This is a genomic window from Arthrobacter sp. JZ12, assembly GCF_035189165.1.
Taxonomy (GTDB): Bacteria; Actinomycetota; Actinomycetes; order Actinomycetales; family Micrococcaceae; genus Arthrobacter_D.
This window is the reverse complement of sequence record NZ_CP045246.1, coordinates 1,717,254-1,832,596: the sequence shown is the minus strand read 5'-3', so window position 1 is coordinate 1,832,596 and position 115,343 is coordinate 1,717,254. Positions and strand designations below refer to the sequence as shown.

Genomic DNA, 115,343 nt, shown 5'->3' with positions numbered 1-115,343 from the left:
GGGGCCTGAGCGTTACGCTGACAAACTCTCCGCTACCGTCCGGATTCAATCGCATGGTTCCTTCGGCCGCGTCTTCGTAGGAGGTGACGTTGACGCCGTGCTTCACCGCCATGTGAAGGTAGGAGAGCATGTGACACTGAGACAGCGCGGCAAGGAGAAGCTGCTCCGGGTTCCACCGCTCAGCACTGCCGTGGAACGTCGGGTCTGCCGAGCCCGGGATCATGGGAACACCGGACGATGTGACCTCATGGTCACGACTGTACGCGCGATAGTGCGAGGTGCCCTCGCCCCGGTTCCCCGTCCATACGACGTCGACCCTGTAGTTGTGCTCGGAGAGGTTCATGAGCATAAATTACACCCGTTGCCCCGGCCGTAAGGGGCCGGGGCAACGGATGCCTGTCAGCGGTCGGCGGCCTGCGCCCTGAGAGCCCGGGCCACGCCGTCACGGTTCTCCAGCGTCAGTCGGCGGAGGGACGCGAGATCGTCCTCCAGGGTGGCGAGGAAGGCGTCGGTCGCATCGATCGTTGCCTGCGAGGTCAGGCGTGAGGGATAGAGACCCACGATGATCTGCTGAGCGATCTCGTGCGTGCGGGTTGCCCACACTTCCTTGGCCGCGCTGAAGTACTTCTCGGCGAACGGTTCCAGCAGGGCGGTGTCATGCGCCCGGGTGAACCCGGCGATCGCCGAGCGCTGGGCGGCGTTCGGCATATCGGAACGTTCGACGATCGCTGCCCATGCCTCGGCCTTTGCCTCCGGGGTGGGGATGGCGGCCTTTGCCTGGGCTGCGGCGAGGGCGCCTGTCGCTGTCGCGTCCCGTTCAAGTTCGGCGTCGATGTCGGACTGGAACTTGCGTCCGCCCACCACCAGGGATGTGAGCAGTTCCCACCGAAGGTCCGCGTCCACGGACAGACCCTCAGGCACGCTTGAGCCGTCCAGGATTCCCTGCACCGCGTCGAGCTGTTCATCCGTCTGTGCATGCACGGCAAAAGCCTTCACAAACTGGAGTTGTGAATCCGACCCGGCCTCCGCTGCCTGCGCGAGTTCCCACAGACTGTCCGCGGCCGCGATTTCCATGGGCCGCTGATCGTCCGGCCGCACGTAGTAGGTGAGTGTCGTGGCGAGCTGACGCAGCAGCACCAGCACCACCGAGGAATCCGACTCCGAATCAATGTTCTGCAGGATGAGCTCGACGTAATCGCGCGCAGGAGTCTCGCCATCGCGAGCGGCGTCCCATGCGGAAGCCCAGACAAGTGTCCGCGGGAGGGATTCGGCGAAGTGCTTCAGGTGACGGGTTGCGGTGCGCTGCGAGCGCTCATCAAGGCGGATCTTCGCGTAGGCGAGATCATCATCATTCAGGAGGACAAGATCGGGGCGGGGGAGACTGACCAGTTCTGCCACGTCCGTCCGCTCGCCGGCTACGTCGAGCTCCACGCGATGGGAGCGCTCGAGCTGTCCGCTGTCGGTGAGTGAGTAGAAACCGATGGCCAGCCGGTGCGAACGGATTGTCGGGTAGTCAGCGACCGCGGACTGCAGGACGGAGAACGAGGTGATGACGCCGTCGTCGTCGTAGTCGATTGCAGGCCGCAGGGTGTTCACCCCGGCGGTCTCCAGCCACTGCGCGGACCATTCCTTAAGGTCGCGCCCGCTCGCCTTCTCAAGTTCGGTCAGCAGGTCCGAAAGCTCGGTGTTCGACCAGGCGTGCTTGCCGAAGTACTCGCGGACGCCCTCCATGAACTTGTCTTGTCCAACCCAGGCAACAAGCTGTTTCAGGACCGAGGCGCCCTTGGCGTAGGTGATGCCGTCGAAGTTGACCTGCACGTCCTCAAGGTCGTTGATGGGCGCCACGATCGGGTGCGTCGAGGGAAGCTGGTCCTGCCGGTAGGCCCATGCCTTCTCGAGCGAGGCGAAGGTGGTCCACGACTGGGTGAACTTAGTAGCCTCGGCCGATGCCAGCGTGGACATGAACTCAGCGAAGGACTCGTTGAGCCAGAGGTCGTTCCACCACCGCATGGTCACCAGGTCGCCGAACCACATGTGGGCCAGCTCGTGCAGGATCGTGATGGCGCGCCGCTCGATCGTTGCCTCGGTCACGCGGGAGCGGAAGACGTAGCTCTCAAGGAAGGTCACCGCACCGGCGTTTTCCATGGCGCCTGCGTTGAACTCGGGGACGAAAAGCTGATCGTACTTCTCGAACGGGTAGGGCGTTCCGAACTGCGCCTCGAAGAATTCGAATCCCTGCCGGGTCAGTTCGAAAACGTTCTCCGCGTCCAGGTATTGCATCAGGGACTTGCGCGCGAACACGCCGAGCGGGATGGTCCGGCCGTCGGAGCTCGTCAGCTCGCTCCGCACCGACTGGTAGGGCCCGGCGATCAGCGCGGTCACGTAGGAGGAGAGCCGGGGCGTCGGCTCGAAGGCCCAGGTGGAGCGCGCGCCGCCGTCCTCGGCAGAACCAGCATCGACAGGATCAGGGGTGGGGGAGTTGGAGATGACGTCCCAGTGCGACGGCGCGGTGACCGTGAAGCGGAAGGTGGCCTTGAGATCGGGCTGCTCGAAAACGGCGAAGACCCGACGCGAATCAGGTACCTCGAACTGTGTATAGAGGTAGACCTCGTTATCCACGGGATCAACGAAGCGGTGCAGTCCCTCGCCCGTGTTCATGTACAGCATGTCGGCATCGACCACGAGTTCGTTGGAGGCAGCAAGGTTATCGAGCCGGATCCGTACCCCGTCAGCCACGTCAGCAACATCGAGGTCCACTCCATTGAGCGTGACCCGATGGACGGTCTCCGTCACAGCGTCGATGAAGGTGGACGAACCCTGCTCCGCGTCGAAGGACACGACCGTGGTGGAGCGAAACACGCTAGAACCGCGGGTCAAATCAAGGTTGATGGCGTAGCTGTGGACGCTGACTGTTGCCGCGCGCTGGCGAGCTTCGTCCCGCGTCAGGTTCATGCCTGGCAAGGTGATGCCTCCGTGGGTGGAGATGGTGACAAGCCGCGCGATGGCGCGGTGTGACTCACCTTACGCAGAACAACGTGCCTTCACCATTCGGGCGGGTGTACGTGCCCACATCCAGCTGAGAGCACAAAATCGTGAAGCCCCGAAAGGCTCAACCTGTTCCCAAGGTCCGCTTCCTACCGTTGCACCAGCACGACAGTCGTGCCGCTGCCACACCCGGAGCGGCGTGCCGACGCCGCTGTCCGACTTCATAGGAGTGTGAACATGTCCCCGAGATGGAGCACCGCACGAGTTACGGCGATTGCATCCGCCCTCGCAATCGGCGGCAGCGCGTTCGTCGCGACGCCGGCGCTCGCAGACGGTGGCGACGCCGACGCTTCGGCGCTCGCCATGAAGCTGTCCCTGGAACTGGTGAAAACGCCTCTGCTGGAGGTGGACGCCGTCGCAGGTTCCGAGAGCCCGCCCGGTGAACAGGTCATTCCCGACCTGGCGGCGTACCTTGGCGAGTTGAAGGGGGCAGGGGCATCGGGTTCGTCGACACTGACAACCGTCTCGGACGAAAGCGGCACGAGCAGTTCCGCCGTCGTGGACAAACTGTCTGTCTCGGTGCTCGGCGTCGAAGCTGTCGCAGCTGAACAGGTCTCCGCAACCGCGCAATGCCTCCCAGGCGCCCTCCCGACGGGCGAAACGAGCGCACAGGCAGTCGAGGTCCTTGGGAAACCTCTCGACCTGGCAACCGTTCCCGTGGAGGGCGAGCAGGTGACTGCCGCTGCAACCATTCCGGGGATGACCAGCGCTGAACTGGTAGCAAAGGTCCGGCCCGGCAGCGTGAGCGCCAACGCGTCCACCGCGGACGCGGTCGGCATGTCGGTGAACCTGACCCTGAAGGGAACAGTTCCCGAGGTGGGCGCGGTAGCCTCGATCTGGCTGGGAAGCATCGTTGTCGGCGAAGCCGGTTGTGAGCATCAGGAGGACCCGGGCGCTCCAGCGCTCACGGAACTGCTTCCTGCTGAAGGACTTACCACCGGTGGTGACACCATCACACTGAAGGGTAGCGGCTTCACCGCAGACACCACGGTGGAGGTCGGCGGCGAAAAGGCAACCGACGTCGTCGTGGTTTCCGGCAGCGAGTTGACCTTTGTCACGCCGCCCGGCGCCGTCGGTTCAGCAGCAGTTACCGTGACGACGCCCTCGGGCCGCAGCGGTGAACTCGCTTTCTCGTACGTTGAGCCTGCGCCGGAGGAGCCGGTCGTCGAGGCGATTGATCCGGACGAGACCGTTGCAACGGGCGGTGAGGAGATCCACATCTTCGGCTCCGGTTTCGTTCGGGACCGGACGAGCGTCACCATCGGTACGACGACGGTCTCGCCCTCGAACGTCGAGGTTCCCAACAGCGGCATGCTCGTTCTTCGGGCACCTGCCCAGGCTGCGGGCGTCGTTCCGCTGAGTGTGACCACACCGGTTGGCACCAGCGGCACGATGGACCTCACTTACCTGCCGGCCGGGGCCCCGCCGGTGATTACCTCCATCTCCCCGGACACCGGTCCGATCGAGGGCGGTGGCACGATCACATTGAAGGGCACCGGTTTCGTTCCGAACGGAACCATGGTGACGATGGGCTCAGCCTCCTTCCTTGACGACGACGTCACGGTCGTCTCGGATACGGAACTGTCCTTCCTGGCTCCCCCCGACGTTGAAGGGGAGGTTAGCGTCGACGTCACCACCGTTTCGGGAACCTCCAATCCGGTCGTATACAACTACGTCGCAACTACACCACCGCCGACGGGCGGTATCGACGGCCACGACTTCGACGGCGACGGGAACGTGGACGTGCTCGCTCGCGACCGGAACGGCGGGTTGTGGCTGTACCCGGGTAACGGTGCTGGCGGCTGGCTGAAGAAAGTCCAGGTTGGTACTGGTTGGAACACGATGAACAGCATGTTCGGCCCCGGTGACTTCAACGGCGACGAGAAGGCGGACGTGATCGCCCGGGATTCCCGAGGAGGACTCTGGCTGTACCCGGGTAACGGGGCCGGCGGGTGGTTGAAGAAGGTCCAGGTTGGTACCGGCTGGAACTCGATGAACAGCATCGTTGGCCCGGGTGACTTCAACGGAGACACCAACGTGGACGTCCTTGCCCGGGATCAGGACGGCAGATTGTGGCTGTTCACCGGTAACGGTGCAGGCGGCTGGCTGAAGAAGTCCCAGGTCGGATCAGGCTGGCAGACGATGAACAGTATCTTCGGCCCAGGCGACTTCAACGGCGATGGAAGCGTGGATGTGATGGCCCGGGACCGGAACGGCGGACTATGGCTGTATCCCGGCAACGGTGCCGGCGGGTGGCTGAAGAGGGTCCAGGCGGGTACCGGGTGGAACTCGATGAACAGCATCGTGGGCCCCGGCGACTTCGACGGCGACAACAACGTCGACGTGCTGGCTCGGGACCGGAACGGCGGGTTGTGGCTGTTCACCGGTAACGGTGCCGGCGGCTGGCTGAAGAAGACTCAGGCCGGATCCGGTTGGAACACGATGACCAGCATCTTCTAGCAGCGGCATAGAACGAAGGCCTCCTCGCCACAGCGCGGCAGGGGAGGCCTTCGTCCTGTCCACGCACCTCAAGGTATTCGCAGGCTCCACTCGAAAGAGTTGGTTTCGGGTAACAACTGGTTGCCCCCTTCCACGAAGCAGCTCATCGAGCGATTCGCACAATCCAGGGAGAAATCATGAAATCGAACGGTTCACAGGGTCTGGCGCGGGGAGTATCGCGTCCGGGCAGGATCTGGAAGGGTACGGGCATCGCTGCTTCAGCGGTGGTCTTGATGTCCTCCTTTGGTCCGCTGCCCATGGCAGGGGCTGTAGGTGCGCTGTCGCCGGCGGTCGTGCTGCCGGCAGCGGTCGCAACCGGTATGCAGGGGAGCGTCGGCCCGGTCAACCCGGACACCGGTTATCCGTACTGGTACGAGGACAAGACCGGTCTTCGGCTCGAGCTGTGCATCGACCAAGCCACGGTATGCCCGGTGGTCGGTGAAGCCTACAATCCGGCATTGCCGCTCGAGATGCCAACGAACTTCCCGGAAGAGTCGTTCTGGTGGTCCGGCGAGGCGTCGCTGGCCCTGCCCAACGGTGAAGAGGCACGCCTCATCATGGCCACGGAAGCTGCCTTCGGAGGCGTCGGCGATGTCGTGCAGGGTCAGCAGAACGCCTTCGCTCGCATGCGTATCCGGTTCGAGGGGGCGCAGGCAGGTGCTACCTACACGGCAACCACCCCGTACGGAGTCTTCGAGGTTACGGCAGATGAGGACGGGCGTGTCCGATTCACCGAAGACCTCGGCTGCCTGCAGCAGCCCTGTGACTGGACGGAACCGCTCGAAGGCAAGGTGGGGCCGTTCCTGCGTTGGGACGCAGGCGCTCCCGCAGGGTCGATCGGGGATCCCAATGTCGAACACACAGTGACCGGAAGCCCGACCGGGACCAACTTCTTCAGCATTGAAGGCCCGGGCATCCCCCGGACTGAGACAGATCTCTTCGCAGTGCAGGGCAAGATTGCCACGGTGCGCGCCGGCGTGGACAAGCCCGGCGGAATCTACCGGGACCCCACCACGGTCAACATCCAGGCGTCGTTCCCCGACGAGGCGAAAATCGTCTACACGACCGACGGCAGCGATCCGGTGGTCGCCGAGGACGGCACCGTAGGCGTGGGCGCCAAAGTATGGGAGCCATCCGAAGGCGACGCCGACGTCGCTCCCGTACTGCTCGACCAGCCGGGCACTACCCAGCTCAAGTACATGGCGGTCAGCCTGACGGATCCGTCCCAGAGGTCGGAGATCAAGAGCGAAACGTACATACTGGATGCCACCAGCCCATGGATCAGCGCAACGCCGGATCCCGCTGCGCCATCGTATGCGGGACCTCAGCAGGTAACCCTCACGGGCACCACCCAGTCGGGTAACACCCCTGACATTTACTACACGGTGGACGGCTCCGAGCCAACCTACGACGACCAGGGCGCAACCGGTTCAACCTTCGAGTACAGCGACCCGTTCACCGTCGGAAGCACAACCACCATCCGTGCAGTGTCCGTTGACGGGTCCGGCAACGCAGGCGAGATCCGGGACTTCAAGTACGTCATTCACAACCTGAAGGCTGTTGGGCCTGTAAGCACGGACCACGGCTTCCCGGAATGGCTTGAGGACAACAACAACGTGCAGCTGCAACTCTGCCTGGAGGATCCGCTGTGCCCAATCGTCGAGGAACTTCCGAACCCGACTGAACCACGATCCTTCCCTGATAACTTCGCAGGTGAGTCTTTCTGGTGGGCCTCGGAAGCGGCCATCAACGTCGACGGCGAAGACGTCCGGCTGGGCCTCGCTCTCGAAGCCGCTTTCACCGGGGAGGGGGCTGCTCCCGGAGATCAGGTCGCTTTCGGCCGCATCCGCGTTCGGGGAGACGACGTGTTCGAGTTCGGTTCCACCTACGAGATAACGCATCCGTACGGCAGGTTCCAGGTCGTAGCCGACGACACGGGCAGCCTTCGCTACACCGAAGACCTGGGCAGCATGAACGGCAACGGAGACTTCAGCCCGTTGCTGGAGTCAAAGATAGGTCCGTTCCTGCGGTGGACTCAGGGCGCTCCCGCGGGCTACCTCGGCGATGGGTCGACACCGCACGAGGTGACCGGCAGCCCTTACAACACGAACTTCTTCAGAATCGAGAAGGTGCTCGACACCCGCGGCGAGCCTGTCACCGGGGCTGCACGCACGGTGGGCGAGACAAATCAGTTCGTCGTCCAGGGCAAGACCGTGAATGCCACGCCGCCAGAGGCTCCCACGGCTCAGGCAGACATCGTGGGCGGTGCTTTCAACACCCCGCAGACGGTTGCGCTCACCTCGAACCCGGCAGGGCTGCCGATCTTCTTCACGACGGACGGCACCGATCCCGACATTGAGGATGGCGTTCAGTACGCCGAGCCCATCACCATCACTGCCGACACGGTCCTGAAGTTCGTTGCAGTCAATCAGGGAGTGCCCTCGCCGATCGTCACGGAAACCTACACGATCGACACTGTGGCGCCGGAGCTGACCACCACCACCCCGGGCGGAATATTCACCGCTGCGACGACGGCGACACTCGCCGCGACCGAGGGCGCGGCCATCCGCTTCACCACGGACGGCAGTGAACCCACCGTGAACAGCACCCTGTTCACTGGGCCCATCGACATCACTGAGACGACGACGCTCCGTGCAATCGCCATTGACGCTGCAGGTAACGTCAGCGCCCTCGGCGAGTGGAAATTCACCATCGATGCTCCTGCTGCACCGCCGGCGGGAGTCGGAGGACACGACTTCTCCGGCGACGGAAACGCCGACGTGCTGGCACGGGACGCCTCCGGGCGGCTCTGGCTCTACCCCACAGACGGCGCCGGGGTATGGCAGACACGGGTCCAGGTCGGGACCGGTTGGAGCACCATGAGCAACATCTTCACTCCGGGTGATTTCGACGGTGACAACAATGCGGACATTCTCGCCCGGGACCGCCAGGGCCGGCTGTGGCTCTACGCGGGTGACGGCGACAGCGGTTGGCTGAAGAAGGTTCAGGTCGGTACCGGCTGGAGCACGATGAGCGACATCTTCGGTCCGGGTGATTTCGACGGCGATACCAACGTTGACGTTATGGCGAAGGACCGCTTGGGCCGGCTGTGGCTCTACACGGGTAACGGTTCCGGCGGCTGGCTGAAGAAGGCTCAGGTCGGTACCGGCTGGAGCACGATGAGCAACATTTTCGGTCCGGGCGATTTCGACGGCGACACCAACGTTGACGTTATGGCGAAGGACCGCCAGGGCAGGCTGTGGCTCTACACGGGTAACGGTTCCGGTGGATGGCTGAAGAAGGCTCAGGTCGGTACCGGCTGGAACTCGATGAGCAACATTTTCGGTCCGGGCGATTTCGACGGCGACACCAACGTCGATGTCCTGGCGAAGGACCGCTCGGGCAGGCTGTGGCTCTACACGGGTAACGGTTCCGGTGGATGGCTGAAGAAGGCTCAGGTGGGCACCGGCTGGAGGACCATGAACACCATCTTCTAGCCCCAAGGCTCTCCAGCTCCAACAGAGAGAAGGCCTCCCCTGTCGTAAACGGCAGGGGAGGCCTTCCTTGTGTCCTCGAATACGACATGCCTTCACCTCTCGTTGGGCCTTCCCCTATGCGCCGGCGAAGACCCTGTCACCTGGTGGTGCCTGGGACGCCACATGGACGCACCGGTGGTTGTAGAGGGGGCCCCCGCCGTCGTGCTCGATCCACCAAGCGGCATGAGTGCTGGTAGATGGACCGGCCCGAGGTCTTGTGATGGCCTCGCACCCCTAATGTCCTATTCATCGAGCGGCGCCCCGGCGGACGGGAAACTCGTTGGAACCCGCATCACGACGGAGGATACGAGGTGCCAAGGGCTCCGTTCCGAGCCGCAGATACCCGCACCGATCGTGGGCAGGTCGATGCTGGAGGCCTAGCGCACAGCAAAAGAGTCCGGGCGGTCCTTCCCGTGAAGGGAAGGACCACCCGGACTCCAGGTGCGAGCTGGGGCTACTCGCCGTCCCAGAAGGCTGGGGCGGCCTTCATGGGATCGTTCAGGTCCACCTCTCCGGGCTTCAGACCGACACTGAACTGGGTCATCATGTCGTGGTCCTCATGCGGGAGGTTGTGGCAGTGGATCATGTACTTGCCGCGGTGCGGGCCGAACTTCATCAGCAGCCGAACCGTCTCGCCCTCACCTACGTACACCACGTCCTTGGGACCCATCTCGTAGGAGAACGGCGGGCGACCGTTACGGCTCAGGATCTGGAAGTCCACTAGGTGAATGTGGATCGGGTGGAACCATCCGCCGGAGCTGTTCTCGAACTCCCAGATCTCGGTGTCGCCCAGACCTGGATCGGCGCAAACGCGTCGGTACCCGCTGGCGATGATGTCGGCCCAGGAGTCGTTCCCGATCACCCATACGTCATTTTCGCGCTTGACCCGGAACTTGCGGACGCGGGTCTCTCTGGTGGCCTGCAGGTCCATGACCTCGTGGCCAACCAGCGTTTCTGGAATCGTGTTCCAGGTGTGATCCGCGGTATTCACAGGCTCGTCCGTCACATCGAATGCCATGATGCGGTCTGTGAAGTCGTAGTCGACGTTGTTCTTGTTGGACAGGTTGCGCAATTCCACCCGCTGTCCAGGCTGGTAGAGCGAGAAGTCAATGAGGACCTCGTAGCGCTCGGCGCCAGCGTGACGCCAGGAATCGACCGCCTGTGTCTTTGGCATCAGGCCGCCGTCGGTCGCAACCACGTGGACAGCCTCGCCCGTGCTCAGGGTCGGCCGGAACGAACGGGAGATCGAGGCGTTCAGAATGCGGAACCGGTAGACGCGGCGCTTGACCTTCATCACCGGCCACGGCTTGCCGTTCACCAGGATCACATCACCCCAGAGGCCGGAGTGCGAGTTGTCGTCATAGGCCAGGCTTCCATCAGCTGCGAACATGACATCCGAGAGGGTCAACGGAACATCGAACTCGTTCTGTGGCAGCAGCTCCCGTTCGGCGGGATCATGCATGCAGAACTGCGCCGAGAGGCCGGAGTAGGCGTTCTCTGCGGTGTGGTGCACGTTGTGGTCGTGGTACCAGAGCGTGCGCGCAGACTGGAAGTTGGGGTACTCGTAGTTCTTCGCGAAGCCCGGAGGCGTCACATCGCTGGCGTACCCGTCGAACTGCGGGAGGGAGGCAGACCCGTGCAGGTGCGTGGACGTTGAGAGCGTATGCCCGTGCAGTGGGTGGGTCTGCGGCAGCTGGTTGCGGATCTTCAAGACCGCCCGCGTACCCTGCAGCAGGTCGATAGTGGGTCCGGGGAAGATGCCGTTGTAACCCAGGATCGGCGTGGTCAGGCGTGGAAGGATCTTTGCTGTGCCGGCCTTCTGCGTGACGCTGTAGTAATGCACCTTGGCGCCGTCAGGCGCGCGGCCAACCGCGTAGGGTTCAAGGATCGGCGGCACCGTCAAGGGCGAGCGGTAGGGGATGGGCATATCGCTGTCTGCCAGCTTGCTCGCAGACTTGGCGCTGATAGAGCTGAATGGAGCTGCTAGCGCTCCTGCGCCGATTACCCCGAGTCCCCCCATTGTGAGGACCTGTCGTCGCGAAACGGACATCGGTCTTCCTTTCCCTTGGCTGTAGGAAAAGAATCGCCTGCCGTACTTGGAGAAAACCTAGGACTCTTCCTGGGCGAGCCCAGCCGCACAGTCAACGCCGCCTTTGCGCAGCCACTAATCTTGGAGGGCAACCGACCACACCTTTGAAACGGAACATTGATGCGCGTTCATATCGCAACCGACCACGCCGGCATGGAGCTGAGTGCACACCTCGTGGCACACCTCAGCGGGAAGGGCTTCGAGATGATCGATCACGGCCCTACCGTCTACGACGCCGAGGACGACTACCCCTCCTTCTGCATCAACGCTGCCCTCGCGGTGGTTGACGACCAGTTGTCCGGCGTCGAAGCGCTGGGCATCGTTCTTGGTGGTTCCGGTAATGGGGAGCAGATCGCGGCAAACAAGGTGAAGGGGATACGCGCTGCGCTGGCCTGGAGCCTCGATACTGCGCGATTGGCCCGCCAGCACAATGACGCCAACGTGGTTGCCCTCGGCGGGCGCCAGCACTCCCTCGAGGAGGCGACGGCGATCGTGGAGGCCTTCCTGGCCGAACCGTTCAGCGGAGCTGAGCGGCACGTGCGCCGGATCGGCAAGATCGCCGCCTACGAGGCAACGGGAGAGGTCATCGCGTAGTGCCTGAGGGTCACTCAATCCACCGCCTGGCGCGCCAGTTTAATTCGGCGTTCGTCGGCGAGCGGCTGCGCGTCAGCAGTCCCCAGGGCCGGTTCCAGGCAGGGGCCGACCGCCTTGACGGCTCGGTGCTTGTCGCCGCGCGGGCGCATGGAAAACAGCTTTTCCTTGAGTTCGACAACGAGCTAGTGATGCGCGTGCACCTGGGCCTCTACGGGGCCTGGACCTTCGGCGGCGACGAGACTTTTCGTGGGGCATCGAGCATCGGTGCCCCTCGGCGGATAGGGGAGCAGGAAACCGCATCCGACGACGACGGCGCCTCCTACGTGGGACCGCCGCCGCCCGTAGGGGCGGTTCGCGTTCGATTCGTGTCCGAACATGGCTGGGCAGATTTGCGCGGCCCCACGGCCTGTGAAGTTCTTACGGCGGCTGATGAGCAGGCGGTACTGTCGAAATTGGGCCCCGACCCGCTGGATCCGGAGACTGATCCGGGTGAATTCGTCACGCGTATACAGCGGACACGGTCCGCTGTCGGGCTCTCGCTCATGAATCAGGCGGTGATTGCCGGCGTCGGCAATGTCTACCGCGCCGAGGCGCTGTTCCGGCGTCGGATTCATCCATGGGTGCCGGGAGTCTCACTGCCCGATGCGGAGGCAATAGCGCTGTGGGAGGACTTGGTGCTGCTGATGAATGAGGGCGTGGAGGCCGGCAGAATCATCACGACGACACCGGACCATCGTTCCCACACGGACCGCTCACGCACGGACGCAGCCGCAATTCCCGTCGAGGACGCTCACTATGTGTACAAGCGGACGGGGCAGCCGTGCCGAATCTGCAGCACCCCGATAGCGATGACGGAGATGGGGGCCCGTAAGCTGTACTGGTGCCCCAACTGCCAGGCTGCATAAGAAGGAAGGATCCCGACGGGGAGATCACTAAAAGAACAGAATTGGAGGGGATGACGGGAATCGAACCCGCGTAATCAGTTTGGAAGACTGAGGCTCTACCATTGAGCTACATCCCCGGACCAGCAGTGAGGTGGTTGTTGCGGCTGGGGGCCGCACGCTTCCGGCGTGGCTGGAACGCATATAACTACACCATATGGCGGGCCGATTCTCAAAATGTGCAACGGTGGGCTTTCTTTCGTAGACTTGCCTCTGCACTAACCGGGGTGTAGCTCAGCTTGGAAGAGCGCCTGCTTTGGGAGCAGGAAGTCGCAGGTTCAAATCCTGTCACCCCGACTCTGTATTAACGGTGCAGATGATCCTTCGCGGATTTGTATCCCCGGTGCAGAACCGATCCCTAATCAATCAGGAGTACTAGGCTGTGAAGAGCGCTGTCGAAAACCTCACTCCCACGCGAGTGAAGCTCAACGTGGAGGTCCCTTTCGAGGAACTCAAGCCGAACATCGATGCTGCCTACAAGACCATCGCCAACCAGGTGCAGGTTCCGGGTTTCCGCAAGGGCAAGGTCCCGAACAAGCTGATCGACCAGCGCGTGGGACGCGGCTACGTCATCGAGACCGCCATCAACGAGGGACTCAACGGCTTCTACCAGACGGCTGTCCAGGAGACCAAGATCCGTCCGCTGAGCCGGCCCGAGGTTGAGATCACCGAGGTTCCCGATCCCTCTGCACAGGACGGCCAGCTCCTCTTCACCGCTGAGCTCGACATCCGTCCCGAAATTGAACTTCCGGAGTACTCGGGCCTGGAGGTCACCGTTGAGGCCGCCAAGGCTTCCGACGACGACGTCGTCAAGGCACTTGACGAGCTTCGCGGCCGCTTCGGCACGCTCAAGGAAGTAGACCGTCCGGCTACCGACGGCGACTTCCTCACGCTTGACCTGACGGCGAAGATCGACGGCGAGGAAGTCGATTCTGCCGCCGACATCTCCTACCAGATCGGCTCCAAGACCATGCTCGAGGGCATGGACGAGGCCGTTACCGGGCTCAGCGCCGGCGAATCCTCCACCTTCGAGACCAAGCTCGCCGGTGGAGAGCACTCCGGCAAGGATGCCGAGGTTACCGTTTCGGTCAAGGCTGTCAAGGAGCGCGAGCTGCCGGACGCAAATGATGACTTCGCACAGCTGGCAAGCGAGTTCGACACCATCGATGAACTGCGTGCCGACCTCGCCAAGCGCGCCGCCGAGGACAAGCTCGTTGAGCAGGGTGTCGAAGCCCGGGACAAGGTCCTCGAGAAGCTCTTGGAGCTGGTTGAGGTGCCGGTGCCTGAGTCCGTGGTCGAGGAGCAGCTGGAGCAGCACTTCAACTCCGAGAGCAGCCACTCCGCCGGGCCGGACCACGACACCGAGGAGCACCGCGCGGAGGTTCGCGAGAACACCCAGCAGGCGTTCCGCAACGAGATCGTCCTTGATGCTGTAGCGGAGAAGGAAGAGATCGGCGTCAGCCAGAGCGAGCTCATCGACTACATCGTTTCCTCGGCCAGCCAGTACGGCATGGATCCGAACCAGTTCGCCCAGATGCTGGACCAGAGCGGCCAGGTCGCCATGATCGTCGGTGAAGTCCGCCGTCGCAAGGCCCTTGCAAAGGTCCTGGAGCTGGCGGTCGTAACCGATACCAACGGTGAGTCTGTCGACCTGTCCGACTTCGTCCGTCCGGCAGGCGAAGCAGCCGGTGCTGAGACCGTTCCGGCCGAGGACGAGGCTCCCGAGGCAGTGGAGGATGCCGCTGAGAGCGCAGCTTCCGCCGAGGACGCTGACGCCGCCAAGGCCTGATCACCGGGCCGCTCAAGCCTGACATACCGACTGATGCCGCCAGCGTTTGTGCTGGCGGCATCGTCCGTTAAGCGCCTGGTGCCGGGACCGCGATTGCGCCCCGGCCAGGCGTGCCAGTGGGGGATGCGCCGTCAGCGAACAGCTCGGGGCGCGGGAGCAAAACGCTCCCCGGACGGGTTAGTGTCCAGTGAGAGAAAAACCTGAGTGAGAGGTCAATCAGCAATGGCAATCGAACCAAGAACCCCGACCATGGCGACTGTTGATCCTGCCAGCCGCGACGACTACATCTACAACCGGCTCCTGAAGGAGCGGATCATCTGGCTGGGATCCGAAGTCAGGGATGAAAACGCCAACGCGATCTGTTCGCAGCTGCTCCTGCTGTCTGCCGAGGATCCGGAGAAGGACATTTTCCTTTACATCAACTCTCCGGGTGGTTCAGTGACCGCCGGCATGGCCATCTACGACACGATGCAGTTCATTCCGAACGACGTTGTCACGGTTGCTACGGGCCTGGCGGCTTCCATGGGTCAGTTCCTGCTCTCCTCGGGCACCAAGGGCAAGCGCTACGCGACACCGCACGCGCGTATCCTCATGCACCAGCCGTCCGGAGGCATCGGCGGTACGGCCTCCGACATCAAGATCCAGGCTGAGCTGATTCTCCATATGAAGCGCGTTATGGCGGAATTGACTGCGGAGCAGACCGGCCAGACCGTTGAGACCATCCTCAAGGACAACGACCGCGACAAGTGGTTCACCGCCCAGGAAGCCCTCGAATACGGGTTCTTCGACCACATCTCGGCACACGCTGGCTCCGTGTCCGGCGGCGGCGGAACCAGCCGCGACTAGTCCAGGATCCAGCTCACCCAGACTTGCCCAGGAGGCACAATGAACCACAATTTCTCTGCCGCAGCAGGCGGCCGGGCTCCCCAGCTGCCCACCAGCCGCTACGTCCTGCCCCAGTTCGAAGAGCGCACGCCGTATGGCTTCAAGCGCCAGGACCCCTACACGAAGCTGTTCGAGGACCGCATCATCTTCCTCGGCGTGCAGGTGGACGACGCGTCCGCGGACGATGTGATGGCGCAGTTGCTCGTTCTTGAGTCCACCGACCCGGAACGCGACATCACGCTCTACATCAACTCCCCGGGCGGATCCTTCACGGCAATGACTGCCATCTACGACACGATGCAGTTCATCCGTCCCGAGATCCAGACGGTCTGCCTCGGACAGGCCGCGAGTGCTGCTGCCGTGCTGCTCGCGGCCGGCGCGCCGGGCAAGCGGCTGGCGCTTCCGAACGCACGGGTCCTCATCCACCAGCCTGCCTTGGGCGGCGGACAGGGTGGACAGGCATCCGACCTGGAGATCCAGGCCAACGAAGTGATGCGCATGCGGACCTGGCTGGAGGACACGCTCGCCCTTCACAGCGGGAAGACTTCCGAGCAGATCAACAGCGACATTGAGCGCGACAAGATTCTTACCGCCGAGGACGCGAAAGCCTACGGACTGGTTGACGAAGTCCTTACCTCGCGGAAGATCACTCCGCCGAAGATCAACAAGCCGTAACCGCTACCGTCACGCCCGTGGACTCCAGCAATAAAGGAGGGCCACGGGCGTCGGTTTGCTGATTCATGGCACCAAGTGGCCTAGAGTGGAATCTAGTCGACGCATGGAGACCGTCCCATCACAACACTGTTGGTAGCGGCCGAAGACTCAAAGCAATACTGAGGACCACGTTAGGGGACTGACACATGGCTCGCATTGGTGAGAGCACCGATCTTCTCAAGTGCTCTTTCTGTGGCAAAAGCCAAAAGCAGGTTCGGAAGCTCATAGCAGGGCCCGGCGTATACATCTGTGACGAGTGCATTGAGCTCTGCAACGAAATCATCGAAGAAGAGCTCTCCGAAGTTGCAGACCTGGGCACCTTCGAGTTGCCGAAGCCGCGCGAGATCTTCGACTTTCTCCAGGAATACGTCATCGGCCAGGAGCCCGCAAAGCGCTCCCTTGCGGTCGCGGTGTATAACCACTACAAGCGCATCCAGTCCGGGCATACCCCGCGCGCTTCCGCAAACCTTTCCAATGCAACCCCCACTGAAGATGTGGAGATTGCAAAGTCGAACATCCTGCTGATCGGCCCCACCGGCTGCGGCAAGACCTACCTTGCCCAGACCTTGGCCCGCAGGCTAAACGTGCCGTTCGCGGTAGCCGACGCCACAGCGCTGACCGAGGCGGGATATGTCGGCGAAGATGTCGAGAACATCCTACTCAAGCTCATTCAGGCAGCCGATTACGACGTCAAGAAGGCCGAGCAGGGCATTATCTACATTGACGAGATCGACAAGATCTCGCGTAAGAGCGAAAATCCCTCCATCACGCGCGATGTTTCAGGTGAGGGCGTGCAGCAGGCTCTCCTGAAGATCCTTGAGGGAACTGTCGCCTCCGTACCACCGCAGGGTGGACGCAAGCACCCTCATCAGGAATTCATCCAGATCGACACCACTAACGTTCTGTTCATCGTGGCGGGAGCCTTCGCCGGCCTGGAGGAGATCATTGGCTCCCGTGCCGGGCGCAAGGGCATTGGTTTCGGTGCCCCGCTGAGTTCGCTGAAGAATGAGGAAGCAAGCTATGGCGACGTCATGCCCGAAGACCTGCTGAAGTTCGGGCTCATTCCGGAATTCATCGGCCGTCTTCCCGTCATCACCACGGTCACGCACCTGGACCGGCCGGCGCTGATCCAGATCCTGACTGAACCGAAGAACGCCCTCATCAAGCAGTATCAGAAGATGTTTGCACTGGACGGCGTCGAACTTGTCTTCGAACCGGAGGCGCTGGAGGCGATCGCTGATCAGGCTCTTGAAAGGGGCACCGGCGCGCGTGGCCTGCGGGCAATCATGGAGGAAGTACTGCTTCCGGTGATGTTCGATCTGCCGAGCCGTGAGGACATCGCCACGGTCGTCATCACATCGGCAGTAGTGGGTAAGACCGCAGAGCCCACCCTAATCTCGCACGATGTAGTCGCGAAGCGCCGGAACAAGTCCGCATAACCGTCGGAACACATCTGCATAACCAAGGAGTACCTTCATGACAGCTGCCGCCACCAGCACACGGAAGGCCGACTTCTGGTTCGACCCGGTGTGCCCGTTTGCCTGGATTACCTCTCGGTGGATGGGCGAAGTGGAGAAGGTCCGGGACGTCCAGGTGGACTGGCACGTGATGAGCCTGTCGGTGCTCAACGAGGGCCGTGACCTTCCCGAGGACTACCGCCGTGGCATGGACGAAGCCTGGGCCCCTGTCCGGGTGATCATCGCGGCCTCCGAGCTCCACGGCCCAGAGCACATCAAGAAACTCTACGACGCCATGGGCACGCGCATCCATAACGGAGGGAACAAGGACTACGCGGTGGTCATCCGCGAAGCACTCGAGGAGGTCGGGCTTCCTGCCTCGCTGGCCGATTTCGCCAACAGCAACGAGTACGACGACGCGCTGCGGGCATCGCACCAGTCCGGCATCGAAAGGGTCGGCGACGAGGTCGGCACGCCCGTTGTCGCTTTCAACGGAACGGCCTTCTTCGGCCCGGTCCTGACCAGGATCCCGCGCGGAGAAGAAGCAGGACGCATTTTCGATGGCGCCCTGATGATGGCTGAGTTTCCCGAATTCTATGAACTGAAGCGATCCAGGACCTCCAGCCCGTCGTTCGATTAGCGGCTGCCACCCGGCAGGGGCAAAGATTGCCGAGCAAAATGAGTGAGCCCTCCAGCGTCCAGGACGCCGGAGGGCTCACTCGTTCTGTGACTCCAGTCAGGAGGCGCTGTTCGCCTCTTCCGCAGGTGCCAGGTGAACGTCGCTGACGCTCAGTTCACCCTCGTGCACCCTAAGCTCCAGGCTCTTCGCATTGCCCGCAGCCCCAAGGTCGGAGCGGGCGGCGTCAAGCTGCCGCACCTGGTCCTCCGAGCCGCTGATGACGGCCGAGAGCACTTCGGTGCGCTGCTTTACCTTTGCCTCGGACTTTGCCTTGCGCAGCCCTCCGAGGGCAGCCCCAACCGTGGCGAGCATTCCGGTGTCCGCATCGAGCGCGGATGCGGAGAGCGCTCCTGCCTGGGGCCAGGAAGCCCGGTGCACAGATCCGCTGCGCCACCAGCTCCAAACTTCCTCGGTCGCAAACGGCAGGATGGGAGCGAACAGGCGTAGAAGCCTGTCCAGGGTGGTGGCCAGCGCGGCCAGGACGGAAGCCTTCTCGACCTCTCCAACGCTTCCGTACGCGCGGTCCTTGATCAGCTCTACATAGTCGTCAGTGAACGACCAGAAGAACGTCTCCGTGAGCTGGAGTGCACGCGCATAGTCGTACTTGTCAAAAGCTGCACCGGCCTGTTGTACCACCTCATCGAGAGAGGCCAAAAGGGATCGGTCTAACGGGTTGGTCACCGCAGCGGCGTCGTCCGAGACAATGTCCGCCTCCGTTGCGCCGAGGCCGAGCACGAACTTCGAGGCGTTGAGCAGCTTGATTGCCAGCCTGCGCCCGATCTTCATCTGGGCAACCTCATAGGCGGTGTCCGCACCGAGCTTCGCCGACGCAGCCCAGTAGCGGACGGCGTCGGCCCCGAACTGGTCCAGCGCGTCGGTGGGCACCACCACGTTGCCCTTCGACTTGGACATCTTCTTCCGATCCGGATCCAGGATCCAGCCCGAGATTGCGGCGTGCTTCCAGGGAGCGGAGTCCAGTAGGGAATCTGCGCGGACCACCGACGAGAACAGCCACGTGCGGATGATGTCGTGCCCCTGCGGTCGCAGGTCGAACGGGTAGACCTTCGCGAAGAGGTCCTCGTCGCGCGACCAGCCACCGATAATCTGAGGAGTCAGCGAGGACGTCGCCCAGGTGTCGAGGATGTCAGGGTCACCGGTGAAGCCGCCCGGCGTATCGCGCTGGTCCTGGCTGTAGCCGGGTGCAGGCTCTGCGACCGGATCCACCGGCAGCATCTCATCCGAGGGAAGGATGGGGTTGGCGTAATCAGGGGTCCCGGCCTCGTCGAGTGCGTACCACACGGGGATCGGTACGCCGAAGAAGCGTTGGCGGGAAATCAGCCAGTCACCGTTGAGGCCCTCAATCCAGTTCTCGTACCGGCTGCGCATGAACGAAGGATGGAAATCGATCTCGCGGCCACGGGAGATCAGACGCTCGCGGCGCTCAGCATCCCGACCGCCATTGCGGATGTACCACTGGCGGCTGGTGACGACCTCGAGGGGCTTGTCACCCTTTTCATAGAAGTTGACCGGGTGGGTGATCTTCTTCGGCTCGCCGTCGAGCAGGCCCGCTTCCGCAAGCAGCTCCGCCACGGCCTCCTTCGCGGAGAAGACCGTCTTGCCGGCGATGCGCTCGTAGTTTTCCCGGCCCTCCGCCGTCGTAATCCATTCAGGCGCCTCGGCCAGGATTCGGCCGTCGCGGCCCACAATGGCGCGCGTGGGCAGGTCCAGCTCGCGCCACCAGGTGACGTCGGTGAGGTCACCGAAGGTGCAGACCATCGCGATGCCCGCGCCCTTGTCCGGCTTGGCGAGCGGGTGCGCCTTAACCTCGACCTCGACACCGAACAGGGGAGAGGTCACGGTGGTGCCGAACAACGGCTGGTAGCGCTCGTCGTCGGGGTGTGCCACGAGCGCCACACAGGCGGCAAGGAGTTCGGGCCGGGTGGTCTCGATATGGATCTGCGTGCCGTCGGCGGCCTGGAACGGATACCGGTAGTAGGCGCCGGGCATTTCCCGGTCCTCGAGCTCGGCCTGCGCCACGGCGGTCCGGAAGGTGACATCCCAGAGGGTGGGCGCCTCGGCGAGGTAGGCATCGCCCTGCTTGAAGTTCTCCAGGAACGCACGCTGGGAAACAGCGCGGGAGGTGGAATCGACGGTCCGGTAGGTGAGGTTCCAGTCGACCGAAAGGCCGAGGGAGGCAAACAGGTTCTCGAAGACCTTTTCGTCCTCGACAGCCAGCTCCTCGCAGAGCTCAATGAAGTTCCGGCGCGACACGACGTCGAAGTCGCGCTGGTTCTTCGCAGGCTGGGCCGGAGGACGGTAGTCGGCGTTGTATGGCACTGAGGGATCGCAGCGCACTCCGTAGTAGTTCTGCACACGTCGCTCGGTGGGCAGGCCGTTGTCGTCCCAGCCCATCGGGTAGAAGACGTTCTTGCCCTTCATACGCTGATAGCGGGCGAGGACGTCGGTCTGCGTGTAGGAGAAGACGTGGCCAACGTGCAGGGAGCCCGACGCGGTGGGCGGCGGCGTGTCGATGGAATAGACCTCGTCACGCGTGGTTTCCGGGTTGAAGGCGTAGGTTCCTTCGGAGCGCCAGCGCTGGTCCAGCGCGGCTTCAAGACCCTCAAGAGCGGGCTTGTCCGGAACGTTGGTGGGGGCGGATGCGGGCGTGTCTGTACCCTCGTTGATGTTTGCCATGGATCAATTGTCTCAGAGCGGACTCCGGGGCCGGTTCATCTCATGATTCCCGTCCCAGCGGCGGATTCGGCCGCGATAGAGCCTGATGCCCGACGCCGGGGTGGTGGGCTAGGTTGGATGTCATGGTTGAGCGACAGGTCAGGTCAGCAGTAGTCACCGGTGCAAGTACCGGAATCGGTGAGGCGACCGTGCGCAGGCTCGCCCAGGAAGGGTGGAAGGTCTGGGCCGTTGCCCGCCGCGGTGAACGGCTCGAGCAGTTGGCCGGTGACACCGGCGCAATTCCCGTGGCGCTGGATATCACCGACGACGGCGGCGTGGCCCGCATGGTGGAGCAGGTTGCCGCTGCCGGCGGAATCGACACCCTGATCAACATCGCGGGCGGTGCCCGCGGTACTGACTGGGTCGCGGACGCCCGAACCGATGACTGGGAGTGGATGTACAACGTCAACGTTCTCGGCACCATGAAACTCACGCGCGCCTTCCTGCCGATGCTGCGGGAACACGGCGAAGGCACGGTGCTCAACCTGACGTCGACGGCGGCGCTCGTCTCCTATGAGGGAGGCGCCGGCTATAACGCGGCCAAGGCAGCGCAGCGCGCCATGACGCGGGCGCTGAGGCTTGAGGAGGTGGAGAACAACCTCCGGGTCATTGAGGTGCTTCCTGGCATGGTCTACACCGAGGAGTTCTCCCTGAACCGGCTTGGCAGCGAGGAAGCGGCAGAGAAGGTCTATGCCGGCGTTGAAAAGCCGCTTACGGCTGAGGATATTGCCGACATCGTGGCCTATGCGGTCTCTGTGCCCCACCACGTGAACCTCGATGAGATCGTGGTGCGGCCGGTGGCGCAGGCCGCCGCCCACAAGGTTGTCCGCAAGGGCTGAGCCGTTCTCGCGGGGACAGGGTTCGATGGTTCGCCCTATCCTGAGCTGCCCGTTAGAATTGCCAGTACCAGCATCGACCCGGCCATCACCGGTGAGCTTCCGGAAGAACCCCCGAGCCTTCGGGCCAGTAGAACCGGACGGGTAAGCCCGTCACAGCAGTCATGAAGCGGCCTTTCCAGCCTGCCCGAAGTCGGGGCGGGACGGTGGGGCAAGCGAGGTGGTACCGCGGATGCGTTTACGGGCTAGGGCCTTGAACGGATTCGTCCTTGCAGACAAGCCACCCCTGCCCGTAACTCCATCCGCCAGCTTCAGGACGCATTCCATGTCACAGACTTATCCCAAGGCTTCCGCCGCTGATCCCGAGGTTTCCGGATCAGCTTCTCCACGGTTCCCGGATCTCGAGCAGCGCGTGCTCAGCTACTGGGAATCGGACGGCACCTTCCAGGCCTCCATCGACCAGCGTGACGCGGGGGAGAACGGGTCCAACGAATTCGTCTTCTACGATGGTCCGCCTTTCGCCAACGGCCTGCCGCACTACGGTCACCTGCTGACCGGGTACGCCAAGGACCTGGTGGGCCGCTACCAGAGCCAGCGCGGCCGCCGGGTGGAACGCCGCTTCGGCTGGGACACGCATGGGCTCCCCGCTGAGCTTGAGGCCATGAAGCAGCTCGGGATGAGCGACAAGAAGCAGATCGAAGCCATGGGCATCGACAAGTTCAACGAGGCCTGCCGCGCCTCGGTCATGAAGTACGCGGGGGAGTGGCGCGACTACGTGACCCGCCAGGCACGCTGGGTGGACTTCGAAAACGACTACAAGACCCTCAACGTCGAGTACATGGAGTCGGTGCTGTGGGCTTTCAAGACCCTGCACGCCAAGGGCCTCACCTACAACGGCTACCGGGTGCTTCCGTACTGCTGGAAAGACGAGACGCCGCTCTCCAACCACGAGCTCCGCATGGATGACGACGTCTACCAGGACCGCCAGGACCAGACCGTCACGGTGACGTTCCCTATCCTCGCCGCGGACTCCGAGCTGTCGAAGGAATTGGCCGGCGTGGAAGCCCTGGCCTGGACCACCACTCCGTGGACACTGCCCACCAACGCGGCGCTGGCAGTCGGGCCCGAAATCCACTATGTCGTGGTCCCGGGTGCCGGGGATTTCAGTGGCCGCCGCTTCCTCCTCGCCGAGGAACTGCTCAGCGGCTACGCGAAGGACCTGGGCTATGCCTCCGCGGACGAAGCCCGCGCAGCGGTCACCGGGACGCACCGCGGCCATGAGCTGGGCGGCCTCGAATACGAACCGCTGTGGGACTACCTGGTCGACCCGGAGCGCGGGGGCTACCGCAACGCCTTCCGCTTCCTGGTAGCCGACTACGTTACGACGACGGACGGTACCGGTATCGTCCACCAGTCACCCGCGTACGGTGAAGAGGACCAGAAGATCTGTGAGGAAGCCGGAATTCAGGTGATCCTTTCGGTCGACGAGGGCGCACGCTTCCTGCCGCTCTTCGGCGAGGGCCCCCTCGCCGACATCGTGGGCCTGCAGGTCTTCGAGGCCAACAAGACCATCACACGCGTCCTGCGCGACGCCGGCCGGCTGGTACGCCAGTCCAGTTACGTGCACAGCTACCCCCACTGCTGGCGTTGCCGCAATCCGCTGATCTACCGCGCGGTGTCCTCCTGGTTCGTCGAGGTGACCAAGATCAAGGACCGCATGGTCGAGCTCAACCAACAGATCAACTGGATCCCGGACAACGTCAAGGACGGTCAGTTCGGCAAGTGGCTGGAGAACGCCCGCGACTGGTCGATCAGCCGCAACCGCTACTGGGGAAGCCCGATCCCGGTCTGGGTGTCGGATGACCCCACCTACCCGCGCACCGACGTGTACGGCTCGCTGCAGGAGATCGAACGCGACTTCGGCCGGCTGCCCCGTAACGGTGAGGGTGAAATCGACCTGCACCGCCCCTTCATCGATGAACTGACCCGCCCCAACCCGGACGACCCAAGGACACCGGCTGAGGGGCAGTCCACCATGCGCAGGGTGCCGGACGTGCTGGACGTCTGGTTCGATTCCGGCTCCATGCCGTATGCGCAGGTGCACTACCCGATGCAGAACGAGGACTGGTTCGAGTCCCACAACCCGGCCGACTTCATCGTCGAGTACATCGGCCAGACCCGCGGCTGGTTCTACACCCTGCACATCCTCGCCACCGCCTTGTTCGACCGTCCCACGTTCAAGAACGTCATCAGCCACGGCATCGTACTGGGTTCTGACGGGCAGAAGATGTCCAAGAGCCTGCAGAACTACCCGGATGTCTCCGAAGTGCTCGACCGCGACGGTGCCGATGCCATGAGGTGGTTCCTCATGGCGTCACCGATCCTTCGGGGCGGCAACCTGATCGTCACCGAGCAGGGGATCCGTGACGGCGTGCGCCAGGTGATCCTGCCACTATGGAACGTCTGGCACTTCTTCCGCCTCTACACCAACGCCGCCGCCGGTGGGGCCGGTTATGAGGCGAAGATGGTCAGCCCCGAGGACGCGCAGAACCTGCAGGACCCCCTGGACCGCTACATCCTCGCCTACACCGCAAACCTGGTGGAGGACATGACCGCATCCCTGGATGCGTTCAACATCAGCGACGCCTGCGAAGCGCTGCGCCGCTACCTGGACACCCTCACAAACTGGTATGTGCGTCGCGGCCGCCAGCGTTTCTTCGACGAGGACACCGACGCCTTCGACGTGCTGTTCACCTGCCTTGAGGCGGTGTGCCGCGTGGCTGCGCCGCTCCTGCCGCTGGTGACCGAAGAGATCTGGCGGGGGCTGACGGGAGGCCGTTCGGTTCACCTGACCGATTGGGTGGAGCCGTCGTCGTTCGCTTCCGCACCCGAGCTGGTGGAGCGCATGGAGCGCACGCGGCAAATCTGCTCCACCGGATCCAGCCTCCGCAAGGCCGCCAACCTTCGTGTCCGGCTGCCGCTTGCGGATCTGACTGTCGTTGCGCCGAACGCAGGGGACCTTGAGGGCCAGTACCAGGCCATCATCGCCGACGAGCTGAACATCAAGGCTGTCCGCCTGATCGACTCCGCAGACGCCTCGCCCGAGGAGTTCGGCATCACGCAGCGACTGGCGGTCAACGCCCGGGCAGCCGGCCCGCGTCTCGGCAAGAACGTCCAGACCGCCATCAAGGCCGCCAAGGCGGGGGACTGGTTTGTCGACGATGCCGGTGCGGTCACCGCGGGCGGGCTCGCCCTTGAACCGAATGAGTACACCCTGGAGACAGTGGTCCAGAGCGACAGCGACGGCGACGCCGGTGCTACCGCTGCGGCGGTCCTTCCCGGTGGCGGCTTCCTGGTGCTCAACACGGAAGTGACCCCGGAACTAGCCTCGGAGGGTACGGCTCGCGACGTGATCCGCTCCATACAGCAGGCCCGCCGCGATGCGGACTTCCACATTAGCGACCGCGTGGTGACCACGGTTCAAGCCGGTGCTGAAACACTGGCGGCGCTGGAAGCCCATTCCGAGCTGGTCAAGCGCGAGACTCTGACCGCTGAGTTGGAACTTGTCGCGGCTGCGGCGGTAGAGACGGACGGAGTCGTGGTGAAGGTGGCGCGTCAGGCATGAGTTCGGAACACATTGACCAGTTCTCGGTGGAGAGCGTCTACGCGGAGCTCCTGAGCCGTGCTCCGGAGAACAAGATGGAGCCTCGCATGGCGCCCTTGTTCCGGGCGATGGAGATCCTTGGTGAGCCCAACCGGGCGGTACCGATCATCCACATCACCGGAACCAACGGGAAAACCTCCACCGCGCGTATGATCGAGGGGCTGCTCCGCGCGCACGACCTGCGCACCGGACGGTACACGAGTCCGCACCTGTCGAAGGTGACGGAGCGCATCAGCATCGACGGCGAGCCGGTGGCCGACGAGACCTTCGTCCGGATTTGGGACGAAATCCGCCCCTACCTGCAGATTGTCGATGCTGAGCTGGATGCCGCGGGCGAGCCGCGGCTGACCTACTTCGAATGCGTGACCATCCTGGCCTTCGCGATCTTTGCTGATGAGCCGGTGGACGTCGCGGTCATCGAGGTGGGGCTCGGCGGGATCACCGACGCGACCAACGTCGGTGACGGCGTCGTATCCGTTGTTACCCCCATCTCGCTCGACCACACCGAGCTGTTGGGCGACACGCCTGGCGAGATCGCGGTCGAGAAGGCCGGGATCATAAAGCCGGGCGGGTTCCTCGTGAGCGCGGCCCAACCCGCGGACGCGGCCCAGGTTCTCCTGGACAAGGCGAGGGAAGCAGGCGTGGAGTTCCGCTTCGAGGGCGTCGAGTTCGGAGTGGAGGACCGCAAAATTGCCGTCGGCGGCCAGCAGATCACCGTGGCCGGCATTGCCGGGCGCTACGAGGATCTCCTCCTGCCTCTGCACGGGGAGCATCAGGCGCAGAACGCTGCAGTCGCCATCGCAGCAGTGGAGGCGTTCATCGGCGGGGGAACCCGGGAGCTGGATGCCGACGTCGTTCGCGACGGCCTGCGGGTCGTTACCTCGCCCGGACGGCTGGAACTGGTGCGCACCGCTCCCAGCATCCTGGTCGACGCAGCCCATAACGCCGCCGGCGCACGCGCCTCGGCGAAGGCGATCAGCGAAGCTTTCGAATTCAGCCGGCTGGTCCTCGTGATCGGAGTACTGCAGGACAAGGACGCAGAAGCGATCCTCGCCGAACTGCACGAGGAGCTTGGAGGCGTGCTCGAGGATGTCTGCCTTACACAATCCAACTCGCCGCGTGCCATCCCTGCCGAGGATCTGCGGCAGGCGGCACTGGCGGCAGGCTTCGCCGACGACCGCATCCATGTCGCCGAACGGTTGGACGACGCCCTCGAGTGGGCTGTCATCACTGCCGAGGAGAGCGGAGACCTCGGTGGCGGAGTGCTCGTGACCGGATCCATCACGGTGGTGGGCGAAGCCCGCACCCTACTGGGGAAGTAGGAGATACGCATGGTTCGTCAGACCAGGGCGCAGCGCGAATGGCGCCCCGGCATGCCGAAGAAGCGCCGGTCGATCCGCGTCATGTTCGCGTCGACAGTGCTCCTGCTGGAAGCCTTCGTCGTGCTGTTTGCGACGCTCGTTGTGTTCGGTCTGCGCGGTGATTCCATACCGGTCGGCCTGATTCTCGGCTTCGGGCTGGCACTGAGCGCGCTGCTGGTCGCCGCCTGCGCAGTGCTCACGAAGCCCTTCGGAATCTCGCTCGGCTGGGTGCTGCAGGTGCTCATCATTGCAACAGGCTTCGCAGAGCCGATGATGTTCCTCGTCGGCGCACTCTTCGCCTTCGCATGGCTGTACGCCGTGCGGACGGGAGCGCGCTTGGACCGGGAGAACGTCGAGCGTGACCGCGCACAGGCCGAGTGGGAACGCGCAAATCCCGCTCCGGACAACGGCGGACAGCAATCCCTTTAGTAGAGTCGTCGGTGGAGAGGACCGGTCATCCGGTCGCACAAAACCCTATCGGAGGAATGAAGAATGAGTGCTGAGCGCACCCTGGTACTGGTCAAGCCCGACGGCGTTTCGCGCGGGCTCAGCGGCGCGATTGTTGCTCGGATCGAGGCGAAGGGCTACACGCTCGCCGACCTGAAGCTCGTCAATGCAACCCGCGGCATGCTTGAGGAGCACTACGCCGAGCACGTCGGCAAGCCTTTCTACGAGCCGCTGGTCGAATTCATGTTGAGCGGCCCGGTCGTCGCCGCGATCTTCGAGGGCGAGCGGGTCATCGAGGGCTTCCGCTCGCTGGCCGGAACAACCGATCCGACGACGGCGGCACCGGGCACCATCCGCGGTGACTTCGGCCGCGACTGGGGACTGAAGGTACAGCAGAACCTTGTGCACGGATCCGACTCCCCGGAATCGGCCGAAAAGGAAATCGCTATCTGGTTCAACTGATCCCCACGGGTGGAACTCACCGCCCGGCCCGAATTCCTATCAACGGCGCAGGTGACTGCGCCGTTGATAGCGTGGGGAGCATGACTGAATATCGCAGACTTGGTACATCCGGCCTGAGCGTCTCCGTGGTCGGCCTGGGGTGCAACAACCTTGGCCGGCCAGGGACCGCGTCCGAATCGCAGCGCGGCGCAACCGCCGTGGTGGGGGCGGCCCTGGAGACGGGCATCACGCTCTTCGACGTGGCAGACTCCTACGGCCGGGTTCCCGGCGTGAGCGAGGAACTGCTCGGGCGGGCACTGGGACGCAACCGCGACGACGTCATACTCGCCACCAAATTCGGTCTCGACCTTCGGGGCGCCAACGGTGCGGATTGGGGTGCGCGGGGGTCCCGCCGGTACATCGTCAAGGCGGTAGAAGCCTCCCTGAAACGGCTCAACACCGAATGGATCGACCTCTACCAATACCATTCGCCGGACCCTGCCACGCCGATCGAAGAAACACTCTCCGCGCTCGACTCCCTCGTACAGAGCGGAAAGGTCCGCTACATCGGCCACTCGAACTTCGCCGGCTGGCAGGTTGCCCAAGCCGAGTTCGTCGCCAGGCAGCTTGGTTCCACCCGGTTCATCTCAGCCCAGAACCACTACAACCTGCTTGAACGCGGCATTGAGCGTGAAGTGGTTCGGGCAGCCGACGCCTACGGCTTGGGCGTTCTTCCTTACTTCCCGCTCGCCAACGGACTGCTGACGGGCAAGTACAGCTCCGGGAAGGCGCCGGCCGGGAGCAGGCTCACCCATTCCCGCACCCACCTGCTCGACCAGGCAAACTGGGAACAGCTGGCCGACTTCAGCGCCTATGCCCGCGCACGCTCCCTGACCGAACTGCAGGCCGCCTTTTCATGGCTTGCGAGCCGCCCCACCGTAGCGAGCGTCATCGCGGGAGCCACGAGGCCCGAGCAAGTGAGGCAGAACGCGGAAGCCGTGTGCTGGGTGCCTACGCAGGCTGATCTCGAGGAGCTCGACCACATCTTTCCGGGGCCTGCATAGACAGCTCCTGCATAGACAGGGAAAGAGATGGTGGAGCTGATCCCGCCCGGAATTCCCCCGCTAGTGGAACGTGCTCCCGAGCACCCGCTCCGACGCACCAACCCGGTCCAGGTACGGGGTGATTCCTCCGAGATGCATCGGCCAACCGGCCCCGAGGATCATGCACAGGTCGATGTCCTCAGGCGCGGATACCACGCCCTCCTCAAGCATCCTGCCGATTTCGTCGGCGAGGGCGTCCTGCGTGCGCTGCAGCACCTGCTCCGACGTCGACGGCGACGACCCGAAGGTCAGGAGCGCGAGCGTAGCTTCAGGAACGGTGTCGTTTCCGGCCTCGTCCTGCTCCCACAGCCCCTTCTTCCCTGCCTCAACGAGGACCTGTTGGTTCTTCGAGACGTAGAACCTGCCGCCGAAGGCTGCCTGCAGCGACTCCTGTACGTGCTGTCCAACGGGGAGGCCCACCAGTTCAAGGAGCTTGAACGGTGTCATGGGCAGGCCCATGGGTTTCAGAGCGGAGTCGGCGGTGGCAGCGTCCGTGCCCTCATCGAAGGCGGCGGTGATCTCGCCGAACATCCGGCCCAGTATGCGGTTGACGACGAAGGCCGGTGCATCGCGTACCAGCACGGCATTCTTCTTCAGCTCCTTTCCGACGGCGAAAGCGGTAGCCAGCACCTCATCGGCGGTGGACGGGGCCTTCACAATCTCCAGAAGCGGCATGGCCGCTACCGGATTGAAGAAGTGGAACCCGACGACCCGTTCGGGGTGGCGCAAACCCTCCGCCATGGCAGCCACGGACAACGACGATGTATTGGTGGCCAGGACGCATTCGGGCGCAACGACCTCCTCGACCTCCGCGAAGACCTGCCTCTTGATCTCGAGTTCCTCGAAGACCGCTTCAATGACGAAATCAGCATCTGCGAACGCGGCCTTTGAGACCGATCCCGTGACCAGGGCCCTGATGCGGTTCGCCTGGTCCGGCGACAGCCGCTTCTTCGCGGCAAGCTTGTCAACCTCTCCCCGTACCCAGGCTACGCCCTTGTCTACACGGTCCTGGTCGAGGTCGGTCAGAACCACCGGCACTCCAAGCCTGCGGGCAAACAGCAGGGCAAGCTGGCTGGCCATAAGTCCTGCTCCCACGACCCCGACCTTCGTGACAGGCCGGGCGAGGCTGCGGTCAGGTGCGCCTGCCGGCCGCTTGGCCCGCTTCTGCACAAGCTCAAGGAAGGCGTACACCGTGGCGTGGAACTCCGGAGACTGCATCAGCTCCGTAAGCACCTCACACTCGGCTGCAGCAGAGTCTTCGCGGCTACGCGTGCGCGATGCTTCGAACAGGTCGAGCACCTTGCCGGGAGCGGGTGCGGCGTTTGAGGTCCTGGCTTCGACGAAGGTGCGCCCGGCCACAGCGGCAGCCTCCCACTCGCCGTCGTCGTACCGGGCAAGGGCGGCGCGCCTGGCCCGTACGTCGGAGGAGTCAGCCAAGATGCCCGCTGCCCAGGCGACGGATTGCTCCAGGAAGTCCGCCGGCTCAAAGAGCGCGTCCGCGATCCCAAGCTCGAAGGCCTTGCGCCCATCCAGCGTCCTGTTGTTGCTCAGGGGATTCTCAATCATCACAGTGATTGCTGCAGCTGGACCGGTCAGCCGGGGGAGCCGCCATACGCCACCCCAGCCGGGGACCAGTCCGATGAAGGCTTCCGGCAGCCCTATGCTGCCGGCTCCCGAGGACACCGTCCGATAATCCGCCGCGAGGGCGATTTCCAACCCTCCGCCGAGGGCAACGCCGTTAATGAAGGCGAAGCTCGGTACGCCAAGAGTGCCGAGGAGGCCGTAGGCCTCATGACCCAGTTCGGCCATCAGCCGCCCGTGGTGCCGCTCCTTCAGCGACTTCACCGTGGACAGGTCGGCGCCGGCGGCAAGGAAACAGGGTTTGCCCGTCAGGGCAACCGCGGACAGCTCTCCGGCGTCCGCACGGTCCCTCAGGCCCTCAAGTGTGCGACCGAACTCGATGAGGGTGTTTGGTCCAAGAGTGGTGGGCCTGTTGGAGTCCAGGCCATTGTCGAGCGTGATGAGGGCCAACGTCCCGCCACCATCCGGGAGCTGAACATCCTCCACGAAAGAATGGGTCACCACCTCGTCCGGTACCAGCGCCGCAAGCTCCTCATACCGTTCAAAACTCATGCCCCATCCTCCGTTGATTTCGCTGCGCTCTTCCCCGAATAGTCTGCATGGTGCGGGTTCTCCCAGATCACCGTGCCGCCCATTCCGAGGCCGACGCACATTGTTGTCATGCCGTAGCGGACCTGCCGGTCCTCCTCGAACTGCCTCGCGAGCTGGGTCATCAGGCGTACCCCGAGGATGCCAACGGATGCCCGACCGCGATGGCTCCTCCGTACCTGTTCACCCGCGTATCGTCGTCGGCAATGCCGAAGTGATCAAGAAACGCCAGGACCTGTACCGCAAACGCCTCATTGATCTCGATCAGGCCGATGTCGTCGATGGTGAGCCCGGCCAGGCGCAGCGCCTTCTCGGTGGAGGGAACCGGTCCCACCCCCATCACCTCCGGGTCGACTCCGGCGAAGGCGAATGAAACCAGGCGCATCCTGACCGGAAGGCCCAGCTCCGCGGCAGTTTGTTCTGAGGCCAGCAGCGCCGCAGTGGCGCCGTCGTTCAATCCCGCGGAATTCCCGGCAGTCACCCTGCCGTGGGGTCGGAACGGCGGGCGCAGCGCCGCCAGGTCCTGGACTGTGGTGCCCGGACGCGGGGGCTCGTCCTGCAGGTGCAGCGTCCAGCCGGAGCCGGGCTTCCTGCCGGCAACCGGAACCAGATCCGGCTGGATCTGGTTCCGCTCGTAGGCGGCGGCGAGCTTCGCCTGGCTTGCCGCGGCATAGGCATCGGCCCGCTCGCGAGTGATCGCGGGAAACCTGTCATGGAGATTCTCGGCCGTGTTCCCCATGGAAAGAGCGGCGGGATCAACCAGCCGCTCGGATAGGAATCGCGGGTTCGGATCCACGCCTGAGCCCATTGGATGGTGGCTCATGTGCTCCACGCCACCAGCCACGACAACATCGTAGGCACCCATGGCGATCCCGGCGGCAGTGGTGGTCACAGCCGTCATTGCGCCGGCACACATGCGGTCGACGGCGAAGCCGGGCACCGTGCGCGGAAGACCCGCAAGCAGGGCAGCGCTTCGTCCGATGGTCAAGCCCTGGTCGCCGGTCTGGGTGGTGGCGGCAATCGCGACGTCGTCAATGCGCTCGGGCGGCAACGACGGAACACGTCGCAGAAGCTCGCGGATGCACTTCACCACGAGGTCATCGGCACGGGTCTGGGCGTGAATGCCCGCATCGCCCGCCTTTCCGAAGGGCGTGCGGACACCGTCCACGAAGACGACATCCCGAATCTGCTGACCGGCGGTTGCAGCTGGTGTGGGCACAATCACTCCTCGTTGAGATGTGGGATCAGGCCCTTATGTTACTCACCAGTAACATAAGCCGCAAGGCGCAGTTATTGACCCTTCGATTGCTTCGGCTGCAGTGGTTCCGGATCGAGGAAGGCAACAGTGATGACTGCGGCCACTCGCTGTATCTGCCAGTTGCGGGCACCGAGTTCGGCCAGGGCAGCAGAGATGGTGTCCAGGTCGATCGGTCTGGGGGGACGCCAGGCGAGCCTTCGCAGGAAGTCGGGGGTGAGAAGGTTTTCGACGGGCATGTTCAACCGGTCAGCAACAGCGGCCACGCGCGGCTTCGCGGTCTGAAGTCGTGCCGCTGCTGCTGGATCCTTTTCCGGCCAGACGCGTGGCGGCGGCGGAGCGTTTGTAGGCAGCTGCAGTTCCGGTAGATCGCGGGCGGTACGGGCCGTCGAGATGCAGCGCAACCAGCGCGGTGCTTCCCGCTGCGCTGCGCGGCCGTGGAAACCGTTGACCGCGAGGAGCTGGGGAACGGTCTGGGGCATGGCGCGGGCCGCCGCCACGATGGCGGAGTCAGGAATGAGACGGCCAGGGGCAACGTCCCGCTTTTGGGCGAGGGCTTCGCGTTCCTGCCACAGCTCGCGCACGGCTGCCAACTGCCGCCGGTCCCGCACCTGGTGCACGCCGGACGTCCTGCGCCAGGGATCGAGACGCGGCGGTGCCGGCGGGCTGGACCGAATGTGCTCGAATTCTTCCTCAGCGAACTGCAGTTTCCCGTCCCGGTCGAGCAGCTCTACGAGACGGTCGCGCAGCTCGACCAGGACCTCGACGTCCAGAGCGGCGTAGCGCAGCCATGGCTCGGGCAGGGGGCGCTGGGACCAGTCGGCAGCGGAGTGCTCCTTGGCAAGCGTGAACCCCAGGAGGTTCTCGATGACGGCTGCCAGACCGACGCGGGGGAGACCGGCGAGCCTGGCAGCGAGTTCCGTATCGAAGAGCTTGTCAGGCCACATCCCCAGGGCGGACAGGCACGGCAGGTCCTGAGTTGCGGCATGCAGGATCCACTCGACGCCGGCCAACGCATCGTTTATGACTGACAGGTTGCCGAAGGGTTCAGGGTCGATAAGCCAGGTACCCGCGCCTTCCCTGCGGATCTGCACGAGGAAGGCACGCTGGCCGTAACGGAATCCCGACGCCCGTTCAGCGTCCACACCGGCAGGTCCGGATCCTGCGGTCAGCATTCGTGCTGCACGTTCAAGTCCCGCGGGGGTGTCGATGACGAAGGGAACGCCTTCTCGAGGTTCCTCGAGGACGGGCAGCGGAGCAGATTGGTCCGGTGCGGGAAGGACATCGCCTGCAGCGGCGCTGCCAGGCTCGGAATGCTGCACGGTCATGATTAAGCCAGTCTAACCGTGCGGTATCGAAGATCGTGGGCCGTTACACCGCAGTGCGCTGGTATTCGTGCGGCGGAACAGACTCACAATCAGCTGCGGCGGCGGTTCGGCAGGGCGGCAACTCCCTCAGGGAGCGGGGGCAACCCGGCGAAGGTGCACACCATGTCTGCCCAGGCCTCCAGGTGTTGCCGAACGCTGTGCGAATCCGGTGTCCAGGATGCGCGCAGTTCGATGTCGATCGTGTCCGCGCGGTCGGCCAGTGACCCGAAGCTTTCGGACAGGATCCTGGTGGCCGTGCCACCTGCCGCCCGGTAGGTCGCGTTGTGGGTTTGAAGGGCTTCCACCAGCCACGTCCACGCGACAGATCCGAGGAGGGCATCGTTACCCATGTCCGGTTCGAGTTGGGCCCTGATGTAGGTGACGATGCGGAAGGTCCCGTCCCAAACCTCGGATCCTTCGGGATCGTAGAGGAGTATGAAGCGCCCGGTTGCGAGTTCCTCGGGATGCTCCTGCGTGAGGGCTGCGCGTGCCGGGCCGTGGACGGGTGGCTTGCCTGGCTCTGTCTCCTGGAGCACCTCGGCGCCCAACGCGACGGCGTACGGGGCAAGGCGCGAGGGGGCCGGAATCTCGTTCAGGCGAAGTTCGCTACGGCATCGTGCCTGCCTCAGTCCGGACAGGGCATTCAGGAATTCAGGAGGAACCTGCGAGAGGTCACCAATTGCGCTCACTCTCGCAGGTTAAACCCGTGCCCGATGCTTCCGCGGGCAGCCACGCCGGAAGGTGCGCCAAACACTCCCCGGCTGTTCGCTGTATGTCAAGGGCTAGGCGGAGCCGTATGTCAAGGGCTAGGCGAAGCCGACTTCCCGGCGGATGGCTTCGGCGAAGGCATCGACATCCTCTGGCGTTGTATCGAACGAGCACATCCAGCGCACCTCGCCCGTTGCCTGGTCCCAGTCGTAGAAGCGGAAGTATCCACGAACCCGGTCAGCGGCTCCGGCAGGAAGAATGGCAAAAACGGCATTCGCCGTCGTCGGCTGCGTCACGGTGACCCCCGGTATGCCGGCAACGGCGGCAGTCAGGCGGGCGGCCATGGCATTGGCGTGCCTTGCAGAGCGCAGCCACAGGCCATCCTCGAGCAGAGCGACGAACTGGGCCGACAGGAAGCGCATCTTCGATGCCAACTGCATATTCATCTTTCGCAGATAGTCCAGGCCGGTCACGGCAGCAGGATTGAGGACCACCACGCATTCGCCGAACATCAACCCGTTCTTGGTGCCGCCGAACGAAAGGATGTCCACGCCTGCGTCACGCGTGAAAGCGCGCAGCGGCAGGTCGAGGGCTGCTGCCGCGTTGGCGATACGAGCACCGTCCATATGCAGATGCATGCCGCGGGCGTGCACATGGTCGGCGATGGCGCGGATTTCCTCCGGGGTGTAGAGGGTTCCCAGCTCCGTTGTCTGGGTGATCGAGACGGCCAGCGGCTGGGCACGGTGCTCGTCACCCCAACCCCAGGCTTCCTGGTCGATGAGCTGCGGCGTCAGCTTGCCGTCGGGAGTGGCCACGGCAAGCAGTTTCATTCCGCCGATGCGTTCGGGTGCGCCGTTCTCGTCGACGTTGATGTGGGCCGTCCTCGCGCAGATCACCGCGCCCCAGCGGGGGAGGAGTGATTGCAGCCCCAGGACATTGGCGCCGGTACCGTTGAACACCGGATAGGCGCGGGTGCCCTCACCGAAGTGCTCCTGCATCAGTTCCTGGAGCCTGCGGGTGTAGTCGTCATCGCCGTAGGCAACCTGGTGGCCTTCGTTCGCTGCGGCCAGGGCGGCAAGAATCTCGGGATGTACGCCCGAATAGTTGTCAGAGGCGAAGCCGCGGACAGCTGGATCGTGGATGCGTGCGGTGGCAGGAAGGGTGTCAGTCACCAATTCAGTATCTCGTATCGGGTATCTCGACGTGGCCGAGGATCGGGCAAATGGTTTCGGTGGACAGCGCCGGGGGCAGGCGAGTCAGTTTGTCAAAAGGACTCTCTGCCCGTTAACTCCGGCGGCAGTCTGCGTGAACAGGTCCAGCACTCCGGCAGCAAGGTCGCGGACGTGGGTGTATCCGGGGAAGCGCCGGTCGGGTTGTTGGGCACGCATCACATCGTCTACGAGCGCCTTCACCACCAGGACCGACGCCGCGGCCTCCGCTTCCGGGTCCGCCGCGAACTGTTGGGCTACGGCGCGAACCCACGTCTCGGCTGCCGCTTTGACTGCCGCGTAGGAGGCGCTGTCAGCGGCAGGGTTGTCGACGGCGGTCGCGGACACGATCGCCAGTCTTCCCCGACGGGACTGCTGGAGGTCGGACACGAAGGCGCGGGTGGTGTTCCGAAGGGTGGTCAGGATGGACCGGTGAAGGAACTCGTAGTCCGCATCTGACTGGCCTGCGATTCCGCCGCCTCCCCGCCAGCCGCCCACGAGGTGGATCAGTCCGTCGGCGGGTTGTCCGTCCGCTCGTAGTTCTGCGGCCAACCGGTCCACCGCGCGTCCGTCGGTCAGGTCGCAGGTCTGAAGCCGGACTGTCTTGAGATGTCCCAGCGCCCGCTCCAGGCGGGTCGAATCCGAGCCCACTGCCACGACGCGTGCCGATTCTGAGGCGAGTGCCTCGACGACCGCGATGCCTGCCTGGCTGGTGGCCCCGGCCACCAGCACGTTGAGCCCCTGCACAGCATTCGGCGTCGTGCTCACGCGCTTGACCCGGTGATACCGGAGGTTGATTCGATGACCGGCTTCATCTTCCTGTCCAGAGCTTCAAAGAACATCGAGAGGGGGAACTCGTCATCGAGGACAGCGTCGGTGAGGCCGCGTGGAGGGCCGTCGAGCGGGAGCGCGTCCGGTCCTTTGGCCCAAACGGACGCCGGATGGGGTGTTACCGTCTCGGACACCAGTTCATAGGCTGCCAGCCAGTGGGCAGTTTTCGGGCGGTCAATGGAACGCCAGTACAGTTGCTGGATCTTCTCGCCGAGTGCAATGACGACGCCGGGAACCTCCTCCCAGTCAATGCGAAGGGTGGTGTCGGTCCAGTGCAGGACGTGGTTCTGGTGCAGCCACGCAAACAGGAGCTGGCCGCCGAGCCCGTCGTAATTGCGTACCCGGCTTCCGGTGATCGCGAAACGGAAGATCCGGTCAAAGATCACTGCGTACTGCACCAGGCGCGCGTGGCGGCGGGCGTCGTCGGACGCTTCCTTATCCGCTGCGACCCGAACGGACTCGCGGAACGCCGTGAGATCGCACCGCAGTTCCTCCAGGGAGTACAGGAAATACGGCATCCGCTGCTTGATCATGAACGGATCGAAGGGCAGGTCACCACGCATATGGGTCCGGTCATGGATGAGGTCCCACATCACGAACGTCTCTTCCGCCAGCTTCTGGTCCTGCAACAGCTCCTGCGCTTCCGCTGGAAGTTCCAGGCGGGTGATATCGGCCGCAGCGCTGACTACACGGCGGAAGCGTGCCGCTTCCCGGTCGGCGAAGATGGCACCCCATGTGAACCGCGGGGTTTCACGGACCGCCACCGTTTCGGGAAAGAGGACCGCGGAATTGGTGTCGTAGCCCGGAGTGAAATCGAGGAACCGAATCGGCACGAAAAGCTTGTTCGAGTAATCGCCCGCCTCGAGCTCAGCAATGAAGTCGGGCCAGACGATTTCGATGAGCACTGCTTCCACGAAGCGGTTCGTGCTGCCGTTCTGCGTGTACATGGGAAAGACCACCAGATGCCGGCGTCCGTTCACACGCCCCAGCTGCGGCTGGAACTGCACAAGGGAATCCAGAAAGTCGGGAACTCCCATGCCGGCTGCCATCCAGCGGCGGAAGTCTTCCACCAGGGCGTCCAGATAGGCGGCATCGTGCGGAAAGGCGGGCGCGAGCTCCTGAATGGCACGCACAATAGTGTCCGCATGGCCGCGGGCACTCGGGACGTCCTTCTCATCTGCCACCGATCCGTCCTTGGCCTGCAGCTCCTGGAGGGAAGCAGCGGCGGCCTTCAATTCGGCCCAGGCGGGAAGAAGCTCCGGTCGCGATTCAGATATGTTGCCGGCTACGGCGCCGGAAACGGTGCCGGGTTCCACGGTCTGGGTCACTGTTCCTCCTGATGAGACTCGAATTTCCTTGTGCTTTGTTCGCGCTTCGAGAGTAGCAACAGAAACAGATGGACTAATGCTCGAATCGGATGAACATAAGAAAATCTTACTCATTGAGGAACACCCCGTGCGCGGAGGTGAAGGGCCGCTGGCGGTCGACCCCGGAAGTCAGGTCCGGCGCTTCGACGGGCTATTCCTGCGGCACCAGCTTCATGGAAATGGAGTTGATGCAGTAGCGCTGGTCGGTGGGAGTTGCATAGCCCTCACCCTCGAAGACGTGACCCAGATGAGAATCACACCGGGCGCAGCGCACCTCGATCCGTTCCATCCCGAGTGAACGGTCCCGGATGTAGCGCACGCGGTCCTCGGCCAGCGGTGCCCAGAAGGACGGCCAACCGCAGTGGGAATCGAACTTTTCCTTGCTGGTGAAGAGCTCGTGTCCGCAGGCGCGGCACTGGTAAACGCCCTTGGTGTGGGTGTCGTGGTACTCCCCAGTGAAGGGACGTTCAGTACCTGCCTGGCGCAGTACGTAGTACTCCTCGGGCGTAAGCTCGCGGCGCCACTCCTCGTCGGTCTTTTCCACTGTGGGGGTGTAGCCGGTGTGCGGGGCGGATTCTGGTGAGTTCATATCTGCGTCAACGACTACGAGTCGCCGATAAATCCCGAACCCGCATAGAGGTGCAGCACAGGTACTCCGAGCTTGTCCTGGGCGCGGTTGGCCCAGTCGCGATGGAGTGTGTCCGCGAGGACATGCGGCCGGGTTACGACGACGGCCTGCCGGGCATTGCGTTCCGTCACCGTACGCACCATGGCTTCGACGGCGTTTCCGGGAACAGTGAGGCCGTCCGCCTTCAGTCCCGCACCGTCCAGAACGTCGAGGGAGAGCTGCAGGGCGTGCCTGGCCTCTGCACTGAGCTCATCCCGTCCTGGTTGTCCATGCGACAGGTCCTGGAACGCCTCCGAGAATTCCAGAAGGCTCAGGTGGTGCAAGAACTCCTTGAGGACGTTGCGGTGGCTATCCTCGGGGATGACCACCACGAAAGCGGTGTCGCCGGCCTCGGCGAGAGTCTTCAGATTGACGGCGTCCGGTTCCTGCAGGGGAACCTCGGCAAGCACAACGATCGTCTCCTCCATGAAGCCAACACTAGCCCTGACCGCGACCGGCACCTAGGGGCTGCGGCGACACTCCAAATGGTTCGCGTGCACCGGGGCGCTCTGCGGGTGGGCAAGAATAGGCGTATGTCTTTCAGCTCTCCCGGAACCGTGCCTGACCGCCAGTCTTGGCTGCGTTGGGCTGTGCTTGGGCTTGGCACCGGCGCAGCGGCAAGTACCGTGGTCGCCGCGGCTACGTCTGCCCTCGCTGCGCACTTCGCGCGGGAGGTGGTGATTCCACGCAAGCGCGAGGAGAATCTGGAGATCCTTGCCGTAGTACAGGCCGGCGACGGGCTGCAGGTTATTCTGCCCGCAAACGAGGACACCACGATCGAGGGCACCTACAGTCTCTATTTCGACGGCGGCCGCGGGCACGCGCGTATCGGCGCAATCCGCTCCTATGTTCCCCGGGAAGGAACGGTTCAGCGCGACGTCGAGACCGTCTACTCCGGAGACCTGCGAACAGCGGTTCGTGGGTGGTGGAGCGGTGCGGTCTACCCCCGGCCGTCCGCCCTGGGCTTTGCTGACGAACGGATTGACATCCCAGTCGAAGGCGGAACCGCTCCCGCGTGGCTCGTACGAGCCGAAACTCCGGCTACTACCTGGGCGATCATGGTGCACGGCAGGGGAGTGCAGCGATCCGAAGGGCTACGGGCAGTGCGCACAGCCCGGGAACTTGGAATGGCGAGTTTGCTCGTGTCCTACCGGAACGACGGCGAAGCACCCTTCGCCCCGGACGGCAGGTATGGGCTGGGGATGACTGAATGGCAGGACGTCGAGGCGGCGATGGCCTACGCCTTCGCACATGGGGCCGAGGACGTAGTCCTCTTCGGCTGGTCGATGGGCGGTGCCATCTGCCTGCAGGTGGCAGACGTGTCGCGCTATCGTTCGCGGATCCGCGGGCTGGTCCTGGACGGTCCCGTCATTGACTGGATGGACGTACTTACGCACCAGGCCGAGCTCAACCGCATCCCGGCTCCCGCGGGCCGGCTTGGACAGTGGCTCATCTCAAACAGCATGGGGCGCCTGGTGACCGGCCTGTCGAACCCTCTGAACCTGAAGAGCATGGACTGGGTCTCCCGGGCGGACCAGGTCACCGTTCCGACGCTGATCCTGCACAGTGAAGACGATGAGTTTGTCCCGGTGGGGCCGTCAGCTGAGCTTGCGGAACGGAATCCCGCCTTTGTGACCCTCGAACGGTTCCACCGTGCCCGGCACACCAAGGAGTGGAATGTGGACCCGGAGAGATGGGACTCAGTCACCGCCGCCTGGCTTCGCCGGCAGGTCTTCGGCCGCACTGCCCCGAGCCGGACGCTAAACCGCTCCTGATTCCCGGATCTTGCGCTTGATCCGGCCGAGCATTGCGGTCATGCCGCGCATGCGAAGCGGGGTGATGGCGCGGGTGAGGCCCAGCCGCTCCGGAACGTCGTCGGGAACAGCGAGAATCTCAGCTGCCGGAAGCCCATCCAGACCCTCCTGAAGGACGCCCGCGAATCCACGGGTGGTGGGAGCCTCCGGAGGCGCCGAAAAGAAGAGCGAAACAGACTTCGCTGCGTCGTCGGCAATATCAAGCGTCAGGAAGAGCGGGCTCTGGCACTCAACCACCTGCTCAAGGAGCTCCGGGTGGTCCTGCAGATGCTCCGGCAGGGCCGGCAGCCCGCGTGAGAACTCAAGAAGCAGCTGCAGCCTGTCCGGCTCGGACAGTGCCTGGAAATCGTCAACGATATCCGCGAGCTGCTGGGGTAATGCGGTTGTCTCCACTGCCATCCTTACGATTGCCCCGGGCCGGGTAGCCCGGGGCTCCTTCTTCTACTGTCAGGCGCGCACCGGCACCTGGCCGGGCTCTGATCCCTTAACGATAGGAACCCGCACAACATTTCCCCACTCGGTCCACGATCCGTCGTAGTTCCGGACGTTCTGGAATCCGAGCAGGTGCTGCAGCACGAACCAGGTGTGGCTGGAACGTTCGCCGATACGGCAGTAGGCGACGACGTCGTCACCCTCCTTGAGGCCGGCCTCCCCACGATAAATGGCGTCCAGCTCCTCACGGGTCTTGAAGGTCCCGTCCTCGGCAGCGGCCCTCGCCCACGGTACCGACACAGCCGACGGGATGTGGCCGCCGCGCAGCGCTCCCTCCTCGGGGTAGGCAGGCATGTGGGTGCGGGCGCCGGTGTACTCATCCACGGAGCGTACGTCGATCAGGGGGTTGCCGAAGTGGTCGAGGACATCGGTCAGATACGCCCGGATAGGGGCATCGTTCCGTTCGATGACCGGGTAGTCAGTCGCTTCGGGTGAAGGGACATCAGTGCTCAGGGGGCGTCCCTCGGCAATCCACTTGTCGCGTCCGCCGTCGAGCAACCGGACGTCTTCATGGCCGAAGAGGGTGAAGACCCAGAGGGCGTAGGCAGCCCACCAGTTCGACTTGTCTCCGTAAATCACCACGGTGCTGTCCCGGGTGATGCCCTTCGCGGACATCAGGCGGGCAAAGCCCTCACCATCGACGTAGTCACGTGTGACTTCGTCGTTGAGGTCTGTGTGCCAGTCGATCTTGACCGCGCCTTCAATGTGTCCGGTTTCATAGAGGAGTACATCCTCGTCGGACTCCACGACCACAAGGCCGGGGGTACCCAGGTTCTCAGCAAGCCACTCGGTCGAGACCAGGCGCTCGGGGTGTGCGTACTCTGCGAACTTTGCGTGGGGATCTGTTGCGACAGCCATCCGTTGGAGCCTTCCTTCGTTGACGATTGCTACCTCACACCTAGCCTAACCACGGGTTTATGCGATTGCTTCCGCATAGGTCACAAGGCGCCACAATGACTCGCAAGACTGCTGGAAGCACCGGTGGAGGAAGCATTGCAGGTCAGTCGGCTGACGTATCCTTGCCTAGCACGGCCTCTCCGGCCCGATCCTCCAGCAGCCTACGAAAGACGCACCCGCCTGTGGCCACCATTGAGCATCTGACCCAACGAACTCCCCAGGTTTCTGTCGACGAACTACTGGATGGGTTCTTCCCGTCGCAGCGGTTCGGATCAGTCTCCTTCGAGTCCTACCGGCCGGATCCCAAGCAGCCCTCCCAGGCAGCGGCCGTCAAGGAACTGCGCACGTTTGCAGCCGGAGTCAATGCGCCCGAGCCGAGCGGATTCAGGAAACTCTTCGGTGCCAAGCGTGACCAGGGCAGGGCCGGCATCTATCTGGACGGCGGGTTCGGCGTGGGCAAGACCCACCTGCTGTCCTCGCTGTGGCACGCGACCTCCGGCAGAAAGGCGTTCGGAACGTTCGTCGAGTACACCAACCTCGTCGGGGCTCTGTCCTTCCGGCGGACCGTTGATGCGCTGAGCAGCTACAAGCTTGTCTGCATTGACGAATTCGAACTCGACGACCCGGGCGATACGGTCCTCATGTCCCGGCTTATGCGGGAGTTGGCCGATGCCGGAGTAAAGCTCGCCGCGACGTCCAATACTTTGCCCGGATCGTTGGGGGAGGGGCGGTTCGCCGCTGTCGACTTCCAGCGTGAGATTCAGGTGCTGTCCAGCCAGTTCGATGTCATCCGCATTGATGGCGAGGATTACCGGCACCGCGGGCTGCCGGAGGCACCGCCACCGCTCACCGAGCAGCAGGTCCGCAGGCGCGCCAGGAATTTTCCGGATGGCACCGTCGTCGCTGAGGACCAGTTCGAGGACCTCATCACGCACCTCGCTGGAGTCCATCCGAGCCGGTACAGGCAGTTGATCGACGGAATCGACGCCGTCGCGTGGCACGACGTCCAGACCATCACCGAGCAGGCGGTCGCCCTGCGCTTCGTGGTTTTGGCCGACCGTCTCTACGACCGTGATGTGCCCATCCTTGCAAGCGGTGCTCCGCTCAGCGAACTCTTCACTCCCGAGATGATGTCGGGCGGTTACATGAAGAAGTACTACCGGGCGGTCTCGCGACTTACCGCCCTGGCCCGGCAGGGCGGCGATTCGGGCAATTGAGGCAAACCCGTTAGGGACGATCAGTCAGGAGAATCCGGTCACGGGATCGGTCAAGGTGATCCATCACAGCGGATCGATCACGGGTAGTCCGGCGAAGTTGAATCCGTTCGGGTGTAATACGGCCAAGGCATGACAAAGGCGCCGGCGCTGTCTCTCGACAGGGCCGGCGCCCCTTTGTCGGTGCTAAAGACTGTCAGGCCGCAGGGTTGGCGGAACCTGCCAGACGATTGCCGTCCTTGCTGTCGACGTTGTCGATCATCGAGAAGGCCCTGGACTGAACGGTGCTGATCTTGTCGGAGTACTTCCCACCGGTCCTGCTGTTGATGAAGCTCCCAGCGTGGCCGATGCCCTCCTTGATCATTCCCGAGTTGCCGTCCACGAGTCCGGCTGCTCTGCTCTTCAACTCTCCAGCCTTGCCTTTGAGCCCGTCAAATACAGACACAGACACCTCCCTTCTCTCCTGGGGAACCCCTTGTTCCCCGCGCATTCCATCCTAGAGAGCGTATGGGCGCCATGTAAGGGGAGGACGTTTCGCCCTCAGCGAGACTCGTCTTGCCCGTGCACATCGGGTGTGAAAGCCTGAGTTGGCCAAGATGGCACCCGGACGAGGTGCGCCGTACCCGGAGGGCGACAAGACGGCGCTGAGGAGCAAATCAATCATGGCTTGGGTAGTTCTCGTTATCTCCGGGGTATTTGAGGCGGTTTGGGCCACGGCCCTGGGAAAGTCAGAGGGGCTCAGTAAAGCCGGACCGACCGTCGTCTTCGTTTTCGGAATCATCCTGAGTATGGCCGGTTTGGCCTGGGCCATGCGTACCCTGCCCACGGGCACAGCGTACGCGGTGTGGGTGGGGATTGGGGCGGCTCTCACTGTTGCCTATGCGATGGCTTTCGAAGGTGAACCCGCTTCGGTACTGAAAGTCCTGCTGGTTTTAGGCATCGTTGGATGTGTTATTGGTCTCAAGCTGCTGCACTAGATTCCGGGCCGTCCTGGCAGTTGAAGCTCGGTTCGAACACCGGAAGGTTTGAACACCCGCAGGGTTGAACACCCGAACGTTTAAAAACCGGAAGTCTCCACCCGACTGAGTGAAGACTTCCGACCGTTAATACAACTGCTACAGAGCGGACGACGGGATTCGAACCCGCGACATCCACCTTGGCAAGGTGGTGCTCTAGCCAGCTGAGCTACGTCCGCGAAAAAGCGCCTCTCATGGAGGCGCCTTGCGTGGGCGATACTGGGATCGAACCAGTGACCTCTTCCGTGTCAGGGAAGCGCGCTACCGCTGCGCCAATCGCCCAGGTCATGCACTGCTGCAAGTCCTGCTGCAAACCACCGTACAGAGGTGGGGACGGGATTCGAACCCGCGTATACGGCTTTGCAGGCCGCTGCCTCGCCTCTCGGCCACCCCACCATGACCCACCTGAGCGGGATCACCGGCTGAGACCGGCGATTACAGTGACTTGCGAGCGGACGACGGGATTCGAACCCGCGACATCCACCTTGGCAAGGTGGTGCTCTAGCCAGCTGAGCTACGTCCGCAGAGGAATGAACCGGGCCTTTGAGTGCCCTTGCGGACTTCCCGGCGTCTTTCCAACGAGTAAAAACAATATAGGAGGATTGGGGGTTCGTCCAATTGGGCCAGCTCCGGAGCGCCTCCCGCCCAAATGGCCGGTAATGGGTTATAGACGCGGAGCCATCTGTGCCTGGGATAGGATTCCTGGTGTTCCAGCATCCTTTCGGCGTTCCGGAACTGTCGGACCGGGATGACACACTTAAAACATGACCGAGCCGCTCCTTGCGCACGCCACCGACCGCGGGCGCATGTACTCCCGATCCACATCGGAGCCTCCCGTCGTTCCGTCCATCACCACTGTCATTTCCCAGTCGCAGCCCACTTCGCTGGACGGATGGTTCGGTTATATGGCAGCCAGCGCCCTTGCTCAGGATCCGCGGCTTCCTGCTTCCCTGGGCAACGCCGGAGAAATGCGCGCCGTTATCCAGGACGCTTCCAAAGCTGCCGAACGCTACCGGGAGGAGGCAGCCCGGCGCGGCACCAGGGTGCACTTCTACTGTGAACAGGTTGCGCTGCGGGACCTTGGTCGCGCCCACACTGTGGAACAGGCGCGTGCAGACCTGGCGGCACATGGCGAGGAGCCCTTCGCTGCCCGGTTCGATGAGTGGTGGGACCTCTATCAGGTGAAGCCGATCGCGCCGGAGATCACGGTGTGGAACTCCGAGGTGGGATACGCCGGCACGCTGGACCTGGTGGCGACCATCGGTGGACGGCTCTGCATCCTGGACTTCAAGACCCGCGCTACCGACCGGGACGGGTTCGTGAAGCCGCTCGACGAGAAGGTGGTCATGCAGTTGGTCGCCGGCATGAAAGCCCAGGAATCGCTGGTGGATCCGGTAAGGGGAGTCTGGGAACCCTGGCAGTACGGCGCGGATCCCGTGCTGTTGGGAATTGCGGTAGGGCAGACGGAAGTGCGCGCGCACCGCGCAAATCCGGAGGTACTTCGCGAGCACTGGTACAAGTTCTGTGCGCTGCGGCGGGCCTGGGAAGCAGGGACACAGGTGGCCGAAGCAGGTAGGCCGCTGCTGCCCGTGCCGCCTCCGCCGCAGGTGCCTGGAGTGCAGCTCCAGGGCTCCCGAAGTTGAAATCCGGCTGCTGCCCTAGAATTGACACGGCATTTCAACGACCGGGCCATGTCCGCCTGGTCCAGCACAACCACAGGTGAGGACGCATAGACCGAATGGCGGTTCTGAGTATCAGGATGATCGGGGACCCCGTGCTCCGCACCCCCGCAGCAGAGGTGACGGACTTCGGTCAGGATCTCGTGCGGCTGGTCGACAACATGCTCGAAACCATGCACGCAGTACGGGGTGCAGGTCTCGCGGCGCCTCAGGTTGGCGTAGGTCTGCGGGTCTTCACCTACGCCGTCGACGGTCAGGTTGGACACGTGGTCAATCCGCAACTCACTTTGGGCAGCGGCATGCAGTCGGACGACCAGGAGGGGTGTCTGTCGGTTCCCGGCATCGGGTTTGCCCTGCCGCGAGTGGATCGGGTATCGCTAACCGGATTCGATGTCACAGGCGCCACCATCGAATTGGAAGCTTCCGGAATGCTTAGCCGCTGCTTCCAGCACGAAACCGATCACCTGGACGGACGGCTGTATATTGACCGGCTCGCCGGGGAGGACCGCCGGACTGCTATGCGCGCCATCCGTAATTCCCAGTACAACGCAGTGGCAACCCAAACCGTGACCCAGCGGTCAGCAGCGGTCGGTTCGGTCTTCGGAATGGGATCGGCAGTTAGCGGGCAGGGCAGGGGAGAGCAGTGAGGATTTTATTCGCCGGCACTCCGCAGGTGGCCGTGGCTTCCCTGGACGAACTGCGCAGGGCAGGGCACGAAGTGGTTGCCGTGCTTACGCGTACTGATGCGCCGGTCGGCCGGAAGCGGGTTCTTACTCCCAGCCCGGTTGCTGCCGCTGCCGCTGACGCCGGCCTGGAGATCATTAAGGCAAACCGCATCGACGAGCCAGTTGTTGCGCGGCTCGCAGATCTGAAGCTCGACGCCGCAGCCGTCGTTGCGTACGGCGGTCTTGTTCCGCCGTCGGCCCTTCGGATCCCTCGCCACGGCTGGGTGAACCTGCACTTCTCGCTGCTGCCCGCCTGGCGGGGCGCTGCGCCGGTGCAGCACGCCCTGATCAACGGCGACGACATCACCGGCGCCTCAACCTTCCTGCTCGAAGAAGGACTCGACACAGGGCCCGTCTTCGGCACCCTGACCGAGCGGGTTCTGCCCGATGACACCAGCGGCGCCCTGCTCGACCGGCTCTCCATCAGCGGCGCGGTCCTGCTCGCGCAGACCATGTCCGCACTGGAACAGGGCCGGGCGCGGCCCGTGCCGCAGGAGGGTGAGGTAACCCTGGCTCCCAAGCTCTCCAGCGCAGACGGGCGCATTCGGTGGTCGGACCCTGCCCTCGCGGTGAAACGGCGTATCAGCGGCGTCACACCCGAGCCGGGGGCGTGGACCATGCTCGATGGCCAGCGCTGCAAGCTGGGAGCCGTGATCCTGAGGCCGGACGTGTCAGACGTGGCGCCGGGGACCGTCACAGAGAAAGACGGCGCGGTCCTTGTCGGGACGGGGTCCCACGCAGTCCAGCTGGGCGGCATTCAACCCGCCGGCCGCAAACCACTGTCCGCCGCTGAATGGTTTCGGGGAGTCCGTGGCCAGGAATTGAGCTTCTCATGACCCCCGAACGCAGAACCGGAGGCCAAAGCCGCCGCAACGAGCGCGGACGTGAACGGAACAGATCCGGAACGCGCCAGTTCTCCGCCAGCGCACCATCTGAGCGAACCCGTCGCGCCGATCCTGCCAGGTTGGTCGCGTTCGAAGTGCTTCGGGCGGTCGCGTCCGAGGACGCCTACGCCAACCTCGTCATGCCCGCCAGCATTCGGAAGCACCGCCTGGGACGCCAGGATGCCGGGTTCGCGACGGAACTCGCATATGGGGCGCTGCGCGCGCAGGGCACGTATGACGCGATCCTTGGCCTGTGTGTCGACCGACCGCTTGACCAGCTCGATCCCGCGATTCTCGACGCCCTGCGGCTCGGCGTGCACCAGCTGATGGCCATGCGGGTTCCTCCGCACGCTGCCCTGGATCAGACGGTCGGGTTGGCCAGGGCGGTCATCGGTGCCGGACCGTCCTCGCTCATAAACGCCGTGCTGCGGAAGGTGTCGAGGCGGTCCTTCGACGAGTGGCTGGAAGTCCTGACGGAGGGGGTGGAGGACCCCGTACGGGTCAGCGCACTGAAGCACGCCCATCCCGAGTGGGTGGTCCGTACCATGCGGCAGAGCCTCGTGGGACACGGCCGAAGTGTTGCGGAGATAGACGAGCTGCTGGAGGCAGACAACGCCGCCCCGGTCGTCAACCTGATTGCTCTACCTGGCATCGGATCCCTGGAGGAGGCCATAGAGGCCGGGGCAAAGCGGGGAGACCTCGTGGAGGGCTCGGCACTCTTCGCAGCCGGCGACGTCGGACGCCTCGAAAGTGTGCGCAGGGGACAGGTGCGCGTGCAGGACGTCGGATCACAGCTTGTGGCCCGAGCCCTGGCTGCTGTCGAGCTGCAACAGGGTGAAGGCGGAGGGGAGGACTGGCTGGACCTGTGCGCCGGTCCGGGCGGCAAATCCGCGCTGTTGGGTGCCATCGCACAGCAGCAGGGAAACACGCTTGTAGCCAACGAGCCCGCCGAGCACCGCGCTGCGCTCGTCCGCCAGTCTCTTTCCGCCGTCGACCCCAAGGTATGGAGCGTGCGCGTGGGAGACGGCAGGACCATCTCGGCGGCCTACCCCGACGGTTTCGACCGTATTCTGGTAGATGCACCCTGCACCGGCCTGGGTGCACTGCGGCGACGGCCCGAGTCACGCTGGCGCAGGAAGCCCTCGGACCTCGCTGAGCTGGGTCCGCTTCAGCGCGGGTTGCTGAAGGAGGCACTGGATACCGTGCGCCCCGGCGGCGTCGTAGCTTACGTCACCTGCTCGCCGCATCCTGCCGAGACCACCGCCGTCGTCCAGGACAGCCTGCGCGGCAGGGACGGCTACACGCTAATCGATGCCGGGAAGGCACTCGACGCAGTGAGCCTCACCGGAGCCCTGCAGGCAGGGCACGAATCGACGGCCCAGTTGTGGCCGCACGTGCACGGCACCGACGCCATGTTCCTTGCGCTGATTCAGCGGAACGCAGCCTAGTCCGGACGGCCGCCGGTCGGTCCACGGAATTCAATCGACGAAAGGCCCAGTATGAGCACCTGCTGTATCCACCCGAGCATCCTGTCGGCAGACTTCGTGAACCTTCAGTCCGAGCTGGACCGGATCGCCACCGCCGATGCCGTGCACGTCGACGTGATGGACAACAGCTTTGTGCCGAACCTGACCCTCGGGCTACCCATCGTGAAGCGCATCCAGGCCGTGAGCCCTGTTCCCCTGGACGTGCACCTCATGATTGACGACGCCGACCGTTGGGCCCCGCAGTACGCGGAGGCAGGTGCGGCTTCGGTCACATTCCATGCCGAAGCTGCCCAGGCACCGATCAGGTTGGCCCGGGAACTTCGGAGCGCCGGCGCCAAGGCCGGCATGGCCCTCAGGCCGGCCACGGCCGTCGAGCCGTATCTGGACATGCTTGGTGAGCTGGACATGGTGCTGATCATGACCGTTGAACCCGGCTTCGGCGGGCAATCCTTCCTTGAATCCACCCTTCCGAAGATCCGCCGTACTGCGGAGGCAGTCCGTGGCGCAAACCTTCCTGTGGCTATCCAGGTGGACGGGGGAATTACGGAGGAAACCATCGTCCGTGCGGCCGAGGCAGGGGCGACGGTTTTTGTAGCCGGTTCCTCCGTATACGGTACGGACGATCCGGCCGGGGCGATCGCTGCACTGCGTCAGGCCGCTTCCTAAGCGGATCCTGAACGATGCTTCCGTCAGAGGGGCGTATGGCCTGAAGCCCAGCTAGCCAGCGGGGATTCCGGTTAGGTGGATCCGCACGGCGTTGGCATCCGTTGCTGCCTTGCGCAGCACGTCCAGCCGCGGGTCCTGCACCGGAAGGTGCGGCAGCCGCGGAAGCGACCGGTACGTGGCGAGCGGGCTCTGCGCAAGGCATTCACCGACAAGTTGCGCGTCACCGCCGGGCTGCATCACGTCCAGGGCGAAGTCCCCGAAGATGGCCGCTGCGCGTTCAACCGTGGACTCCACGAGCGCATCGGCCTGGTTCGCCCGGCGTCGCGCAAATCTCTGCTGGGACCACCCACCGGCCGCAGTGCGAGACTGTACGTAGCGGGTTCCTGTTTTCGAGGCCAGCAGTTCACCGTTCCGTGAGACTCCGACGCCGTAACCACCGCGCCGGACAAGGAGCAGGCCCACTGTCCTGGGCGCCGCCGTTAGGCGAAGCAAGTTCTCGACGGCTGCATCCGGGCTGCTGGGCTCGGTCTCGCTGGGCACTGTCTCCGGCTCGGCGTGACCGGATGTCGCCACATCAGCCTGCGGGACCTTGATCTCGGCGGTGCAGCCATTGACCGCCCGAAGAACGACGACGCCGGGGGCCGCCTGCGTTGAGAAGTCCCCGTTACGTTCGCCGAAGCGCCGGACCCAGCCGGGAAGGCGGTCAGGCGGGACAAGAACCAGGCGACTGTCCTGCATTGCTCTTCTTTCCGGTCGCTACGAACGATGTCAGGGGTTCACAGTAGCCTTGCTCTAATGAACGACCTATTCAGCATGTACGCGGACGAGCACGACGCGGATGAGCACAATGGGCCGGGTACCGGCACAGGCAGCGAGCGGAACCGCCCTCGCAGTCCGCTCGCCGTACGGATGCGACCGCGCACGCTGGACGAAGTGGTGGGCCAGCAGCATCTGCTGGGTTCCGGGTCTCCGCTCCGGACGCTTGCCGGAGGGGAGGCTGCCGCCCGCGCCGGCGCACCGACGTCGGTCATTCTTTGGGGTCCGCCTGGAACCGGCAAGACAACGCTTGCCCACGTGATCGCCCGTGGTCCGGGCAGGAAGTTCGTTGAACTGTCGGCCATTACGGCGGGCGTGAAGGACGTCCGCCGGGTGATGGATGAGGCGCTTGCCAACCGGGACCTGCACCGCATCACCACCGTCCTGTTCCTGGATGAGATCCACCGCTTCAACAAGGCGCAGCAGGACGCCCTGCTGCCGGGGGTCGAGAACGGTTGGGTAGTCCTCATAGCCGCCACTACCGAGAACCCGTCCTTCTCCGTCGTTTCGCCGCTGTTGTCGCGCTCGCTCCTGCAGACGCTCAGGCCGCTCACCGAGGAGGACATCTCCGGGCTCCTTCGGCGCGCCGTCAGCGACCCGCGGGGGCTCGCCGGCGAAATCGAAGTGGACGACGAAGCCCTGCAGCATCTGGTTCGGTTGGCTGCAGGCGATGCGCGCCGCGGGCTGACGGCGCTCGAAGCCGCTGCCGTCGTCGCGCGTTCTGAGGCGGCGGCTTCCACACCCGAGGAGGGAGTGGGCGAGGAGACTCCGGTCAGGGTAGCGCTAGCCCACGCCGAGAAAGCCGTTGACGTTGCTGCCCTGCGCTACGACCGGGCAGGAGACCAGCATTACGACGTGGCCAGTGCGTTCATCAAGTCCCTGCGCGGTTCGGATGTCGATGCGGCGCTGCACTACCTGGCCCGCATGCTCGAGTCCGGCGAGGACCCGCGCTTCGTCGCCCGGCGGCTGATGATCTCGGCTGCGGAAGATGTAGGGATGGCCGACCCGACGGCCCTGCAGACGGCAGTTGCTGCGGCGCAGGCCGTCCAGTTGGTGGGCATGCCTGAGGGGCGCATCATCCTGGCCGAAGCGGTGGTACACATTGCAACTGCTCCCAAATCGAACGCCGCCTACAACGGAATCAACCGGGCAATCGCGGACGTGCGCGCCGGACGGGGACAGGGCATACCCGCGCACCTGCGCGATGCGCACTATCCTGGTGCCCGCCAGTTGGGCCATGGCAAGGGCTACGTCTACTCCCACGACGAGCCGCACGGCATCGCCAGCCAGCAGTACGCGCCCGACGATCTCGTGGGCACGGATTACTACCTGCCGACTGACAGGGGAGCGGAGCGCGCGGTCGCCGCGCGGCTGGAAAAGCTGCGCTCCATTATTCGGGATCGTTGAGGACTGCTAGGATTGATGGTTGACTGGCAAGCCGCGGCTCAGCCGTGCCCTGTTACTTCGATGAGTTACCTGATGGGAAACCATCCGGCGAGAAGCAGGGCGGGATCTGAGGACTGCGGGCTGTAGTACCGGAAAGCGGCTACTTCCGGCTCTCCGTGCATGGAGGCCAGCGACACAAGAAAGAGTCCACCCGATTCGTCGGTGTGAACTGCTTTGCCGCAAAACAATGAAAGGTAAACGTGGCTACCAACACACGTGCCCGCCGTAAGGTCCGCATTTCGCGTGCCCTCGGCATTGCCCTGACCCCGAAGGCCGAGAAGTACCTGGAGCGTCGTCCGTACGCACCGGGTCAGCACGGCCGCTCCCGCCGCAAGCAGGACAGCGACTACGCAGTACGTCTGCGCGAGAAGCAGCGTCTGCGCGCCCAGTACGGCATCCGCGAAGCCCAGATGACCCGGGTCTTCGAAGAAGCCCGCCGGACCGCCGGCCTGACCGGTGAGAACCTGATCGAGCTGCTCGAGATGCGTCTCGACGCGCTGGTGCTGCGTGCAGGCTTCGCCCGCACCATCGCCCAGGCCCGCCAGCTCGTGGTTCACCGCCACATCATGGTTGACGGCGCCCGCGTGGACCGTCCGTCCTTCCGCGTCAGCGAAGGACAGCTGATCCACGTGCACAGCCGCAGCGAAACCATGGTTCCGCTTCAGGTTGCCGCCGCAGGTGGACACCGCGACGTGCTTCCCCCGGTCCCGGGATACCTCGACGTTCAGCTTGAGAAGCTCCAGGCACGCCTGGTCCGCCGCCCCAAGCGTTCCGAGGTTCCGGTTACCTGTGAAGAGCAGCTCGTGGTGGAATACTACGCACGCTGATCCGGCGCCGTCTTCGGCGTATCGGCAGTACAACTGAACATCAGTTACCCAAGAGCCCGCGGCGCACGCCGCGGGCTCTTGAGTAGGTAAGGTACATAGGGGATCTTCGCCAAGCGAGTCCGCCAGGCCACGCTTCAGTAGAAGGTTCAGTAGACGGTTAAGGAGTTGTTCATCAAATGTCAGGTGGAGATATCGCCGGACTCATCGCCGCCGGGGTTTTTGCGGTACTCGTGGCATTGCTCGCCATACCCGTCTGGAAGCTCGGCAAGGTCTTCGACGAGCTCCGCCAAGCCATCCGCTCCTTAAGTGAGGGCACCACCCCGCTGATCGACGAGGTGACGAGCACTGTTTCGACAACCCACCAGCAGTTGAAGAACGTCGACGGCATCACCTCGAACGTGTCCGATGCCTCCGCCAACATCTCCGCGCTCTCGTCACTGGTCGCCGCGACGATCGGTTCACCGCTGATCAAGGTCGCGGCATTCTCCTACGGCGTACGAAGCGCTTTGGCAGGCCGGCGCAGGCCTGTTTCGCGCCGTCGCAGCCGGTGACCGAACCAGAAGAACAGACGAGGACGAACCCATGATCAAGAGGCTTTTCTGGCTCGCTGCGGGCGCAGCCATCGGTGTAGTGGCGATTCGCAAGGTCGCCGCGATGAAGTCCGCGGTCGGTCCCGAGGGACTGAACCGTGCGGTCGGCCGGCTCACCGACACTGTCGCGGACTTCGCCGACGCCATGCGCGAGGGAATGCACGAGCGCGAAAACGACCTACGGGCTGCCCTCGGCATCGACTCGGAACCCCGTTCCTGACCTGCCGGCCGTCCGGCTAGCGAGAACCGAACCCCACCGCTGCGCACCGATCGCGCGCAACACTGAAGGATCCACACCCACATGAAGTCCCAAGAGATCGCACGTCGCTGGCTCGACTACTTCGAAGGCCAGGGGCACACCCGTGTTCCCTCGGCGTCCCTGGTATCGAGTGACCCGTCGCTCCTGTTCACCGTCGCAGGCATGGTTCCGTTCATCCCCTACCTGACGGCGCGGGAAGTGCCGCCGTACAATCGCGCGACCAGCATCCAGAAGTGCATCCGAACGGGTGACATCGACGAAGTGGGTAAGACCGCGCGCCACGGGACCTTCTTCCAGATGTGCGGCAACTTCTCCTTCGGGGACTACTTCAAGCAGAATGCCATCCGCATGGCATGGGAACTGCTCACCAGCAGTGTCGACGACGGCGGCTTCGGACTGCCCGCCGACCGGCTGTGGGTCACGGTGTACCAGGAGGACGACGAAGCGCTGGCGATCTGGCGTGACGAAGTGGGGTTCCCTGCCGAACGCATCCAGAAGTTCGGGAAGAAGGACAACTACTGGAACACCGGCCAGCCCGGACCCGGAGGTCCGTGCTCCGAGATCTTCTACGACCGGGGCCCCGAGTACGGCAAGGACGGCGGTCCGCAGGCGGACGAAGACCGCTACGTCGAAATCTGGAACCTGGTGTTCATGCAGTACCGGCTTTCTGCCGTGCGCAGCAAGGACGACTTCGATGTAGCCGGTGAGTTGCCCAAGAAGAATATCGACACCGGCCTTGGACTTGAGCGCCTCGCCATGGTGCTGCAGGGCGTCGAGAACATGTATGAGACGGACCAGGTGCGTCCCGTCCTGGACAAGGCATCGGAACTGTCCGGCCGCGAATACACCAGCGCAGAGTCCGACGATGACCCGCACCATCAGGACGATGTCCGGATGCGCGTTGTCGCCGACCACGTCCGTTCGGCCCTGATGCTCATCGCCGACGGTGTCACCCCTTCGAACGAGGGCCGCGGCTACGTGCTGCGCCGCCTCATCCGACGCGCCGTCCGCGCCATGCGCCTGCTCGGCGTCGAGAAGGCCTGCCTCCCTGACCTCCTTCCCGTCTCGCGGGACGCCATGAAGGGCGTCTACCCCGAGGTTGAGCGTGACTTCGAGCGGATCAGCCGCATCGCCTACGCGGAGGAGAAAGCCTTCCTGCGCACCATTTCGTCCGGCACCGCCCGGCTTGAGGAAGCCGTGCGCGAGTCGAAGGCGGCCGGCCGGGCGCTGTCCGGCGAGGACGCCTTCAGCCTCCATGACACATACGGTTTTCCGATCGACCTGACGCTGGAGATGGCCGAGGAAGCCGGTGTGTCGGTGGACGCTGAGCGCTTCCGGGCACTGATGCTTGAGCAGCGGCAGCGTGCGCAGGCCGATGCCAAAGGCAAGAAGGCCGGTCACGCGGACATGACAGTCTTCAACGAGCTGCTGGCAACCGGCGACACGATCTTCACCGGCTACGACGAGCTGACCAGCGAGGCTGTTGTCCGCGGCATCGTCAGCAACGGTGCATCGGTCCCGGTCGCTCGCCAGGGCGAGGAAATCGAGCTCATTCTCGACCGCACCCCTTTCTACGCTGAAGCGGGTGGCCAGGCCGCCGACGTCGGACTCATCACCGGCAATGGATTCACGGTGGAGGTGACCGACGTCCAGCGCCCGATCAAGGGACTCAGCGTCCACCGCGCGGTGGTGCGCGAAGGCGAAATCACCCAGGACGCGCGGGTGATCGCCGCGGTCGACCGCCAGCGCCGCCACGCCGGCGAGCAGGCCCACTCGGGCACGCACATCGTACACGCGGCCCTGCACCAGGTCCTCGGCCCGGAGGCCCTGCAGCGCGGCTCCTTCAACAAGGCCGGCTACCTGCGGTTCGACTTCGCCTGGGGTGAAGGAATCAGCGCGGCTGCTCGTTCCGAGATCGAGGAAGTCTCGAACCTCGCAATCCGCAGCAACCACACCGTGGAGACGAAGGTGATGGCGCTCGATGAGGCCAAGGCACTCGGCGCCACGGCACTGTTCGGCGAGGCCTACGGTGACCGGGTGCGGGTTGTCGAGATCGACGGCGCCTGGTCGCGGGAGCTGTGTGGCGGCACCCACGTGGAGTCCACTTCGCTCATCGGTACCCTCACCCTGCTCGGTGAACAGTCCGTCGGTTCCGGAAACCGTCGCGTTGAAGCCCTGGTGGGTATGGATGCATTTCGCCACGCGGCCGCCGAGCGTGCCCTGGTGACGGAACTGTCCGAGATGCTGAAGGTGCCGTCCACCCAGTTGCCCGAGCGCCTGGGTGCAACCCTGAATCGCCTGAAGGCTGCGGAGAAGGAGCTGGAGCGTCTCCGCAAGGAACAGCTTTCGAACGCTGCTGCCAACCTGGTCAACACGGCCGAAGACGTGGACGGGGTACGTCTCATCACCCACGACGCCGGCCAAGTGGGCAGCGCGGATGACCTGCGCAGCCTCGCCCTCGATCTGCGTGGACGGCTGGGATCAGCCGCTTCCGTGGTAGCGGTGGCAGGAGTAAGCAAGGAACGGCCGGTGATCCTCGTTGTCACCAGCGAGGAAGCGCGGCTCGCCGGTGTCAAGGCGGGCGCCCTGGTGCGGACCGCGGCCGGAGTTCTCGGCGGTGGCGGCGGCGGCAAGGACGACATGGCGCAGGGCGGCGGCTCGGATCCGGCGAAGGTTCCTGCAGCGCTGGAAGCGGTCCGCGCAGCCGTGGCGGGCCGCTAGGAGTAGTTAGGTGACCTCTGAGGCGTACCCGTCCGGCGTCAAGATCGGCGTCGACGTCGGAATGGCCCGCGTGGGAGTGGCGGCGTGCGACAGGGATGGCCTGGTGGCCACACCGGTCCGCACGCTAAGCCGCGACCTCAAGAAGAACAGGGACCTGTTTTTGTTGGTGAGGAACATTCAGGACCTCGAGGCCGTTGAAATCTTCGTTGGCCTTCCCCGGAACCTCAGCGGCACCGAATCGGCCTCCACGACCATGGCCCGCGAGTATGCGCAAGCCTTGGTCGGCGCGCTGGACGCAGCCGGCCTGGACCTGCCGGTTCGCCTGATCGACGAACGCCTCACATCCGTCTCGGCTCATCGTTCTCTCCGTCAAGCTGGCTTGAACAGTCGGGAACACCGTAAGGTGGTAGATCAGGTGGCGGCAGTGGCGATTCTTCAGCATGCCATCGATATGCAAAGAAACCTCGAGCGGGATGTGGGGGAGCCGGTCGTTCAGCACCGGCGGCAGGATCGTGAAAATCCACCGCCGGCCTCATCCGAGGAGTCAGACATTTCGCAGACCTACAGTTGGAGGAAAGAGGAGCAGTGAGCCATCGTTATCCTCCCTCTCCGGCAGCCGATCACGGAGCTGAACAGCACCCGGACGACTACTACGAGGAGCACTACCCGGTGCACCCCGAGCCGGTGGAACAGTTTTTCGAAGCGGACATGCCATCCCGTCGTCGCCGTCGCCCTTCGAAGTCGCGGCAGCGGCGCCGTCGTCGCCGTACCATCGTGATGCTTATCGTGGTGCTTGGGTTTGTCGGCGTGGTTGTTGCGGCCGCCATGTTCCTGAGGAACCTGCTCGGCGTCGGAGAAGTAACGGATTATGCGGGCCCGGGTACGGGTTCCGTCACCTTCACTGTGGACGAGGGCGCCGGGCCCCTGATCATCGGCAACAGCCTCGAGCAGCAGGACATCGTTGCGAGCTCCGATGAGTTCCTGAATGCGCTCTCCAGTGTCTCGGACGGCCGCGTCATCCAGCCCGGCGAGTACGAGATGAAGTACCAGATGAATTCGGAAGACGCGGCGAAAGCGCTGCTCGCCGAGCCCGGCGCCGGCGTCCATTACGCCGCAGTGGCCCGGGATCTGAGGCAAAACGAGGTCTTTGACATCCTTGCCGAGTCCACCGGAATTGCGCGGGAAGAATTCGAGGCGCTTGCTGAGGATCCAACCCAGTTCGGCATTCCTGACCAGGCTCCCAGCCTTGAGGGCTTCCTCTATCCGGGCGAGTACCGGTTCGATCTGGACATCACCGCTACCGAGGTCATCCAGCAGATGGTGGATAACTCCTTCGCAGCCCTCGAAGAGGCCGGCGTGACCGACCCTGCCGAGCAATACCGCATCCTGACCATCGCGAGCATCGTGCAGGCGGAAGCAGGCCAGGCAGATTATGCGCAGGTGGCCGGTTCCATCATGAACCGGCTCGGTCCGGACAACACTGAGACCAACGGCCTTATCCAGTCGGACGCGACGGTGACCTACGGGCTCGGACGGAAGAGCTACAACCTCACGGACGAGGAGAAGTCCGACAAGTCCAACCCGTACAACACCTACGCCAACGAGGGACTCCCGGTGGGTCCGATCGGTTCACCGAGCGCCGAAGCCATTGAAGCGGCCGTCAACCCGGCTGATGTTCCCTACTACTACTGGGTCACCGTGAACCTCGACTCCGGAGAGACGAAGTTCTCGGAGACCTTGGCTGAGCACGCCCAGTACGTTCAGGAGTACCAGGCCTGGTGCGCCGACAATGCCGGAAGGTGCGAATAGGTGACTGCTGCTGATACGCCGGCCCGATTCCGGGCCGGCGTTATTGGCCACCCAATTTCGCATTCTAAGTCGCCGCAACTGCACGCAGCTGCCTACACCTTCCTCGGCTTCGACTGCAGCTACAGCGCGATAGACACACCACCGGAACGGTTGGATGAGACCTTGCTCGGGGTTCGGGCGGATCCGGCATGGCGCGGGCTTTCCGTAACCATGCCGCACAAGGCGGAGACGCTCAGGCACATGGACACCGTGGGTCCAGGTGTGGCCGAGCTCGGCGTGATCAACACCGTCGTGGCTGACGGGCAGGGCGAAAGCCGCCGTCTCACGGGATACAACACCGACGTCGACGGAATAGTCCGCGCAGTACGGCACGCTGGAACGGCGTCTCCCGATTCCGCCGTGGTGCTTGGCGGCGGGGGAACCGCTTCGGCAGCCGTGGCGGCGCTGGGCCGCATGGGAGTGGGCCGGGTGCAGGTCTGTGTGAGGTCAGTGTCGAGAGCGGAGGCCCTGGTGCCGCTCGGCGAAGCTGTGGGGACCAGCGTGGAATTGCGCGCCTTCGACGACGCAGCCCAGCTGTGTGGGGCATCGGAGCTTGTAATCTCCACGCTTCCTCCGCATGGGGCAGATGGCCTTGCGGCTGAGCTGGCATCGGCAGCCCGGTCGTCGGCTGGCGATTCGACCGCGCCGCGGGTGCTGCTCGACGTCGCCTACGACCCCTGGCCCAGCCAGCTTGCGCAGGCCTGGTCGGCTCTCGGCGGTGTGATAGTTCCTGGTCTGGAGATGCTCCTTTACCAGGCGGTTGAACAGGTGCGGCTGTTCTCGGGCGCAGCATTCCGCAATGAGGAAGCTGTCATAAATGTGATGTGTGACGCGGTAGGGGCTCCGCGGCGCTAGGAGCGCGCGCAGCCCGTGGCAGGATGGAAAGTATGTTGCGTTGGTTGACGGCCGGGGAATCCCACGGCCCTGCTTTGGTCGGAATCATTGAGGGTATGCCCGCTGGCGTCGAGGTCGTCAGTGACGCCATCCAGGCCGCGCTGGCACGGCGCCGGCTCGGTTATGGTCGTGGCGCCCGCATGAAGTTCGAGCAGGATCAGGTGCGGATCATCGGGGGAGTCCGGCACGGGCTCACCCAGGGCGGACCCGTTGCCATCGAGGTGGGGAACACCGAATGGCCCAAGTGGGAGCAGGTCATGGCATCGGATCCGGTGGATCCCGCGGTGCTTCAGGACTCCGCCCGGAACGCGCCGCTGACCCGCCCGCGTCCAGGTCATGCAGACTTCACCGGGATGCAGAAGTACGGGTTCGACGAGGCACGTCCGGTCCTGGAAAGGGCAAGCGCCCGCGAGACGGCCGCGCGTGTAGCGCTGGGGACCGTCGCCGCGAGCTTCCTGTCGGCCCTCGGCATCGAACTTGTCAGTCACACCGTGGGCGTTGCCTCGGTTGCCGTACCGGAAGGGTCACCGCTTCCGGGTCCCCGCGACGTACTGGCGCTGGATGAAGATCCGCTGCGCTGTTTCGATCGTGAGACTTCGCTTGCGATGGTGGCGGAGGTAGATGCCGCGCACAAGGAAGGCGAGACCCTTGGCGGAGTTATCGAGGTCCTTGCCTACGGACTCCCGCCGGGTTTGGGAAGCTACGTGCACTGGGATCGCCGCCTCGATGCCCGCCTGGCGTCTGCGCTCATGGGTATCCAGGCGATCAAGGGCGTTGAGGTCGGAGACGGTTTCGAAACCGCCCGGCGCCGAGGGTCCGCTGCACATGACGAAATCGTGCGCGAGGATTCCGGTCGAATCGCCCGGGCCACCAATCGTGCAGGCGGGATTGAGGGCGGAATGAGCATCGGTGAAGTGCTGCGCGTGCGTGCGGCCATGAAGCCGATTGCCACGGTTCCTCGGGCGCTCCAGACCATCGACGTGACGACCGGCGATGCAGCGAAAGCCCACCACCAGCGTTCCGACGTTTGCGCTGTCCCGGCTGCCGGAGTGGTTGCCGAGGCAATGGTTGCGCTTGTTCTCGCCGAAGCCGTGATCGAGAAGTTCGGCGGCGACTCCGTTGGCGAAACCCGCCGCAACCTCGAAGCCTATCTGGAGAACATCCCAAGCTCACTGAACTCGGTCCTGTCCTGATGCTGCCGGCGGGTGCCGAACCGCTGGTGCTCATCGGACTCATGGCCACCGGGAAGTCCACGGTCGGGCGCCGCATCGCCGAGCGTCGTGGGTGGCGTTTCGTCGACACGGACGCAGCCATCGTCGAGAAGCACGGGCCGATTCCGGTGATCTTCGCGGAGGCCGGCGAGGCGGGTTTCCGGCGGATTGAAGCCGCCACGGTCTCCGAGGTGTTCGCGGACGCCGACGGCGGTACGGTAATCTCCCTGGGCGGCGGATCCGTCCTGAACCAGGGAACCAGGACCCTGCTGGCTTCAGCCCATGTGGTGTTCCTTGATGCTGACCTGGCCACTGTGCTGCCCCGCATCAGCGGCGATACCGGCCGTCCGCTCCTGACCGGCGGCCCGGGAGAAACCTGGGCGCGCCTCGAGAAGGAACGTCGGCCAATCTATGAGTCCCTGGCGGACACCGTCATCGACACGCGAGGAGCCACCATCGACGTCGTGGTGGACCGCCTCGAAGACCACCTGAACCGGCGACACATTTCAACTGAGAGGATTACCGGCGATGACCGCTGAACCGACTTCCATCCGTGTTACGGGGACCTCCCCGGCGGAGAATTACGACGTCGTCGTCGGCCGTGGACTGTTGGACCGGGTTGCGCCGCTGCTTGGTGAGCGGGTCCGGCGCGTGCTGGTAATCCACCCGCGTGCCCTTCGCACCACAGGCGACACCGTGCGTGAGCAGCTGGCCGACTCCGGGCTGACCGCCGTCACCGCTGAAATTCCCGATGCGGAGGAGGGCAAGCACATTCAGGTTGCCGCCTTCTGCTGGCAGGTCCTCGGGCAGAACGACTTCACCCGCTCCGACGCAATTGTGGCCGTCGGCGGAGGTGCCGTCACCGACGTCGCAGGCTTCGTTGCCGCCACCTGGCTCCGTGGAGTCAAGGTGGTGCACCTGCCCACCACCCTCCTGGGCATGGTGGACGCTGCCGTGGGCGGAAAGACCGGGATCAATACGGCCGAGGGGAAGAACCTCGTGGGTGCCTTCCACCCGCCGGCCGGGGTTCTTGCGGACCTGGACGCACTTCAAACCCTGCCGGTCAATGAGCTCATCACCGGGATGGCGGAAGTGGTGAAGTGCGGTTTCATCGCTGACCCGAAGATCCTCGAACTGATCGAAAACAATCCGGACGCCGTTCGGGACCCCGCGAGCGATGTTCTCCGGGAACTCGTTGAGCGGTCGATCGCAGTGAAAGCTGAGGTTGTTTCGGAGGACCTGAAGGAGTCTGGCAAGCGGGAATTCCTGAACTATGGGCACACGCTCGGACACGCCATCGAGCTGGCGGAGCGCTACTCGTGGCGGCACGGGGCCGCGGTGTCCGTGGGGCTGGTCTTCGCGGCCGAGCTCTCGCGCATGGTCGGCCGGCTCGATGACGCCACCGCCGACCGTCACCGGGAAATCCTCGAATCACTCGGCCTGCCGATCACCTACCGACGCGACCGCTGGGCCGCCCTCCTTGACGGCATGCGCCGGGACAAGAAGGCCCGCGGCGACCTTCTGCGCTTCGTGGTGCTCGACGACGTTGCCCGCCCGGGCATCCTCGAGGTTCCGGACACTTCACTGCTGTTTGCTGCGTATCAGGAAATCGCGTCCTGATCGGGCAGCGCAGGGCAGGGTAGACTGGTCTCTGGTCTTTTGGCGGGCAGATCCCGGACAGTCCTGTCTGCGCCTGCTCTGACGCCGCCAACATCAGTCAATCGACGAAAGAGAATCCGTGGCTACCACGAACGACATCAAGAACGGGACCGTCCTCAAGCTCGAGGGGAACCTCTGGAACGTGCTTGAGTTCCAGCATGTGAAGCCGGGCAAGGGCGGTGCCTTCGTGCGCACCAAGCTCCGCAATATCCTGTCGGGCAAGGTAGTCGACAAGACGTTCAACGCCGGGCTCAAGATCGAGACCGCAACCGTTGACCGCCGGGACTACCAGTACCTGTACAAGGACGGCGAGGACTTCGTGTTCATGGACACGACCGACTACGACCAGGTCACCGTTCCGGGTGCAACCGTCGGTGACGCCGAGAACTTTATGCTGGAAAGCCAAATGGTCACCATCGCCATGCACGAGGGCTCGGCCCTGTACCTGGAGCTGCCGCCGTCGGTTGTCCTTGAGATCACCTACACCGAGCCCGGCCTGCAGGGCGACCGCTCCACGGGGGGTACCAAGCCGGCAACCGTCGAGACCGGTTACGAGATCCAGGTTCCGCTGTTCCTCGAGACCGGGACCAAGGTGAAGGTCGACACCCGCACCGGTGAGTACCTGGGACGCGTCAACGAGTGAGCGCCCGAAGCAAAGCGCGGCGGCGGGCCCTGGACATCCTGTTCGAGGCCGAGCAGCGTTCCGTTTCGCCGGTTGAGGCGCTGCGTGCCCGCCGTGAGAAGACCGACACCGTCATCAACGAGTATTCGGTGGAGATCATCGAAGGCGTGATGGCTCACGGTTCCCAGATCGACGAGTTCCTGAGCACCTACTCCCAGGGCTGGACGCTCGACCGTATGCCGGCCGTGGATCGCATGATCCTGCGGGTGGGAACCTGGGAGCTGCTGTACAACGAGGATGTCCCCGACACCGTCGCGGTGAGCGAGGCCGTCCAGTTGGCCACCATGCTCTCAACAGATGAGTCACCCGCGTTCATCAACGGTCTGCTGGGACGCCTTCAGCAGCTGAAGCCGACCCTGCTGGCCTGACCACCTTCATGCCCTACCAGGGCTAGTGCCCGTTCCGCGCGCCGGTCACCACATCCGGCGCGCGGAGGCAGCGGCGATCATCCGGCCGCGCGCAGAGTTGAGGTTTTCGAGCAACTGCAGCTCAAGGTGACCGTCCGACGTCGAGCCGTGGCCTGCGCGCAGGCGTTGCCGAACGAAGGCAAGCCGGGTCCCTGTCCGGATAAAGCGCTTCATGGCATCCGCCGCACCGACACTGCGCGCCCAGGCCATTGCAGCGGTGCGCCCTGCGGGAGAGGCAACCATCCCCACTTCCTGTTCGGTCAGCCACCCCGCGCCGGCGTATTCAGCCAGTCGCTGGCTTGTGACCTTCCTTTCAGCCCGCCGCAGTGCAATCACCCCGAGCAGCACTGCCAGAAAGAGCGGGACCTGGACCAGGAAATAGAACGAAAAGAAGTCCGAGAACAGTACGACCAGGCCGCCGTTCCACAGCATATGACCGGCGATGGCTGGAATGAGCCCCAGCACGAACGCCCCGCCCAACCGTCCCGCCGACCGCCGTCGTGCAACCGCCAGCCCAATCACTAAGCCCAGCGCGGCAGTGAACATCACGTGGGCGAAAGGCGAAAACAGGCCGCGCGTGACGAAGACTGTCACCAGACCGGCGATACCGGCCGGATCGGTTAGCGCCGCGCCGAAGTACAGGATGTTCTCCGTGAAGGCGAAGCCCGCCGCCACAGTACCCGCGTAGACAATCCCATCGACCGGCCCGTCGAAGTGGCTCCGGTGGGACAGCGCCAGGATCAGGACACCGAGTCCCTTCGCAACCTCCTCGAGGAGCGGTGCCTGAAGGACAGGACCGACGACGTCAGACCCGGCCCCGCTGAAGCCCGCGCTCAATAGTTCGGTGACTGTCGGGCCGAGGAGCAGCGTGACCGCCACGGACATTCCAGCGCCCCAGAAGAAGGCGAAGGTGAGTGCACCGCGAGGTTCCGGGTCCCATCGATCAATCCAGCGGATCCCCAGGATGCAGATTGTCAGGGGTACCAGCGCCAGGATGCCGCAGAGGATCAGTGCGGAAGTGCCGAGCATCATGGTGAGCAGGACGCCGACGCCGGCCAGGACGAGAGCGGCAACGAGCAGTAACACTGCGTTGCCGACGCCGGTGGCCGAGCGGTGAGCCGTAGTGCGCACCGGAACCGGTGCGGGCGGGCATGCGGGTGAGCGCGGGACCTGCGGTCCGCTGCCCACCTGCTGCCACAATCCCAGCGGCTGGGAATTCTGCGGAAAGCGGTTGGAGGAAGTTCCGAAGCCTGGCTGGGAGTTCATACTCATGACCACAGAATAGGCGCAGGTTCCGCTGTGGTAATTTGGGAAACGCAGCCAACCCTTTAAGAGCCGTCCTGTGAGGCGGAGAAGGATGACGCGTTCAATGAGTGTACCCAGCTCCCAAACCGGAGCATCCGTGTCCCGCACCGTTCTCGGTGAAGCGGATATCGACCGGGCCCTGACCCGGATCGCCCATGAGATTATCGAAGCCAACAAGGGCTCGGATGATCTCGTTCTCCTTGGAATCCCGCGCCGCGGCTTCCCGCTCGCGCAGCGGCTAGCCCGCAAGATCTGGCGCACGGATGCGGCCGTGAACCCGGAAGAGATTGTCGGACGCCTTGATGTGACCATGTTTCGGGACGATCTGCGGAAGCATCCCACCCGGCCGCCAGGCCCCACCAAACTGCCGGCTTCCGGCATCGACAACAAGGTTGTTGTTCTGGTGGACGACGTGCTGTACTCAGGCCGCACCATCCGCGCTGCGCTTGATGCGATCGTGGACCTTGGCCGACCACGCATTGTCCGCCTAGCCGTACTGGTGGACCGCGGACACCGTGAGCTCCCGATCCGTGCGGACCACGTCGGCAAGAACCTGCCCACTTCCTCCGCTGAGAAGGTCCGGGTCCGCATCAACGAGATCGACTCGGTCGATGAAGTAGTAATCGAGGGGCCGGCATGAGACACCTGCTGTCAACGGAAACGCTCTCCAGTATCGATGCCATCCGCATTCTGGATACAGCCGAGGAAATGTCTGCGGTCGGTGAGCGGGAAGTCAAGAAGCTGCCGGCGCTCCGGGGCCGAACAGTAGTCAACCTTTTCTTCGAAGACTCCACGCGAACCCGGATCTCCTTCGAGGCGGCTGCGAAGAGGCTTTCCGCCGACGTCATAAACTTCGCTGCCAAGGGCTCCTCGGTTTCGAAGGGGGAGTCCCTCAAGGACACGGCGCAGACCCTTGAGGCAATGAGCGCCGACGCCGTCGTCATCCGGCACTGGGCCTCCGGCGCGCCGGCGAGGCTTGCCGCTTCCGGCTGGATCGATGCCGCGGTCATCAACGCCGGCGACGGGACCCATGAGCATCCGACGCAGGCCCTGCTGGATGCTTTCACGCTGCGCCGCCACTGGTCGAAACTGGCCGGCCTGCCGTCCCTTGGTGCCGACCTGCGAGGCCTTCGCATCGCGATTGTGGGCGACGTCCTGCACTCACGCGTTGCTCGCTCCAACCTGTGGCTGCTGACCACTCTCGGCGCGGAAGTGACGCTGGTGGCTCCGCCCACCCTGCTTCCCGTCGGCATCGAGCAGTGGCCGTGCAACGTGAGTTTCGACCTGGACGACGTGCTCGCCAAGGCGCCGCATGCCGTCATGATGCTCAGGGTCCAGGGGGAACGGATGAACGCCGCGTTCTTTCCCTCCACGCGGGAGTACACCCGTACCTGGGGTTTCGACGACGACCGGCTCGCTGCACTCGAGGCATCCGCGGGCAAGGACACGATCATCATGCACCCGGGACCGATGAACCGCGGTTTGGAGATATCCTCGGCCGCCGCCGATTCGCCGCGCTCCACGGTGCTTGCCCAGGTCCGTAACGGCGTCTCCGTTCGCATGGCCGCTCTCTATCTGCTGCTATCCGGTGAAGAGTCCACCCAGCCCACCCATGCCCAGGAGGCAACCGTATGAGCACCACATATCTGATCAGGGGCGCCACCGTTGCCTCGGGCGAAGCAGGCGTTGACGTTCTGGTGTCCGACGGCCGGATAGTTGACCGTGGCCGAAACCTGTCGGCAGTCGGAGCCGAGGTGCTTGACGCAGACGGATTGATCCTCCTGCCGGGCATGGTGGACATTCACACCCACCTCCGCGAGCCCGGGCGGGAAGACGCTGAAACGGTCGAGACCGGCACTCGGGCGGCCGCGCTGGGCGGCTACACCGCTGTGCACGCCATGGCCAACAGCTCTCCCGTCGCAGACACCGCCGGCGTCGTGGAGCAGGTGCACGCGCTGGGCCGCCGTTCGGGTTGGGTTGATGTGCGTCCGGTCGGCGCTGTGACCGTAGGCTTGGCCGGCGAAAGGCTGGCCGAGCTCGGCGCTATGGCCCGGTCCCGTGCCGCTGTCCGTGTTTTCTCCGATGACGGCATTTGCGTCTCGGACCCTGTCCTGATGCGGCGCGCGCTCGAGTACGTGAAGGCTTTCGACGGCGTCGTAGCCCAGCACGCGCAGGAACCTCGCCTCACCGAAGGCGCTCAGATGAATGAGGGCGCAGTGTCTGCTGTGCTCGGCCTCGCCGGCTGGCCCGCGGTAGCCGAGGAAAGCATCATCGCCCGCGACGTGCTTCTGGCGCAGCATGTTGGATCGCGCCTCCACGTCTGCCACGTGTCAACGGCCGGGTCCGTCGAGATCATCCGCTGGGCAAAGCAGCGCGGCGTCAACGTGACTGCGGAAGTTACTCCCCACCACCTGCTGCTTACTGACGAACTGGTCCGCTCGTGGAACCCGGTCTACAAGGTGAACCCGCCCCTGCGCACCAACGACGACGTCACCGCGCTGCGCGAAGCCCTCGCCGACGGCACGATCGACGTGGTCGGAACCGACCATGCGCCCCACCCCAGCGAGCACAAGGAGTGCGAGTGGGCACAGGCCGCCATGGGCATGACCGGCTTGGAAACTGCGCTGTCGGTGGTGCAGCACACCATGATCGAGACAGGCCTGATGGACTGGGCGCGGTTCGCCGAAGCCACCTCGGTCCTGCCGGCGCGCATCGGCCGTGTCGAGTCGCAGGGCGGACGGATTGAAGCCGGGGAGATGGCAAATCTCACACTGGTAGACCCCGCGGCGCGGTGGACCGTCGATCCCAATAAGATGGCTACCAAGGGTCGTAACAGCCCCTTCGCAGGCCTCGAACTCCCGGGCGCCGTCGTCGCCACCTTCTACGCCGGGCACCCCACGGTCCTGGAAGGCCGGCTGAACGCACCCCATCCCGAATCGCAAGGTGATCCAGCGTGGACGTAGCAACTACCGCCGTCGTAATTGCACTGGCGGCGGTTCTGGTGCTGGTCGGCCTGATGGCTCTCGGCTGGCGCAACCGGCTGAAGCGGCAGCGGGCCATCGATGCGCCACCGGCCGCACCGGAAGATCGGGGAGCCCCGCTCTATGCGGCAGAGGGTCAGTATGTGGTCACCACAACCGGAGGAGACTGGCTTGACCGCGTCTCCGCCCACCGCCTCGGCAACAAGGCAACAGCCACAGCAGCGGTCTATGCGCACGGGCTCCTGTTCGACCGGGCAGGGGACACCGAGGTGTACATCGCAAGGCAGAATCTCCTGAACGTCCGGTTGGAACGGGGGATGGCGGGGAAGTTCGTCGAGAAGGACGGGCTGCTCGTTGTCTCCTGGACGCTGGATTCACAAACTTTAGACACGGGCTTCCGGACCAGGTACGCCGCGGACAAGCCGCAGCTGCTGGCGGCGATCAGCGCACTGATCGAGAACCCCGAAACCTCCACCAATCCCACAGGCAAGGAATCACAGTGACAACACACCCGGGAGCAACAGGAGTCGGCACCAAGGCGGTTCTGGTCCTTGAGGACGGTCGGACCTTCCGCGGCAGGAGCTACGGCGCGCAGGGGACGGCGCTCGGCGAGGCAGTTTTCGCTACCGGCATGACCGGCTACCAGGAGACAATCACCGATCCCTCCTATGCGCGGCAGCTCGTGGTGCAGACCGCCCCGCACATCGGCAACACCGGCGTGAACCGCGATGACGCCGAGTCCCGCCGTATCTGGGTTGCCGGCTACATCGTGCGCGATCCTGCCCGTCGGCCCTCCAACTGGCGGTCGGAGAAGAGCCTTGACGAAGAGCTCGCCGAGCAGGGCGTCATCGGCATCCAGGGCGTGGACACCCGTGCGATCACGCGGCACCTGCGCGAACGCGGCGCGATGAAAGCCGGCATCTTCTCGGGCGAGGCTGCAGGCCGCAGCGACGCCGAGCTGCTGCACGAGGTGACCTCGCAGCGCAGCATGGAGGGTTCCCGCCTTGCCGAGGAGGTCAGCATCGACTCCCGCTACGTGGTGGAGCCTGCCGATCACGGCTGGGAGGGCGAGCCCCGGTTCACGGTTGCCGCCCTTGATCTCGGCATCAAGGCGATGACGCCGAAGCACTTCGCCCAGCGCGGTGTGCGCACCGTGGTGCTGCCGGCGGATGCCACGTACGACGACGTCGAGGCGGTAGGTGCCGACGGCGTGTTCATGTCCAACGGCCCGGGCGATCCGGCCACCGCCGATGCCCAGGTGGCGCTGCTCCGCCGCGTGCTGGATGCACGGAAGCCGTTCTTCGGAATCTGCTTCGGCAACCAGATCCTTGGCCGGGCGCTCGGCTTCGGAACCTACAAACTCCGCTACGGTCACCGCGGCATCAACCAGCCCGTTCTTGACCGCCGGACGGGCAAGGTCGAGATCACCAGCCAGAACCACGGCTTCGCCGTCGATGCTCCGCTCGACGGGCCCGTTCCCGCTCCGGAGGCGCGGTTCGGCCGCGTCGAAGTGAGCCATGTGAGCCTGAACGACGACGTCGTTGAGGGCCTCGCATGCCTGGACCTGCCTGCCTTCTCGGTCCAGTACCACCCGGAGGCGGCCGCCGGCCCGCACGACTCCGCCTACCTGTTCGACAGGTTCATCGACCTCATGACGGACGCATCCCGTTCCGGCGAAGGCTCTCCCGAGCCTGATGCAACAGACGTCTCCAAAGCTCTCACCCCCGCGCAGGAAGAAAACTAGATGCCCCGCAGAACCGATCTCAACTCCGTCCTGGTCATCGGATCGGGACCCATCGTCATCGGCCAGGCCGCTGAGTTCGACTACTCCGGCACCCAGGCGCTGCGCGTGCTGAAGGAGGAAGGTCTCCGCGTCATCCTGGTCAACTCGAACCCGGCCACGATCATGACCGACCCCGAGTTCGCCGATGCGACCTACGTGGAGCCGATCACCCCCGAGGTGGTCGAAAAGATCATCGAGAAGGAACGTCCCGACGCGATCCTGCCCACCCTGGGTGGCCAGACCGCGCTGAACACCGCCATCGCCCTCGACAAGAACGGCGTGCTGGCGAAGTACGGCGTCGAGCTCATCGGTGCCAACATCGCCGCTATCGAACTTGGCGAGGACCGGGAAAAGTTCAAGGGCGTTGTTGAGCGCTGCGGAGCCGAATCGGCCCGTTCCCGCATCATCAACACGCTCGACGCCGCATTGGACGCTGCCGGCGAGCTCGGCTACCCCATGGTGGTACGTCCGTCCTTCACCATGGGCGGGCTCGGCTCGGGCCTGGCCTACAACGAAGAGGACCTCCGGCGCATTGTCGGCCAGGGCCTCCAGTACAGCCCCACCAGCGAGGTGCTGCTCGAGGAAAGCATCCTCGGGTGGAAGGAATACGAGCTGGAGATGATGCGGGACAAGAACGACAACGTCGTTGTCGTCTGTTCCATCGAGAACTTTGATCCGGTGGGTGTTCACACCGGTGACTCCATCACCGTGGCACCGGCCCTGACCCTGACCGACCGGGAGTACCAGCGGCTGCGTGACATCTCGATCGCCGTGATCCGTGAGGTTGGAGTGGACACCGGTGGCTGCAACATCCAGTTCGCCGTCGAACCGGACACGGGCCGCGTCGTCGTCATCGAGATGAATCCGCGCGTATCCCGTTCCTCAGCCCTCGCATCCAAGGCAACGGGCTTCGCGATTGCGAAGATCGCCACGAAGCTGTCGCTCGGGTACACCCTGGATGAAATTCCGAACGACATCACGCGCAAGACCCCGGCGTCGTTCGAGCCGACGCTCGACTACGTGGTCGTGAAGGTGCCGCGGTTTGCCTTCGAGAAGTTCCCGGCCGCTGACCCCACCCTGACCACCACCATGAAGTCCGTCGGCGAGGCCATGGCCATGGGCCGCAACTTCACCGAGGCTCTGCAGAAGGCGCTGCGCTCATTGGAGCAAAAGGGCTCCCAGTTGTCGTTCGACTCCGTCAACGACTTCGAGGTGCCCGAGCTGATCGAAGCCGCGAAGCGGCCGAGCACCCAGCGTCTTTCCCAGGTGCAGCGTGCCCTGCTGGGCGGTGCGTCCGTCGAGGACCTCTACGAGGCCACGGGAATCGACCCCTGGTTCCTGGATCAACTGGTACTCCTCAACGAGGTAGCAGGCACGGTCCGGTCCGAGGGCATCACGCCTGAAACCCTGCAACTGGCCAAGCGCCACGGGTTCTCCGACGAGCAGATCGGTCTGCTGACGCATACCCCAGAGGCGGTTGTGCGAGGCGTCCGCCATGCGCTCGGCATTCGGCCCGTCTTCAAGACCGTGGACACCTGTGCAGCGGAATTCGCGGCTTACACCCCGTACCACTACTCGTCCTACGACGAGGAAGACGAAGTGGAGCTGCACGCGAAGCCGTCCATCATCATCCTGGGTTCCGGACCCAACCGCATCGGGCAGGGCATCGAGTTCGACTACTCCTGCGTGCACGCCACCATGGCGCTGCGCAAGGCCGGCTACGAGACAGTGATGGTCAACTGCAACCCCGAGACGGTGTCGACGGACTATGACGTCTCCACGCGCCTCTACTTCGAGCCCCTCACGCTGGAGGACGTGCTTGAGGTCATTGCGGCGGAGGAGCGCACCGGCGGCGTCATGGGCGTCTTTGTCCAGTTGGGCGGACAGACTCCGCTGAAGCTCGCCAAGGAACTCGCTGACGCCGGTATCCCGGTGCTGGGCACTTCGCCCGAGGCCATCGACCTTGCTGAGCACCGCGGCGAGTTCGCGCGGGTGCTCGATGAGGCGGGGCTGATCGCTCCCAAGAACGGAACCGCTGTCTCCTTCGAGGACGCCCGGGCCATCGCCGACGAGATCGGCTACCCCGTGCTGGTCCGCCCGTCCTACGTGCTGGGCGGCCGCGGAATGGAGATCGTCTACGACGAGGCCAACCTCTCCCGCTACATCTCCAATGCAACGGAGATCACCCCGGACCACCCGGTACTGATCGACCGGTTCCTCGAGGATGCGGTGGAGATCGACGTCGATGCCCTGTACGACGGCAAGGACCTCTACCTGGGCGGCATCATGGAGCACATCGAGGAAGCCGGCATCCATTCCGGCGACTCCGCCTGCGTACTGCCGCCGATCACGCTCGGCACCGACGTGCTCGAGCGGGTGCGTGCGGCCACCCACGCTATTGCGGAGGGTGTGGGCGTGCGGGGCCTGATCAACATCCAGTTCGCGCTGGCTTCCGACGTGCTCTACGTGCTTGAGGCCAACCCCCGTGCCTCGCGCACCGTGCCCTTCGTTTCGAAGGCTACGGGAGTGCAGATGGCAAAAGCAGCCGCGCTCATCGGTACCGGCGTCACGATCCACCAGCTGCGGACCGCTTACAAGATGCTGCCGGAGACCGGTGACGGTTCGCGGTTGCCTCTTAGCGCACCGGTGTCAGTGAAGGAAGCGGTCCTGCCGTTCAGCCGGTTCCGTACCCCGGAGGGAACCGTCGTCGACTCACTGCTCGGCCCGGAGATGCGTTCAACGGGCGAGGTCATGGGCATCGACAAGCACTTTGACACCGCCTTTGCCAAGAGCCAGGCCGCTGCCAACAACGCGCTGCCCACCCAGGGCAAGATCTTCGTTTCGGTTGCCAACCGGGACAAGCGCTCCATCATCATGGGCGTGAAGCGGCTTTCGGACCTGGGCTTCGAGATCGTCTCGACCGGCGGAACCGCCGACGTCCTGCGCCGCAACGGCATCCAGGCCACGCCGGTGCGCAAGGTGGCCGAAGGCAGCAGCTCCGAAGGCGAAGGAACCATCGCCGACCTGGTGGTCGCCGGCGAGATCGACATGGTCTTCAACACGCCGTCGGGTGGGGAAGCGCGCAGCGACGGCTACGAACTGCGGGCCGCAGCCACCTCCATCGGGATTCCCTGCATCACCACGGTCGCCGAGTTCAACGCCGCGGTCCAGGCGATCGAGGCGCTGCGGACCTACCAGTGGTCGGTGACCAGCCTCCAGGACCACGCCCGGGCCATCCGGGGTGAAGCCGTCGCCGCGCAGGTTGGGGCCTAGGTGACCTTCGGTGAACGGCTGGCCGCCGCCGTCGGGCAGCTGGGAACCTTGTGTGTGGGGATCGATCCCCATCCGGCGCTGCTCGAGGCGTGGGGTCTGCCTGACACTCCGGCGAGCCTCGAACGGTTCTCTGCCACGGCGCTCGAGGCTGTCACGGGCAACGCAGCGGTCATTAAACCGCAGGTAGCGCTTTACGAGCGGCACGGATCGCGCGGGATAGCGGTCCTCGAGGGTCTGCTGGCCGACAGCGCCGACCGGGGCGTCCTGACGATCGCCGACGCCAAGCGCGGCGATATCGGTTCGACCATGGCCGGTTACGCCGACGCCTGGCTCCGCGACGGATCCGCACTGGCAGCGGACGCAGTGACTCTCAGTCCCTACCTCGGGTTCGAGTCGCTGCGTCCGGCCCTGGACATGGCGCGGGAATATGGGCGGGGAATCTTCGTGTTGGCCCTCACCTCCAACCCGGAGGGAGCCTCTGTGCAGCACGTGGGCGGCGAGAACTCGGTGGCGAAGGCCATCGTCGAGGCGGCGGCGGCCGAGAACCAGGACGGAACCCCGGGCTCGGTCGGGTTGGTTGTCGGGGCTACCGTGGGTGCGGCGGTCCAGCGTCTCGGTATCGGACTGAACATCCTGAACGGGCCGATTCTCGCGCCGGGCGTCGGCGCGCAGGGTGCCGGACGGCGCGAACTCGCGGAGACGTTTGCCGGTGCTTCGGGCGTTGTCCTGCCCACCTCGAGCAGGGAAATCCTGCGCGCAGGGCCCTCGATCGAGGGGCTGCGAGGAGCGATCTCAGAGACCCATCGAGTGCTTGGCGAGGACCGGGACATACGTCCGGAAGCAGATTGATTTTCGCCCGACTGAGCAGATAGGTTCAGTGCAAGCCCAATCCTCAGAGTCGCGACTGCCGGCGTCTGGCCGACGGTTTCAAACTGCCAAGGGAGCACGAGTGAGCCTGAAGCCTCTCACCGATAGTGAACGCACACTCGCACGGGAAAAAGCGACGGCGGCACGGGCCGCCCGGGCGGAACTCAAATCGCGATTGAAGTCGGGACAGCTCACTGTGGGCGAGGTCATCAATGGCTCTCCGCACGAGGACGCAATCGGAAGGTTGCGCGTTCTGGATCTCCTGAAGGCTCTGCCCGGAGTAGGGGAGAAGCGGGCAGCGGGGATCATGGAGGCTGTAGGGATTGCGCCGACCCGGCGCGTGCGGGGCCTTGGCGTCCACCAGCGCAAGGCGCTTGTCGAACATTTGATGCACCACCAGGCGAGTAATCGCCACTAGAGAAGGAAGTACTTGTGAATCAGCCGCGGCTGACCGTGCTTGCGGGACCCACGGCCGTGGGCAAAGGCACAGTTTCCACCTACATACGCGACAACTACCCGGAAGTGTGGCTGTCCGTCTCCGCCACCACGCGTGCGCCGCGGCCGGGCGAGGTCGACGGCGTGCACTACTACTTCGTCTCGGCTGAAGAGTTCGATGACCTCGTGGCAACCGGGCAGATGCTCGAATGGGCAGTGGTGCACGGGCGCAACAGATACGGCACGCTACGGCGCACCGTGGATGCGGCAATGGCAGAGGGAAAGTCCGTCCTTTTGGAGATAGATCTGCAGGGCGCGCGACAGGTGAAGAAGAGTATGCCGGAGGCAAATTTCGTGTTCCTGGCGCCTCCAAGCTGGGAGGAAATGGTGCGGCGACTGGTGGGACGCGGCACTGAAACGCCCCAGGAGCAGCAGCAGCGCCTCGAAACCGCTAAACTGGAACTTGCTGCCGAGCCGGAATTCGACCACACGGTCGTCAATGACAACATCCAGCGGGCAGCAGATGAGCTTGTTTCACTGATGGGCCTTGTTGCGCATACGCATTAGGCAACGTACATCCGCCGGCCCAGCGACTATTGGAGATTTTGTGTCAACTCAGCCCGAAGGCATCATCAACCCGCCGATCGATTCCCTGCTGGAAGCATCGGACTCGAAGTATGCGCTGGTTATCTACGGTGCAAAGCGCGCCCGCCAGATCAATGCCTACTACTCGCAGCTGCATGAGGGCCTGTTCGAGTACGTCGGTCCGCTGGTCGAGACCAAGCTGAACGAGAAGCCTTTGTCCATCGCACTGCGCGAGATCAATGAGGGCATGCTCGTCGCCGCCCCTGCTGAGGCTTCGGAGTAGGTCCGGATACTCGACGGAGCCCCACGTGCGCATCGTCCTGGGAGTTGGAGGAGGGATTGCCGCCTATAAGGTGGCGTCCCTCCTGCGTTTGTTCACCGAGGCCGGCCATAGCGTTACCGTCATCCCCACCGAGGCTTCACGGCAATTCGTCGGGACGGCAACGTGGGAGGCGCTGTCCGGGAACCCGATCAGCAACAGCGTGTTCGACGCCGTGGACCAGGTGCGTCATGTGCGCCTGGGGCAGGAAGCCGATCTCGTTGTCATAGCTCCCGCAACGGCGGACCTGCTGGCCCGTGCCGCTTCGGGGATGGCCAATGACCTCCTGACCGGAACACTCCTGGTTTCGCGCGCGCCGGTCCTGTTCGCCCCTGCCATGCACACCGAGATGTGGCTGCATCCGGCAACCCAGGCGAATGTCGCCCTCCTTCGTGAACGCGGGGCGGTTGTGCTTGAGCCTGCTGTCGGACGGCTCACCGGCGCCGACAGCGGACCCGGGCGCCTGCCGGAACCCGAGGAAATCTTCGCTGCCGCGCTGAGGGCGGCTGAACCTTCCACGACGTTCCCCGCGCACGGCTCCCTGTCCGGACGGACCATTACCATCACGGCCGGTGGAACGCGTGAGCCCCTCGATCCGGTGCGTTTCCTCGGCAACCGCTCATCCGGCAAGCAGGGCGTAGCCCTCGCCGAAGCCGCGCTCAGCGCAGGAGCCTCCGTGCGGTTCATCGCTGCCCACCTCGAAGTACCGCCACCAGCCGGAGTGGACCTGACCGTCGTCGAAACCGCTTTGGAGCTGCGGGAGGCAACGCTGCAACAGGCACGGGACTGCGACGTACTGATCATGGCGGCAGCTGTGGCTGACTTCCGTGCGCAGTCGGTTTCAGACACGAAGGTGAAGAAACGTGACGACGGCGAGAACCCCGTCATCGTTCTGGAACGCAATCCCGACATCCTCGCTGAAGCGGTGGAACAGCGCCGGAACCTGGGCGGCCCTGCCGTCATTGTGGGCTTCGCGGCCGAGACCGGAGACGACGAGGGCACGCCGCTTGCCCACGGGGAGCGCAAGCTGAAGCGCAAGGGCTGTGACCTGCTGGTGCTCAACCGGGTGGGAAGAAGCCTGGTCTTCGGCCAGGACACCACAGAGGTGACCATCCTCGACGCCGGCGGCGCTGAACCGGAGACCGCCGCGGGCAGCAAGAGCGAGGTCGCCAAGGTGGTCCTCGCCCGGATCGCGGCGTCCCTGGGCGCCTCCAACTGATCCGTTCCACCCGCTCAACAAAGTAGAGTATTCACGTGAATTCACCCCATGCGCGCACTTCCACCTCGCCCGGTTCCTTGCGACTCTTCACGTCGGAATCGGTAACGGAGGGCCACCCGGACAAGATCTGCGATCAGATCAGCGACGGAATCCTCGACGCCCTGCTGGCGGCAGACCCTCATTCGCGTGTTGCGGTGGAGACGCTCGTGACCACCGGACTGGTCCATGTGGCCGGTGAGGTCACCACCGATGCCTACGTTGAAATTCCGGAGATTGTCCGTGAGACCATCCTCGGCATCGGGTATGACTCCTCTGCCAACGGTTTCGACGGTGCCCGGTGCGGCGTCTCCGTATCCATAGGGCAGCAGTCCCCGGAGATCGCTTCCGGTGTTTTCCGTTCGCTCGAGACGCGTGAGGGAACCAGTTCGGACCCCTACGATGCGCAGGGCGCCGGCGACCAGGGAATCATGTTCGGCTACGCCAGCGACGAGACCCCCGTGCTCATGCCCACGCCCATCTGGCTGGCCCACCGCCTGTCGGAGCAGCTCACCGACGTGCGGAAGAACGGTACGCTTCCGTACCTCCGCCCTGACGGCAAGACCCAGGTCACGGTTGGCTACGACGGCGATGTCCCGGTCAGCGTCGACTCGGTGGTGATCTCGTCCCAGCACGCGCACGGGGTTGATCTCGGCACCCTCCGCGGCGACCTGGTGGAGCACGTCATCAATCCGGTCCTGGCTACGTCCCACCTCGATACCTCCGATGTGCGGCACATCCTGAACCCCGGTGGCGAGTTCGTGATCGGCGGCCCGGTGGGCGACGCCGGCCTCACCGGCCGGAAGATCATCGTGGACACCTACGGCGGCATGGCGCGCCACGGAGGCGGCGCCTTCAGCGGGAAGGACCCGTCGAAGGTTGACCGTTCGGCGGCCTACGCCATGCGGTGGGTTGCCAAGAACGTTGTCGCGGCCGGTCTTGCCCGCCGCGCGGAAATCCAGATTGCCTACGCCATCGGCATGGCGCAGCCCGTCGGTATCTACGTCGAGACCTTCGGGACGGAGCAGGTGGACCCGCTGGCCATTGGCTCGGCCATCAACCAGATCTTCGACCTTCGCCCGCTGGCCATCATCAATTCGCTCGACCTGCTGCGGCCCATCTACCAGAAGACAGCCGCTCACGGGCACTTCGGTCGCGAGGGCGAGGGCTTCAACTGGGAGCTCACCGACCGCACGGACGAACTCAAGAGCTACTTCAACGCGTAGGCACCGCCTCCGGGAATGGGTTCCGACGACGCTGTGCAGCTTTCGCTGCTCCAGGGCTTTGCGCCGCCGGTCGCGCCGCGCGGCACTACACCGGCCGCCGCGCGGCTGCCCGTGGCCCGGGTGATCCTGGATTCGCCCCTGCCGCACCTCGACCGCCCGTTCGATTACCTCGTCCCGTCGGACTTCGACGACGACGCCGTTCCCGGCGCACGGGTCAAGGTCCGGTTCGCGGGGCAGGAGTACGCCGGTTTCATCGCCGAGCGCCGGGAAAACTCCGATAGCCCTGCAAACCTGCAGCCGCTCGCCAAAGTGGTATCGCGCCAGCCGGTAGCTTCCCGTGAGGTGCTGGCGCTTTCTGCTGCAGTGGCCGCCCGCTACGCGGGATCCACCAGTGACGTGCTGCGTAACGCGATTCCTCCGAGGGTGGCGCGGGTCGACAAGGAGTACGAAGCAGGCAAAGCGTCGGTCCTCGAGGACGCGCAGGTGGAGGCCGGCACGGCCCCTACGTCTGCGCTGGCAACTGCCGGTCGGTCACTGTTCAGCAGATACGACCACGGCGAGGCTTTCCTGTCGCGGCTTGCTGCCGGTGAGTCTCCGCGCGCGGTACTGACCACGCTGGGCGGCTATGGCCAGCAGGGCTGGCCGCAGGAGATCGCCGAGGCGGTAGGTACGGTCTGGACGGCAGGCCGCGGCGCCGTCGTCGTTGTTCCTGACCAGCGGGACCTGGCGCGGGTAGAGGCCGCACTGGCCGAGCGGATCGGTCCTGGTGCCTTCGTGCGGCTCACCGCTGAAGACGGACCTACGCCGCGGTACCGGAATTTCCTGAAGCTCCTGCACGGCCAGGTTCGGGTTGCGGTGGGAACCCGCTCGGCTGCTTACGCACCGGTGCGCGAGCTGGGCCTGGTCTGCCTTTGGGACGACGCCGATGATTCACATAGCGAACCGCGCGCCCCCTATCAGCACGCCCGGGAAGTGTTGCTGCTTCGCAGCGAACAGCAGAACTGCGGCGCCCTGCTTGCGTCATCGTCGCGCAGCGTGGAGGCGCAGCGACTCGTGGACAGCGGGTGGGCACTGCCGCTCGCGGCTGACCGGTCGACCGTACGACGGCTGACGCCCCGTGTGCTTCACTCAGCAGACACCTTCCACACCGATCGCGAGCCGTTGACCCGGCAGGTACGGATCCCGCCGGTGGCCTGGCGGGCTGCACGCGACGGCCTGGAGCGTGGACCGGTCCTGATTCAGGTGGCACGGACGGGTTTCTCGCCTGCTCTGGCCTGCACTGAGTGCCGCGAGCCGGCACGCTGTAGGCACTGCGCCGGACCGCTGGCGCAGTCCAGCCGCGGCTCTGCCATCACCTGCCGCTGGTGCGCCCGGCCGGAGCACTCGTGGCAGTGCCGGAACTGCGGCGGCAGGCGCCTGCGGGCGACAGTGAGCGGTGCGGCGCGAACGGCGGAAGAGCTGGGCCGCGCTTTTCCCGGCGCCGTTGTTGTCTCCTCAGCGGGTGAGCATATTCTCGATTCGGTCGACGACTCGCCGCGGGTGGTCGTCGCAACGCCGGGCGCTGAACCGGTGGCGCCCTCCGGCTACGCGGCCGTTCTCCTTCTGGACGGGAACGCCCTGCTCGGGCGGATGTCCCTGCGTGCCCAGGAGGCGACGCTTCAACGCTGGTTCGGCGCGGCCATGCTGGCCCGGCCGGCGTCGGAGGGTGGTGTGGTGGTGGTGACTGCCGACGACGACACCGCAGCCGGGCACCTGGTCCGCTGGGACCCTGCAGGCGCCGCAGCACGCGAACTCGCGTTGCGCTCGGAGCTGGGCCTGCCCCCGGCCATGCGCTACGCGGTACTGACCGGGTCCCTGGAGGCTCTGTCGGCCTTCGTCGGCGCTCTGCAGCTCCCGCCGTCGTGCAGGGTAGTGGGGCCCACGGCGGTTCCGCAGCAGGCCGGACCACCGCTCGACCGACCGGGCCAGCAGTCCGTGGCGCTTTCACATCGCACACTGGTGTTCTTCCGCTACCGTGACGCTGCGGATGTGGTGGGCGCGCTGCGCGCGCGCAAGGCCGCCCTTTCGGCGAAACGGACGTCTGAACCCGTTCATGTCCGCGTCGACGCGGTGGATGTGCTCTAGCGGTTCTGCGCCCGTTTGGTTCGGGCATTGCGGGAGGCTGCATGCAGGGCAGCTGCCTCTTCCAATGCCTCCAGCAGCGAATCCGCGGACTTGTCCCACGAATAGGTGGCCGCCTGGGCCAGACCGGCGGCTGAGCGTTCCTTCCACCCGGCGGGATCGTCGAGTGTACGGACGGCCCGCGTGAAATCCTCCGGGGAGTCAGGATCCGCATAGAGCGCAGCCGTTCCGCCGACTTCGCGGAAAATCGGGGTATCCGCTGCTATGACCGGGGTGCCCAGCGCCATCGCCTCGATCACAGGCAGGCCGTACCCCTCGGCGCGGGATAGCGTTACCAATGCCGTAGCCGAGCGCAGCATCAGCGCGTATTCGTCATCGCTGACCCCGTTGTGGAAGACGACACGGGCGCCGGCGGGCACAAGATCCTCCAGTTCACGCTTCCGCTGCGGAGTTATCCTGCTCAGGAGGTGCAGGGTGTAGTCGGGTAGCCCCGCCATCCCGGCAAGCACGGTCTCCACATTCTTGTAGGGCATGAATGACCCCATGTAAACCAGTGTTTTCTCGACCGGCGCCTGGGGGTCGCGGACTGCGGATCCGGGCTGGGGAGCGTTTCCGACTATGCGGATTGGACGGCGCGTGAGCCTGTGCCGCTGCATGAGGCTGCGGGTTGTCTCGGAGATGGTTACGACGACGTCCGCCCGGTTGAGGAGCAGCCGCTGCGGCCAGTAGGCGAGGTGGTACAGCCGCCACAGCAGGCGAACCGGGAGTGGCAGGAAACCGGGTGGGGTGCGGTTCTGGTAGTAGATCAGGTCGTGCAGGGTCAGGACCAGCGGGTACCTGCGGCCAAGGCTGCCCATGGTCTGCATGGGGCAGAAGACAGCATCCGCACGGAGCCCGTTCAGCCTCCGGGCTACGAAGAGTTCCGCGGGGGAGAGCGGACTGTTGATAAGCCGGTATGGAACGTCGGGGAGCAGAGCCAGCTGGCGGGTGTCTGAGACCAGCATGGTCACTTCGGCTCGCGCGGCGAGCGCCTCGATAAGACTTGCGCCATAGCGGCTGATGCCGTCGTGGTGGTCGGTGCGCGTGAACCTCGCGTCGATCAGTACTCTCACCGAGTCTTCTCCTCCAAAAATTCGGTGATGTGCTTTGCCGCCTGGTCCGGTGTCTCGTAGTGGATGAGGTGACCGACGTCGGGAAGCACCACGAGCCTGGAGTCCGGTATGAGATCGGCTAGCACACGCTGCGTTTCCACCGATCCCAGGTCGTCCCTTTCCGCCGCAACCAGCAGAACCGGGAGGCGCAGCCGCGCCGCGAAGTCCCTGACCGTGGCCCCGATGGAGGCGCGGAAAGCCTCCAGAACGACGTCGCGGGAAGCAAAGGCGCTGAAGTAGCGCCTGTGCTGCTCGTGAATCCAGCGACGCAGGGCCGGTTCCCGCGTCTTGGCCATGAGTTCGCTCATTCCGCGGACAATCATCCTGTTCTGGAGTAGAGCGAGACCCAGCCGCTCGGGTAAGGCAGCACCGGCGCGGTAATACAGTTCGGCGAGGCGGGTGGCGATCCTGCTTGAACCCTCCAGCGCCGGAGCGCTGATTGGATTGATCAGCACAAGAGCAGCGAATGTGCCGGGGGAGTCGGCCGCGCTGCGGGCAGCGATAATGGACCCGAATGAGTGCCCGACGAGCACGGTGTCGGCACCAAGCTGAAGCTGACGCACTCCCTGAAGCACGAAATCGGAGTAGGCCGCGACGTCGTGCGCACCCTCAAGCGGATCGGACTGACCGAAGCCGGGGAGGTCGGGGACGATCACCCGGTGGGCGGGAAGGGCTTCGACGATCCGCAGGAGGCCATGATGGTCCCCCCGGAAACCGTGCACCATGAACAGCGGCGGTGCATCCGAATCCGGCAGCAGCGCAGGGAAGTCCCAGAACCGCCCCAGCCCGCCGTCGAGGTGGAGCGTCCGCACCGACGCGGTGCGTTCAAGCAGCACCATCTCAGTTGACCAGATCGGGGTGGGACCCGATTCGGGTGTCCGAGTTGAGCTGGGAGATTGCCGTCATATCAACGGTGTCGAGCGTGAAGTTCCCGATCCTGAGGTTCTCCGCTATGCGTTCCTGGCTGCTGGCCTTGGCCACCGCGGTGCCGCCGAGCTGGAGATGCCACTGCAGGATGACCTGGGCGGCCGAGCGTGAATGCTTAGCGGCGATATGGGTGATGATCGGATTGGTCAGGACCTTCCCACGGCCGAGAGGACTCCAAGCCTGCGTGATGATGCCATGCTCGGCATTGAATGCGCGCAGCGAGTGCTGCTGCAGGAGCGGATGCAGTTCGATCTGGTTGAGTGCGGGCACCACCTCGGTTTCGGCCAGCAGCTTCTCGAGGTGATGCCGCTGGAAGTTGGAGACGCCGATCGCCCGGACCCGGCCGCTGTGGTACAGCTCCTCAAGCGCGCGCCACGATTCCACGTACAGATCCTGGCCGGGGCAGGGCCAGTGAATCAGGTACAGATCCAGGTAATCGAGTCCAAGCCGCTTCAATGACTCATCGAAAGCCTCGAGAGTGGACCGGTAACCGTGACGGTCATTCCACAGCTTGGAGGTGACAAAGACATCACCGCGCTCCACCTGCCCAGAGCTGACTGCGTCCCGAACCGCCCGGCCGACGCCCTCCTCGTTGCCATAGAGCGCAGCGGTGTCCAGCAAACGGTAGCCCGCTTCGAGGGCAAGCGTGCACAGTCCGTGCGCATCGTCCGCAGGGACCTTGTACAGACCGAAGCCGAGCCGGTCCATCTGGACGCCGTTGGAGAAGGACACCTTGTCAGGTTTCTGCATACGACGACTCTACCGAGCGACGGTGGGCCATGCGTGCCGACGGCGCGCGTCGCCTCACACCTCCCGGACCAGCATCCTCGCAGAGCGTTCGTCGAGGATCAGGTCAGTGACCAGGGAGGCCGCCAATGCCCCGCGCAGCCCGTTGATCTTTGTCTCCCCGGACACCACACAGATCCGTCGGCCCACACGTGCCAGCAGGTCCAGGTCGGGACCGGTGCTTCGTTCGTTCAGCACGATGTCGCTATGGGACCCGTCTGCCCGGAAGAAGACGGTTGCGACGTCCCCGACCACGTCGCTGTCCCGGAGGGTTCGAAGGTCCTCCTCATCCAGATAGCCGCCCGCGTAGACATGGCTGGGTATGCCGGACCCTGTGGAACCCACGCCGAAAATGGCCATGGTCATCCGTTCCTGGAGGTCGAGGATACGCTTCACGCTTCGTTCGGCCCACATGGCGGTCTTCGTCTCGGCGTGATCGAAGAATGCGGGAACTGGGAACTGTTCAACCCGGGCTCCATAGGCGGTCCCGAATCTCCGCAGGATGTCACTGGCATAGGTGATGCCGGTGGTCTGGGTGTTGCCTGCGCCGTTGAGCTGCACAATTGTGCTGTCGTGGGTGGTTTTGCGCGTCAGGTGGTGGCTCACGGCGCTGACAGTGGAACCCCATGCGACGCCGATGATCGCGTTGGAGTCGACCAGGGGCCCTATAGTCCGGGCCGCCTGGATGGCCACCCTCTCGAGCACGTCCGAATCGCTCACCAGATCCGTCACGGGAACCACATGGGCGTCCACTCCGTAGCGGCTCTGGATCTCACGTTCGAGAGCGGGTGCCCGGTCCAGGGGATTGTTGATCTGGATCTGCACCAGGCCGGTGTCTCTCGCCATGGACAGCAGGCGGGACACTGTGGACCTGGAGGTGCGTAGTTCCCGGGCGATGGCGTTCATGGTCAGGTCCTGCAGGTAGTACATCTGCGCCGCCCGCAACGCATCGCGGCTGCGCGGCGGCGCGGGATCGGGTGTTGTGGCATCCGTGCGGTAGCGGGGTCCTCGGGGTGGGGTATTCACGACACATCCTGACCGCTCGTGCACATTTGTGCATTGGCATTGACGACTATTCCCAGCGCTCAAAAGAATAGGTTCGAGCTTTCGAAACCGCCACCACCAAGGAGTTCAGCAGCCAGTGAGGAACACCAACGAGCCGACGCCGGCGTCGGCTGAACAGAATCGCCCGACCCGCGGCAGCGTGCAGCAGCTGAAGGATTCCCCAACAACATCCGTACTGATCATCGGAGGCGGGATCAACGGTGTTGGTACCTTCCGTGATTTGTCCCTCCAGGGCGTGGACGTCACGCTCGTCGAACGGGGTGACTACTGCCAGGGCGCTTCCGGGGCGTCGTCCCACATGATCCACGGCGGGATCCGCTACCTCGAAAACGGCGAGTTCCGTCTCGTGCGCGAGTCCGTGATCGAACGGAACGCGCTCCTTAAGCTGGCACCCCATTACGTCAAGCCGCTCCAGACCACTATCCCCATCTTCAGTACTTTCTCCGGCATCCTCACTGCGCCGCTGCGGTTCCTGACGCACCGAAGCGGTGCTCCGAAGGAACGCGGCGCGGTCTTGATCAAGGCCGGACTGACACTGTACGACGCGTTCTCGAGAGCGGGTGGTACCGTTCCCCGCCATCGTTTCGTCGGGCGCAAGGCATCCCTCGCCCAACTGCCCAGCCTTCGCCAGGATGTGAAGTACACGGCAACCTACTTCGATGCCTCCGTGCACAACCCGGAGCGGCTCACCCTCGATGTCCTTCAGGACGGGCTCTCGGCGAATCCGCGTTCCCGCGCGGTGAACTATGTGAGCGCGGTGGGCAGCAATGCCGAGGGCGTTGTTCTCCGGGACGAGCTGACCGGTGACGTCTTCACGGTCAAGGCCGACGTCGTCGTCAATGCCACCGGCGCCTGGGTGGACGGAACCAACAGCGCATTGGGCAATGCGAGCCGGTTCATGGGCGGCACCAAAGGTTCGCACATCGTGCTGGACCACCCCGAACTGCTTGCCGCCTGCGACGGTCGGGAGATCTTCTTCGAGCATTCGGACGGCAGGATCGTGCTCATCTACCCAATGGGGGAGCGTGTGCTGGTCGGAACGACGGACATCGATACCGATATGGAGACGCAGGCGGTCTGTACGGACGCGGAGATCGACTACTTCTTCGAGCTCATCCACCACGTCTTCCCGAAGGTCCGCGTGGATCGGGAGGATATCGTCTACACCTTCTCCGGCGTGCGGCCCCTGCCCCGACATGACGACACCCAGCCGGGTTTTGTGTCGCGTGACTACCGCATCGAGCACGGCTCAACAGCCGGGCGTCCGACCCTGAGCCTGGTGGGAGGCAAGTGGACCACTTTCCGGGCCCTGTCTGAACACCTTGCCGACGAAGTCCTCACGCTGCTCCAGCGCAGCAGGACGACGTCAACTGCATCCCTGCCGATCGGCGGCGGAAGGAACTTCCCGCAACAGGCGGATGAACTCACCTCCTGGATCGAGGCGAACCGGGCAGGATTGCCGGCCGAGCAGATGCACCGCTTGTTGGCACGCTATGGCACCCGCTCAGCCGACGTGGCGGCATTCCTTGCTGCGGGCAGCGACACAGCCCTGTCCTCAACCCTTGAGGTGACCGCCCGGGAACTTGAGTACATGGTGCGCCACGAACAGGTGCAGCACATCCCCGACGTTCTCATCCGACGGACGGCCTTGGCGTTCAACGGCCTCGTCAGTGCCGAACTGGTCGAGGAACTGGCAGAGGTTCTGGGCGCACACCTTGCATGGTCGGAGTCCGATCGCCGGCAGGAGATCGAGAACACGCGCCGGGTGCTGCAGGAAGATCACAGGGTGAGCGTGCGTAGTCTGGTCGCGTAAGCCTTTCCAACCTCCAGCCCACCCGTTGTGGCTGGAACCAACGGCAGCACTTTCGCCGGGGGAGTAACACGGTGCCGCGACCATCACGGCGCCGGGGCCGACTGGCCCACAGTTGAATATAGGAGGAGTCAAAGATGTCTCTGGAAGTGTTCGTCGCCGAAACGCTCGGCACCTTTTTGCTGCTGTTGCTAGGTACCGGGGTTGTGGCCAACGTTGCGTTGGCCGGAACCAAGGGAAACAACGGCGGCTTCCTGATGGTCAACTTCGGTTGGGGCCTCGCGGTCTTTGCCGGCGTATATGTAGCGGCGCTGTCAGGAGCCCACCTCAATTTCGCCGTCACGGTCGGTCTCTGGGCAAACGGCAACACGGAAGAGTTCGCGCCGGGCGTCGACAAGAACCTTGTCAACGCCCTCGCCTACCTTGCAGCACAGATGCTCGGATCCATCCTCGGCGCCGTCGGCTGCTGGCTTGCCTACAAGCAGCACTTCGACGAGGAACCGGATCCGGCCAATAAGCTGGGCGTCTTCTCCACCGGTCCCGCGATCCGTTCGAGTGCGTGGAACCTCGTCACCGAGATCATCGGCACTTTCGTGCTTGTGCTCGTAATCCTTTCCTTCGCGTCCACTCCTTCGGGGCTCGGCCCCCTGGCGGTTGCACTCCTCGTCGTCGGGATCGGTGCCTCTCTCGGCGGGCCCACCGGCTACGCGATCAACCCCAACCGCGATCTTGGCCCGCGCATTGCCCACGCATTCCTGCCCATCCGAGGCAAGGGCAGCAGTGACTGGGGCTACGCCTGGGTCCCCGTGGTGGGACCGATCATCGGCGGCCTGCTGGCCGGCCTCGTAGCCATGCTGATCACTTTCCCGACACCCGCCTGACCCTGATCCGCACAACACCACTCAATGAGGAGCAGTAAATGCCGCAGTACGTAATAGCCATTGACCAGGGCACCACCTCCAGCCGCGCAATCGTGTTCGACCATCAGGGAAACATCGTCTCCTCGGGCCAGAAGGAGCACGAGCAGATCTTCCCCAAGCCGGGCTGGGTGGAGCACAACCCCATCGAGATCTGGGACAACACCCGTGAGGTAATCGGCAACGCCCTCTCGAAGGCGAACCTGACCCGACACGACATCGCTGCCGTCGGCATCACAAACCAGCGGGAAACCGCAGTCGTCTGGGACAAGAACACCGGGAAGCCGGTCTACAACGCCATCGTCTGGCAGGACACCCGCACCCAACCGATCGTCGACGAACTCGCGGCCGACGGCGGCGTCGAGCGGTTCAAGGAAAAGGTCGGCCTGCCGCTCGCCACCTACTTCTCCGGAACGAAGATCAAGTGGATCCTTGACAACGTCGACGGCGCCCGTGAAAAGGCGGAGGCCGGCGACCTCCTGTTCGGCAACACGGACTCCTGGGTCACCTGGAACCTCACCGGTGGCACGGACGGAGGGGTGCATATCACCGACGTCACCAACGCCTCGCGCACCCTGTTCATGGACCTCGAGACACTAAGCTGGGACTCGTCCATCCTGGACGTATTCGGCGTTCCGGCTTCCATGATGCCCGAAATCCGGTCCTCGTCCGAGGTGTACGGCAACGTGCACGGCTCCCAACTGCTCCGCGAGGTGCCGGTCGCAGGCATCCTCGGGGATCAGCAGGCTGCGACCTTCGGCCAGGCCGCTTTCGAGAAGGGCGGCGCCAAGAACACCTACGGCACCGGCAACTTCATGATCGTGAACACCGGCGAGGAAATTGTCCACTCGAAGAACGGGCTGCTGACGACAGTTTGCTACAAGCTGGGCGACGCGAAGCCGGTGTACGCCCTTGAGGGGTCCATCGCGGTCACGGGTTCACTGATCCAGTGGCTCCGGGACAATCTCGGTCTGATCCGGACTGCGCCTGAGGTGGAGCAGCTGGCCGACACGGTTGAGGACAACGGCGGCGTCTACATTGTTCCGGCCTTCTCTGGTCTGTTTGCACCCTATTGGCGATCCGACGCCCGCGGCGCGATTGTCGGCCTCACCCGGTTCGTGAACAAGGGCCATATCGCCCGGGCCGCGCTGGAGGCCACGGCCTTCCAGACTCGGGAAGTCCTGGACGCGGCCAACGCCGATTCCGGCGTCAGCATGGAGGACCTGCGCGTGGACGGCGGCATGGTCGCCAACGACGCGCTGATGCAGTTCCAGGCCGACATCCTGGGCATTCCGGTCATCCGCCCGAAGGTTACGGAAACCACCGCGCTGGGCGCGGCCTACGCCGCAGGTCTCGCGGTGGGCTTCTGGAAGGACACGGGCGAGCTGGCGGCCAACTGGTCCGAGGACAAGCGGTGGACGCCGGAGCTGGATGAAGCCGAGCGCGACCGCCAGTTGCGCAACTGGAAGAAGGCCGTCACGAAGACCTTCGACTGGGTTGACGAGGACGTCCGCTAACGGTCAAAACGACATCGAGCGGGCGGAAATAACGTCGGATTCATGGAATTTCCGTTATTTCCGCCCGCTCGATTAGTTAGTGCTACTGCAGAACCACTCCCGAGACGTTGTCCGGATTACCGAATCTGTGGGCGGTGATGGTGACCGCCTGTTCGCGCAGGAACGGCAGGAGTTCGATACGCCCGGCCTCCGTCACGGCGCCCGCATAGACGGCTACGTCCGGATCGCCGCCGGTCGCCGCACACAGCTCCGAGTATCCGCCTCCCACCAGGCGCACCCGCCCGAGGGAAGCGGACGGAGCGGCGGCCAGCCACGCGGCGTCGTCCTCCACACGGTGGGTGGCGCCGTTAGCGGAAAGCACCGCTGCAAGCTGCGGCGCGAGCGGTTCCGGCGTCGATACCGACATGGCAGCCCCCGCACGCAGACCTGCGGCGAGGATCCGAACCAGGTCGCTGATGCTGCCGCCTTCGTTGAGCCGCACGGTCACCGGTACGGGCAGGTAGCGGAACTCGTTGCGTTCGACGCCGAGCGCCGAGACATCCTGGTGGGTTCCGAAGGTGCTCATCCAGTGGCGCTGGTCGTCCGCCGCAGCGCGGGCTAGGAAACCCCGCTCCGATTCGGGCACGTCGGCTGCGTGCAAAAGCTGCCGCACGGGTTCGCTGAGGGGCGCATGAACGTTGCCCGGGTGCAGTTCCTCCCGCTCCCAGCTGCCCAGATGGATCAGGTAGTTCGGACCACCCGCCTTGGCGCCCGGTCCGACCGCCGAACGCTTCCAGCCACCGAACGGCTGCCGGCGCACAATCGCTCCTGTGATCCCGCGGTTCACGTACAGGTTGCCCGCCTCAACCGAGTCGAGCCACTGGGACACCTCGTCGGGATTCATGGTGTGGATGCCGGCGGTCAGCCCATACGCACTCGCGTTCTGCCACTCGATCGCCTGTTCAAGGGTTTCGGCGTGCATCACTCCCAGCACCGGACCAAAGAACTCGGTGAGGTGGAAGTAGCTGCCCGGTGCAACGCCGGTGCGCACTCCCGGGCTCCAGAGCCTGCCGGTGTCATCAAGCTGGCGCGGCTTGACGAGCCAGGACTCACCCTCGCCGAGCGTGGTCAGGGCGTCCAGCAGCTTCCCTTCCGCCGGTTCGATGATCGGTCCCATCTCCGTCGCCGGGTTGGCCGGGTAGCCGACCTCAAGCGACGACGCGGCGTCGACGAGCTGGTTGCGGAAGCGGGCGGACCGCGCCGCGGAGCCCACAAGAATTACCAGCGAAGCCGCCGAGCACTTCTGGCCCGCATGGCCGAAAGCCGACTTGACGACGTCGGCCGCTGCCAGGTCCAGATCCGAGCTGGGAGTGACAATCACGGAGTTCTTGCCGCTGGTCTCGGCCAGCAACGGCAGGTCGCTGCGCCAGGAAAGGAATAGCTTGGCGGTGTCGTATGCACCGGTCAGGATCACCCGGTCAACATCCGGGTGGGAGATCAGGTGCTGGCCGACCGGTCCCTCTGCGACGTCCGCGAACACCAGTACGTCGCGTGGAATGCCCGCGTCCCAGAGCGCCTGTACCATGACCGCCGCGCACCTCCGGGCCTGCGGGGCAGGCTTGAGGATGACGGCGCTGCCTGCCGCGAGCGGGGCGAGCGCGGACCCGGCGGCGATGGCGACGGGGAAGTTCCACGGGGGAGTGGCCACGGTCAGGGCAGCCGGAACAAAACGTGCTCCCTCAACCGAATCAAGTTCCTCCGCGAGCAGTGCGTAGTAGTTGGCAAAGTCGATCGCTTCGGAGATCTCCGGATCGGATTCGGCAATGGTCTTACCGGTCTCGCTCGCGGACACCTCGACGAGGTCACCCCGCCGCTGCGCAAGTGCTGCTGCAGCGCGCCGCAGGATCCGTGCCCGTTCCGGGCCGGTTAGCGAACCCCAGCCCTGCTGGGCGGCGCGGGCAGAGCGGATGGCGGCGTCGACGTCGTCGTTGCTTTCCAGACGCGATTCCTCCACGAGGGCGGTCCCCAATGTTGAGTCCGGGACGCGCAGAAGCACTTCGGCAGCCCAGTTCCGGATGATGGGAAGGGACGGGTCCGAATCGGACTGGTTCCTGAACTCACCGGGGCCGCATTCGGTGAAACGGTCGGGCGTCTGAACCCGGTTGGGCGTCGGGACGGTCGAGTCCAGATCCGCCAGGGAGGCTAGGAAGCGCTCCTTCTCCCGGTTGAAGAGTTCCTCACTACGAGCGAGTTCAAAGACCGCGCTCATGAAGTTCTCCTGGCTGGCATTCTCTTCCAGGCGCCGGATGAGGTAGCTGATTGCGACGTCGAACTGCGCCGGCTTCACCACCGGGGTGTAGAGGAGCAGTGATCCGACATCCTTGCGCACTTCCGCGGCCTGGTCTTCGGCCATGCCGAGCAGCATCTCGAACTCCACTCGGTCCTCGACGCCCCGGGCGACGGACAGGCAGCGGGCCAACGCGATGTCGAACAGGTTGTGCCCGGCAACACCTAGGCGGACGGCGTCCGCGTTCTCGGGGCGAAGCGCCCAGTCGAGGCAGCGCTTGTAGTTGGTGTCGGCCGCCTGCTTGCTGGGCAGGGTCGCAGGCTCCCAGTTGTGGATCGCCGCGTCCACGAGCTCCATGGCGAGGTTGGCGCCCTTGACCAGCCGCACCTTGATCGCTGCTCCACCAGCCGCGCGGCGCTCCTGGGCCCAGTGCGTAAGGCCCTGGAGCGTGGCGAGCGCGTCCGGGAGGTAGGCCTGGAGCACGATGCCGGCCTCGAGATTCCGGAGTTCCGGTCGCTCAAGGATCCGCTTGAACACTGCCACCGTCAGGTCAAGGTCGTGGTATTCCTCCATGTCCAGGTTAATGAACTTGGGAGCGGGAGACGACGCCGCCAGCTGGTAGAGGGGCAGCAGGCGCTCCGCGACGCGTTCCACCGTGCCGTCGAAGTCCCAGAGGTTGAGGGTGCTGACAACGGAGGACACCTTGATGGATACATAGTCGACGTCGCCGCGCGCCAGCAGCTCCCGAGTGCCGGCGAGCCGCGCATCTGCTTCCTTGTCGCCAAGGACTGCCTCACCCAGGAGGTTGATGTTGAGGCGGACTCCCTCGCTACGCAACGCTGCGATCGACTTACCGAGGCGGGCAGGCCGCGCATCAACGATGAGGTGACCGACCATCTGGCGAAGCACGCGCTGGGCAACCGGTACTACAAGCCAGGGCAGCAGCGGCGCCATAACCCCGCCGAGCTTCACTGCGCCCTTCATGTACCAGGGGAGGAACGACGGCGCCTTGCCGGCCAGCTGCGCGAGGTTGCGCGCGGCGACGGCCGTGTCTTCAGGCCGCACTACCCGATCCACGAAACCGATCGTGAAGTCCAGACCGTTCTGGTCCTTGAGCACTTCCGCAAGGAGATGGGCTGACTTGGACCCGCGGGTGGTGGTGCGGGCAGCGGCCTCAGCCGCTTCGGTGCTTCCGTCCAGGTGAAGCCATCGCCTGACCAGGGCAACCGCGTCGTCGCCAAGGGTGTGCGGCAACGGATCTGCGGTGGGGATTGATTGTGTCATTGTTCTCGTCTACCTAACGACGACGGGCCGGGCCGCCTCCTGCCCTCCCTCGCTAGCGCAGGAGTGCACCGGGGGCGGCTGGGCCGATCAGCCGTGGGCGCATTCCGCCTCGGCAAGCTGGACGCACTATCAGAAGATTGCGCCCAACGGAAATATGGTAACCCTCACAGGGCACCTGCCAGGATCAATCTGCGCTAAGGTAAGAGCATGTGCGCGCAACTGCTCCTTACCTAGCCGCGCGATTTCGCGCGGCCGCCCCTCCCATGTCGAGGGGCTTTTGTGTGTCCGGGGCGCAAACTGCTCCGCGCACGTCAGGCAGAGGGCAGCAGGGCAGGACGGTCACCAGTGATCAACAGACAGGGCAAGTAACAGTGAGCATGAATTCCACGTCCGAAGAGTCGGACGCCGGCACCTACAGTTTCGCGGACATCGAAGCGAAGTGGCTTCCGGTGTGGGAGAAGCTCGACACCTTCACTCCTGTGGACGACGGCAGCAGGGAGCGCCGCTACGTCCTGGACATGTTTCCCTACCCGTCCGGTGACCTCCACATGGGCCATGCCGAGGCGTTCGCCATGGGCGACGTCGTCGCCCGGTACTGGCGCCAGCTAGGCTACGACGTGTTGCACCCGATCGGTTGGGACTCGTTCGGCCTGCCCGCGGAAAACGCGGCAATCAAGAACAACGCGCACCCCAGCGAGTGGACCTACTCGAACATCGACACTCAGGCAGCCTCCTTCAAGCGCTACGCGATCAGCGCGGACTGGTCCCGCCGGCTGCACACTTCCGACCCCGAGTACTACCGCTGGACCCAGTGGCTGTTCCTTCGGTTCTTCGAGAAGGGCCTTGCCTACCGGAAGGACCACCCGGTCAACTGGTGCCCGAAGGACCAGACTGTGCTGGCCAACGAGCAGGTTGTCAACGGTGCCTGTGAGCGGTGCGGCAGCCCGGTCACCAAGAAGAGCCTGAACCAGTGGTACTTCCGCATCACCGAGTACGCCGACCGGCTGCTCGAGGACATGGAACCGCTCACCGGACACTGGCCGGAACGGGTCCTTGCCATGCAGCGGAACTGGATTGGCCGTTCAGAGGGTGCGCACGTCACCTTCACGATCGAGGCTGACGCAGGCCGGGAAGCCCGGGAAGTCACGGTCTTCACAACCCGGCCGGACACCCTGCACGGTGCAACGTTCTTCGTGGTCGCCGCGGATGCCCAGCTGGCCGTAGACCTTGTGACCGACGAGCATGCTGCGGCGCTGGCCGACTACCGCGAACGGGTCAATGCCCTGAGCGACATCGAGCGTCAATCCACGGAACGGGAGAAGACCGGTGTCTTCACCGGCCGCTATGCCATCAATCCCCTCAGCGGCGAGAAGCTTCCCGTCTGGGCCGCCGACTACGTGCTGGCAGACTACGGCACGGGTGCGATCATGGCCGTGCCGGCGCATGACCAGCGCGACCTGGACTTCGCCCGCGCCTTCGACCTGCCCGTCCGCATGGTCGTTGATACCGGTGAGGAAGATCCCGCGGTCACCGGGAAGGCGACCGTCGGGGAGGGCACCCTCGTCAACTCCGGCGAGCTGGACGGACTGTCCAAGGAAGCTGCTATCCAGCGCGCAATCGAGCTGGTGACCGAGCAAGGCACCGGCGAGCGCACCGTGAACTACCGCCTCCGTGACTGGCTGCTGTCGCGCCAGCGGTTCTGGGGTTGTCCCATCCCGATCATCCACTGTCCCTCGTGCGGCGAAGTCCCCGTACCGGATGAGCAGCTGCCGGTGAAACTGCCGAGCGACCTGCGCGGCGAAGATCTGGCACCCAAGGGAACTTCCCCCTTGGCCGCGGCTACCGACTGGGTCAACGTGCAGTGCCCGCAGTGTTCGGGCCCGGCCAAGAGGGACACCGACACCATGGACACCTTCGTGGACTCGTCCTGGTACTACCTGCGTTTTGTGAACCCGCACCTCGACGACGCACCGTTCGATTCGGAGAAGGTCAACCAGTGGCTGCCCGTCGGCCAATATGTGGGCGGTGTGGAGCACGCGATCCTCCACTTGCTGTACAGCCGCTTCTTCACCAAGGTGCTGTTCGACCTGGGGCTGGTCGACTTCACCGAACCGTTCGCCGCACTGCTCAACCAGGGCCAGGTGCTGAACGGAGGGAAGGCGATGAGCAAGTCCCTGGGCAACGGCGTGAACCTCGGCGAACAGCTGGACCGCTACGGCGTGGATGCCATCCGGCTCACTATGGTCTTTGCCTCCCCACCGGAAGACGACGTCGACTGGGCGGACGTCTCGCCGTCGGGCTCTGCCAAGTTCCTGGCGCGGGCCTGGCGCCTTGGCGCCGACGTAACCTCTGCGCCCGGTGCGGACCCGGCATCGGGCGACCGCGCACTGCGCGCCGTCACTCACCGCACCCTCGCCGAGGCAGCGGACCTGCTGGGAAACAACAAGTTCAACGTGGTCATTGCCAAGGTCATGGAGCTCGTCAATGCCACGCGCAAGGCGATCGACAGCGGGTGCGGAGGGGCTGACCCTGCCGTCCGCGAGGCCGCAGAGGTAACCGCGATCATCCTCAGCCTGTTCGCGCCCTACACGGCCGAAGATCTGTGGGAGCGGCTTGGTCACCCTGCCTCGGTTGCTGCTGCCGGCTGGCCCGCCCTGGATGAATCGCTCCTGGTCCAGGACACAGTCACCGCTGTAGTGCAGGTTCAGGGGAAGGTGCGGGACCGGCTAGAGGTTCCCGCGGATATCTCGGAGGACGCGCTGCGGGAGCTCGCGCTGGAGAGCGGGCAGATCCAACGTACCTTGGCCGGGCGGGACATCCGCACCGTCATCGTGCGGGCGCCGAAACTGGTGAACATCGTTCCTGCCTGATCTGTGTAAGGGACGCCTACCGTGGCTGGCATCGAACCTGGGGCAGGCGCCGGGCCTGCTTCGCCGGGGCCTGGACAGACCGGAACGACGGCTGTAGTGACGGATTCGGCGGCCGCTCTTCCGCAGGCGTGGATGGCGGATGGCGGTCCAGCGGCCGGTGTCGCCGTCGTGCCCATGCCGATCATCATCTCCGGCCGGCACTACGACGAGGGATCCGACAGCATCGTCAAGCCGCTGTCGGTTGCACTCGCCGAGGGCGCTGGCGTCCGAACGTCACGTCCGGCGCCGGGACACTTCCAGAGCGTTTACCGCCGGCTTGAGCGCGAAGGCGCGGAGGAGATAGTTTCGATCCACCTTTCGGGTGGGCTGTCCGGGACAGTAGATGCTGCCCGCTGGGCGGCCGGAACTGTATCGGTGCCGGTGCACGTGGTGGACAGCCGGACGGTCGCAATGGCGCAGGGCTACGGCGTGGCTGCAGCCGTACGGGCCCTCCGCGCCGGGGCAACTGCTCGAGAGGCTGCGGATATAGCGGCGAAAGCCTGCAGCAGGACGCGGCTGCTGTGCTACGTCCCGAGCCTCGACCAGTTGCGCCGCGGCGGGCGTGTGGGCGTTGCGGCGGGTTTCTTCGGCTCGCTCCTGGCGGTGAAACCGCTGCTCACTGTTCGCGATGGTGCAATTGAGCCTCTCGAGACCGTCCGGACAGCTGCGCGCGCCCAGGCCCGCCTCCTCGAACTCGTGGAAGAGGAACTGGACCGGCGTCCTGACGGTAGCCTCGCCGCCTTCCACTACTTCGGGAATCAGCCGCAGGTCCGAGCCGCGGGGGAGCGCTTCTCAACGGATGGGCAGGTATTGCTCACTCAGCTTCCCGCCGTTCTCGCAGCTCACACCGGCCTGGGCGTGATCGCAGTGGCGGTCTGCGACCCTTTGGGCCCTTCCGACGCAGCTTCTCCTGCTCCACAGCAGTCCTGATTCGGGGCGCTTGTTGACATAGAGACGCGTCAATCGATGCGACGCCGAGCGGTTTCCTACGCTTGGGTCCATGGCAAGGCACCGCTGGGCAACAGGGGATTCGGCGCCGGGTCCGGACAGGTTGGAGCGCATTCTCAACGGCGGCCGCGACGCGACAGGCAAGGCAGGCGGTGCCGGGGACTACCCTGCCGTGGACTACCCTGCCGAAGACCACACTGCCGAAGACCATGCTGCCGACCTGGAGAGCGTGGCCTTCTCCAGCCACGGCGCTGAAGGGCGCGCCGCCGCCTCTGTACGGTCGGGCAGACGGTGGGCTGCCACGCGCCGCGCTGCCCTCGTAGCGGCCGGCGCGGCGGTGACGGTCGGTGGAGGCCTCTTTTTGGGTGCCGACCGAGGGGAAGTGGCGGTGGTCCCGGTGACGACTCACACGGCAGCGCCACACCCCGAACCTGCGCAGGATCCCGGTGAGGGCCGCCCTGCGGAAGCCGAAGGGGCTCAGCCGGCACGTGCGGAAGCTGCCGGTACCGTCGTCGTCCACGTGGCGGGAGCGGTCGGGCAGCCCGGCGTTGTCGAGGCTCCGGCCGGGTCAAGGGTATTCGAAGTACTTGAAAAGGCCGGAGGCGCCCTCCCGGAAGCCGAGCTGGCCGCGGTCAACCTGGCGGCAGAAGTCCTGGACGGACAGCAGATCCTGATTCCCAGGATCGGCGAGTCGGTGCAGGCCCCGGATACGCACGGCAATGAGTCGTCAGACCAGGGAGAGCCTTCCGGCGCGGCAGCCGCTTTGAACCTGAATACCGCCGATGCCGGTGAACTCGAGGAACTGCCGAGAGTAGGGCCCGTGCTCGCCCAACGGATCGTGGAGTGGCGGGAACAGCACGGCTTGTTCAGCGCACCCGAGGATCTGGACGGAGTGCCCGGTATCGGGCCGGCCATGCTGGAGGCACTTCTGCCCCTGGTGACGGTATGAGCCGAGCGCGCGGCGGCGCTCGTTGGGAACGCTACGTTCGGGCTGCCTCAGCCGGCCCTATGCAGGGCTCCGACGGCTGCAGCTCGTCAACGGACCCATCGGATCGGCATCGCGGACGGCGGGTACCCGCTTGGGCCCTCACATGGATGCTTCGGCGGGCCGCGTCAGCTGACGGACGCCCCGCATCTGGGGACAATCGGGCCAGTCCGGCGCGGGACCTTCGCCTGTTGCCTGCCGCCCTCTCTGCCTGGGCAGCCGCTGCCATCGCTGTCCGTTTGGATCCCGCGACCGCCGCCATGCTGGGAGTAGGAGCAGGAGCAGCCACCCTGCTCTGTGCCGTGGTGCTGATCTGCGCCCGACGGCGGCTCGCCCTCCTGCGTGTGGCGTTGATAATCCTGGGCACCACCGCCATGGTGTGCCTGCCGACGGCAGCCAAAGTGGACCAGCGGTCTGCAGATCCCTATAGCGCAGCCGTCGAAGCTGAAGCACAGGTGACGGTACTGCTTCAAGCAACCGGAGAGCCCCGCCGGACTGAATCATCCGGCCGGGATGGCGCGGTGAGGTGGGTACTGGACGCAGAGGTGCTGGAGGGTACGGCTAGCGGCCAGCGTTTCAGGGTGCGGGTTCCGGTAGTCCTTCTGGGTGACGGCCAATGGTCCCAGGTTCGTCACGGCGACGTGCTGCGTGCTGCGGGAAGGCTGGCAGGCACCGAACCCGGGGACCGCGCAACCGCGCTCCTGATCGCATCTACTGCACCGTCCATGGTGCAACGAAAGTCGGAATCCGGAGACCCCATCGACGGTCTTCGGGAACAGTTCCTCGGGCTGTCATCCCGCACGGGCGCGCCCGACGGCGGATTGATGCCGGGGATGGTCATCGGAGCACGTTCGGCCGTTGACGAAGAGCTCGCCACGAGGATGCAGGCCACCGGACTGACCCACCTGACGGCTGTATCCGGGGCAAACTGCAGCTACGTGCTTGCCTTCGTCTTCCTTGTTTTCCGGGGTCTGCGGTTTCCCCGATGGGCGGCTGCAGCAGGCGGCATTCTCGCCCTGGCCGGGTTCGTCCTGTTGGTTCGTCCCGAGCCAAGCGTGCTCCGGGCCGCTGTGATGGGAGGTATCGGTGTCCTCGCCGTGCTGACCGGCCGAGGACGGCTTTCGATGACGCTGCTGTTCCTGTCCATTGCGGGGCTGCTGACGGCTGATCCGTGGCTGAGCGGGGAATACGCCTTCATTCTCTCAGTCGCCGCAACAAGCGGCCTGGTGCTCGTCGGCCCGCTCCTAGCGGCCCGCCTGGGGCGCTATCTTCCCGTCTGGGCCGCTCAACTGGTCGCCGTACCGCTTGCCGCCCAACTCTTTTGTTCACCGGTGCTTGTGCTTCTCCAGCCTGGCATGCCCACCTACTCGCTCCTGGCCAACATGGCCGCCGCACCACTCGTGCCGTTCATCACGATTCTCGGCATGGTTGCCGTGGTGCTGGTGCCGTTGCTGCCCTGGGTCGCCCTGCCGTTTGCGGCAGCGGCCGGATGGGGAGCCGTTTGGGTGGGGGGAGTGGCCGGGTTTTTTGCGTCAGCACCCTTCGCAACCATCCCTTGGCCCGGTGGGCCGGTAGGTGCGCTTCTCGCCGCTGTGTTCAGCACCGGCATCCTGTTGGTGGTCAGGTGGTGGTCGCGCATCAGCGCTCTGGTGAGGACACTCGCGGGCAGCATCTTCCACGGCGGCGTGGCGCCGGGGTGGGCTCTGTGGTTTGCAGGCGGAGGCGCGCTTGGGCTTGCCGTGACGGTGATTTGGAACGCTGCTTCACTGAAGACCCCCGACTGGTCCATCGCGGCATGCGATGTGGGACAGGGAGACGGCTTCGCGGTCAAGACCGGTCAACACAGCGCCATGATTTTCGACGCGGGACCGGACCCCGCGGCAATGGCAAACTGCCTGGATCGCCTCGACGTCACGACAGTGGATGCGCTTGTTCTGACCCACCTGCATGCCGATCATTACGGCGGTGTGGATGGTGTCTTCGCCAATCGGACCGTTCACCGGGTGCTCTACTCCACGTCAGAAGCGACCCTGCCGGCAGAGGTATCTGCAGCGGCGGCCAGTGGGAAAGTTATGCCCGAGCTCATCAGTGCCGGCGCGGAAGGTGCATTCGGGTCGATCAGTTGGTCCGCGCTAGCGCCGTCCGCGCGCGGCGCGGGCAATTCCGAGAACAATGCGTCGGCAGTCCTGCTGGTGCGGATTGCCCAGGGTGGCACAGGTGACGTCACCGCCCTGTTCACCGGGGACCTGGAGGACGACGCCGTCGGTCCCTTGCTGGCGGCTCACCCGACGCTCGTCACGGAAGGCGTCGACATTCTGAAGGTGGCGCATCACGGTGCGCGCAACGGAGGCCGTAGGATCACCGACGCCGTCTCGCCTCGCGTAGCGTTGATCTCAGCCGGGAGGGGGAATGAGTACGGACATCCGCATCCACAAACGCTCGCCGCCCTCGCCGAACAGCAAGTCCATGTTGGGCGTACCGATCTTCAGGGAACCATCCTGTTGACGGTGAAGGGGGAGGCTGTTCATATCAGTCCCTCGGGTTGAGCTTGGAACCCGTCCGTGCGCATGGCAGAGTTGGGCCAGCCACCCCCACTGATCAGGAGTCAAGAACGTGTCACCCGCCCCTGCTGCATCAGCTTCCGTGAGCTGGAGGGACCTTGCTCCGGCCCCGGTCATCTTGCTCCTGGGGCCGGAGGATTACCTGGCCTCACGCAGTTTCGAATCGGTCCGACGGAAGATGCGGGAGACGGAACCCGATGTCGAGAGCGTGCGCCTTGACGCGGCCCAATACGAAGCAGGAGCACTGATCGTCCTGGGAAGCCCCTCGCTCTTCGGTGGAACCAAAATTGTAGAAGCCCGCGGGCTGGCCCAGATGAGTGATGCCTTCCTTCAGGACGCATTGACTTACCTGGAGGACCCGGCGCCGGACGTTGTCCTGGTGATGCACCACAGCGGAGGAACCCGGGGCAAGAAGCTGCTCGACCGGCTGAAGGCAGGCAAGGCGGTCCTCGTGGAATGCCAGCCCCTGAAGAAGGACTCCGACAAGGTGGACTTCGTAGCTACAGAGTTCCGGGCCGCGCGGCGACGTGCGGAGCCTGAGGCGCTGCGATCCCTGGTGGCGGCCGTGGGTTCGAGCCTCTCGGAGCTCGCGGCGGCATGCCAGCAGCTGATCTCCGATACAGAGGGAACAATCACGGCCGAAACGGTGGAGAAGTATTACGGCGGCCGCGTCGAGGCGACGGGGTTCAAGGTGGCAGATGCGGCCCTGGCCGGGCGCGGCGGGCAGGCGCTGGGCATGCTGCGTCATGCCCTGTCCACCGGCGCTGACCCGGTGCCGCTGGTCGCGGCGCTGGCAATGAAGCTGCGCGCGGTGGCGAAGGTCTACGGCGTACGTGGCAGTTCCGCGCAACTCGCGAAGGATTTGGGAATGGCGCCCTGGCAGGTCGACCAGGCACGGCGGGAAGCCCAGCGCTGGACGCCGGAAGGCCTGAACTACTGCATCCAGGTGCTGGCCGAGGCAGATGCACAAGTGAAGGGCGAGGCACGGGATCCCGTTTATGCGGTGGAACGGGCGGTCACCGCGATCTCGCTGGGGGAGCGCGCTGACACACCGGCTGCTATACGGCGCGCTGTTTCCTAGCGATCCGCGCCGGTGCAGTACCGTTTCCGGCAGGTTGCTCCGTGCCGCAACAGCAAAAACGGCCGGCCCCGAAAGAGGGCCGGCCGTCTGGCTTAGGAACGAAGCCGAATGCTGGTGGTCCTAGGCGAGGCCGTTGACCCGCTTGGCGATACCCGACTTGCGGTTTGCAGCGTTGTTCTTGTGCAGAACACCCTTGCTCACGGCCTTGTCCAGCTTGCGGCTGGCAACGGCGAGCGCTGCGACGGCGGCATCCTTGTCAGTGGACTCCACGGCGGTGTTCACAGCGCGGATAGCGGTCTTCAGTTCAGACTTGACCGAGTTGTTGCGCTGGCGCGCCTTCTCGTTGGTGAGGATGCGCTTCTTCTGGGACTTGATATTTGCCACGTATAAGACTCTCTATTGTATTGCGGACTGGTCGGTGAGGGATTTTCCGGCGAACCATAGACTGAGCGGCGTGGGGATACCGTGGCGGTTCAACCGAAGTGCCCGTCGACCTGCGCGGACACACAGCTATAAAGAATACCAGACAATGCACCTCGCGGCAGGAAGCACGGCGGTGTGGCGGCCTGCGGCCGTGGCCTCACCTGCCCTGCCGCCCGGCGGCGTCGTCCAGGTTGCTGATCACGCGGTCGAAGGTCGGCCGGTCGAGAGTGGCGCCGATCCGCCGGACGTCGTTCGGTTGAATTCGGATAATCCGCTCAAGGTTGACCTCGCTGGGCCTGCCCTTGCGGTCCCACGGCCCGCTCCCGATGTCGATGTAGCCGCTATGCCGGCTCGATTCGTTATTCCGGTCCCTTGAGGTGAGCATGAGCGCCAGTAGGGAGCTTCCGTCCCTACCGACAATGAGTACCGGCCGGTCTTTGCCCTGGGACGGGTCTTCCTCATAGGGCACCCAGGTCCATACAATCTCGCCGGGATCAGCGGTCGCGCCGGGAGAGGGTGCGTACCCGTACTCGGGATCCCGACGCGGGCGCGTACTGACGCCCGGCCGCTCGTGTAGTCGGCGCTCCGGCTGCGGCTGAACCGGTCGGGTTCGAAGCGACTTCAGTGCTGCCGCTGCAATGCGGACAAGTGACCGACCCAGAGATGGCATGGAGCCAGAGTACCTTCCGGTGTTGGACCGGTGTTGGACCGGAACCGCTGATTGCGACGTCAACTGGTACCCGTGGGAGAATGGAAGACGCACCATTTGAGCGCACCCACGCAACCGCCGTCGTCGTGCCCGCGCACATGCTGTCCACAGTCCCAATCATTGCCGGCGACGCAACCGAGAAGTAAGAGGTACCGAGTGTCACCCATGGCCCGCACCGCACCGGTGCCCGCTGCCACGGATCCTGCGATCATCAGGAACTTCTGCATCATCGCGCATATCGACCACGGCAAGTCCACCCTCGCGGACCGGATGCTCCAGCTCACCGGGGTGGTTGAGCAGCGCGATATGAAGGCGCAGTACCTCGACCGCATGGATATCGAGCGGGAGCGCGGTATCACCATCAAGTCGCAGGCCGTTCGACTGCCCTGGGAACTCGACGGTGTCAGCTACGCCCTGAACATGATCGACACGCCGGGCCACGTTGACTTCACCTACGAGGTTTCCCGGTCACTGGCGGCGTGCGAGGGAGCTATCCTGCTGGTCGATGCCGCGCAGGGTATCGAGGCACAGACTCTCGCGAACCTCTACCTTGCGATGGAAAATGACCTCACCATCATTCCGGTGCTCAACAAGATCGACCTCCCGGCTGCCCAGCCGGAGAAGTACGCCGCTGAACTGGCTAACCTGATCGGCGGCGATCCGGAGGACGTGCTGCTGGTCTCGGGCAAGACCGGTGTGGGCGTTGAGGCGCTTCTGGACAAGATCGTCAGGGACCTGCCCGCGCCCGTCGGAGACGCCGATGCTCCCGCCCGCGCAATGATCTTCGACTCGGTCTACGACACCTACAGGGGTGTTGTGACTTACGTTCGAGTCGTCGACGGTCACCTCAATCCCCGCGAGCGGATCCAGATGATGTCCACCCGCGCAAGCCACGAGTTGCTTGAGATCGGCGTCAGCTCGCCTGAACCCACTCCGACCAACGGTCTTGGTGTCGGCGAAGTGGGCTACCTGATCACCGGCGTGAAGGACGTGCGCCAGTCCAAGGTCGGCGACACCGTAACCAACCTTGCCAAGCCGGCGGCGCAGTCCCTGGGCGGCTACCAGGATCCCAAGCCGATGGTCTTCTCCGGACTCTATCCGCTGGACGGCACCGACTACCCGGTGCTGCGTGATGCGCTCGACAAGCTCAAGCTCAATGACGCCGCACTGGTCTATGAGCCCGAGACTTCCGCAGCGCTCGGGTTCGGCTTCCGCGTCGGATTCCTCGGCCTGCTGCACCTCGAGATCGTCCGCGAACGCCTGGAACGCGAGTTCAACCTGGACCTCATCTCGACCGCGCCCAACGTTGTCTACGAGGTCACCCTCGAGGACAAGAGCGTTGTCACTGTCACCAATCCCAGCGAGTATCCCGTGGGCAAGGTCTCGGAGGTGCGGGAGCCGATGGTTTCGGCGACCATCCTTGCACCCAACGAATTCGTGGGCGCAATCATGGAGCTGTGCCAGCAGCGGCGCGGACAGATGAAGGGCATGGACTACCTCTCCGAGGACCGTGTGGAGCTGCGCTACTGGCTTCCCCTGGCGGAGATCGTCTTCGACTTCTTCGACCTGCTGAAGTCGAAGACCCGCGGATACGCCTCGCTTGACTGGAAGGCCGACGGGGAGCAGGTCGCCGACCTCGTGAAGGTCGACATCCTGCTTCAGGGCGAGCAGGTGGATGCGTTCAGCGCCATCACACACCGGGACAAGGCCTATGCCTACGGGGTCATGATCACCGGCAAGCTGCGCGAACTGATTCCGCGCCAGCAGTTCGAGGTTCCCATCCAGGCTGCCATCGGGTCACGCATCATCGCGAGGGAAAATATCCGCGCCATCCGGAAGGACGTCCTGGCCAAGTGCTACGGCGGTGACATCACCCGGAAGCGGAAGCTCCTCGAGAAGCAGAAGGAAGGCAAGAAGCGCATGAAGATGGTGGGACGGGTGGAAGTCCCGCAGGAAGCCTTCATTGCCGCCCTCTCATCGGACAGTACCAAGGACAAAGCCAAGAAGTGACGTTCGTGTTTCACCCGGGAATCCGTCGTGCCTAGCGCCCTGCCGCTGGGCGACCCTGCTCCTTCCGACGGCTTGCTGCCGCCGTCGGCCGCTGTAGGTTCCGCCGGACGGGATTTTGGCCTGTATGTCCACATTCCCTTCTGCGCGGTCCGCTGCGGCTACTGCGACTTCAACACCTACACGGCCTCGGAGCTGGGCGGCGGGGCGTCCCAGGCTGCCTATTCCGAGACTGTTCGCAGCGAGCTGCGCTTTGGCGCCCGCGTACTGGAGGAGTCGGGTGTAACGACGCGTCCCCTTCGAACTGTTTTCTTCGGAGGCGGGACCCCCACGCTGCTGCCCGCAGCCGACCTGGCAGCGGTCCTGGCGGAAGCCAGGGAACTGTGGGGTCTCGAACCGGGTGCCGAGGTGACCACGGAGGCCAATCCGGATTCGGTGACACCAGAGTCGCTTGAGACACTCGCTCGTGCAGGCTTCACGAGGATCTCCTTCGGCATGCAATCTGCGGTGTCCCACGTCCTCGCGGTTCTGGACCGCACCCACTCGCCCGAACGGGTGCCGCTGGCTGTCCGCTGGGCCCGGGAGGCGGGATTGAGCGTGAGCCTGGACCTGATCTACGGCACACCGGGCGAGCGGATTGAGGACTGGAAGGCATCGCTCGACGCGGCCCTCTCGCTCGAACCGGACCATCTGTCCGCGTACGCCCTGATTATCGAGGAAGGCACGCGCCTTGCCGCCCGTATGCGCCGCGGGCAGGTGCCTCCCATTGACGACGACGACCATGCGGACAAGTACGAACTCGCCGAGGACACTCTGCGGGCGGCCGGGATGGCTTGGTACGAGGTAAGCAACTGGGCTCGTACCGAGGCGGATCAGTGCCGACATAATCTCGCGTACTGGAAGGGCCAGGACTGGTGGGGCGCGGGGCCGGGTGCTCACTCGCACGTGGGCGGTACCCGGTGGTGGAACGTCAAGCACCCGACCGCCTACGCACAGCGCGTCGGGGCGGGGGAGTCACCGGCAGCCGGACGGGAGATCCTCGACGACGAGGCTCGCTATGTTGAGGATGTTCTGCTGCGCGCCCGGCTGGCCGAGGGGCTGCCCGTGGATCACCTGCAGCCGGAGGGTCGCCGTGCGGTAGCGGGCCTCATTGCCGACCGGTTGATTGAACCCGCAGCGGCTTTCCAGGGCGCCGTGCGCCTGAGCGCGCGCGGACGGCTGCTCGCCGACGCCGTGGTGCGGCGCTTGCTTCCGGACTGAGCCGCCTGCTTGCCGAGGGAGCATTCGGCGGGAACGGCCGGCTTCGGAGACCCTAGTGGAAGATTCGCAGGTTGAAGGGGTAGCGGTAGGGCCTTCCGCGGTTCACCTGGATGCCGGCAGCCACCGAGAACGCAGCAAGTGTCACCCAGATGAGCGCATTGATCACCGCGAAGATGCCGCCGATGCCGGGTATGAGCGAGAGCAGCAGCGCCAAACCCGCAGCAATGCTCGGCGGGAAGGTGAAGTTGAAGGCTTCGCGGGACTCCTGCTCCGTGAAGGGACCGCGATCCCTGAAGATCAGGAAGATTACCAGCGACGGCACGAAGCCGAGTATCCCGAGGAAGTGGGCGAGCGTAGCCCACTGGCGATCTTCCGATGGGGTCAACGGAAGGGCGCTTGGACTGGCGCCTTCGAATGCCTCAACACGGTCCTGGGACACCGAATTCGGCACGTAATTGTCTGGCCGGCCTGCACTGTTGGACAACGGTTCTTCCTTTGGACTGTACCTATACCGCGCGCATGGGGCGCGGAACTCACTTCCTAAGGTTACTTGTTTCGCGCCGGGGCTGTAGACCCGGGGCTCCGGGAGGGCTTAGGTTGAGCGAACATCTTCCGGTGCGGTGAGGAAGTCGATGACCTCCTCGACCCGTCCCAGGAGCGATGGCTCAAGGTCCGCGTAGGTTGTCACGCCGCCGAGGATACGCTTCCAGCCCGCAGCGATGTCAGCCTGGGTTTGGTGCGGCCAGCCCAGCCGGCTGAGGATGCCGACTTTCCACTCCTCGTTGCGGGGGATCACCGGCCAGGCCTCAAGGCCGAGCGCACGGGGTTTCACCGCCTGCCAGACGTCCACGTAGGGGTGCCCGACGATCAGCACGTTCCCCGCCGCTCCCGGCACGGCCATCGCTTCCGCAGCGATGCGTGCTTCCTTCGAGCCGTCCACCAGATGATCCACCAGGATTCCCAGCCGGCGCCCCGGAGCGGGACGGAAGCCGCGTACGGCCGATGCCAGGTCATCGACGCCGTGGAGGGGCTCGACGACGATCCCTTCCACCCGCAGGTCATCTCCCCAGACCTTCTCCACGAGCTCGGCATCGTGGCGTCCCTCTACCCAGATCCTGCTGGACAGGGCTACCCGCGCGCGCTGGTCGGCAACCCGTACGGATCCTGATGCCGTCCGGTTCGACGGCGCTACCGAGCGTTGCAGGGCAGGTACAACTTCGACCGGTGTCCCGTCGACATGGAAACCGAAGCCGAGGGGGAATGTGCGCCGCTTCCCTTTGCGATCTTCCAGAATCATGACGTGCATCCCGCCGGACTTCTCGGTCCGGAGGATTTCGCCGACGAAGCCGCTCTGTACATCTTCAAGAACGACGCCGGGCTGCGCCTCGACCTTTTGGAGTACAGTGCGCGCGGGCGTGGAAAGGTCCTGTGCACCCCACTGGTGATACGACATGTGACCTCTCTCGCTTCCGGAAAATCGGCACGCACAGCCGAGCCGTGCCAATGCTAACAATCACGGCGAAGGTATTAGACTTGGCACTTAGGTGTGTTGAGTGCTAACTCGTGAGAGCGGAAGGTTGCCCCTGACCGGGCAGAGAACAGTCCACATTCGGAGGTGAACATGAGCGAGCCGCGACGGCTGGAGGTCCTGCGGGCAATCGTTGAGGATTACGTGCACTCGCGGGAGCCCGTGGGATCCAAGGCGCTGGTGGAACGTCACAAGCTGGGCGTTTCCTCAGCAACGATCCGCAACGACATGGCGCTGCTGGAAGAGGAGGGCCTCATCACGGCGCCCCACACCAGCTCCGGGCGCATACCCACCGACAAGGGCTACCGGCTGTTCGTCGACCGGATCGCCGAGGTCAAGCCGTTGTCGGCTCCTGAGCGCCGCGCAATCCGCAATTTGCTCGAAAGCGCCGAGGATCTCGATGACGTCCTCGACCGCACGGTCAGGCTGTTGGCACAGCTGACCAACCAGGTTGCAGTGGTCCAGTATCCGCATCTGGGCGCCGCTTCCGTCCGCCATATCGAGTTCGTCCTCCTCGCACCCGGACGTGTCCTGGTTGTCCTGATCTCCACGAATGGGTCCGTGCTGCAGCGCGTTGTCCAGGTGCCGGCCGATGCACAGGAGCCTGACCTCGCCGACCTGAGGCACAGGATTCTCGAGAAGCTGTCCGGCGTGCGCTTGCCCGCCGTCCCGCAGCAATTGGCCGCGTGCGCAGCGGAATTCCCACCTGACCTCAAGGACCTGGGCCTGGCGCTGACATACAGCCTTGAACAGCTGGCCGCGAGCAACCGGGAAGACCGCATCGTGCTTGCCGGAACTGCCAACCTCGCGCGATCAACGCTGGACTTCCCGTTGACAATCGGCCCCGTGCTGGAGGCGCTGGAGGAGCAGGTCGTCATGCTGCGGCTCCTGTCCGAGATGGAGCAGGACGCGCTTGGCGTTTCCGTACGTATCGGGCGCGAAAATCCGTACGGCGGACTTGCCGAGGCATCAGTCATCGCAACCGGGTACGGCCCGGACGCGCTGGCCAAGGTCGGCGTGCTTGGTCCCACCCGGATGGATTACCCGACCACCATGGCCGCCGTCCGTGCGGTGGCCCGTTACCTTTCCCGCATCCTTGATGAAGCCTGACCGGATGGCGGGCACCCAATCCGATGCCGCAGGCGCGGCAAAACCACAGGAAGTGATGTGCACTAGTGAGTAATCACTACGAGGTCCTTGGCGTGGCACGTGATGCCAGCGGCGAAGAGATCAAGAAGGCCTACCGGAAGCTCGCCCGCAAGCTGCATCCCGACGTCAACCCCGGTCCGGAAGCGGCTGAGGAATTCAAGCTCGTCACCCGGGCGTACGAAGTCCTGTCAGATCCCCAGAAACGGCGTGTCTACGACACCACCGGCAATGAAAACGGCACTGACAACGGTTTCGGCGGCGGCTACTCGGGATCCGGTTTCGCCTTCCAGGATATTTTCGAAACGTTCTTCGGGGGTGGAGGACCCAGCGGGCCGCCGTCGCGCACCCAGCGCGGACAGGACGCGATGATCGCAGTCCGGATCGACCTCAAGGATGCCGTTTTCGGTACCAACAAGAAGATCGACGTCGACACTGCGACCGTCTGCCCCACCTGTGACGGATCGTGCACGCAGCCCGGCACGTCTCCGCGGACCTGCGACATCTGCGGTGGATCAGGCCAGGTGCAGCGCGCGGTCCGGTCCATCCTCGGCCAGGTGATGACGACGGCGGCCTGCGGCAGCTGCCAGGGTTTCGGTACGGTCATCCCGCACCCCTGCTTTGAATGCAACGGAGACGGCCGGGTACGGTCCCGCCGCAGCCTCACCATCAAGGTTCCGGCCGGCGTCGCCACCGGCACCCGAATCCAGTTGGCCGGACAGGGCGAGGCCGGTACTGCCGGCGGGCCCCAGGGTGATCTGTATGTGGAAATCAGGGTCAACAGTGATCCAACGTTCCTTCGCGAAGGCGACGACCTGCACGCTACGCTGAGCGTGCCGATGACGGCAGCTGCGCTGGGCACCACCGTCACCATGAACAGTTTCGACGGCGACCAGGAACTGACGATCAAGCCCGGTACGCAGTCGGGTGAGGTCATTACACTCAAGGGCCTCGGCGTTACTCACCTGCGCGGTTACGGTCGTGGTGATTTGCTGGTGCATCTGAGCGTCGAGACCCCGCGCAATCTTGATGCTGCGCAGGAAGACCTCCTGCGGCGGCTTGCGGAGTTGCGTGGAGAGCAGTCCACGGCGGGCCAGTTGGCAAGCAGCGGCTCGGGAGTTTTTGCGCGGCTGCGTGAACGCCTCGGCAACCTCTGAGCCGGTCGCATGACCAATCAGGCCTTCTTCGGCGATCCGGCCGACGTCATCGCTGCGGGCGTAGGCGGAACGTTCGTCCTTCGGGGACCAGAAGCCCATCATGCGGCAACGGTGAAGCGAGTGGTAGCCGGGGAGACGATCGATATTCTCGACGGCCGTGGCCGCCGCCTGACTTGCACGGTCATGGAGTCCACGGCCACTGCGGTGTCGGCAACTGTCGATGCCGTTTCGGTCGACGCGCTTCCCGAACCGAGGATTGTCCTGGTCCAGGCGCTGGCAAAGGCCGACCGATCCGAGCTCGCGGTGGAGGCTGCGACGGAGCTCGGCGTCGATATGGTGCTGCCCTGGCAGGCGGACCGCAGTATTGTCCGTTGGCGCGCAGACAAGGCTGTAAAAGGACGCAGCAAGTGGGAGTCCCTCGTGCGCGCGGCTGCGAAGCAGAGCAGGCGCACGCACGTACCTGAAGTCCTCGAAGTGGAAGACACTCGGGGCCTGGCCCGCTGGCTGGAGAGTATCGGTGGGGGAATCCTGCTGCACGAGGATGCCGAGGAATCGCTTGCCGGCTACTGGTCGCGCAGCGCGGGCAGGTCCCCTGGCACGGTTGGAACGATTGCGCTGATTGTTGGTCCTGAGGGCGGTATTAGCCCTCAGGAAGTTGACCTGCTGGTGAAGTGCGGGGCAGTTCCGGTGCAGCTGGGGCGGAATGTGCTCAGAGCCTCCACCGCCGGGCCGGCGGCTATCGCTGTCCTGAATCAGCTGGCCGGCCGCTGGTAGGTGATCGCTCCTAAACGTTGAACGGCCCCTCGATGTTCGTTGTGAGCCAGTCCGTCACCGGATGCTGATCAGCTTGTCGTCCACGCTTCCGCCACCGCTGCCGTCCGGCGATGGTTCAAACACCTCCACCAGGTAGGTGCCCGGTTCCAGCGTTACGCTGAATTCGAATAGGCTCACCGAACCCGTGCCCGCCTCCACTGGAGCGGATCCGCTGGGAACGTCCTCGGCGGCAACCCCCGCACCGTCTACCCGGCGTACGCGCCATTCCAGAGCAGGCAGTGTGGACATCGTGCTGCCATCGATTATGACCGTGCGGTCTGTGGGAATGGACCCGTCCTGCGGGTTTATGATCCACACCGGAGCTACCGCGCTGACGTCCCTGTGCAGGAGCGCTCCGAGTCCTATGTGGCCGAACGCAACGAAACCTGCTTTGCCGTCGACCAGGAGCCGGACGCTGCTGGGACTGCCGCTGGCGATCTGGCCGGAACTCGCGGCGGCGGCCGTCGCTGTGTACACCAATTGCTGCACTGCGCGGCCGGCGACGTCCGCGCTGACTTCCGACGCGAAGGAGTCGGAGGAGATGTCCACTGTGATGACGTTGTCAGGTGAGATCGATGTGTTCACCGCCGAGGCAGTCTGCCAGGGGGAGTAGTAATCCTCGTCAAGCGGTTCAGCACTGGTCATTGCCCACACCGCAGCCGCAATCGGGTCGGCCGCTGTTTCCACCGGGATGAACTCCCGGTACAGAAGCCCGTTGTTTTCCCCGATCCAGTAGACAGGTAGCAACGGCGCAGCCTCGTTCGCAGTGGGGCTTTGCGCAGCAAGTTCAGGGACGCTGGCTGTCGACTCAAGCAGCACACCTGCTTGGGCTGGCAGGTTAGCCGTGGTTTCCGCAGGTTCGCCGGCTGTGCAGGCCTGAACGGCGAGCGCGACGGTAGTCAGCGCGGCAAGCCTCCAGATGCGCCGAGCGCGAGGGTGGTGGGGAGAGGTGGGGGACACTCTGCGCCTTTCCTTCCTCTCCTCAATCGGGCCGCCGGCGTCTTGGCTAAGACTCTCGAACGCCGGCGAACTTCTGTTCCTGAAGGACCAGGGGCAACTCCACAGGGGCCGCCCGGGTCCTAATTCAGCTTGGCACAACGGGGACCCGCCTCTGCGCCGGTTTCCCGAATCGCTCCCGGACTGAAACGCGATTGATACCGGGCCGTTGCTGAGTTGAGACCTTTCTCCCGTATTCGCAATCCAGCCCGTCGATCTTCGCCCGGTCATTCACGCGCTCCATTCCACGCATCGACCGGGGCCGTTGCGAGCGCCCGGCGACGTGCAGCGGTACCCTAGTAGGAGGCCTCGCGGTGCACCCGCATCGGAGGAAGTTTGAAGGAACCTACCGGGATTCGTGGCGACACAAGGAGAGATGAAAGGCCTGCGGGCCGCTAATATGACCGATTCTGCAGTGGGCATGGGGGCAGCCGGCCTGGACAGCCGGGTCATTCAGTTTGACTCGGCGGACCAGATGGTCCAGGCGCTGGGCGCCAATGATGAGGCGCTGGCCCTCATCGAGGGAGCATTTCCCGGTATCAGCCTGCACGTGCGCGGTAATGAACTCTCGATCACTGGACCTGCGACCGACGTCGGACGCACCGAGCGGCTGATCGACGAAATCCGTACCCTCGCAGCCAACAAGACTCCCGTAACGCCGCAGGTCCTCGAGCAGCTTCTGTACATGCTGCAGACCCAGGGTGCCGTGAAGCCGGCTGAGGTACTCTCGCTGAACATCCTGTCTTCCCGCGGCCGTACCATCCGCCCCAAGACGGTCAATCAGAAGAACTACGTGGAAGCGATCGATAACCACACCATCGTCTTCGGTATCGGCCCTGCCGGTACGGGCAAGACATACCTGGCGATGGCAAAGGCGGTGCAGGCGCTCCAGCACAAGGAAGTCAATCGGATCATCCTGACCCGACCGGCCGTTGAGGCCGGCGAGCGTCTGGGATTTCTGCCCGGCACCCTGAACGACAAGATCGATCCTTATCTTCGGCCTCTCTATGATGCGCTCCACGACATGATGGACCCCGATTCCATCCCGCGCCTCATGGCTGCGGGAACGATCGAAGTCGCGCCGCTTGCTTACATGAGGGGACGCACCCTCAACGACGCCTTCATCATCCTCGACGAGGCGCAGAACACCACGCCCGAACAGATGAAGATGTTCCTGACTCGCCTTGGATTCGGGTCGCGAATGGTCGTGACCGGCGACGTAACACAGGTTGACCTGCCGGGAGGAACCTCCTCGGGGCTGCGGGTTGTGAGCGAAATACTCCAGGGCGTGGACGACGTCGCCTTCTCTCGACTGGACGCCACTGACGTCGTCCGCCACCGGTTGGTCGGCGATATTGTTTCGGCCTACAGCAAATGGGACGAGTCACAACGCGCAGCGTCCGATGGGCGGCGATCTTCGGGAAGGGCGGATGCGCGGTGAGCATCGAAATAAACAATGAGTCCGGCGTGCAGGTCGATGAGGAGTCATTGGTCCGCCTGGGACGCCATGTGCTCGACAGTCTTTACGTTCACCCCGAGTCCGATCTGTCCATCATCCTCGTCGATACGGAGGCGATGGAGAGACTGCACATCGAATGGATGGATGAGCCGGGACCAACGGACGTGCTCTCGTTTCCGATGGATGAACTGCGCCCCGGTACAGCGGCCCGCCCAACCGGGTCCGGGATCCTCGGGGATGTTGTGCTGTGCCCGGAAGTGGCCATTTCCCAGGCTGAGAAGGCGGGGCACAGCATGCAGGAGGAACTGCTGCTGCTGACAACGCACGGCATGCTGCATCTGCTCGGCTTCGACCATGCGGAGCCGGAAGAGGAGAAGGAGATGTTCGGTCTTCAGCGGCAACTCCTCGCCGACTTCCTTGGGCGGGACGCACCCCGCGAAACCACCCAGTGATTACGAAGCGTCACAGATGATCGTGTTTTTGCTGGCCATCATGGCCATCGTCTTCGTCCTTATTGCCGGGCTCGTTACAGCCGCCGAGGCCGCCTTCAGCTATTTGCCGCGACAGGAGGCCGAGGCTCAACTGAACGGCCCGCAGGCAACGGCAATCCGCCGGGTGCTCGAGTCACCGGTCACCTACCTTCACGCCCTGCGCTTCTGGCGGGTGTGGTTCGAGATGGCTGCCGCTGTAGCCGTCGCTCTCCTGTTTTTCGATGTTCTCGGCAACATCTGGCTTGCCGGTCTGCTCGCCACGGTAACAATGGCGGGACTCGGGTTCGTGCTCGTCGGAGTGTCGCCTCGCCAGCTCGGGAGGGCCCATGCTGCATCGGTGGTGCCCCTGACGGCACCGCTCGTTCGTCTGCTGGGAATGGTGCTTGGTCCCGTTCCGCGTTGGCTGGTGGGTCTTGGCAGCGCTCTAGCTCCGGGATCGGCAAGGGTTGAGGCAGCCTTCTTCACCGAGGAGGAGTTCCGTGAACTCCTCTCGCGCGCGAGCGAAGCCGAGATGATCGAAGACAATGAAGCCGAGCTGATCCATTCGGTGTTTGAGCTCGGCGACACGAAAGTCCGGTCCGTCATGGTTCCGCGCACGGACATGGTGACAATAGAAACCGGCTCAACACTGCGGCAGGCAATGTCGCTGTTTCTCCGTTCCGGCTACTCCCGCGTCCCTGTCATCGGTGAGAATGCTGACGACGTCCGGGGAATCCTGTACCTCAAGGACGTGGTAGCCGTGCTGAACGGAACCGGCCACACCGAACGTGACAAGGTCGACGCCGTTGCCCGCGCCGTGCGCTACGTCCCGGAATCAAAGCCGGTCGGGGATTTGCTGCAGGAACTGCAGCGGGAATCGACCCACGTCGCCATCGTCGTCGACGAATACGGCGGCACTGCCGGGTTGGTCACGCTCGAGGACCTGATCGAGGAGATCGTGGGCGAAATCGTTGACGAATATGACTCCGAGGTTCCGGAGATGGAACAGCTGCCCGAAGGCGGGTTCCGCGTCAGCGCCCGCATGGGAATCGATGACCTCGGAGAGCTGTTCGACGTCGTGCTTGAGGACGACGAGGTCGACACCGTCGGCGGATTGCTGGCGAAGAATCTGGGGCGTGTGCCGATTGTGGGCAGCGAGGTCCAGGTGGGAAGCATCTTCCTGCGGGCGGAGCGGCTGGAAGGGCGCCGAAACCGCGTATCGCACATCCTCGCGTGGCAGGTTGAGGAAGCCGACTCCGGGACAGGACCCGACGGATTACACGACAGCACGAGGGAAACGGTGGAGAACGCATGAATACGCAGGAGTACCGCGCCGGATTTATCTCGCTGGTAGGCCGACCCAACGCCGGCAAATCCACGCTTACCAATGCCCTTGTGGGGCAGAAGGTTGCGATCACCTCCGCCAAGCCCCAAACAACTCGCCATACCATCCGTGGGATCGTGCATCGGGAGGATGCCCAGCTCATTCTCGTGGACACACCGGGACTGCATCGGCCGCGGACCCTCCTGGGCCAGCGCCTGAACGATCTGGTGGCAGACACGCTCGCCGAAGTCGATGCCATCGGATTCTGCCTGCCCGCCAATGAGCAGGTTGGGCCAGGGGACCGCTTCATCGCCGCCCAGCTGGCACAGCTCAAGCGCAAGCCCATCATCGCGGTTGTCACCAAAGCCGACCTCGTGCCCAGGGATGCACTGGCCCGGCAGCTGCTCGCGGTCACCGAGCTGGGCCGCGAGGTGCTTGGCGGCGAGGGCTGGGCCGACGTCGTGCCGGTCTCAGCCGTGGACGGCTACCAGGTGACAACTGTGGCAAATGTTTTCGCCTCCCACATGCCCGAATCGCCGCCGCTCTATCCGGACGGCGAGCTGACGGACGAGCCGGCCGCAGTCATGGTTGCCGAGCTTGTTCGGGAAGCCGCCCTCGAGGGCGTCCGCGACGAACTGCCGCATTCGCTGGCCGTGGTCGTGGAGGAGATCGTCCCCCGCGAGGGCAGGCCGGAAGACAACCCGCTGCTGGATGTGCGCGTGAACCTCTACGTGGAGCGTCCCTCGCAGAAAGCGATCATCATCGGCAAGGGCGGAGCACGGCTCCGTGAGGTGGGTACGGCCGCGAGGAAGGGGATTGAAGCACTCCTCGGTACCAAGATCTACCTCGATCTGCATGTGAAGATCGCGAAGGACTGGCAGCGCGATCCGAAACAACTGGTCCGCCTTGGTTTCTAGTCCCGGCACTTCTCGCCACAATTGAACGTTGAGCTACAGATGCCCGCGTACTCCGGGCCCACGAGCTTTCTTCCGATCCGAAAGGTCCAAGCGTCATGAGTCAACCCGGCGGTGAGCCGGCTGGAGCCCCGAACGGTATCCGCGTTGGGGCCGGCGGACGGCATCTTGGCAGGGGCGGAAGGCCTCGAGGCCTGCAGATCGTGGCAATCACGCTCGTCGCAGTGCTTGTGGGCGTTGTCGGTATCGCTGCGGTCACGCTTTTCCGTCTGCAGTCCAACGTACTGACTGAGCCGCTGAACCTTGCCACGGGTGACGAGGAACAATTACCGGTGGACCTGAGCAAGGATCCGGTCCAGATCGTGATCATCGGAAGCGACTCACGCGGTGACGGCGCCGGCGGCGACGGGGTGGACGAAGAAGCGAAGGCCGACGTAATGATGCTCCTGACCATGTCAGCCGACAGGAGCAATGTGAACCTGGTCAGCTTCCCCCGGGACCTCCTCGTACCGCTGCCCGCCTGCGAGGACCCAAGGTCCGGTAACACCAGCGAGCCGATGGCGTTGGGACAGCTCAACAGCTCGCTCTCCAACGGGGGCCCCGGGTGCACGGTGGCCGCCCTCAACGAACTCACCGGACTGCAGGTCGATCACTTCATGATGGCCGATTTCAATGCCGTTACCGAGCTGTCCCGTGCGGTGGGCGGCGTCGAGGTTTGCGTCAACCAGGCGGTGGAAGACGAGTACTCGGGACTTCAGCTGCCCGCTGGAACCAGCGAGGTCGAGGGGGAAGAGGCGCTTGCCTTCCTGCGCACCCGACACGCCTTCGGCAGTGGCGGAGACGAAGGTCGCATCCGCGCCCAGCAGTCGTTCATGGCCTCGTTGGCCCGAAAGGTGAAGGAGGAGGGCACCCTTACGAACATCCCGCGCCTCTACTCGATCGCCGAGGCGGTCACCAGCAACCTGACGGTCGATGAGCGTCTTTCGGAGATCCCCGAACTGCTGAAACTCGCCGGGCGGCTGCAGTCAGTGGATTTGGGCAACGTGGCGCTCGTGACTGTGCCGGTGATCCCGTACGAGCCGGATCCCAACCGTTTGGTACTTGATGAAGGCAAGGCGGACGACCTGTTCGAGGCTCTGCGCGAAGACCGCGACATCACGGAACCAGCGGAGGAACCCACTCCCTCGCCGAGCGCCGAGCCCAGCCCGGATGCTTCCGGAACACCGGAACCCGCCCCTGAGCCTGAACCCGAACCTGAACCCGAACCGACACCGACCGAGCTTGGGTTTGATCCTGCATTGGTACCGGTGACCGTCCTCGACGCGTCAGGTGAGAGCGGGCGCGGCGAGGAACTGCAGGAGATCCTGCTGGGCGAGGGCTACACGCAGGCTGCGGTGCAGGAAGCGGACGAGCGTCCGGCTACCCAGCTCTTCGTCGGCCCGGGTTACGAGGGCATTGCACCCTTCGTGGCGGAGTTGTTCGGTTTGAGCGATGTGCAGGTGATCTCGAGCGGCACCACGATCGGCCTGGAGTTGTCAGTAGGTAGCGACTTCACCGAGGGTGACGTGATGGAGGCCGAGACGGTGACCGGCGGCCTGCGCGGCCAGACGGCCGCGCAGGTAACCTGCCAGTCCTGATCGCTACCAGATCCGGACGCGCTCCGAGGGTGCAAGCCACAGCCCGTCACCGGGCGTGACGTTGAAGGCGTCGTGGAACTCGTCGAGGTTCCGTACAACCTGGTTGCAGCGGAACTCGTTCGGGGAGTGCGGATCGATTGCGATGCGGCGTGCCGCCTCCTCCGGACGGATGTTCTGGCGCCAGCATTCGGCCCACGAGTAGAAGAACCGCTGCAATCCGGTCAGCCCGTCGATGACGGGCGGTTCCGAGCCTTCGAGGCTGATCAAATAAGCGGCAAGGGCGATGCCCAGCCCGCCAAGATCACCGATGTTCTCCCCGAGGGTCAGCTTGCCATTCACCGGATGGTCAGGTGCCTCGGTGGGTGCAAGCTCGGCATACTGAGTGACAAGCCGCTCGGTGAGGCCTTCGAAGGCTTCCCGGTCGGCCTCGGTCCACCAGTTGTGGAGAGCACCGGTTCCGTCGAACTGCGAGCCCTGGTCGTCGAAGCCATGCCCGATCTCGTGCCCGATGACAGCGCCGATTG

General features: G+C 64.5%; 95 protein-coding genes, 6 tRNA genes, 1 pseudogene and 1 riboswitch (2 of these 103 cut by a window edge). Of the genes and pseudogenes, 68 read left to right on the top strand and 34 right to left on the bottom strand.

The window, feature by feature from the left end; translation table 11 throughout:
- Both GC088_RS08455 and pepN read right to left on the bottom strand, forming a co-directional pair.
- A protein-coding gene (locus tag GC088_RS08455) for an OsmC family protein (RefSeq protein ID WP_323958574.1) crosses the window boundary here: on the bottom strand, nt 1-343 show its 5' portion. Its footprint begins 188 nt before the window's first position; 343 of the gene's 531 nt are visible here — the first part of the coding sequence; its start codon is at nt 341-343; the stop codon falls past the left edge of the window.
- Between the two features lie 56 nt (nt 344-399).
- Nucleotides 400-2,952, bottom strand: a complete 2,553-nt coding sequence (gene pepN, locus GC088_RS08450) for an aminopeptidase N (RefSeq protein ID WP_323958573.1) — start codon at nt 2,950-2,952, stop codon at nt 400-402.
- A 270-nt stretch (nt 2,953-3,222) separates the two neighbouring features.
- On the opposite strand from pepN, the gene GC088_RS08445 reads away from it, so the two are divergent.
- Together GC088_RS08445 and GC088_RS08440 are read left to right on the top strand one after the other, a co-directional pair.
- Nucleotides 3,223-5,505 (top strand): IPT/TIG domain-containing protein, encoded by a 2,283-nt coding sequence (locus GC088_RS08445; RefSeq protein WP_323958572.1) that lies wholly within the window; start codon nt 3,223-3,225, stop codon nt 5,503-5,505.
- Nucleotides 5,506-5,681: 176 nt separating this feature from the next.
- Nucleotides 5,682-9,041, top strand: coding sequence for a chitobiase/beta-hexosaminidase C-terminal domain-containing protein (locus tag GC088_RS08440; RefSeq protein WP_323958571.1), 3,360 nt, complete (start codon nt 5,682-5,684; stop codon nt 9,039-9,041).
- A gap of 493 nt (nt 9,042-9,534) precedes the next feature.
- Here the strand turns inward: GC088_RS08440 and GC088_RS08435 are convergent, their stop codons facing one another.
- On the bottom strand, nt 9,535-11,130 hold the full coding sequence (locus tag GC088_RS08435; RefSeq protein ID WP_323958570.1) for a multicopper oxidase family protein: 1,596 nt from the start codon (nt 11,128-11,130) through the stop codon (nt 9,535-9,537).
- A 159-nt stretch (nt 11,131-11,289) separates the two neighbouring features.
- On the opposite strand from GC088_RS08435, the gene GC088_RS08430 reads away from it, so the two are divergent.
- Both GC088_RS08430 and GC088_RS08425 read left to right on the top strand, forming a co-directional pair.
- A complete protein-coding gene (locus tag GC088_RS08430) occupies nt 11,290-11,763 on the top strand; it encodes a ribose-5-phosphate isomerase (protein WP_323958569.1) in 474 nt (157 codons plus the stop codon).
- Entirely contained in the window at nt 11,763-12,668 is a 906-nt protein-coding gene (locus GC088_RS08425) for an Fpg/Nei family DNA glycosylase (RefSeq protein WP_323958568.1), read from the top strand. Before GC088_RS08430 ends, GC088_RS08425 begins: the two co-directional genes overlap by 1 nt.
- 42 nt (nt 12,669-12,710) lie before the next feature.
- Here GC088_RS08425 and GC088_RS08420 read toward each other — a convergent pair.
- Nucleotides 12,711-12,784: transfer RNA gene (locus GC088_RS08420), tRNA-Gly, on the bottom strand.
- Between the two features lie 143 nt (nt 12,785-12,927).
- On the opposite strand from GC088_RS08420, the gene GC088_RS08415 reads away from it, so the two are divergent.
- From GC088_RS08415 to GC088_RS08390, 6 genes are all read left to right on the top strand, one after another.
- A tRNA-Pro gene (locus GC088_RS08415) sits at nt 12,928-13,001 on the top strand.
- An 85-nt stretch (nt 13,002-13,086) separates the two neighbouring features.
- Nucleotides 13,087-14,493, top strand: coding sequence for a trigger factor (gene tig, locus GC088_RS08410; RefSeq protein ID WP_323958567.1), 1,407 nt, complete (start codon nt 13,087-13,089; stop codon nt 14,491-14,493).
- Nucleotides 14,494-14,742: 249 nt separating this feature from the next.
- Entirely contained in the window at nt 14,743-15,339 is a 597-nt protein-coding gene (locus tag GC088_RS08405; protein WP_323958566.1) for an ATP-dependent Clp protease proteolytic subunit, read from the top strand.
- 39 nt (nt 15,340-15,378) lie between these two features.
- Entirely contained in the window at nt 15,379-16,053 is a 675-nt protein-coding gene (locus GC088_RS08400; RefSeq protein WP_323958565.1) for an ATP-dependent Clp protease proteolytic subunit, read from the top strand.
- 185 nt (nt 16,054-16,238) lie between these two features.
- Nucleotides 16,239-17,531, top strand: coding sequence for an ATP-dependent Clp protease ATP-binding subunit ClpX (clpX, locus tag GC088_RS08395; protein ID WP_323958564.1), 1,293 nt, complete (start codon nt 16,239-16,241; stop codon nt 17,529-17,531).
- A 37-nt stretch (nt 17,532-17,568) separates the two neighbouring features.
- Complete coding sequence (locus tag GC088_RS08390) at nt 17,569-18,189, top strand: mycothiol-dependent nitroreductase Rv2466c family protein (protein WP_323958563.1); 621 nt, start codon at nt 17,569-17,571, stop codon at nt 18,187-18,189.
- Nucleotides 18,190-18,285: 96 nt separating this feature from the next.
- Here the strand turns inward: GC088_RS08390 and valS are convergent, their stop codons facing one another.
- The gene (valS, locus tag GC088_RS08385) at nt 18,286-20,922 is read right to left on the bottom strand and encodes a valine--tRNA ligase (RefSeq protein WP_323958561.1); all 2,637 of its coding nucleotides are present in this window, start codon (nt 20,920-20,922) and stop codon (nt 18,286-18,288) included.
- Nucleotides 20,923-21,044: 122 nt separating this feature from the next.
- Between valS and GC088_RS08380 the strand changes: the two genes are divergently transcribed.
- The 6 genes from GC088_RS08380 to GC088_RS08355 all read left to right on the top strand — a co-directional run bounded on the left by GC088_RS08380 (nt 21,045) and on the right by GC088_RS08355 (nt 28,774).
- Nucleotides 21,045-21,800, top strand: coding sequence for an SDR family oxidoreductase (locus GC088_RS08380; RefSeq protein ID WP_323958560.1), 756 nt, complete (start codon nt 21,045-21,047; stop codon nt 21,798-21,800).
- 322 nt (nt 21,801-22,122) lie between these two features.
- Complete coding sequence (gene ileS, locus GC088_RS08375; protein WP_323958559.1) at nt 22,123-25,422, top strand: isoleucine--tRNA ligase; 3,300 nt, start codon at nt 22,123-22,125, stop codon at nt 25,420-25,422.
- Nucleotides 25,419-26,783, top strand: a complete 1,365-nt coding sequence (locus tag GC088_RS08370) for a bifunctional folylpolyglutamate synthase/dihydrofolate synthase (protein WP_323958558.1) — start codon at nt 25,419-25,421, stop codon at nt 26,781-26,783. Before ileS ends, GC088_RS08370 begins: the two co-directional genes overlap by 4 nt.
- Before the next feature lie 9 nt (nt 26,784-26,792).
- Nucleotides 26,793-27,251 (top strand): DUF4233 domain-containing protein, encoded by a 459-nt coding sequence (locus GC088_RS08365; RefSeq protein WP_323958557.1) that lies wholly within the window; start codon nt 26,793-26,795, stop codon nt 27,249-27,251.
- A 63-nt stretch (nt 27,252-27,314) separates the two neighbouring features.
- Entirely contained in the window at nt 27,315-27,731 is a 417-nt protein-coding gene (ndk, locus tag GC088_RS08360) for a nucleoside-diphosphate kinase (protein ID WP_323958556.1), read from the top strand.
- Between the two features lie 80 nt (nt 27,732-27,811).
- Nucleotides 27,812-28,774 carry an aldo/keto reductase gene (locus GC088_RS08355; RefSeq protein WP_323958555.1) on the top strand — a complete coding sequence of 321 codons (963 nt, stop codon included), beginning with the start codon at nt 27,812-27,814 and terminating at the stop codon, nt 28,772-28,774.
- Between the two features lie 60 nt (nt 28,775-28,834).
- On the opposite strand, the gene GC088_RS08350 is transcribed toward GC088_RS08355, so the two are convergent.
- From GC088_RS08350 to GC088_RS08310, 9 genes and pseudogenes are all read right to left on the bottom strand, one after another.
- Nucleotides 28,835-30,946 (bottom strand): 3-hydroxyacyl-CoA dehydrogenase NAD-binding domain-containing protein, encoded by a 2,112-nt coding sequence (locus GC088_RS08350; protein WP_323958554.1) that lies wholly within the window; start codon nt 30,944-30,946, stop codon nt 28,835-28,837.
- Nucleotides 30,943-32,204 (bottom strand): annotated as a pseudogene (locus GC088_RS08345) (thiolase family protein). The gene GC088_RS08350 and the pseudogene GC088_RS08345 overlap by 4 nt, the downstream one beginning before the upstream one ends.
- A 68-nt stretch (nt 32,205-32,272) precedes the next feature.
- Complete coding sequence (locus tag GC088_RS08340) at nt 32,273-33,565, bottom strand: HRDC domain-containing protein (RefSeq protein WP_323958553.1); 1,293 nt, start codon at nt 33,563-33,565, stop codon at nt 32,273-32,275.
- 89 nt (nt 33,566-33,654) lie between these two features.
- The gene (locus GC088_RS08335; protein WP_323962009.1) at nt 33,655-34,284 is read right to left on the bottom strand and encodes a DUF3000 domain-containing protein; all 630 of its coding nucleotides are present in this window, start codon (nt 34,282-34,284) and stop codon (nt 33,655-33,657) included.
- A gap of 126 nt (nt 34,285-34,410) precedes the next feature.
- Nucleotides 34,411-35,484 (bottom strand): threonine aldolase family protein, encoded by a 1,074-nt coding sequence (locus GC088_RS08330; protein WP_323958552.1) that lies wholly within the window; start codon nt 35,482-35,484, stop codon nt 34,411-34,413.
- Between the two features lie 84 nt (nt 35,485-35,568).
- The gene (locus GC088_RS08325) at nt 35,569-36,288 is read right to left on the bottom strand and encodes an SDR family NAD(P)-dependent oxidoreductase (RefSeq protein ID WP_323958551.1); all 720 of its coding nucleotides are present in this window, start codon (nt 36,286-36,288) and stop codon (nt 35,569-35,571) included.
- A complete protein-coding gene (locus GC088_RS08320) occupies nt 36,285-37,628 on the bottom strand; it encodes a DUF6421 family protein (RefSeq protein WP_323962007.1) in 1,344 nt (447 codons plus the stop codon). Before GC088_RS08320 ends, GC088_RS08325 begins: the two co-directional genes overlap by 4 nt.
- A 241-nt stretch (nt 37,629-37,869) precedes the next feature.
- Entirely contained in the window at nt 37,870-38,307 is a 438-nt protein-coding gene (msrB, locus tag GC088_RS08315; RefSeq protein ID WP_323958549.1) for a peptide-methionine (R)-S-oxide reductase MsrB, read from the bottom strand.
- 14 nt (nt 38,308-38,321) lie between these two features.
- A complete protein-coding gene (locus GC088_RS08310) occupies nt 38,322-38,813 on the bottom strand; it encodes a hypothetical protein (RefSeq protein ID WP_323958548.1) in 492 nt (163 codons plus the stop codon).
- 105 nt (nt 38,814-38,918) lie between these two features.
- On the opposite strand from GC088_RS08310, the gene GC088_RS08305 reads away from it, so the two are divergent.
- Entirely contained in the window at nt 38,919-40,160 is a 1,242-nt protein-coding gene (locus tag GC088_RS08305) for an alpha/beta hydrolase family protein (RefSeq protein ID WP_323958547.1), read from the top strand.
- Here GC088_RS08305 and GC088_RS08300 read toward each other — a convergent pair.
- Nucleotides 40,146-40,592, bottom strand: coding sequence for a SufE family protein (locus tag GC088_RS08300; RefSeq protein ID WP_323958546.1), 447 nt, complete (start codon nt 40,590-40,592; stop codon nt 40,146-40,148). The two genes, GC088_RS08305 and GC088_RS08300, sit on opposite strands and share 15 nt — an antisense overlap.
- A gap of 54 nt (nt 40,593-40,646) precedes the next feature.
- Nucleotides 40,647-41,549, bottom strand: coding sequence for a sulfurtransferase (locus GC088_RS08295; RefSeq protein ID WP_323958545.1), 903 nt, complete (start codon nt 41,547-41,549; stop codon nt 40,647-40,649).
- Nucleotides 41,550-41,770: 221 nt separating this feature from the next.
- Here GC088_RS08295 and zapE point away from each other — a divergent pair, with 221 nt between their 5' ends.
- Nucleotides 41,771-42,805 (top strand): cell division protein ZapE, encoded by a 1,035-nt coding sequence (gene zapE / locus GC088_RS08290; RefSeq protein ID WP_323958544.1) that lies wholly within the window; start codon nt 41,771-41,773, stop codon nt 42,803-42,805.
- Nucleotides 42,806-42,998: 193 nt separating this feature from the next.
- Here the strand turns inward: zapE and GC088_RS08285 are convergent, their stop codons facing one another.
- The gene (locus GC088_RS08285; RefSeq protein WP_323958543.1) at nt 42,999-43,208 is read right to left on the bottom strand and encodes an antitoxin; all 210 of its coding nucleotides are present in this window, start codon (nt 43,206-43,208) and stop codon (nt 42,999-43,001) included.
- A 179-nt stretch (nt 43,209-43,387) separates the two neighbouring features.
- Nucleotides 43,388-43,450, top strand: a riboswitch (guanidine-III (ykkC-III) riboswitch).
- A gap of 14 nt (nt 43,451-43,464) precedes the next feature.
- On the opposite strand from GC088_RS08285, the gene GC088_RS08280 reads away from it, so the two are divergent.
- The gene (locus GC088_RS08280) at nt 43,465-43,779 is read left to right on the top strand and encodes a DMT family transporter (RefSeq protein ID WP_323958542.1); all 315 of its coding nucleotides are present in this window, start codon (nt 43,465-43,467) and stop codon (nt 43,777-43,779) included.
- A gap of 144 nt (nt 43,780-43,923) precedes the next feature.
- Here the strand turns inward: GC088_RS08280 and GC088_RS08275 are convergent.
- From GC088_RS08275 to GC088_RS08260, 4 genes are all read right to left on the bottom strand, one after another.
- A tRNA-Gly gene (locus GC088_RS08275) sits at nt 43,924-43,997 on the bottom strand.
- Between the two features lie 31 nt (nt 43,998-44,028).
- Nucleotides 44,029-44,100 (bottom strand) — tRNA-Val (locus GC088_RS08270).
- Between the two features lie 43 nt (nt 44,101-44,143).
- Nucleotides 44,144-44,214, bottom strand: a tRNA-Cys gene (locus GC088_RS08265).
- A gap of 54 nt (nt 44,215-44,268) precedes the next feature.
- Nucleotides 44,269-44,342 (bottom strand) — tRNA-Gly (locus GC088_RS08260).
- A 240-nt stretch (nt 44,343-44,582) separates the two neighbouring features.
- Between GC088_RS08260 and GC088_RS08255 the strand changes: the two genes are divergently transcribed.
- The 5 genes from GC088_RS08255 to rpe all read left to right on the top strand — a co-directional run bounded on the left by GC088_RS08255 (nt 44,583) and on the right by rpe (nt 49,259).
- Complete coding sequence (locus GC088_RS08255) at nt 44,583-45,461, top strand: cytochrome (protein ID WP_323958541.1); 879 nt, start codon at nt 44,583-44,585, stop codon at nt 45,459-45,461.
- A gap of 95 nt (nt 45,462-45,556) precedes the next feature.
- Nucleotides 45,557-46,144 (top strand): peptide deformylase, encoded by a 588-nt coding sequence (gene def / locus GC088_RS08250; RefSeq protein WP_323958540.1) that lies wholly within the window; start codon nt 45,557-45,559, stop codon nt 46,142-46,144.
- Entirely contained in the window at nt 46,141-47,058 is a 918-nt protein-coding gene (gene fmt / locus GC088_RS08245) for a methionyl-tRNA formyltransferase (RefSeq protein WP_323958539.1), read from the top strand. The genes def and fmt overlap by 4 nt, the downstream gene beginning before the upstream one ends.
- On the top strand, nt 47,055-48,554 hold the full coding sequence (locus tag GC088_RS08240; protein WP_323958538.1) for an RsmB/NOP family class I SAM-dependent RNA methyltransferase: 1,500 nt from the start codon (nt 47,055-47,057) through the stop codon (nt 48,552-48,554). Before fmt ends, GC088_RS08240 begins: the two co-directional genes overlap by 4 nt.
- Before the next feature lie 51 nt (nt 48,555-48,605).
- Complete coding sequence (gene rpe, locus GC088_RS08235; protein ID WP_323958537.1) at nt 48,606-49,259, top strand: ribulose-phosphate 3-epimerase; 654 nt, start codon at nt 48,606-48,608, stop codon at nt 49,257-49,259.
- Between the two features lie 51 nt (nt 49,260-49,310).
- Here the strand turns inward: rpe and GC088_RS08230 are convergent, their stop codons facing one another.
- Nucleotides 49,311-49,997 carry an acVLRF1 family peptidyl-tRNA hydrolase gene (locus GC088_RS08230; protein ID WP_323958536.1) on the bottom strand — a complete coding sequence of 229 codons (687 nt, stop codon included), beginning with the start codon at nt 49,995-49,997 and terminating at the stop codon, nt 49,311-49,313.
- Between the two features lie 57 nt (nt 49,998-50,054).
- Here GC088_RS08230 and GC088_RS08225 point away from each other — a divergent pair, with 57 nt between their 5' ends.
- The 13 genes from GC088_RS08225 (at nt 50,055) to nusB (ending at nt 62,580) form a co-directional block, all read left to right on the top strand.
- Complete coding sequence (locus GC088_RS08225) at nt 50,055-51,482, top strand: replication-associated recombination protein A (protein ID WP_323958535.1); 1,428 nt, start codon at nt 50,055-50,057, stop codon at nt 51,480-51,482.
- A gap of 239 nt (nt 51,483-51,721) precedes the next feature.
- Nucleotides 51,722-52,348: a 30S ribosomal protein S4 gene (gene rpsD, locus GC088_RS08220; RefSeq protein WP_323958534.1), complete on the top strand. Its 627-nt coding sequence runs from the start codon at nt 51,722-51,724 to the stop codon at nt 52,346-52,348.
- A gap of 176 nt (nt 52,349-52,524) precedes the next feature.
- Nucleotides 52,525-52,899 carry a DUF948 domain-containing protein gene (locus tag GC088_RS08215; RefSeq protein ID WP_323958533.1) on the top strand — a complete coding sequence of 125 codons (375 nt, stop codon included), beginning with the start codon at nt 52,525-52,527 and terminating at the stop codon, nt 52,897-52,899.
- 31 nt (nt 52,900-52,930) lie between these two features.
- Nucleotides 52,931-53,158, top strand: coding sequence for a hypothetical protein (locus tag GC088_RS08210; protein ID WP_323958532.1), 228 nt, complete (start codon nt 52,931-52,933; stop codon nt 53,156-53,158).
- An 81-nt stretch (nt 53,159-53,239) separates the two neighbouring features.
- Complete coding sequence (gene alaS / locus GC088_RS08205) at nt 53,240-55,918, top strand: alanine--tRNA ligase (protein WP_323958531.1); 2,679 nt, start codon at nt 53,240-53,242, stop codon at nt 55,916-55,918.
- 10 nt (nt 55,919-55,928) lie between these two features.
- Nucleotides 55,929-56,507: a Holliday junction resolvase RuvX gene (gene ruvX / locus GC088_RS08200; protein WP_323958530.1), complete on the top strand. Its 579-nt coding sequence runs from the start codon at nt 55,929-55,931 to the stop codon at nt 56,505-56,507.
- Complete coding sequence (gene mltG / locus GC088_RS08195; RefSeq protein ID WP_323958529.1) at nt 56,504-57,727, top strand: endolytic transglycosylase MltG; 1,224 nt, start codon at nt 56,504-56,506, stop codon at nt 57,725-57,727. Before ruvX ends, mltG begins: the two co-directional genes overlap by 4 nt.
- Entirely contained in the window at nt 57,728-58,621 is an 894-nt protein-coding gene (locus GC088_RS08190) for a shikimate dehydrogenase (protein ID WP_323958528.1), read from the top strand.
- 32 nt (nt 58,622-58,653) lie between these two features.
- On the top strand, nt 58,654-59,853 hold the full coding sequence (aroC, locus tag GC088_RS08185; protein WP_323958527.1) for a chorismate synthase: 1,200 nt from the start codon (nt 58,654-58,656) through the stop codon (nt 59,851-59,853).
- Nucleotides 59,853-60,410 carry a shikimate kinase gene (locus tag GC088_RS08180; protein ID WP_323958526.1) on the top strand — a complete coding sequence of 186 codons (558 nt, stop codon included), beginning with the start codon at nt 59,853-59,855 and terminating at the stop codon, nt 60,408-60,410. The genes aroC and GC088_RS08180 overlap by 1 nt, the downstream gene beginning before the upstream one ends.
- Nucleotides 60,400-61,491: a 3-dehydroquinate synthase gene (gene aroB / locus GC088_RS08175; RefSeq protein WP_323958525.1), complete on the top strand. Its 1,092-nt coding sequence runs from the start codon at nt 60,400-60,402 to the stop codon at nt 61,489-61,491. The genes GC088_RS08180 and aroB overlap by 11 nt, the downstream gene beginning before the upstream one ends.
- 118 nt (nt 61,492-61,609) lie before the next feature.
- Entirely contained in the window at nt 61,610-62,173 is a 564-nt protein-coding gene (gene efp / locus GC088_RS08170; protein ID WP_323958524.1) for an elongation factor P, read from the top strand.
- Nucleotides 62,170-62,580 (top strand): transcription antitermination factor NusB, encoded by a 411-nt coding sequence (gene nusB / locus GC088_RS08165; protein ID WP_323958523.1) that lies wholly within the window; start codon nt 62,170-62,172, stop codon nt 62,578-62,580. The genes efp and nusB overlap by 4 nt, the downstream gene beginning before the upstream one ends.
- 45 nt (nt 62,581-62,625) lie before the next feature.
- Here the strand turns inward: nusB and GC088_RS08160 are convergent, their stop codons facing one another.
- Entirely contained in the window at nt 62,626-63,891 is a 1,266-nt protein-coding gene (locus GC088_RS08160; RefSeq protein ID WP_323958522.1) for a PrsW family intramembrane metalloprotease, read from the bottom strand.
- A 97-nt stretch (nt 63,892-63,988) separates the two neighbouring features.
- On the opposite strand from GC088_RS08160, the gene pyrR reads away from it, so the two are divergent.
- The 13 genes from pyrR (at nt 63,989) to GC088_RS08095 (ending at nt 78,772) form a co-directional block, all read left to right on the top strand.
- Entirely contained in the window at nt 63,989-64,564 is a 576-nt protein-coding gene (gene pyrR / locus GC088_RS08155) for a bifunctional pyr operon transcriptional regulator/uracil phosphoribosyltransferase PyrR (protein WP_323958521.1), read from the top strand.
- A complete protein-coding gene (locus GC088_RS08150; protein WP_323958520.1) occupies nt 64,561-65,559 on the top strand; it encodes an aspartate carbamoyltransferase catalytic subunit in 999 nt (332 codons plus the stop codon). The genes pyrR and GC088_RS08150 overlap by 4 nt, the downstream gene beginning before the upstream one ends.
- Complete coding sequence (locus GC088_RS08145) at nt 65,556-66,887, top strand: dihydroorotase (RefSeq protein ID WP_323958519.1); 1,332 nt, start codon at nt 65,556-65,558, stop codon at nt 66,885-66,887. Before GC088_RS08150 ends, GC088_RS08145 begins: the two co-directional genes overlap by 4 nt.
- Entirely contained in the window at nt 66,878-67,408 is a 531-nt protein-coding gene (locus GC088_RS08140) for a PH-like domain-containing protein (RefSeq protein ID WP_323958518.1), read from the top strand. The genes GC088_RS08145 and GC088_RS08140 overlap by 10 nt, the downstream gene beginning before the upstream one ends.
- Nucleotides 67,399-68,649, top strand: coding sequence for a glutamine-hydrolyzing carbamoyl-phosphate synthase small subunit (gene carA, locus GC088_RS08135; RefSeq protein WP_416377530.1), 1,251 nt, complete (start codon nt 67,399-67,401; stop codon nt 68,647-68,649). The genes GC088_RS08140 and carA overlap by 10 nt, the downstream gene beginning before the upstream one ends.
- A complete protein-coding gene (carB, locus tag GC088_RS08130) occupies nt 68,650-71,961 on the top strand; it encodes a carbamoyl-phosphate synthase large subunit (protein ID WP_323958516.1) in 3,312 nt (1,103 codons plus the stop codon).
- Complete coding sequence (gene pyrF, locus GC088_RS08125; RefSeq protein WP_323958515.1) at nt 71,962-72,810, top strand: orotidine-5'-phosphate decarboxylase; 849 nt, start codon at nt 71,962-71,964, stop codon at nt 72,808-72,810.
- A gap of 100 nt (nt 72,811-72,910) precedes the next feature.
- Complete coding sequence (mihF, locus tag GC088_RS08120) at nt 72,911-73,246, top strand: integration host factor, actinobacterial type (RefSeq protein ID WP_323958514.1); 336 nt, start codon at nt 72,911-72,913, stop codon at nt 73,244-73,246.
- 14 nt (nt 73,247-73,260) lie between these two features.
- Nucleotides 73,261-73,830 carry a guanylate kinase gene (gene gmk / locus GC088_RS08115; protein ID WP_323958513.1) on the top strand — a complete coding sequence of 190 codons (570 nt, stop codon included), beginning with the start codon at nt 73,261-73,263 and terminating at the stop codon, nt 73,828-73,830.
- A 40-nt stretch (nt 73,831-73,870) separates the two neighbouring features.
- Nucleotides 73,871-74,131 carry a DNA-directed RNA polymerase subunit omega gene (rpoZ, locus tag GC088_RS08110; protein ID WP_026544007.1) on the top strand — a complete coding sequence of 87 codons (261 nt, stop codon included), beginning with the start codon at nt 73,871-73,873 and terminating at the stop codon, nt 74,129-74,131.
- A gap of 25 nt (nt 74,132-74,156) precedes the next feature.
- On the top strand, nt 74,157-75,386 hold the full coding sequence (gene coaBC, locus GC088_RS08105) for a bifunctional phosphopantothenoylcysteine decarboxylase/phosphopantothenate--cysteine ligase CoaBC (RefSeq protein WP_323958512.1): 1,230 nt from the start codon (nt 74,157-74,159) through the stop codon (nt 75,384-75,386).
- A 35-nt stretch (nt 75,387-75,421) separates the two neighbouring features.
- Nucleotides 75,422-76,648, top strand: a complete 1,227-nt coding sequence (gene metK / locus GC088_RS08100; protein ID WP_323958511.1) for a methionine adenosyltransferase — start codon at nt 75,422-75,424, stop codon at nt 76,646-76,648.
- A 15-nt stretch (nt 76,649-76,663) separates the two neighbouring features.
- Nucleotides 76,664-78,772, top strand: coding sequence for a primosomal protein N' (locus GC088_RS08095; RefSeq protein ID WP_323958510.1), 2,109 nt, complete (start codon nt 76,664-76,666; stop codon nt 78,770-78,772).
- Here the strand turns inward: GC088_RS08095 and GC088_RS08090 are convergent.
- Genes GC088_RS08090 through GC088_RS08075 form a run of 4 tightly spaced genes read right to left on the bottom strand, consistent with a single transcriptional unit; the run spans nt 78,769 to nt 82,563 of the window.
- Nucleotides 78,769-79,881, bottom strand: coding sequence for a glycosyltransferase family 4 protein (locus tag GC088_RS08090; RefSeq protein WP_323958509.1), 1,113 nt, complete (start codon nt 79,879-79,881; stop codon nt 78,769-78,771). The genes GC088_RS08095 and GC088_RS08090 overlap by 4 nt on opposite strands.
- Nucleotides 79,878-80,759: an alpha/beta fold hydrolase gene (locus GC088_RS08085; RefSeq protein ID WP_416377444.1), complete on the bottom strand. Its 882-nt coding sequence runs from the start codon at nt 80,757-80,759 to the stop codon at nt 79,878-79,880. Before GC088_RS08085 ends, GC088_RS08090 begins: the two co-directional genes overlap by 4 nt.
- 1 nt (nt 80,760) lies before the next feature.
- Nucleotides 80,761-81,597 (bottom strand): aldo/keto reductase, encoded by an 837-nt coding sequence (locus tag GC088_RS08080; RefSeq protein WP_323958507.1) that lies wholly within the window; start codon nt 81,595-81,597, stop codon nt 80,761-80,763.
- A gap of 54 nt (nt 81,598-81,651) precedes the next feature.
- Nucleotides 81,652-82,563: a sugar-binding transcriptional regulator gene (locus tag GC088_RS08075; RefSeq protein WP_323962005.1), complete on the bottom strand. Its 912-nt coding sequence runs from the start codon at nt 82,561-82,563 to the stop codon at nt 81,652-81,654.
- Between the two features lie 211 nt (nt 82,564-82,774).
- On the opposite strand from GC088_RS08075, the gene GC088_RS08070 reads away from it, so the two are divergent.
- The 3 genes from GC088_RS08070 to glpK all read left to right on the top strand — a co-directional run bounded on the left by GC088_RS08070 (nt 82,775) and on the right by glpK (nt 86,942).
- Nucleotides 82,775-84,511, top strand: coding sequence for a glycerol-3-phosphate dehydrogenase/oxidase (locus GC088_RS08070; RefSeq protein WP_416377443.1), 1,737 nt, complete (start codon nt 82,775-82,777; stop codon nt 84,509-84,511).
- A gap of 134 nt (nt 84,512-84,645) precedes the next feature.
- On the top strand, nt 84,646-85,389 hold the full coding sequence (locus tag GC088_RS08065; protein ID WP_323958506.1) for an MIP/aquaporin family protein: 744 nt from the start codon (nt 84,646-84,648) through the stop codon (nt 85,387-85,389).
- Nucleotides 85,390-85,427: 38 nt separating this feature from the next.
- Entirely contained in the window at nt 85,428-86,942 is a 1,515-nt protein-coding gene (gene glpK / locus GC088_RS08060; protein ID WP_323958505.1) for a glycerol kinase GlpK, read from the top strand.
- 82 nt (nt 86,943-87,024) lie between these two features.
- Here the strand turns inward: glpK and GC088_RS08055 are convergent, their stop codons facing one another.
- The gene (locus GC088_RS08055; RefSeq protein WP_323958504.1) at nt 87,025-90,492 is read right to left on the bottom strand and encodes a bifunctional proline dehydrogenase/L-glutamate gamma-semialdehyde dehydrogenase; all 3,468 of its coding nucleotides are present in this window, start codon (nt 90,490-90,492) and stop codon (nt 87,025-87,027) included.
- Between the two features lie 377 nt (nt 90,493-90,869).
- On the opposite strand from GC088_RS08055, the gene leuS reads away from it, so the two are divergent.
- The 5 genes from leuS to holA all read left to right on the top strand — a co-directional run bounded on the left by leuS (nt 90,870) and on the right by holA (nt 98,976).
- The gene (gene leuS, locus GC088_RS08050; RefSeq protein WP_323958503.1) at nt 90,870-93,362 is read left to right on the top strand and encodes a leucine--tRNA ligase; all 2,493 of its coding nucleotides are present in this window, start codon (nt 90,870-90,872) and stop codon (nt 93,360-93,362) included.
- Nucleotides 93,363-93,383: 21 nt separating this feature from the next.
- A complete protein-coding gene (locus GC088_RS08045; protein ID WP_323958502.1) occupies nt 93,384-94,331 on the top strand; it encodes a DegV family protein in 948 nt (315 codons plus the stop codon).
- A 70-nt stretch (nt 94,332-94,401) separates the two neighbouring features.
- Nucleotides 94,402-95,298 (top strand): helix-hairpin-helix domain-containing protein, encoded by an 897-nt coding sequence (locus GC088_RS08040; RefSeq protein WP_323958501.1) that lies wholly within the window; start codon nt 94,402-94,404, stop codon nt 95,296-95,298.
- Nucleotides 95,299-95,525: 227 nt separating this feature from the next.
- Entirely contained in the window at nt 95,526-97,880 is a 2,355-nt protein-coding gene (locus GC088_RS08035; RefSeq protein WP_323958500.1) for a ComEC/Rec2 family competence protein, read from the top strand.
- Nucleotides 97,881-97,947: 67 nt separating this feature from the next.
- On the top strand, nt 97,948-98,976 hold the full coding sequence (gene holA, locus GC088_RS08030; protein ID WP_323958499.1) for a DNA polymerase III subunit delta: 1,029 nt from the start codon (nt 97,948-97,950) through the stop codon (nt 98,974-98,976).
- 120 nt (nt 98,977-99,096) lie between these two features.
- Here holA and rpsT read toward each other — a convergent pair whose 3' ends face one another.
- Nucleotides 99,097-99,360, bottom strand: a complete 264-nt coding sequence (gene rpsT / locus GC088_RS08025; RefSeq protein ID WP_323958498.1) for a 30S ribosomal protein S20 — start codon at nt 99,358-99,360, stop codon at nt 99,097-99,099.
- A gap of 196 nt (nt 99,361-99,556) precedes the next feature.
- Nucleotides 99,557-100,069 carry a type II toxin-antitoxin system PemK/MazF family toxin gene (locus GC088_RS08020; RefSeq protein WP_323958497.1) on the bottom strand — a complete coding sequence of 171 codons (513 nt, stop codon included), beginning with the start codon at nt 100,067-100,069 and terminating at the stop codon, nt 99,557-99,559.
- A gap of 195 nt (nt 100,070-100,264) precedes the next feature.
- Between GC088_RS08020 and lepA the strand changes: the two genes are divergently transcribed.
- Nucleotides 100,265-102,118 (top strand): translation elongation factor 4, encoded by a 1,854-nt coding sequence (gene lepA, locus GC088_RS08015; protein ID WP_323958496.1) that lies wholly within the window; start codon nt 100,265-100,267, stop codon nt 102,116-102,118.
- Nucleotides 102,119-102,145: 27 nt separating this feature from the next.
- A complete protein-coding gene (gene hemW, locus GC088_RS08010; RefSeq protein WP_323958495.1) occupies nt 102,146-103,375 on the top strand; it encodes a radical SAM family heme chaperone HemW in 1,230 nt (409 codons plus the stop codon).
- 52 nt (nt 103,376-103,427) lie between these two features.
- On the opposite strand, the gene GC088_RS08005 is transcribed toward hemW, so the two are convergent.
- Together GC088_RS08005 and GC088_RS08000 are read right to left on the bottom strand one after the other, a co-directional pair.
- Entirely contained in the window at nt 103,428-103,826 is a 399-nt protein-coding gene (locus GC088_RS08005; RefSeq protein ID WP_416377529.1) for a DUF4870 domain-containing protein, read from the bottom strand.
- Nucleotides 103,827-103,967: 141 nt separating this feature from the next.
- The gene (locus GC088_RS08000) at nt 103,968-104,828 is read right to left on the bottom strand and encodes a DUF3097 domain-containing protein (protein ID WP_323958494.1); all 861 of its coding nucleotides are present in this window, start codon (nt 104,826-104,828) and stop codon (nt 103,968-103,970) included.
- Nucleotides 104,829-104,996: 168 nt separating this feature from the next.
- Here GC088_RS08000 and hrcA point away from each other — a divergent pair, with 168 nt between their 5' ends.
- The 3 genes from hrcA to GC088_RS07985 all read left to right on the top strand — a co-directional run bounded on the left by hrcA (nt 104,997) and on the right by GC088_RS07985 (nt 107,980).
- Nucleotides 104,997-106,013 (top strand): heat-inducible transcriptional repressor HrcA, encoded by a 1,017-nt coding sequence (gene hrcA, locus GC088_RS07995; protein WP_323958493.1) that lies wholly within the window; start codon nt 104,997-104,999, stop codon nt 106,011-106,013.
- Nucleotides 106,014-106,078: 65 nt separating this feature from the next.
- A complete protein-coding gene (gene dnaJ / locus GC088_RS07990; RefSeq protein WP_323958492.1) occupies nt 106,079-107,206 on the top strand; it encodes a molecular chaperone DnaJ in 1,128 nt (375 codons plus the stop codon).
- Between the two features lie 9 nt (nt 107,207-107,215).
- Entirely contained in the window at nt 107,216-107,980 is a 765-nt protein-coding gene (locus GC088_RS07985) for a 16S rRNA (uracil(1498)-N(3))-methyltransferase (protein WP_323958491.1), read from the top strand.
- A gap of 54 nt (nt 107,981-108,034) precedes the next feature.
- Here GC088_RS07985 and GC088_RS07980 read toward each other — a convergent pair whose 3' ends face one another.
- Nucleotides 108,035-108,979, bottom strand: coding sequence for a GerMN domain-containing protein (locus tag GC088_RS07980; RefSeq protein ID WP_323958490.1), 945 nt, complete (start codon nt 108,977-108,979; stop codon nt 108,035-108,037).
- A 436-nt stretch (nt 108,980-109,415) separates the two neighbouring features.
- On the opposite strand from GC088_RS07980, the gene GC088_RS07975 reads away from it, so the two are divergent.
- From GC088_RS07975 to GC088_RS07955, 5 genes are all read left to right on the top strand, one after another.
- Nucleotides 109,416-110,456: a PhoH family protein gene (locus tag GC088_RS07975; protein WP_323958489.1), complete on the top strand. Its 1,041-nt coding sequence runs from the start codon at nt 109,416-109,418 to the stop codon at nt 110,454-110,456.
- Nucleotides 110,453-110,926: an rRNA maturation RNase YbeY gene (gene ybeY, locus GC088_RS07970; RefSeq protein WP_323958488.1), complete on the top strand. Its 474-nt coding sequence runs from the start codon at nt 110,453-110,455 to the stop codon at nt 110,924-110,926. Before GC088_RS07975 ends, ybeY begins: the two co-directional genes overlap by 4 nt.
- Nucleotides 110,927-110,942: 16 nt before the next feature.
- Nucleotides 110,943-112,259, top strand: coding sequence for a hemolysin family protein (locus tag GC088_RS07965; RefSeq protein ID WP_323958487.1), 1,317 nt, complete (start codon nt 110,943-110,945; stop codon nt 112,257-112,259).
- Nucleotides 112,256-113,185, top strand: a complete 930-nt coding sequence (era, locus tag GC088_RS07960; RefSeq protein WP_323958486.1) for a GTPase Era — start codon at nt 112,256-112,258, stop codon at nt 113,183-113,185. The genes GC088_RS07965 and era overlap by 4 nt, the downstream gene beginning before the upstream one ends.
- A 95-nt stretch (nt 113,186-113,280) precedes the next feature.
- Nucleotides 113,281-114,819: an LCP family protein gene (locus tag GC088_RS07955; RefSeq protein WP_323958484.1), complete on the top strand. Its 1,539-nt coding sequence runs from the start codon at nt 113,281-113,283 to the stop codon at nt 114,817-114,819.
- Between the two features lie 3 nt (nt 114,820-114,822).
- Here GC088_RS07955 and GC088_RS07950 read toward each other — a convergent pair whose 3' ends face one another.
- On the bottom strand, nt 114,823-115,343 hold the final stretch of the coding sequence (locus GC088_RS07950; RefSeq protein WP_323958483.1) for a M13 family metallopeptidase. 1,429 nt of this gene lie beyond the right edge of the window; only the last 521 of its 1,950 coding nucleotides appear in the window; its start codon lies beyond the right edge, outside the window; it ends in the stop codon at nt 114,823-114,825.

Bases quoted from the DNA above. Each gene is read 5' to 3' on its own strand.
- pepN (WP_323958573.1), bottom strand. From the start codon at position 2,952: ATGAACCTGACGCGGGACGAAGCTCGCCAGCGCGCGGCAACAGTCAGC.
- GC088_RS08445 (WP_323958572.1), top strand. From the start codon at position 3,223: ATGTCCCCGAGATGGAGCACCGCACGAGTTACGGCGATTGCATCCGCC.
- GC088_RS08440 (WP_323958571.1), top strand. From the start codon at position 5,682: ATGAAATCGAACGGTTCACAGGGTCTGGCGCGGGGAGTATCGCGTCCG.
- GC088_RS08435 (WP_323958570.1), bottom strand. From the start codon at position 11,130: ATGTCCGTTTCGCGACGACAGGTCCTCACAATGGGGGGACTCGGGGTA.
- GC088_RS08430 (WP_323958569.1), top strand. From the start codon at position 11,290: ATGCGCGTTCATATCGCAACCGACCACGCCGGCATGGAGCTGAGTGCA.
- GC088_RS08405 (WP_323958566.1), top strand. From the start codon at position 14,743: ATGGCGACTGTTGATCCTGCCAGCCGCGACGACTACATCTACAACCGG.
- GC088_RS08400 (WP_323958565.1), top strand. From the start codon at position 15,379: ATGAACCACAATTTCTCTGCCGCAGCAGGCGGCCGGGCTCCCCAGCTG.
- clpX (WP_323958564.1), top strand. From the start codon at position 16,239: ATGGCTCGCATTGGTGAGAGCACCGATCTTCTCAAGTGCTCTTTCTGT.
- GC088_RS08390 (WP_323958563.1), top strand. From the start codon at position 17,569: ATGACAGCTGCCGCCACCAGCACACGGAAGGCCGACTTCTGGTTCGAC.
- valS (WP_323958561.1), bottom strand. From the start codon at position 20,922: ATGGCAAACATCAACGAGGGTACAGACACGCCCGCATCCGCCCCCACC.
- GC088_RS08380 (WP_323958560.1), top strand. From the start codon at position 21,045: ATGGTTGAGCGACAGGTCAGGTCAGCAGTAGTCACCGGTGCAAGTACC.
- ileS (WP_323958559.1), top strand. From the start codon at position 22,123: ATGTCACAGACTTATCCCAAGGCTTCCGCCGCTGATCCCGAGGTTTCC.
- GC088_RS08370 (WP_323958558.1), top strand. From the start codon at position 25,419: ATGAGTTCGGAACACATTGACCAGTTCTCGGTGGAGAGCGTCTACGCG.
- GC088_RS08365 (WP_323958557.1), top strand. From the start codon at position 26,793: ATGGTTCGTCAGACCAGGGCGCAGCGCGAATGGCGCCCCGGCATGCCG.
- ndk (WP_323958556.1), top strand. From the start codon at position 27,315: ATGAGTGCTGAGCGCACCCTGGTACTGGTCAAGCCCGACGGCGTTTCG.
- GC088_RS08355 (WP_323958555.1), top strand. From the start codon at position 27,812: ATGACTGAATATCGCAGACTTGGTACATCCGGCCTGAGCGTCTCCGTG.
- GC088_RS08350 (WP_323958554.1), bottom strand. From the start codon at position 30,946: ATGAGTTTTGAACGGTATGAGGAGCTTGCGGCGCTGGTACCGGACGAG.
- GC088_RS08340 (WP_323958553.1), bottom strand. From the start codon at position 33,565: ATGACCGTGCAGCATTCCGAGCCTGGCAGCGCCGCTGCAGGCGATGTC.
- msrB (WP_323958549.1), bottom strand. From the start codon at position 38,307: ATGAACTCACCAGAATCCGCCCCGCACACCGGCTACACCCCCACAGTG.
- GC088_RS08310 (WP_323958548.1), bottom strand. From the start codon at position 38,813: ATGGAGGAGACGATCGTTGTGCTTGCCGAGGTTCCCCTGCAGGAACCG.
- GC088_RS08305 (WP_323958547.1), top strand. From the start codon at position 38,919: ATGTCTTTCAGCTCTCCCGGAACCGTGCCTGACCGCCAGTCTTGGCTG.
- GC088_RS08295 (WP_323958545.1), bottom strand. From the start codon at position 41,549: ATGGCTGTCGCAACAGATCCCCACGCAAAGTTCGCAGAGTACGCACAC.
- GC088_RS08280 (WP_323958542.1), top strand. From the start codon at position 43,465: ATGGCTTGGGTAGTTCTCGTTATCTCCGGGGTATTTGAGGCGGTTTGG.
- GC088_RS08255 (WP_323958541.1), top strand. From the start codon at position 44,583: ATGACCGAGCCGCTCCTTGCGCACGCCACCGACCGCGGGCGCATGTAC.
- def (WP_323958540.1), top strand. From the start codon at position 45,557: ATGGCGGTTCTGAGTATCAGGATGATCGGGGACCCCGTGCTCCGCACC.
- GC088_RS08240 (WP_323958538.1), top strand. From the start codon at position 47,055: ATGACCCCCGAACGCAGAACCGGAGGCCAAAGCCGCCGCAACGAGCGC.
- rpe (WP_323958537.1), top strand. From the start codon at position 48,606: ATGAGCACCTGCTGTATCCACCCGAGCATCCTGTCGGCAGACTTCGTG.
- GC088_RS08230 (WP_323958536.1), bottom strand. From the start codon at position 49,997: ATGCAGGACAGTCGCCTGGTTCTTGTCCCGCCTGACCGCCTTCCCGGC.
- GC088_RS08225 (WP_323958535.1), top strand. From the start codon at position 50,055: ATGAACGACCTATTCAGCATGTACGCGGACGAGCACGACGCGGATGAG.
- GC088_RS08215 (WP_323958533.1), top strand. From the start codon at position 52,525: ATGTCAGGTGGAGATATCGCCGGACTCATCGCCGCCGGGGTTTTTGCG.
- GC088_RS08210 (WP_323958532.1), top strand. From the start codon at position 52,931: ATGATCAAGAGGCTTTTCTGGCTCGCTGCGGGCGCAGCCATCGGTGTA.
- alaS (WP_323958531.1), top strand. From the start codon at position 53,240: ATGAAGTCCCAAGAGATCGCACGTCGCTGGCTCGACTACTTCGAAGGC.
- aroC (WP_323958527.1), top strand. From the start codon at position 58,654: ATGTTGCGTTGGTTGACGGCCGGGGAATCCCACGGCCCTGCTTTGGTC.
- GC088_RS08180 (WP_323958526.1), top strand. From the start codon at position 59,853: ATGCTGCCGGCGGGTGCCGAACCGCTGGTGCTCATCGGACTCATGGCC.
- aroB (WP_323958525.1), top strand. From the start codon at position 60,400: ATGACCGCTGAACCGACTTCCATCCGTGTTACGGGGACCTCCCCGGCG.
- GC088_RS08160 (WP_323958522.1), bottom strand. From the start codon at position 63,891: ATGAGTATGAACTCCCAGCCAGGCTTCGGAACTTCCTCCAACCGCTTT.
- pyrR (WP_323958521.1), top strand. From the start codon at position 63,989: ATGAGTGTACCCAGCTCCCAAACCGGAGCATCCGTGTCCCGCACCGTT.
- GC088_RS08150 (WP_323958520.1), top strand. From the start codon at position 64,561: ATGAGACACCTGCTGTCAACGGAAACGCTCTCCAGTATCGATGCCATC.
- GC088_RS08145 (WP_323958519.1), top strand. From the start codon at position 65,556: ATGAGCACCACATATCTGATCAGGGGCGCCACCGTTGCCTCGGGCGAA.
- carB (WP_323958516.1), top strand. From the start codon at position 68,650: ATGCCCCGCAGAACCGATCTCAACTCCGTCCTGGTCATCGGATCGGGA.
- GC088_RS08095 (WP_323958510.1), top strand. From the start codon at position 76,664: ATGGGTTCCGACGACGCTGTGCAGCTTTCGCTGCTCCAGGGCTTTGCG.
- GC088_RS08085 (WP_416377444.1), bottom strand. From the start codon at position 80,759: ATGGTGCTGCTTGAACGCACCGCGTCGGTGCGGACGCTCCACCTCGAC.
- GC088_RS08080 (WP_323958507.1), bottom strand. From the start codon at position 81,597: ATGCAGAAACCTGACAAGGTGTCCTTCTCCAACGGCGTCCAGATGGAC.
- GC088_RS08075 (WP_323962005.1), bottom strand. From the start codon at position 82,563: ATGTACTACCTGCAGGACCTGACCATGAACGCCATCGCCCGGGAACTA.
- GC088_RS08065 (WP_323958506.1), top strand. From the start codon at position 84,646: ATGTCTCTGGAAGTGTTCGTCGCCGAAACGCTCGGCACCTTTTTGCTG.
- glpK (WP_323958505.1), top strand. From the start codon at position 85,428: ATGCCGCAGTACGTAATAGCCATTGACCAGGGCACCACCTCCAGCCGC.
- GC088_RS08055 (WP_323958504.1), bottom strand. From the start codon at position 90,492: ATGACACAATCAATCCCCACCGCAGATCCGTTGCCGCACACCCTTGGC.
- leuS (WP_323958503.1), top strand. From the start codon at position 90,870: ATGAATTCCACGTCCGAAGAGTCGGACGCCGGCACCTACAGTTTCGCG.
- GC088_RS08040 (WP_323958501.1), top strand. From the start codon at position 94,402: ATGGCAAGGCACCGCTGGGCAACAGGGGATTCGGCGCCGGGTCCGGAC.
- GC088_RS08020 (WP_323958497.1), bottom strand. From the start codon at position 100,069: ATGCCATCTCTGGGTCGGTCACTTGTCCGCATTGCAGCGGCAGCACTG.
- GC088_RS08000 (WP_323958494.1), bottom strand. From the start codon at position 104,828: ATGTCGTATCACCAGTGGGGTGCACAGGACCTTTCCACGCCCGCGCGC.
- hrcA (WP_323958493.1), top strand. From the start codon at position 104,997: ATGAGCGAGCCGCGACGGCTGGAGGTCCTGCGGGCAATCGTTGAGGAT.
- GC088_RS07985 (WP_323958491.1), top strand. From the start codon at position 107,216: ATGACCAATCAGGCCTTCTTCGGCGATCCGGCCGACGTCATCGCTGCG.
- GC088_RS07975 (WP_323958489.1), top strand. From the start codon at position 109,416: ATGACCGATTCTGCAGTGGGCATGGGGGCAGCCGGCCTGGACAGCCGG.
- GC088_RS07965 (WP_323958487.1), top strand. From the start codon at position 110,943: ATGATCGTGTTTTTGCTGGCCATCATGGCCATCGTCTTCGTCCTTATT.
- era (WP_323958486.1), top strand. From the start codon at position 112,256: ATGAATACGCAGGAGTACCGCGCCGGATTTATCTCGCTGGTAGGCCGA.
- GC088_RS07955 (WP_323958484.1), top strand. From the start codon at position 113,281: ATGAGTCAACCCGGCGGTGAGCCGGCTGGAGCCCCGAACGGTATCCGC.